Annotated in this window: 108 protein-coding genes (1 of these 108 cut by a window edge); 61 read left to right on the top strand and 47 right to left on the bottom strand. The window is 74.3% G+C overall.

Annotation, left to right across the window (positions count from 1 at the left end; translation table 11 throughout):
- Positions 1-92: 92 nt before the first annotated feature.
- The gene (locus VKK44_RS15350; RefSeq protein WP_343441765.1) at positions 93-1,241 is read right to left on the bottom strand and encodes a CaiB/BaiF CoA transferase family protein; all 1,149 of its coding nucleotides are present in this window, start codon (positions 1,239-1,241) and stop codon (positions 93-95) included.
- A gap of 253 nt (positions 1,242-1,494) precedes the next feature.
- Here VKK44_RS15350 and VKK44_RS15345 point away from each other — a divergent pair, with 253 nt between their 5' ends.
- From VKK44_RS15345 to VKK44_RS15330, 4 genes are all read left to right on the top strand, one after another.
- Positions 1,495-2,529: a TerC family protein gene (locus VKK44_RS15345; protein ID WP_343441764.1), complete on the top strand. Its 1,035-nt coding sequence runs from the start codon at positions 1,495-1,497 to the stop codon at positions 2,527-2,529.
- 68 nt (positions 2,530-2,597) lie between these two features.
- Positions 2,598-3,188, top strand: coding sequence for a sulfite oxidase-like oxidoreductase (locus tag VKK44_RS15340; protein WP_343441763.1), 591 nt, complete (start codon positions 2,598-2,600; stop codon positions 3,186-3,188).
- Between the two features lies 1 nt (position 3,189).
- Complete coding sequence (locus VKK44_RS15335; RefSeq protein ID WP_343441762.1) at positions 3,190-3,951, top strand: ferredoxin reductase; 762 nt, start codon at positions 3,190-3,192, stop codon at positions 3,949-3,951.
- A 17-nt stretch (positions 3,952-3,968) separates the two neighbouring features.
- Entirely contained in the window at positions 3,969-4,262 is a 294-nt protein-coding gene (locus VKK44_RS15330; protein WP_343441761.1) for a DUF6510 family protein, read from the top strand.
- Positions 4,263-4,280: 18 nt separating this feature from the next.
- Here the strand turns inward: VKK44_RS15330 and VKK44_RS15325 are convergent, their stop codons facing one another.
- Together VKK44_RS15325 and VKK44_RS15320 are read right to left on the bottom strand one after the other, a co-directional pair.
- Positions 4,281-5,975 (bottom strand): glycosyltransferase family 2 protein, encoded by a 1,695-nt coding sequence (locus VKK44_RS15325; protein WP_343441760.1) that lies wholly within the window; start codon positions 5,973-5,975, stop codon positions 4,281-4,283.
- Positions 5,976-6,143: 168 nt separating this feature from the next.
- A complete protein-coding gene (locus VKK44_RS15320; protein ID WP_343441759.1) occupies positions 6,144-6,788 on the bottom strand; it encodes a C39 family peptidase in 645 nt (214 codons plus the stop codon).
- A 519-nt stretch (positions 6,789-7,307) separates the two neighbouring features.
- On the opposite strand from VKK44_RS15320, the gene VKK44_RS15315 reads away from it, so the two are divergent.
- Positions 7,308-7,835 carry a GNAT family N-acetyltransferase gene (locus VKK44_RS15315; RefSeq protein WP_343441758.1) on the top strand — a complete coding sequence of 176 codons (528 nt, stop codon included), beginning with the start codon at positions 7,308-7,310 and terminating at the stop codon, positions 7,833-7,835.
- Between the two features lie 6 nt (positions 7,836-7,841).
- Here VKK44_RS15315 and VKK44_RS15310 read toward each other — a convergent pair whose 3' ends face one another.
- Positions 7,842-9,287: a M20/M25/M40 family metallo-hydrolase gene (locus VKK44_RS15310; protein ID WP_343441757.1), complete on the bottom strand. Its 1,446-nt coding sequence runs from the start codon at positions 9,285-9,287 to the stop codon at positions 7,842-7,844.
- Between the two features lie 100 nt (positions 9,288-9,387).
- On the opposite strand from VKK44_RS15310, the gene VKK44_RS15305 reads away from it, so the two are divergent.
- Positions 9,388-10,686 (top strand): NAD(P)/FAD-dependent oxidoreductase, encoded by a 1,299-nt coding sequence (locus VKK44_RS15305; RefSeq protein ID WP_343441756.1) that lies wholly within the window; start codon positions 9,388-9,390, stop codon positions 10,684-10,686.
- A gap of 9 nt (positions 10,687-10,695) precedes the next feature.
- Here VKK44_RS15305 and VKK44_RS15300 read toward each other — a convergent pair whose 3' ends face one another.
- The 3 genes from VKK44_RS15300 to VKK44_RS15290 all read right to left on the bottom strand — a co-directional run bounded on the left by VKK44_RS15300 (position 10,696) and on the right by VKK44_RS15290 (position 13,737).
- On the bottom strand, positions 10,696-11,820 hold the full coding sequence (locus tag VKK44_RS15300; protein ID WP_343441755.1) for an AI-2E family transporter: 1,125 nt from the start codon (positions 11,818-11,820) through the stop codon (positions 10,696-10,698).
- Positions 11,821-11,893: 73 nt separating this feature from the next.
- Positions 11,894-12,712, bottom strand: coding sequence for a spermidine synthase (locus tag VKK44_RS15295; protein WP_458351669.1), 819 nt, complete (start codon positions 12,710-12,712; stop codon positions 11,894-11,896).
- A gap of 53 nt (positions 12,713-12,765) precedes the next feature.
- Positions 12,766-13,737: a DUF2267 domain-containing protein gene (locus tag VKK44_RS15290; RefSeq protein WP_343441753.1), complete on the bottom strand. Its 972-nt coding sequence runs from the start codon at positions 13,735-13,737 to the stop codon at positions 12,766-12,768.
- 184 nt (positions 13,738-13,921) lie between these two features.
- Here VKK44_RS15290 and VKK44_RS15285 point away from each other — a divergent pair, with 184 nt between their 5' ends.
- Positions 13,922-14,236 carry a hypothetical protein gene (locus tag VKK44_RS15285; protein WP_343441752.1) on the top strand — a complete coding sequence of 105 codons (315 nt, stop codon included), beginning with the start codon at positions 13,922-13,924 and terminating at the stop codon, positions 14,234-14,236.
- Positions 14,237-14,311: 75 nt separating this feature from the next.
- Here VKK44_RS15285 and VKK44_RS15280 read toward each other — a convergent pair whose 3' ends face one another.
- Positions 14,312-14,659 (bottom strand): STAS domain-containing protein, encoded by a 348-nt coding sequence (locus VKK44_RS15280; protein WP_343441750.1) that lies wholly within the window; start codon positions 14,657-14,659, stop codon positions 14,312-14,314.
- Positions 14,660-14,702: 43 nt separating this feature from the next.
- On the bottom strand, positions 14,703-15,035 hold the full coding sequence (locus tag VKK44_RS15275; RefSeq protein ID WP_343441749.1) for an STAS domain-containing protein: 333 nt from the start codon (positions 15,033-15,035) through the stop codon (positions 14,703-14,705).
- Positions 15,036-15,293: 258 nt separating this feature from the next.
- Between VKK44_RS15275 and VKK44_RS15270 the strand changes: the two genes are divergently transcribed.
- The 5 genes from VKK44_RS15270 (at position 15,294) to VKK44_RS15250 (ending at position 19,624) form a co-directional block, all read left to right on the top strand.
- Positions 15,294-17,063, top strand: a complete 1,770-nt coding sequence (locus tag VKK44_RS15270; RefSeq protein ID WP_343441748.1) for a PP2C family protein-serine/threonine phosphatase — start codon at positions 15,294-15,296, stop codon at positions 17,061-17,063.
- On the top strand, positions 17,060-18,112 hold the full coding sequence (locus VKK44_RS15265; protein WP_343441747.1) for a cobalamin B12-binding domain-containing protein: 1,053 nt from the start codon (positions 17,060-17,062) through the stop codon (positions 18,110-18,112). The genes VKK44_RS15270 and VKK44_RS15265 overlap by 4 nt, the downstream gene beginning before the upstream one ends.
- Positions 18,113-18,188: 76 nt before the next feature.
- Positions 18,189-18,536: an STAS domain-containing protein gene (locus VKK44_RS15260; RefSeq protein ID WP_343441746.1), complete on the top strand. Its 348-nt coding sequence runs from the start codon at positions 18,189-18,191 to the stop codon at positions 18,534-18,536.
- A 70-nt stretch (positions 18,537-18,606) separates the two neighbouring features.
- Positions 18,607-19,053 (top strand): response regulator, encoded by a 447-nt coding sequence (locus VKK44_RS15255; protein ID WP_343441745.1) that lies wholly within the window; start codon positions 18,607-18,609, stop codon positions 19,051-19,053.
- A 121-nt stretch (positions 19,054-19,174) separates the two neighbouring features.
- Positions 19,175-19,624, top strand: coding sequence for an ATPase (locus VKK44_RS15250; RefSeq protein WP_343441744.1), 450 nt, complete (start codon positions 19,175-19,177; stop codon positions 19,622-19,624).
- Positions 19,625-19,640: 16 nt separating this feature from the next.
- On the opposite strand, the gene VKK44_RS15245 is transcribed toward VKK44_RS15250, so the two are convergent.
- A complete protein-coding gene (locus tag VKK44_RS15245; protein ID WP_343441743.1) occupies positions 19,641-20,477 on the bottom strand; it encodes a hypothetical protein in 837 nt (278 codons plus the stop codon).
- A gap of 353 nt (positions 20,478-20,830) precedes the next feature.
- Between VKK44_RS15245 and VKK44_RS15240 the strand changes: the two genes are divergently transcribed.
- On the top strand, positions 20,831-21,781 hold the full coding sequence (locus VKK44_RS15240) for an endonuclease/exonuclease/phosphatase family protein (protein WP_343441742.1): 951 nt from the start codon (positions 20,831-20,833) through the stop codon (positions 21,779-21,781).
- Positions 21,782-21,790: 9 nt separating this feature from the next.
- Here VKK44_RS15240 and VKK44_RS15235 read toward each other — a convergent pair whose 3' ends face one another.
- Positions 21,791-22,219 carry an OsmC family protein gene (locus VKK44_RS15235; protein WP_343441741.1) on the bottom strand — a complete coding sequence of 143 codons (429 nt, stop codon included), beginning with the start codon at positions 22,217-22,219 and terminating at the stop codon, positions 21,791-21,793.
- Positions 22,220-22,283: 64 nt separating this feature from the next.
- Entirely contained in the window at positions 22,284-23,231 is a 948-nt protein-coding gene (locus VKK44_RS15230; RefSeq protein WP_343441740.1) for a serine/threonine-protein kinase, read from the bottom strand.
- Between the two features lie 133 nt (positions 23,232-23,364).
- Between VKK44_RS15230 and VKK44_RS15225 the strand changes: the two genes are divergently transcribed.
- The gene (locus tag VKK44_RS15225; protein WP_343441739.1) at positions 23,365-23,589 is read left to right on the top strand and encodes a hypothetical protein; all 225 of its coding nucleotides are present in this window, start codon (positions 23,365-23,367) and stop codon (positions 23,587-23,589) included.
- Positions 23,590-23,632: 43 nt separating this feature from the next.
- On the opposite strand, the gene VKK44_RS15220 is transcribed toward VKK44_RS15225, so the two are convergent.
- Positions 23,633-24,445 (bottom strand): alpha/beta fold hydrolase, encoded by an 813-nt coding sequence (locus VKK44_RS15220; RefSeq protein ID WP_343441738.1) that lies wholly within the window; start codon positions 24,443-24,445, stop codon positions 23,633-23,635.
- Positions 24,446-24,685: 240 nt separating this feature from the next.
- On the opposite strand from VKK44_RS15220, the gene VKK44_RS15215 reads away from it, so the two are divergent.
- From VKK44_RS15215 to VKK44_RS15195, 5 genes are all read left to right on the top strand, one after another.
- Positions 24,686-25,426 (top strand): response regulator transcription factor, encoded by a 741-nt coding sequence (locus VKK44_RS15215; RefSeq protein ID WP_458351668.1) that lies wholly within the window; start codon positions 24,686-24,688, stop codon positions 25,424-25,426.
- Positions 25,404-26,897: a sensor histidine kinase gene (locus VKK44_RS15210; RefSeq protein WP_343441736.1), complete on the top strand. Its 1,494-nt coding sequence runs from the start codon at positions 25,404-25,406 to the stop codon at positions 26,895-26,897. The genes VKK44_RS15215 and VKK44_RS15210 overlap by 23 nt, the downstream gene beginning before the upstream one ends.
- A 45-nt stretch (positions 26,898-26,942) precedes the next feature.
- Positions 26,943-29,558 carry an ArnT family glycosyltransferase gene (locus VKK44_RS15205; protein WP_343441735.1) on the top strand — a complete coding sequence of 872 codons (2,616 nt, stop codon included), beginning with the start codon at positions 26,943-26,945 and terminating at the stop codon, positions 29,556-29,558.
- Between the two features lie 3 nt (positions 29,559-29,561).
- Positions 29,562-30,785: a glycosyltransferase gene (locus VKK44_RS15200; protein ID WP_458351538.1), complete on the top strand. Its 1,224-nt coding sequence runs from the start codon at positions 29,562-29,564 to the stop codon at positions 30,783-30,785.
- Between the two features lie 95 nt (positions 30,786-30,880).
- On the top strand, positions 30,881-31,618 hold the full coding sequence (locus tag VKK44_RS15195; RefSeq protein ID WP_343441734.1) for a helix-turn-helix transcriptional regulator: 738 nt from the start codon (positions 30,881-30,883) through the stop codon (positions 31,616-31,618).
- Between the two features lie 146 nt (positions 31,619-31,764).
- Here the strand turns inward: VKK44_RS15195 and VKK44_RS15190 are convergent, their stop codons facing one another.
- Entirely contained in the window at positions 31,765-32,163 is a 399-nt protein-coding gene (locus VKK44_RS15190; RefSeq protein WP_343441733.1) for a VOC family protein, read from the bottom strand.
- Positions 32,164-32,346: 183 nt separating this feature from the next.
- Here VKK44_RS15190 and VKK44_RS15185 point away from each other — a divergent pair, with 183 nt between their 5' ends.
- The 4 genes from VKK44_RS15185 (at position 32,347) to VKK44_RS15170 (ending at position 37,388) form a co-directional block, all read left to right on the top strand.
- A complete protein-coding gene (locus VKK44_RS15185; RefSeq protein WP_343441732.1) occupies positions 32,347-32,496 on the top strand; it encodes a hypothetical protein in 150 nt (49 codons plus the stop codon).
- Positions 32,497-32,500: 4 nt separating this feature from the next.
- Positions 32,501-33,916, top strand: coding sequence for a class I SAM-dependent methyltransferase (locus VKK44_RS15180; protein ID WP_343441731.1), 1,416 nt, complete (start codon positions 32,501-32,503; stop codon positions 33,914-33,916).
- Entirely contained in the window at positions 33,909-35,951 is a 2,043-nt protein-coding gene (locus VKK44_RS15175) for a sulfatase-like hydrolase/transferase (RefSeq protein ID WP_343441730.1), read from the top strand. The genes VKK44_RS15180 and VKK44_RS15175 overlap by 8 nt, the downstream gene beginning before the upstream one ends.
- 153 nt (positions 35,952-36,104) lie before the next feature.
- The gene (locus tag VKK44_RS15170) at positions 36,105-37,388 is read left to right on the top strand and encodes a citrate synthase (protein ID WP_343441729.1); all 1,284 of its coding nucleotides are present in this window, start codon (positions 36,105-36,107) and stop codon (positions 37,386-37,388) included.
- A 69-nt stretch (positions 37,389-37,457) separates the two neighbouring features.
- Here the strand turns inward: VKK44_RS15170 and VKK44_RS15165 are convergent, their stop codons facing one another.
- From VKK44_RS15165 to VKK44_RS15115, 11 genes are all read right to left on the bottom strand, one after another.
- Complete coding sequence (locus VKK44_RS15165) at positions 37,458-40,274, bottom strand: M14 family zinc carboxypeptidase (protein WP_343441728.1); 2,817 nt, start codon at positions 40,272-40,274, stop codon at positions 37,458-37,460.
- A gap of 93 nt (positions 40,275-40,367) precedes the next feature.
- Positions 40,368-40,883 carry a fasciclin domain-containing protein gene (locus VKK44_RS15160; protein WP_343441727.1) on the bottom strand — a complete coding sequence of 172 codons (516 nt, stop codon included), beginning with the start codon at positions 40,881-40,883 and terminating at the stop codon, positions 40,368-40,370.
- Between the two features lie 262 nt (positions 40,884-41,145).
- Positions 41,146-43,248 carry a M14 family metallopeptidase gene (locus tag VKK44_RS15155; protein WP_343441726.1) on the bottom strand — a complete coding sequence of 701 codons (2,103 nt, stop codon included), beginning with the start codon at positions 43,246-43,248 and terminating at the stop codon, positions 41,146-41,148.
- 109 nt (positions 43,249-43,357) lie between these two features.
- Entirely contained in the window at positions 43,358-44,014 is a 657-nt protein-coding gene (locus tag VKK44_RS15150; RefSeq protein WP_343441725.1) for a response regulator transcription factor, read from the bottom strand.
- 165 nt (positions 44,015-44,179) lie between these two features.
- Positions 44,180-44,866 carry a putative N-acetylmannosamine-6-phosphate 2-epimerase gene (locus VKK44_RS15145; protein ID WP_343441724.1) on the bottom strand — a complete coding sequence of 229 codons (687 nt, stop codon included), beginning with the start codon at positions 44,864-44,866 and terminating at the stop codon, positions 44,180-44,182.
- Positions 44,863-45,774, bottom strand: a complete 912-nt coding sequence (locus VKK44_RS15140; protein ID WP_343441723.1) for an ROK family protein — start codon at positions 45,772-45,774, stop codon at positions 44,863-44,865. The genes VKK44_RS15145 and VKK44_RS15140 overlap by 4 nt, the downstream gene beginning before the upstream one ends.
- Positions 45,771-46,613 (bottom strand): carbohydrate ABC transporter permease, encoded by an 843-nt coding sequence (locus VKK44_RS15135; protein WP_343441722.1) that lies wholly within the window; start codon positions 46,611-46,613, stop codon positions 45,771-45,773. The genes VKK44_RS15140 and VKK44_RS15135 overlap by 4 nt, the downstream gene beginning before the upstream one ends.
- Positions 46,603-47,556: a carbohydrate ABC transporter permease gene (locus VKK44_RS15130; RefSeq protein WP_343441721.1), complete on the bottom strand. Its 954-nt coding sequence runs from the start codon at positions 47,554-47,556 to the stop codon at positions 46,603-46,605. The genes VKK44_RS15135 and VKK44_RS15130 overlap by 11 nt, the downstream gene beginning before the upstream one ends.
- A 2-nt stretch (positions 47,557-47,558) precedes the next feature.
- A complete protein-coding gene (locus VKK44_RS15125; protein ID WP_343441720.1) occupies positions 47,559-48,842 on the bottom strand; it encodes an ABC transporter substrate-binding protein in 1,284 nt (427 codons plus the stop codon).
- Positions 48,843-48,867: 25 nt separating this feature from the next.
- Positions 48,868-50,463 (bottom strand): FAD-dependent oxidoreductase, encoded by a 1,596-nt coding sequence (locus VKK44_RS15120; protein WP_343447788.1) that lies wholly within the window; start codon positions 50,461-50,463, stop codon positions 48,868-48,870.
- 37 nt (positions 50,464-50,500) lie between these two features.
- Entirely contained in the window at positions 50,501-51,547 is a 1,047-nt protein-coding gene (locus tag VKK44_RS15115; protein ID WP_343441719.1) for a LacI family DNA-binding transcriptional regulator, read from the bottom strand.
- 388 nt (positions 51,548-51,935) lie between these two features.
- Here VKK44_RS15115 and VKK44_RS15110 point away from each other — a divergent pair, with 388 nt between their 5' ends.
- Positions 51,936-53,291: a hypothetical protein gene (locus tag VKK44_RS15110; protein ID WP_343441718.1), complete on the top strand. Its 1,356-nt coding sequence runs from the start codon at positions 51,936-51,938 to the stop codon at positions 53,289-53,291.
- Positions 53,292-53,345: 54 nt separating this feature from the next.
- Here VKK44_RS15110 and VKK44_RS15105 read toward each other — a convergent pair whose 3' ends face one another.
- A complete protein-coding gene (locus tag VKK44_RS15105; RefSeq protein WP_343441717.1) occupies positions 53,346-54,743 on the bottom strand; it encodes a glycosyltransferase family 4 protein in 1,398 nt (465 codons plus the stop codon).
- Between the two features lie 293 nt (positions 54,744-55,036).
- Here VKK44_RS15105 and glgX point away from each other — a divergent pair, with 293 nt between their 5' ends.
- The 6 genes from glgX (at position 55,037) to VKK44_RS15075 (ending at position 62,872) form a co-directional block, all read left to right on the top strand.
- The gene (gene glgX, locus VKK44_RS15100; protein ID WP_343447787.1) at positions 55,037-57,157 is read left to right on the top strand and encodes a glycogen debranching protein GlgX; all 2,121 of its coding nucleotides are present in this window, start codon (positions 55,037-55,039) and stop codon (positions 57,155-57,157) included.
- Positions 57,158-57,159: 2 nt separating this feature from the next.
- Positions 57,160-59,460, top strand: coding sequence for a malto-oligosyltrehalose synthase (gene treY, locus VKK44_RS15095; protein ID WP_343441716.1), 2,301 nt, complete (start codon positions 57,160-57,162; stop codon positions 59,458-59,460).
- The gene (treZ, locus tag VKK44_RS15090) at positions 59,457-61,190 is read left to right on the top strand and encodes a malto-oligosyltrehalose trehalohydrolase (protein ID WP_343441715.1); all 1,734 of its coding nucleotides are present in this window, start codon (positions 59,457-59,459) and stop codon (positions 61,188-61,190) included. The genes treY and treZ overlap by 4 nt, the downstream gene beginning before the upstream one ends.
- A 231-nt stretch (positions 61,191-61,421) precedes the next feature.
- Entirely contained in the window at positions 61,422-62,084 is a 663-nt protein-coding gene (locus VKK44_RS15085) for a hypothetical protein (RefSeq protein WP_343441714.1), read from the top strand.
- A gap of 4 nt (positions 62,085-62,088) precedes the next feature.
- Positions 62,089-62,238, top strand: a complete 150-nt coding sequence (locus VKK44_RS15080; RefSeq protein WP_343441713.1) for a hypothetical protein — start codon at positions 62,089-62,091, stop codon at positions 62,236-62,238.
- Between the two features lie 25 nt (positions 62,239-62,263).
- Positions 62,264-62,872, top strand: coding sequence for a DUF6518 family protein (locus VKK44_RS15075; protein WP_343441712.1), 609 nt, complete (start codon positions 62,264-62,266; stop codon positions 62,870-62,872).
- 60 nt (positions 62,873-62,932) lie between these two features.
- Here the strand turns inward: VKK44_RS15075 and VKK44_RS15070 are convergent, their stop codons facing one another.
- Positions 62,933-64,411: a glutamate--cysteine ligase gene (locus VKK44_RS15070; protein ID WP_343441711.1), complete on the bottom strand. Its 1,479-nt coding sequence runs from the start codon at positions 64,409-64,411 to the stop codon at positions 62,933-62,935.
- A 219-nt stretch (positions 64,412-64,630) separates the two neighbouring features.
- On the opposite strand from VKK44_RS15070, the gene VKK44_RS15065 reads away from it, so the two are divergent.
- Complete coding sequence (locus VKK44_RS15065; RefSeq protein WP_343441710.1) at positions 64,631-64,978, top strand: DUF3817 domain-containing protein; 348 nt, start codon at positions 64,631-64,633, stop codon at positions 64,976-64,978.
- 46 nt (positions 64,979-65,024) lie between these two features.
- On the opposite strand, the gene VKK44_RS15060 is transcribed toward VKK44_RS15065, so the two are convergent.
- On the bottom strand, positions 65,025-65,573 hold the full coding sequence (locus VKK44_RS15060) for a hypothetical protein (RefSeq protein WP_343441709.1): 549 nt from the start codon (positions 65,571-65,573) through the stop codon (positions 65,025-65,027).
- A 143-nt stretch (positions 65,574-65,716) separates the two neighbouring features.
- On the opposite strand from VKK44_RS15060, the gene VKK44_RS15055 reads away from it, so the two are divergent.
- Genes VKK44_RS15055 through VKK44_RS15045 form a run of 3 tightly spaced genes read left to right on the top strand, consistent with a single transcriptional unit; the run spans position 65,717 to position 69,685 of the window.
- On the top strand, positions 65,717-66,841 hold the full coding sequence (locus VKK44_RS15055) for a baeRF2 domain-containing protein (RefSeq protein ID WP_343441708.1): 1,125 nt from the start codon (positions 65,717-65,719) through the stop codon (positions 66,839-66,841).
- Positions 66,834-68,582: a thiamine pyrophosphate-binding protein gene (locus VKK44_RS15050; protein ID WP_343441707.1), complete on the top strand. Its 1,749-nt coding sequence runs from the start codon at positions 66,834-66,836 to the stop codon at positions 68,580-68,582. Before VKK44_RS15055 ends, VKK44_RS15050 begins: the two co-directional genes overlap by 8 nt.
- Positions 68,583-68,638: 56 nt before the next feature.
- Positions 68,639-69,685, top strand: a complete 1,047-nt coding sequence (locus VKK44_RS15045; protein WP_343441706.1) for an iron-containing redox enzyme family protein — start codon at positions 68,639-68,641, stop codon at positions 69,683-69,685.
- A gap of 92 nt (positions 69,686-69,777) precedes the next feature.
- On the opposite strand, the gene VKK44_RS15040 is transcribed toward VKK44_RS15045, so the two are convergent.
- Positions 69,778-69,987, bottom strand: coding sequence for a CDGSH iron-sulfur domain-containing protein (locus VKK44_RS15040; protein ID WP_343441705.1), 210 nt, complete (start codon positions 69,985-69,987; stop codon positions 69,778-69,780).
- A gap of 161 nt (positions 69,988-70,148) precedes the next feature.
- Here VKK44_RS15040 and VKK44_RS15035 point away from each other — a divergent pair, with 161 nt between their 5' ends.
- Positions 70,149-71,564 carry a hypothetical protein gene (locus tag VKK44_RS15035; protein WP_343441704.1) on the top strand — a complete coding sequence of 472 codons (1,416 nt, stop codon included), beginning with the start codon at positions 70,149-70,151 and terminating at the stop codon, positions 71,562-71,564.
- Positions 71,565-71,820: 256 nt separating this feature from the next.
- Positions 71,821-72,954, top strand: a complete 1,134-nt coding sequence (locus tag VKK44_RS15030) for a SigB/SigF/SigG family RNA polymerase sigma factor (protein WP_343441703.1) — start codon at positions 71,821-71,823, stop codon at positions 72,952-72,954.
- Positions 72,955-73,028: 74 nt separating this feature from the next.
- Here VKK44_RS15030 and ctaD read toward each other — a convergent pair whose 3' ends face one another.
- The 5 genes from ctaD to VKK44_RS15005 all read right to left on the bottom strand — a co-directional run bounded on the left by ctaD (position 73,029) and on the right by VKK44_RS15005 (position 78,856).
- A complete protein-coding gene (gene ctaD / locus VKK44_RS15025) occupies positions 73,029-75,032 on the bottom strand; it encodes an aa3-type cytochrome oxidase subunit I (RefSeq protein WP_343441701.1) in 2,004 nt (667 codons plus the stop codon).
- Between the two features lie 87 nt (positions 75,033-75,119).
- Positions 75,120-75,851, bottom strand: coding sequence for an ATP-binding protein (locus VKK44_RS15020; protein WP_343441700.1), 732 nt, complete (start codon positions 75,849-75,851; stop codon positions 75,120-75,122).
- Positions 75,852-75,994: 143 nt separating this feature from the next.
- A complete protein-coding gene (locus VKK44_RS15015; protein ID WP_343447786.1) occupies positions 75,995-76,447 on the bottom strand; it encodes a DUF4383 domain-containing protein in 453 nt (150 codons plus the stop codon).
- Between the two features lie 245 nt (positions 76,448-76,692).
- Positions 76,693-77,847 carry a glycosyltransferase gene (locus VKK44_RS15010; RefSeq protein WP_343441699.1) on the bottom strand — a complete coding sequence of 385 codons (1,155 nt, stop codon included), beginning with the start codon at positions 77,845-77,847 and terminating at the stop codon, positions 76,693-76,695.
- Positions 77,848-77,875: 28 nt separating this feature from the next.
- Entirely contained in the window at positions 77,876-78,856 is a 981-nt protein-coding gene (locus VKK44_RS15005) for a glucosyl-3-phosphoglycerate synthase (RefSeq protein WP_343447785.1), read from the bottom strand.
- 222 nt (positions 78,857-79,078) lie between these two features.
- Between VKK44_RS15005 and VKK44_RS15000 the strand changes: the two genes are divergently transcribed.
- The 7 genes from VKK44_RS15000 to VKK44_RS14970 all read left to right on the top strand — a co-directional run bounded on the left by VKK44_RS15000 (position 79,079) and on the right by VKK44_RS14970 (position 87,965).
- Complete coding sequence (locus VKK44_RS15000) at positions 79,079-80,092, top strand: Gfo/Idh/MocA family protein (RefSeq protein ID WP_343441698.1); 1,014 nt, start codon at positions 79,079-79,081, stop codon at positions 80,090-80,092.
- The gene (locus tag VKK44_RS14995; protein WP_343447611.1) at positions 80,085-81,173 is read left to right on the top strand and encodes a zinc-binding dehydrogenase; all 1,089 of its coding nucleotides are present in this window, start codon (positions 80,085-80,087) and stop codon (positions 81,171-81,173) included. The genes VKK44_RS15000 and VKK44_RS14995 overlap by 8 nt, the downstream gene beginning before the upstream one ends.
- Positions 81,174-81,222: 49 nt before the next feature.
- Positions 81,223-82,968 (top strand): ABC transporter ATP-binding protein, encoded by a 1,746-nt coding sequence (locus VKK44_RS14990; protein WP_343447610.1) that lies wholly within the window; start codon positions 81,223-81,225, stop codon positions 82,966-82,968.
- A gap of 109 nt (positions 82,969-83,077) precedes the next feature.
- Positions 83,078-85,372, top strand: coding sequence for an accessory Sec system translocase SecA2 (gene secA2, locus VKK44_RS14985; RefSeq protein WP_343447609.1), 2,295 nt, complete (start codon positions 83,078-83,080; stop codon positions 85,370-85,372).
- A gap of 182 nt (positions 85,373-85,554) precedes the next feature.
- Positions 85,555-86,295, top strand: a complete 741-nt coding sequence (locus tag VKK44_RS14980; protein ID WP_343447784.1) for a GAF and ANTAR domain-containing protein — start codon at positions 85,555-85,557, stop codon at positions 86,293-86,295.
- A gap of 76 nt (positions 86,296-86,371) precedes the next feature.
- On the top strand, positions 86,372-86,869 hold the full coding sequence (locus tag VKK44_RS14975; RefSeq protein WP_343447607.1) for a DUF2231 domain-containing protein: 498 nt from the start codon (positions 86,372-86,374) through the stop codon (positions 86,867-86,869).
- A 334-nt stretch (positions 86,870-87,203) separates the two neighbouring features.
- Complete coding sequence (locus VKK44_RS14970; protein ID WP_343447606.1) at positions 87,204-87,965, top strand: class I SAM-dependent methyltransferase; 762 nt, start codon at positions 87,204-87,206, stop codon at positions 87,963-87,965.
- Here the strand turns inward: VKK44_RS14970 and VKK44_RS14965 are convergent.
- Together VKK44_RS14965 and VKK44_RS14960 are read right to left on the bottom strand one after the other, a co-directional pair.
- Positions 87,943-88,917 carry a DUF3500 domain-containing protein gene (locus VKK44_RS14965; protein ID WP_343447605.1) on the bottom strand — a complete coding sequence of 325 codons (975 nt, stop codon included), beginning with the start codon at positions 88,915-88,917 and terminating at the stop codon, positions 87,943-87,945. The genes VKK44_RS14970 and VKK44_RS14965 overlap by 23 nt on opposite strands.
- A gap of 37 nt (positions 88,918-88,954) precedes the next feature.
- On the bottom strand, positions 88,955-89,347 hold the full coding sequence (locus VKK44_RS14960) for an ankyrin repeat domain-containing protein (RefSeq protein ID WP_343447604.1): 393 nt from the start codon (positions 89,345-89,347) through the stop codon (positions 88,955-88,957).
- Positions 89,348-89,528: 181 nt separating this feature from the next.
- Here VKK44_RS14960 and VKK44_RS14955 point away from each other — a divergent pair, with 181 nt between their 5' ends.
- The 10 genes from VKK44_RS14955 to VKK44_RS14910 all read left to right on the top strand — a co-directional run bounded on the left by VKK44_RS14955 (position 89,529) and on the right by VKK44_RS14910 (position 95,934).
- Positions 89,529-89,981, top strand: coding sequence for a cysteine dioxygenase (locus VKK44_RS14955; RefSeq protein WP_343447603.1), 453 nt, complete (start codon positions 89,529-89,531; stop codon positions 89,979-89,981).
- A gap of 50 nt (positions 89,982-90,031) precedes the next feature.
- A complete protein-coding gene (locus VKK44_RS14950; RefSeq protein ID WP_343447602.1) occupies positions 90,032-90,523 on the top strand; it encodes a rhodanese-like domain-containing protein in 492 nt (163 codons plus the stop codon).
- Between the two features lie 52 nt (positions 90,524-90,575).
- Positions 90,576-91,157 carry a winged helix-turn-helix domain-containing protein gene (locus VKK44_RS14945; protein ID WP_343447601.1) on the top strand — a complete coding sequence of 194 codons (582 nt, stop codon included), beginning with the start codon at positions 90,576-90,578 and terminating at the stop codon, positions 91,155-91,157.
- A 290-nt stretch (positions 91,158-91,447) separates the two neighbouring features.
- Positions 91,448-92,053 carry a winged helix-turn-helix domain-containing protein gene (locus VKK44_RS14940; protein WP_343447600.1) on the top strand — a complete coding sequence of 202 codons (606 nt, stop codon included), beginning with the start codon at positions 91,448-91,450 and terminating at the stop codon, positions 92,051-92,053.
- 96 nt (positions 92,054-92,149) lie between these two features.
- Positions 92,150-92,779: a nucleoside/nucleotide kinase family protein gene (locus tag VKK44_RS14935; RefSeq protein ID WP_343447599.1), complete on the top strand. Its 630-nt coding sequence runs from the start codon at positions 92,150-92,152 to the stop codon at positions 92,777-92,779.
- A 177-nt stretch (positions 92,780-92,956) separates the two neighbouring features.
- Positions 92,957-93,355 carry a TraR/DksA family transcriptional regulator gene (locus tag VKK44_RS14930; RefSeq protein ID WP_343447598.1) on the top strand — a complete coding sequence of 133 codons (399 nt, stop codon included), beginning with the start codon at positions 92,957-92,959 and terminating at the stop codon, positions 93,353-93,355.
- A gap of 166 nt (positions 93,356-93,521) precedes the next feature.
- Positions 93,522-93,707: a hypothetical protein gene (locus VKK44_RS14925; protein WP_343447596.1), complete on the top strand. Its 186-nt coding sequence runs from the start codon at positions 93,522-93,524 to the stop codon at positions 93,705-93,707.
- A gap of 5 nt (positions 93,708-93,712) precedes the next feature.
- Positions 93,713-94,141: a DUF2267 domain-containing protein gene (locus VKK44_RS14920; protein WP_343447595.1), complete on the top strand. Its 429-nt coding sequence runs from the start codon at positions 93,713-93,715 to the stop codon at positions 94,139-94,141.
- Between the two features lie 209 nt (positions 94,142-94,350).
- Positions 94,351-94,653, top strand: a complete 303-nt coding sequence (locus tag VKK44_RS14915) for a hypothetical protein (protein WP_343447594.1) — start codon at positions 94,351-94,353, stop codon at positions 94,651-94,653.
- Positions 94,654-94,662: 9 nt separating this feature from the next.
- A complete protein-coding gene (locus tag VKK44_RS14910; protein ID WP_343447783.1) occupies positions 94,663-95,934 on the top strand; it encodes a cupin domain-containing protein in 1,272 nt (423 codons plus the stop codon).
- 111 nt (positions 95,935-96,045) lie between these two features.
- Here the strand turns inward: VKK44_RS14910 and VKK44_RS14905 are convergent, their stop codons facing one another.
- The 5 genes from VKK44_RS14905 to VKK44_RS14885 all read right to left on the bottom strand — a co-directional run bounded on the left by VKK44_RS14905 (position 96,046) and on the right by VKK44_RS14885 (position 101,091).
- Positions 96,046-96,717: a hypothetical protein gene (locus VKK44_RS14905; protein WP_343447593.1), complete on the bottom strand. Its 672-nt coding sequence runs from the start codon at positions 96,715-96,717 to the stop codon at positions 96,046-96,048.
- Positions 96,714-99,386, bottom strand: coding sequence for an FtsK/SpoIIIE domain-containing protein (locus VKK44_RS14900; RefSeq protein ID WP_343447592.1), 2,673 nt, complete (start codon positions 99,384-99,386; stop codon positions 96,714-96,716). Before VKK44_RS14900 ends, VKK44_RS14905 begins: the two co-directional genes overlap by 4 nt.
- Positions 99,379-100,257 (bottom strand): hypothetical protein, encoded by an 879-nt coding sequence (locus VKK44_RS14895; protein WP_343447591.1) that lies wholly within the window; start codon positions 100,255-100,257, stop codon positions 99,379-99,381. Before VKK44_RS14895 ends, VKK44_RS14900 begins: the two co-directional genes overlap by 8 nt.
- Positions 100,258-100,267: 10 nt before the next feature.
- Positions 100,268-100,528, bottom strand: a complete 261-nt coding sequence (locus tag VKK44_RS14890) for a hypothetical protein (RefSeq protein WP_030504016.1) — start codon at positions 100,526-100,528, stop codon at positions 100,268-100,270.
- A gap of 185 nt (positions 100,529-100,713) precedes the next feature.
- Entirely contained in the window at positions 100,714-101,091 is a 378-nt protein-coding gene (locus tag VKK44_RS14885; protein ID WP_343447589.1) for a hypothetical protein, read from the bottom strand.
- Positions 101,092-101,203: 112 nt separating this feature from the next.
- On the opposite strand from VKK44_RS14885, the gene VKK44_RS14880 reads away from it, so the two are divergent.
- Genes VKK44_RS14880 through VKK44_RS14870 form a run of 3 tightly spaced genes read left to right on the top strand, consistent with a single transcriptional unit; the run spans position 101,204 to position 104,313 of the window.
- Positions 101,204-103,753 (top strand): ATP-dependent Clp protease ATP-binding subunit, encoded by a 2,550-nt coding sequence (locus tag VKK44_RS14880; RefSeq protein WP_343447588.1) that lies wholly within the window; start codon positions 101,204-101,206, stop codon positions 103,751-103,753.
- A gap of 36 nt (positions 103,754-103,789) precedes the next feature.
- Positions 103,790-103,963, top strand: a complete 174-nt coding sequence (locus VKK44_RS14875; protein ID WP_343447586.1) for a hypothetical protein — start codon at positions 103,790-103,792, stop codon at positions 103,961-103,963.
- A complete protein-coding gene (locus VKK44_RS14870) occupies positions 103,963-104,313 on the top strand; it encodes a DUF3140 domain-containing protein (RefSeq protein WP_343447584.1) in 351 nt (116 codons plus the stop codon). The genes VKK44_RS14875 and VKK44_RS14870 overlap by 1 nt, the downstream gene beginning before the upstream one ends.
- A gap of 52 nt (positions 104,314-104,365) precedes the next feature.
- On the opposite strand, the gene VKK44_RS14865 is transcribed toward VKK44_RS14870, so the two are convergent.
- The 3 genes from VKK44_RS14865 to VKK44_RS14855 are packed head-to-tail and all read right to left on the bottom strand — an operon-like array spanning position 104,366 to position 106,276.
- Positions 104,366-104,602, bottom strand: coding sequence for a hypothetical protein (locus VKK44_RS14865; protein ID WP_343447583.1), 237 nt, complete (start codon positions 104,600-104,602; stop codon positions 104,366-104,368).
- Positions 104,603-104,622: 20 nt separating this feature from the next.
- Positions 104,623-105,609 carry a LysR family transcriptional regulator gene (locus tag VKK44_RS14860; RefSeq protein WP_343447581.1) on the bottom strand — a complete coding sequence of 329 codons (987 nt, stop codon included), beginning with the start codon at positions 105,607-105,609 and terminating at the stop codon, positions 104,623-104,625.
- Positions 105,610-105,658: 49 nt separating this feature from the next.
- A complete protein-coding gene (locus tag VKK44_RS14855; RefSeq protein WP_343447580.1) occupies positions 105,659-106,276 on the bottom strand; it encodes a hemerythrin domain-containing protein in 618 nt (205 codons plus the stop codon).
- A gap of 131 nt (positions 106,277-106,407) precedes the next feature.
- Between VKK44_RS14855 and VKK44_RS14850 the strand changes: the two genes are divergently transcribed.
- Positions 106,408-107,727, top strand: a complete 1,320-nt coding sequence (locus tag VKK44_RS14850; RefSeq protein WP_343447579.1) for a M20/M25/M40 family metallo-hydrolase — start codon at positions 106,408-106,410, stop codon at positions 107,725-107,727.
- A gap of 61 nt (positions 107,728-107,788) precedes the next feature.
- Positions 107,789-108,442 (top strand): hypothetical protein, encoded by a 654-nt coding sequence (locus VKK44_RS14845; RefSeq protein WP_343447578.1) that lies wholly within the window; start codon positions 107,789-107,791, stop codon positions 108,440-108,442.
- A 54-nt stretch (positions 108,443-108,496) separates the two neighbouring features.
- Here the strand turns inward: VKK44_RS14845 and VKK44_RS14840 are convergent, their stop codons facing one another.
- Positions 108,497-108,688: a DUF5703 family protein gene (locus tag VKK44_RS14840; RefSeq protein WP_107155556.1), complete on the bottom strand. Its 192-nt coding sequence runs from the start codon at positions 108,686-108,688 to the stop codon at positions 108,497-108,499.
- 104 nt (positions 108,689-108,792) lie between these two features.
- Entirely contained in the window at positions 108,793-109,764 is a 972-nt protein-coding gene (locus tag VKK44_RS14835; protein WP_343447577.1) for an aldo/keto reductase, read from the bottom strand.
- 163 nt (positions 109,765-109,927) lie between these two features.
- Here VKK44_RS14835 and VKK44_RS14830 point away from each other — a divergent pair, with 163 nt between their 5' ends.
- Positions 109,928-110,980 carry an LLM class F420-dependent oxidoreductase gene (locus tag VKK44_RS14830; protein WP_343447576.1) on the top strand — a complete coding sequence of 351 codons (1,053 nt, stop codon included), beginning with the start codon at positions 109,928-109,930 and terminating at the stop codon, positions 110,978-110,980.
- Positions 110,977-111,813: an undecaprenyl-diphosphate phosphatase gene (locus VKK44_RS14825; RefSeq protein ID WP_107155559.1), complete on the top strand. Its 837-nt coding sequence runs from the start codon at positions 110,977-110,979 to the stop codon at positions 111,811-111,813. The genes VKK44_RS14830 and VKK44_RS14825 overlap by 4 nt, the downstream gene beginning before the upstream one ends.
- 58 nt (positions 111,814-111,871) lie before the next feature.
- On the opposite strand, the gene VKK44_RS14820 is transcribed toward VKK44_RS14825, so the two are convergent.
- The gene (locus VKK44_RS14820; protein ID WP_343447575.1) at positions 111,872-112,453 is read right to left on the bottom strand and encodes a hypothetical protein; all 582 of its coding nucleotides are present in this window, start codon (positions 112,451-112,453) and stop codon (positions 111,872-111,874) included.
- A 412-nt stretch (positions 112,454-112,865) separates the two neighbouring features.
- Between VKK44_RS14820 and VKK44_RS14815 the strand changes: the two genes are divergently transcribed.
- Positions 112,866-113,121: the beginning of a histidine phosphatase family protein gene (locus VKK44_RS14815; protein WP_343447574.1), read on the top strand. It continues 458 nt past the right edge of the window; 256 of the gene's 714 nt are visible here — the first part of the coding sequence; the start codon lies at positions 112,866-112,868; its stop codon lies off the right edge, out of view.

The raw sequence follows: 113,121 nt of genomic DNA, 5'->3' as shown, positions 1-113,121 counted from the left end.
AGGCGCCGACAGCGACACCCGTCACCCGCGCCGCGCGGAAACGGACAGTGACCGCAGCGGGGGCTACCGTCAGTGAGATCCGCGGTGCCCGCTCACCCGACCGCGCCGGCGGCGCGCAGCGCGGCGATCCGGGCGGCGTCCACACCGGCGTCGGCCAGCACCTCGTCGGTGTGCTCGCCGGGCCGCGGTGGCGGGCGGCGCACCGCGGTCGGCGTGGCCGAGAAGCGCGGCGCCGGGGCCGGCTGGACGACCCCGTCCGGCGCGACGAAGACGTCCCGGGCGGCCAGGTGCGGATGCCGGGGCGCCTCCGCCCAGTCGAGCACCGGCGCCACGCAGGCGTCCGTGCCGGCCAGCAGTTCCGCCCACTCGTCCCGGGACCGGGTCCGGAACAGCCGCGCCCAGGCCGCGCGCAACGCCGGCCAGTTCGCCGGGTCGTCCCGGTCCGGGGCGTCGTCGCCGTCCACCGGAAAGCCGGTGAGCCGGACCAGTTCGGCGTAGAACTGCGGCTCCAGCGCGCCCACCGCCACGTACCGCCCGTCGGCGCACTCGTACGTGTCGTAGAACGGCGCGCCGCCGTCGAGCAGGTTCACGCCCCGCGGGTCCTGCCAGAGGCCGAGGCCGCGCAGCGCGTGGATCTGGGTGGCCAGCACCGACACACCGTCCACGATGGCCGCGTCGACCACCTGGCCGGGTGCCCCGCCGCGCACCGCGTACACGGCCGCGACCACGCCCAGGGCCAGCATCATGCCGCCGCCGCCGAAGTCGCCGAGCAGGTTCATCGGGGGCACCGGACGCTCGCCGGCCCGGCCCACCCCGTGCAGCGCGCCGGTCAGCGCCAGGTAGTCGATGTCGTGGCCGGCGGTCCGGGCGAGCGGCCCGTCCTGCCCCCAGCCGGTCATCCGCCCGTACACCAGTCGCGGGTTGGCGGCGAGGCACTCCCGCGGGCCGAGGCCGAGCCGCTCGGCCACCCCCGGGCGGAATCCCTCGACCAGCGCGTCCGCGCCGGCCACGAGCGACAGCAGCAGCTCCCGGCCGTCCGGGTGTTTCAGGTCCAGCGCGATCGAGCGCCGGTTGCGGTTCAGCAGGTCGCCGGGGAACGCGCCGAACCCGCCGCCGCCCACCCGGTCCACCCGGACCACGTCCGCGCCCAGGTCGGCCAGCATCATGGCGGCGAACGGCCCCGGGCCGATGCCGGCCAGCTCGATCACCCGTACGCCGGTCAGCGGTCCGGAGTTGGTCACCCGCGTCACCCTAGGTGTCCGAACCTCACGACGCCACGGCCCGAAGGCCCCCACAGCGGTTGACCAGGGCAATCACCTGTGCCCCGACTTGGCGTCCGGCTCCGGTTGGCCTAGCCTTGGAGTCGCGAGGGGAGTACTTCCCACGAACCATTCCGGTCAGTACGGCGAGCCCCCGGGGCGAGCCTCGGGTGGTTGCCCACGAAACCGTGGGTGAAGGAGACCTCGAACATGACACGGTGTTCGAGGAGGCCCCATGACCGAAGTGTCCTACCTGTCCGCCGCCGAGCTGTCGTCGGTGGGCACGCCCACGCTGTGGGCGGTGACGATCGCCGGCGTGCTCGCGCTGCTGGTGCTGGACTTCCTGGTCACCCGCAAGCCGCACGAGGTCTCCATCCGGGAGGCGCTCGGCTGGTCGGCCTTCTACATCGCCCTGCCGCTGGCCTTCGGCGCCTGGATCTGGTCCCGCTACGGCAGCCAGCAGGGCGTCGAGTACCTCACCGGTTACCTGGTCGAGAAGTCGCTCTCGGTCGACAACCTGTTCGTGTTCATGCTGCTGCTGGCTGCGTTCGCGGTGCCCGCCGTGCTCGCCCAGCGGGTGCTGCTCTACGGCATCGCCGGCGCGCTGGTGCTGCGCGCGATCTTCATCGCGCTCGGCGCCGCCGCCCTCCAGACGCTCGACTTCGCCTTCCTGCTCTTCGCGCTCATCCTGATCGCCACCGCGGTCAAGCTGCTGCGCGACGCCCTCTCCGGGCACGAGCAGGAGGTCGACATCAACAAGATGCGGTCCGTGCGGCTGCTGCGCAAGGTCATGCCGGTGGTCGAGGAGTACCACGGCACCCGGATGACCATCCGGCAGCAGGGCCGGCGGGCGCTCACCCCGTTCGCGCTGGTCGTGGTCGCGGTGCTGGCCACCGACATCGTCTTCGCGGTCGACTCGGTGCCCGCCGTCTACGGCATCACCGAGGATCCGTACCTGGTGTTCGCCACCAACGCGTTCGCGCTGCTGGGCCTGCGGGCGCTCTACTTCGTGCTGCACGCGGCGCTCAGCCGGCTGGTGCACCTCAGCTACGGGCTCGCCGTCATCCTGGCGTTCATCGGGCTCAAGCTCGGCCTGCACTGGGCGCACGGCATCTGGAAGGGCGTACCGGAGATCCCGACGCTGGCCTCGCTCGGCGTGATCATCGGGGTTCTGGTGATCGTCACCATCACCAGCCTCCGCGCCACCCGCAGCAGCGGCGACGGCGACCGCACCGTCGTGCACGAGACGCAAGGCGGGGACCCCGCTTAGCGCCCGCCTTGCACCCGGAACCCGTTCCTCGGCGCTACCGGGGGTGATAGGACTGACGGGTGGGAATCGTGTCGCCGGGATTTCAGGGCCGGCCCCGTTCGTCCGCGCCGGACCTGCCACCGGGGCAGTACCTCACCGAGGACTTCCCGGTGCTCTCCGCCGGCCCGACGCCGCGCGTGGCGCTCGACACCTGGGAGTTCGTGCTGACCAGCGAGACCGGCGCGGAACACCGCTGGTCCTGGGACGAACTGATGCGACTGCCGCAGGACACGCCGACGGTGGACCTGCACTGCGTGACCCGCTGGTCCAAGCTCGGCACCACCTGGCAGGGCGTCTCGCTGGACACGCTGTTCGACGGCGTGGACACCGACGCGCGCTACGCGCTGGCCCACTCGTACGGCGGCTACACCACCAACCTGCCGCTCGACGACCTGCGCGGCGGGCGAGCCTGGGTGGTGCACACGTACGACGGCGGCCCCCTGCCGGCCGAGCACGGCGGCCCGGCCCGGCTGCTCGTGCCGCACCTCTACCTGTGGAAGTCCGCCAAATGGGTGCGCGGCATCCGGTTGCTCGTCGACGACCGACCCGGCTTCTGGGAGACAGCCGGCTACCACGACTACGGCGACCCGTGGCGCGAGCAGCGCTACCAGGGTGACTGAGATGACCGCGCCGACCGCCGGCGGCCGGGTGGTGGCGCCGCTGACCTGGCGGGTGGCCCGACTGGTCGAGCGGCGGGTCGAGACGGCGACCGCCCAGACGCTGGTGCTTGACGTGCCGGGTTGGCCGGGGCACCTACCCGGGCAGCACGTCGACCTGCGCCTGACCGCCGCCGACGGCTACCAGGCGGCCCGCTCGTACTCGCTCGCCGGCCCGGCGCAGGGCGAGCGGATCGAGGTGACCGTGCAGCGGGTGACCGACGGCGAGGTGTCGCCGTACCTGATCGACACGTACGCCGAGGGCGACCCGGTGGAGGTGCGCGGCCCGGTCGGCGGCTGGTTCGTCTGGCAGACCGACGGGACCGAGCCGGTGCTGCTGGTGGCCGGCGGTTCCGGGGTGGTGCCGTTGATGGCCATGATCCGGGCCCGCCGGGCGGCCGGCAGTCGGACGCCGTTCCGGCTCATCTACTCGGTGCGGACCGCCGACGACGTGATCTACGCCGACGAGCTGCGCCGCCGGGCCCGCGACGACCAGGGCCTGGACGTCGCGTACGTCTACACCCGCCGGGCGCCCGAGGGCTGGCGGGGCGAGCCGCACCGGATCGGGCTGGCCGACGTGAACAGTCACGGCTGGCCACCGGCGTTGGAGCCGCTCTGCTACGTCTGCGGTCCGACCGGATTCGTGGAGACCGCGGCCGACCTGCTGGTGGGGCTCGGCCATCCGACGCGGCGGGTGCGGACCGAACGGTTCGGTCCGACCGGCTGACGACCAGAGGAGGGCGCATGACCGAACCGTCGTACCTGGACGGCAACATGCTCGACGGACCGCTGCGCGAACTCCTCGCGGTCGACCTGAGCGCCACCACCGGGCGGTGCGACAACTGCGGCATGACCGGCCCGATGGCCGGCCTGCACGTCTACTCGCACGCCCCCGGCCTGGTCGGGCGGTGCCCGGCGTGCACCGGGGTGATGGTGCGCCTGGTCCGCGCGCCGGAGCGCGCCTGGCTGGACCTGCGTGGCACCACCTACCTCCAGGTGGCCATGCCGCCGGATCAGCGCCTCCACCCAGCCCCCTGACCGGGCGCGCGTCGGGCCTCAGGACGCGACGGTCAGGTGGTCCAGCTTCGCCGGCACGGGATCGGCGTGGTGGTTCGCGTGTTCGGGGGCGCTGTCCGCCGGGGCCACCCCGAGCCGGGGCGGCACGCCGGCCGGAGCCGGCCGCGTCGTCCCGGAGAAGCGACGGCGCAGCCGGCTGACCAGCTGCCCCACGGTCACCGGCACCACGGACAGGACGAGCTGCCCGGTACGCGGATCGACGGTCGCGGCCACCCCGTACAGCCGGGTGCCGTGCCGCAGCAGCCGCGGCCGGCCGGCGGCCAGCCGGGGCGCACGGACCGGCGCGCCGCCACGGCCGTGCCCGCCGTCCACGTCGGCGCGTACCGGATGGCGCTGACCGCTGGCCGCGCTGGCGGCGAGGAGCCGGTCGACCGGGAAGTCGGTGCGCACGGTCCGCCCGGTCGGATCGGTGGCGTCCAGGCGGGTGGTGCCGGCGACCGGACCGGCCACCAGCCGGACCGGCCCGGCCTCGGCGGCGAAGCGGGGGTACGGGCTGCGCGCGGTCACCGTCACGGTCCGCCCGTCGACCCAGCTCACCTCGACGGTGTCCAGTCGGGCCAGCCAGTCGGCGCGTACGTCGGTGACGTCGGTCCACGCGGCCGGGGCGCCCGGGTAGCCGGCGTGCCACCGCCCGGCCTCCACCACCGTGGCCGGTACGCCCCGTTCCGTGTCCTGCGCGATGACGGCCAGCAACTCGTCGACGCCGCCGGCGGTCACCGCGCCCAGGCGCAGCCGGGCCTCGATGTCGAGCCGGTTCCGGATGCCGTCGGTGAGATGACGGTCGACCAGCCGGCGGACCGTCGCGTGCACCCGTTCCTGCGCGGCCCGGTCCAGCCGGCGGAAGTCGTCGCCGACCAGGTTGGCCAGTTCCAGCCCGACGTGCCGGCTCAACACGGCGTCCCGGCGCGGACCGGCCGGGATCAGGTCAGCGACGAACGCGAACAGCCGCTGCACGCTGACCGTCCGCTGCTCGATCCGGCTGTGGTAGGTGATGTTGCGGGCGTCCAGCCGGCGTACCGCGTGGTAGTAGTCGTAGTCGGCGAGCACGGAGATCCGGCGGGCGTGGTGGCAGGCCGCCAGCGTGAACGGCTGGTCGCTGAGGACCGGCATGTCCTCGGGGAACCGCAACCCGAGCCGGTCGACGAGTTCGCGGCGGAACAGCTTGGTGTTCGCCAACGACCAGGGCAGCGCCGAGTCGTACAGGCTCACGTCGACCATGTTGCCGCCGGCGAACACGTCGGCGAAGACGTGCCGGCCGTTGACGCCGACGACCTTGCCGAGCACCACGTCGGAGCCGTACCGGTCGGCGGCGGCGACCAGCCGTTCCAGCGCCTCGGGACCGAGCCGGTCGTCCGAGCCGAGGAAGAAGACGTACCGGCCGGTGGCCAGCTCCAGACCCCGGTTGCAGGGCGCGGCCGGGCCGCCCGAGTTGGCCTGGTGGACCACCCGCAGCGTGCCGGGGTGCCGGGCGGCGAGCCGGTCCAGCAGGCGACCGCTGCCGTCGGTGGACCCGTCGTCCACCGCCACGATCTCCATCCGGTCGTGCCCGATGGTCTGCCGCAGCAGCGAGTCGAGGCAGGGCCGCAGGTAGCGGAGCGTGTTGTAGACCGGCACGACCACGCTCACGTCGGGGCGGATGGTCGGTGGGCGGTCCGTCGCCTCCTCGGCTGCCACAGCTGATCCTCCGTTGGTCGCCCGGCTTGTCCGACGCGACCGAGCGTGGTGGAGCGACCCGTCCGGGTGACGACACCGACGTGACGGCCAGATGACCGGCAGGCAGCCGTTGGATACGCCGAAAGGGCCCGACCCCGTTCGTGGGGTCGGGCCCTTGTCGGTGTTCGCTCAGCTGGTGCTGTAGCCGCGGGTGGCGATCCAGTCGGCGAGGTTGTCGACGGTGATCCGGTAGGAGGCGGTGTTCGGGTTGGCGCTGTCGGCGATGGTGACGGTGGTGCCGTTGTTCTGGTAGCCGACGACGCTGATGTAGTGGCCGCCTTCGAAGGAGTGGGTGCTGCCGTCGGTGTCGGTGGTGGTGCCGGCGATGTTGGCGACCACGGCGCGGCCGTCGTCGACGGTGCGGACGATGTCGGCGCGCAGCTTGTCGGTCTGCGTGTCGTTGGCCTTGGGGTCCTTGATCTCGACCGACCGGTAGGTCTTGCCGGTTTCCTTGTTCAGGACGGGGGTGATGTCGTTGATGCTGTTGGTGCCGTTCTCGGTGGTGCCCATCTCGCGGGCCATGGCGTGCACGTCGATGTTCTTGCCGAGCACGCTGATGGCGTTGCGGGCGGCGGCGGGGCCGCAGTAGTAGAAGTTGGGCTGGGCTTCGTAGCGCACGTCCAACTCACGTTCGCCGCTCGTGCGGTCGGCGACCACGGCGGTCTTCTCGGCGGGGGCGGCGTGCGCGGCGATCGCGGGGCCGGCGATCCCACCGGCGGTCGCGGCGATACCGGCAGCGGTCAGCACAGTGGTACGCAGCAGAGTGGTAGCCATGACAGTGCCTCCCAAAGGGGGGTGGGGGATGACGCGGCCGGGGGGCCGCGCAGGGGGAAAGTCTGAAGGGGTGGGCCCGGCGGCCGAGGGGTTGGCCTGCTCGGGGGCCCGGAGAGGGCCGGTGCGACCGGGGGCCACGCGGGGTGGCCGGGGTCGGCGGCTCAGGGGGTGTAACGACGGCCGGTGGCCGGTCATTCCGACCGGGCTGCCAGCGGCCCAGGGGCCGGGCTCCACGCGGTCTGCCAGGTATAACGCCCCGCCCCCGGCCCCGATTCCCCCGAGCCGGTGACCCCGACCACCGCATAGCCGACGAAACCGGGCACCCGCCCCGGGACGCCCCGCATCACGGCCCGGGCGGGTGGTGTGGGTTGCGCCGGGTTCGGCCCGATGATCAAGGAGTTCGGGTGGGGGTTGGGCTCTGCGGGCGACACGAACTCCTTGATCACCGGGGTACGGCGGGGTGGGGGGAGGGGAGGGGTGGAGGGGGCGTGGGGTGGGGGATGGCCGAGAGTGGTGCACGTGAGATACCTGCGCAGCGACGGCCGCGTCGCGATCCGACGTCCCCGGGCCGGCGACGAGGCGGAGTTCGTGGCCGCCGCCCGGCGCAGCCGGGACCTGCACCACCCGTGGGTGACCGCGCCGGACGACGCCGAGCGCTACGCGGCGTACCTGCGCCGGATCCGGCGGCAGGACACCTCCGGGTTCCTGTTCTGCGACCGGGCCAGCGGCGAGATCGCCGGGTACGCGAACATCGGCGGCATTGTGCTGGGCGCGCTACGGGGCGGCTACCTCGGTTACGCCGCGTTCCGCCCGTACGCGGGGACCGGTCACGCCTCGGCCGGCGTGCGACTGGTGATCGCGCACGCGTTCGGCGCGCTCGGGCTGCACCGGTTGGAGGCGAACATCCAGCCGGGCAACGAGCCGTCGAAGCGGCTGGCCCGCCGCCTCGGGTTCCGGCTGGAGGGATTCTCCCCGGACTACCTGTTCGTGGACGGCGCGTGGCGGGACCACGAGCGCTGGGCGATCACGGCCCCGTCGACACCCTGACCGGCCTCAGCTACCGGGCCTCGGGAACGCGACGGGGCTGCGGTGCCCGGCCCGGTCCACCGCGCGTACGCCGAAGAACACGTTGTCCTTGGACAGGTCGATGGTCACCTCGGTGACGTCGCCGACCGCCAGCACCTTCTGCCATTGGTCGGCGGTGGTCTCCCGCCACACCACCTCGTAGCCGGCCAGGTCCGGCTCGGTGCCGCGCTGCCAGCGCAGCGTGGTGTCGTTGGTCAGGTTCGTGGTGACCACGGTGGCGCCCTTCGGTGTGCCCGGGGCCTGGGCGAGCGACCAGAGCGCCGCGCCGTTCACCCGGGCCACCCGGGTGATGTAGTCGAAGTCGCAGAACTCGGGCAGGTCGCCGTACTGCACGCCGTCGACCACCCGGACGTCCTGGTGCTGGTGGGCGAAGTCCTCGGCGGGCTCGGTGAACCGGCCGGCCGGCCAGCCCTCGCGCAGGAACGAGATGTGGTCGCTGCCGCGCAGGTAGCGGTCCCGCCGGTAGATCACCCGCACGTCCATCCCGGTCGCGCCGTGGTCCGCCACGTCGGTGACGAACCGGGCGAGCTGCCGGGACGGGGAGTCGTTCTCGCCGCCGACGGACTGCCGCACGCTCGCCTCCGCCGGCGTCTCGGCGGTCGGCACGCCCTCGGCGAACAGTCGCACGGTACGCGGGTCGCGGGTGCCGTCGTCGGCGGTGCTGCTGCCGACGATGTCGTTGCTGAACATGCCCTGCACGTCCACGCCGGCCGCCTTCAACCGGCCGGCCAGGTACGCCGAGCCGTACAGGCCCTGCTCCTCGCCGGCGACGGCGGCGAGCACGATCGTCGCCTCGGTGCGGCGGGTGGCCAGCACCCGGGCCAGTTCCAGCACCACGGCCACGCCGGACGCGTCGTCGTCGGCGCCCGGGGCGTCGCTGACCGCGTCCATCACGTCGGTGGCGCGGGAGTCGTAGTGGCCGGTGATCACGTACACCCGCTCGGGCGTGACGCCGCCGCGCAGCGTGGCCACCACGTTGGTGATGGTGGTGGCGGTCGGGATCCGGGAGGCGGGCTCCTGCACGTACGACTGGAGTTCGACTGTCATCCGGCCGCCGGAGGCGGCGGCGTACCCGGCCAGTTGCGCGTGGATCCAGTCCCGGGCGGCGCCGATGCCGCGTACCGGATCGTCCTGGCTGGAGAGCGTGTGCCGGGTGCCGAACGCGGCCAGGCGACGGACGGTGGCCTCGATCCGGGCCCGGTCGATCTCGCGCAGCAGCGCGGTCAGCTCGCGGTCCGGCGGCTGCGGCCGGGCCGGTCGCCCCGGGCCGCGCGGCGTGTCGGCCGCCGCGGACGCCGGGCCCGCGGCGAGCGGCGTGGTGACGGCGGCGGCGGTGGCCGCGGCCGAGGCGGTGAGGAAGGTACGCCGGCTCGACCTCGTGGGTGGGCCCTCGGCGGACTCGTGGTTTCCCATCCCGGCATCCTCGCGCCGATCACGAGGAATGTCCATATCGGCCGGGGTGGATGGGTTGTCCTGACGTTTGTCGGAGGTCTGCCCGGGAACGGCAGCAGACATGACGAAACCACGTGTGGTGATCGTGGGGGCCGGGTTCGCCGGGTACCACGCGGCCAAGACGTTGCGCCGGCTGGCCCGCGACCGGGCCGAGATCGTCCTGTTGAACACGACCGACTACTTCCTCTACCTGCCGCTGCTGCCCGAGGTCGCGGCCGGCGTGGTCGAGCCGACCCGGATCTCGGTGCCGCTCGCCGGCACGCTCGACGGCGTCCGGGTGGTGGTCGGCGAGGCCGACCGGGTGGATCTCCAGAACCGCTGGGTCGGCTACCGCTCCGCCGAGGGCGAGCACGGCCAGCTCGCGTACGACCGGCTGGTCCTCTCCGTCGGCAGCGTCAACAAGCTGCTGCCCATCCCCGGGGTCACCGAGTACGCGCACGGCTTCCGCGGCCTGCCCGAGGCGCTCTACCTGCACGATCACGTGGTCCGGCAGGTCGAGCTGGCCGAGCTGACCGACGACCCGGCCGAGCAGCGGGCCCGCACCACGTTCGTGGTGGTCGGCGCCGGCTACACCGGCACCGAGGTCGCCGCGCACGGGCAGTTGTTCACCGACCGGCTGGTGGCCCAGCGTCCGCACCTGACCGTCCGGCCCCGCTGGATGCTGCTCGACGTCGCCCCGCGGGTGCTGCCCGAACTGGACCGGCGGATGTCCGTCACCGCCGACCGGGTGCTGCGTCGCCGCGGGGTGGACGTGCGGATGGGCACCTCGGTCGGCGAGGCCACCCCGGACGGCGTGATGCTCACCGACGGCGAGTACGTGCCCACGTGCAGCCTCATCTGGTGCGTCGGGGTACGCCCCGACCCGTTCGTGGCCGACCTGGGCCTGCGCACCGAGAAGGGCCGGTTGGTGGTCGACGGGTTCCTCAACGTTCCCGGGTACCCGGAGGTGTTCGCCTGCGGTGACGCGGCGGCCGTCCCCGACCCGACCCGCCCCGGCCAGGTGTGCGCGATGACCGCGCAGCACGCCCAGCGGCAGGGCAAGCTGGCCGCGCACAACATCGCCGCCTCGTACGGCCAGGGCACCCGCAAGTCCTACAAGCACCACGACCTGGGCTGGGTGGTGGACCTGGGCGGCAAGGACGCGGCGGCGAACCCGCTCAAGGTGCCGCTGTCCGGCCTGCCGGCCAAGGCGGTCACCCGCGGCTACCACCTGCTGGCCATGCCCGGCAACCGGCCCCGCGTCGCCGCGGACTGGGCGCTCGACGCGACCCTGCCCCGGCCGGCCGTGCAGCTCGGTCTCGTGCCGGCCAACGCGGTGCCGCTGGAGAGCGAGTCCCCGGAGCTGGTCCGCCGGCCCTGACACCCGGGGTCATCCGCCGGCCGGCGGCCGGTCCCGCGCCACGGGATCCGGGTCGCCGGCCGGACCGCCTCCCGGGCCCGGCCCCGGGTCCGCCGGAGCGGCCAGCACCAGCCGTCCGGCCGGAACGAACTCGCGCAGCAGCACCTGCACGACGCCGGCCGCCGGGATCGCCAGCAGCGCGCCGACCAGCCCGGCCAGCTCGGCCGCCAGCAGCACGCTGACCAGCACGGTCAACGGGTTGAGCCGGACCGCGCGAGCCATGATCACCGGTTGCAGCAGGTGGTTCTCCACCTGCTGGTAGACCACGAAGAAGACCAGCACCACGACGCCGGCCGTGGGGGAGCGCGCGAAGCCCGCGCCGGCCGCGACGATCGCGCCCATCGTGGCGCCGACCAGCGGGATCAGGTCGAACACGGCGACCACCAGCGCGATCACCGCGGCGAACGGCACCCCGAGCAGAAGCAGCACCACGAACGTCAGGCCGCCGCAGATCAGGCTGATCACCAGGTTTCCGCTCAGGTAGCCGGTGACGATCCGGGAGGAGTCGCGGCCGATGCGCCGCAACCGCTCCGCCGGGCCGTCCCCGACCAGCCGCAGCGTCGCCGCCACGATCCGGGGCGCCTCCAGCACCATCAGGTACGCCAGCACCACCACCGTGACCAGCGCTGCGGCGGCCTGCGCCGCGCCCCGGACCAGCCCGACCGTCGGCTCGCCGAGCCGGGAGCCGTACCGGCGCAACTGGCCGGGCTCGGCGTACCGGAGCAGGTGCAGGCGGTCCAGCAGCCGGCCGACCGGTCCCCGCCCGGCCTGGGCCTCGTGCACCAACTCCGGCACCCGGTCGGCGAGCCGGCCCAGCTCGTCCACCAACGGCAGGACGATCACCGTACCCAGCGCCGCGAGCAGCACGAACGTGGCCAGGAAGACCAGCAGGGTGGCCAGTGCCCGCCGCTGTACCCGACGCTCCAGCCGGTCGACGAGCGGCTTGAGCGCGACCGCGAGGAACGCCGCGACCAACCCCCAGACGAGCACCCGCCGGGTCGCCCAGACCAGCGCCAACCCGACCAGGGTGGCCAGCACCAGACCGATCACGATCAACGTCCGGCGGGCGGTGGACCGGTCGTCGGCGACGCTCATCCGGCGCGGCTACCCGCCCTGCCGGCGGAGAAACTCCACGCCGCGCGCCGGGAGGATCGCTACGCTCCCGGGCTCACCGCAGGTCGGCGTCGGTGACCGGCCAGGCGTCCGCGGCGAACGCGTCGAGTGCGGCGGCGTGCAGCACGGTCCCGGGCACCGGGTCACCGGCGACCCGCGCGGCGATCCGGCGGACCGGCAGCCGCCCCGGCCGGAGTGCGCCGGCGAGCACCACGTTGCCGTACCGCCGGCCGCGCAGCATCCTCCGGTCGGTGAGCAGGCAGACGTCGGCGAAGACGGCGCGCAGCGTGGCCACCTGCGCGCGGGTGTGCGCCAGCGGCGGCAGGTCGGTGAGGTTCACCAGGTAGACGCCGTCCGGGCGGAGCACCCGGGCCGCCTCGGCGGCGAACTCGACGGCCGACACGTGCGCGGGCATCCGGGCCGCCCGGTAGACGTCGCCCACCACCAGGTCGTATGCGGCGTCCGGCGCCCCGGCGACCGCGGCGCGGGCGTCGCCCAGCACCACCGTCACCTCCGGCGGCAGCGGCGGCAGCTTCCGGCGGACCAGCTCGACCACGCCGGGATCGCGTTCGACCACCCGCTGCGCCGAGCCGGGCCGGGTGGCGGCCAGCCAGCGGGGCAGCGTGAGCGCGCCGCCGCCCAGGTGCAGGGCGGTCAGCGGCTGTCCGGGCGGTGCGCTCAGGTCGACCACCGTGGCGATCCGTCGCACGTACTCGAAGTGCAGGTGACGGGCGTCGGCCACGTCCACGTAGGACTGCTCGACGCCGTCGGCGAGCAGCGTCCGCCCGGTGGGCCGGGCCGGGTCGACGACGATCTCCAGCACCTCGCGGTCGCGCTCCACGTCCGGAACGCTACCGGCGCGGATGCGGTGCAGGTCGGGGCCCCCGCCGGTACCGGCGGCGTCGAGCGGGGACCCCGCCTCGCAAGTCAGCCGGCGGCCATGCCGGCGCCGGCCGCGTCGACGGCGTCGTCGACGCGGTGCGCCAGGTCCACGTCCGCGGCGGTCACGCCGTCGACCTGCTGGGTCCGGACGGTGAGCACCGCGTTGTCCGGGTCCGGCCGGCCGATCTGCGGGCCGCGCCCGCCCTCGGCCCGGAGCCGGTCCAGCCGGTCCAGCACCCGGTCCAGGTTGCCGCCGGGCAGCTCGATGGTGCGCACCAGCGAGCGCCGGTCACTGGACCAGTACGGCAGCGTGGCGAGCGCCTCGCGCAGCTCCGCCTCGGTAAGCGGCGCGGTGGCGGAGCTGGCGCCCACCAAGCCGCCGCCGTACTCGGCCGGCCCGAGCAAATCCCGCAACCCGTCGGGTACGCGCAACGACCCGACCAGCTCGGCGTCGGCGTCGGCGAGCGCGGCCAGCGTCGCCTCCGCCTGGTAGCGGGCCTGTTCCGGGGTGAGCCGGCTGCGCCGTCCGACCTCGGCCAGGAAGCCCGGCAGGTCCTGCCGCCGTTCGATGCCGTCCACCGGGACCACGTCGTGCAGCTTCACCGGCACCGCTTCGAGCAGCCGTTCCCGCTCCGCGTCGTCGAGCGCCCAGGCCAGCGCCAGCACGGTGGCCTCCGCCGCGACCTTCGCCTCGGCGAAGTCGACGCCGGCGCGGCGGCTCACGTCGTCGACGAGGTCCCGGTAGCGGCGCCGGACGCCCCGGTCCGGCGGCGGATCCGGTAGCGGGCGGGGCCGCTCGGCCACCCCCACCGCCGGCGGCGTGGGCCCGCCCCGCGTGCTGTTGGGCTTGTGCCGGCCGGCCGGCGGCGGGCCGGACCGCTCGTGCTGGTCCAGCGAGGTGACCTGCTTGGACGCGCTCAGGCTGGCGCCGGTCTGGCTCGGTCGCCGCCCCTGTTCCCGGGCCTGGCGGGCCAGGGCCCGGCGGCGCTGGTTGTCGCCCTCCATCTGCTTGCGCATCGTCGCACCTCGTTCCGGGTCGGTTGCGCTTGCGCCGGTCGCCTTCCCGGTGCCACGGGGAAGCTAACGGCGCCCGGCGGGGCGTTCCGCTTCATTCGCTGCGGGTGAGGAGCGGTCACCCGGTGGGGCCGCACGATCGGGGTGGACCGGACAACTTCCGACGCACGCGGAAGGGCAGGTCGTCATGAAACGGATCGTGGAGATCGTCCCCGCTCGTCCCGGTTGGTACGCCCGCTGGCGCCTCGGCCCGGATGCCACCCGCTGCTACCCGGTGACGCTCTGGGCGCTGCTGGAGGGCGCCGACGGCGGTGGGCGGGAAGTGGTCGGCGTCGACTGCGTGGGGCAGTGGCCCGGCGCGGACGACGACGGGGCCGGAGACTTCGTCCGTTACCTGTTCCAGACGCCTGACGCCGGTGTGCCGGAGGACGCCGAACCGTCGGCGACGGGGGAGCCGCGGGACGGCGTCCCGCGCCGCATGGCCGTGGCGCCCACCGCCTGAGCCTTCCTCCAGGCCCCCGACCCCTGGTCCCAGGGTCGGGGGCCGCCCCCTGCCCGGGGACGGGACGCGGGTCGGTCAGCCCACCTCGCGGGCGTCGCCGGTCGCCGTGCGGGGCGGGGCGGTGAGCAGCTCGGCCAGGCCGGTGCGGTCCAGTAGCTGTCGGATCTGCGCGTTCAGGCCGAGCAGGTGGACCGCGCCGGTGCCGGCGCGGTGGATCAGCACCAGTGCGCTCAGCCCGGAGGAGTCGCAGAGCGTCACGTCGGTGAAGTCGAGCCACAGCTCCTGAAGACCGTCGCGGCGCAGCCCGGCGGCGGCCTCGACGAGTTCCGGCGCGGTGTCGAAGTCCAGCTCGCCGGCCAGCCGGAGCCGGGCGGAGCCGGCGTCGCGCCGGTCCACCTCGATGGTCAACAGCGGGGAGGGCACAGGTCCATGTTCCCAGTCGTCCGTGGCCCGGAAACCTCCGGGGTCAGGCGGACGCGGTGGAGTCGGCCGCGGACCGGTGGACAGGCGGGCGGTCCAGCAGACCGGTCACCCCGGTCAGGTCGAGGATGGTCGCCAGGAAGCGGGGGACCGCCCGGAGCTGGATCACGGTGCCGGCCTGCTGCCCCTCGCGCCAGGCGTGCACGATCACCGACAGGCCGGTGCTGTCCAGGAAGACCAGGTCGCCGAAATCCAGCACCAGCCGGGTGGGACGCGCGACGAGCAGGCGGTCGACCTCGGCGCGCAGCGGTGCCGCGGTGGCGTAGGCCAGGTCGCCGCCGACGCGGACGACCGGAACGCCCGGGTCGGAATGGTCCACGGAGATGCTCAGCGGCGTCGCTTCGGGCTTTCTCCGTCGAGGAACCACCATCACGCCCTTTCCGCAGGCTGCCGGTCTGGCAGGGACGTCCGGATCGTAACAACCCCGGGGCCGGGGCGCTCGGCGTGTGTTCGCGGCGCCGCGCCGCCGTCCGGTGGCGCTCCGGGCATACCCGCGTAGGGTGGGGTGACGAGATGTGACCACAGGCGCCACTTCCGGCGCTCCGCCGATGTCGACGAGGAGAGTGGGGCTCAGCTGGTGACTGCTGCCGACGTCAGGGGTTCCGACCCGGGCGACGGACGGATCTCCACGCCGAGTGCCGACCGGGCTCGGGTGTGGTCCGCCGGCGCTCCCACGGCGTCTGTCCTCCCACTGCTGGCCCCCGACCACGACGCCTCGATCGTCCCCGTCCCCGACTGGTCCGAGGTCGTGGAGCACTTCCGCGAGGGTCTCATCGTCTGCGACGCCGACGGCGTGGTGCGGCACGTGAGCCCGGTCGCGGAGCGGCTGGTCCCCGAGGTCGTGCCGGGCGAGGTGCTCGCCGCCACCGGCGTGGCGGCGCTGGGCGGCGACGGTCGGACCGAGTTCACCCACCACGGCCGGCGGTTGCGGCTGCGCCCGGTCGCACTCTCCCACGCCCGGCGCTGCTGGTACGTCGAGGACGTCACCGAGAGCGTCAGCCGGGCGGACGCGTTGCTCGCCGAGCGGGCCCGTTCGTTGTTCCTCGCCGTGGTCGGCGAGAAGCTCGGCAATCCGCTGCATCCCGACCGGGCCGCCGCCGCGGTGGCGCGGCTGGCGGTGCCCACGGTGGCCGACGTGGGGGTGCTGGTGCTGGCCCCGCGTTCCGGCCGGGCCCGCTGGTGGCGGGCGGTGCGCGCCGAGGACGACGCGCCCACCGTGGACGGCGGCGTGCTGCCCGCCAGCGCGCTGCCCGCGGCCATCGAGGCCGGCCTCGCCGGGACCGAACCGCACGCGCTGGACTGGCTCGTCGAGCAGGCCGCCGAGGCGGGCTGGCTGCCCGGCCTGGACGTGACCGGCGCCACCGCCCGGGTGGTGCCGCTGCCGGGCCGGGACGCCCCGGTCGGTGTGCTGCTGGTGGCCCGCCGGGCCGGTCGCTGGTACGACGAGGCCGACGTCGACCTGGTGCGCGCGTTCGCGGCCCGGGCCGGCGCGGCGCTGACCACCGCCATGCTCTACCGCGACCAGGCCGAGGTGGCCGACACGTTGCAGGCCAGCCTGGTGCCGGTCGAGCCGGCGGCGGCCTCGGGCGTGCAGTGGGGTACGGCGTACCGGCCGGCGCAGGCCGGTCTGCGCATCGGCGGCGACTTCTACGGCTCGCACCGGCTGGCCGACGGCGGCTCGGTCTTCTTCCTCGGCGACGTGTCGGGCAAGGGCGTGGAAGCGGCGGTCTTCACCGGCCAGCTCCGCCAGTGCCTGCACGCGTTGCACCGGGTGCAGCCGCAGCCGGCGCGGCTGCTGAAGCTGCTCAACGACGCGTTGCTGGAGACCACCCAGGCCCACGGGCAGGGCCGGTTCGCCACCATGGTGCTCGGGGTGGCCCGGCCGCACCGCGACGGCGGGCTGACCCTGACGATGGCCGGCGGCGGTCACCTGCCGCCGCTGGTGTTGCGCGCCTCCGGCGAGGTCGAGGTGGTGCCGTTGAGCGGCATGCTGATCGGCGTGGTGCCGGATCCGCGGATCGGCGAGGCCACCGTGCACCTGGCGCCGGGCGAGACGTGCCTGCTCTACAGCGACGGCGTGACCGAGGCGCGGGGCGGGTGGCGCGGCGACGAGCAGTTCGGCGCCGACCGGCTGCTCAACGCCGTGACCGGCTGTCACCGGATGCCCGCGCCGGCGCTGGCCGAGCGGGTCGAGCAGGTGACCTGCGACTGGCTCGCCCACGGTGACCACGACGACATCGCGGTGCTGGCGTTGCGGGCGACCGGTGCGGCCGGCCGCGCGACCCGTCACCTGCACGCGGTGCCGGGCCCGACGAGCGCCGAACCGACGAGGGAGCTGCCCGAGTGACCGCGACGACCACCGCAGCAAGCCCGGCGTACGCCTTCGCCCGCTATCTGGAGTGCCTGGCCGAGGCCGACGAGCAGGGCGCGGTGGCGGTCGCCCGGGGGCTGCTGGAGGCGGGCGCGCCGGCCGAGCGGGTCCTGCTCGACCTGGTCGCCCCGGCGCAGGCCGAGGTGGGCGAGCGGTGGGCACGCAACGAGTGGAGCGTGGCCCAGGAGCACGCCGCCACCCACATCAGCGAGCGGGTGGTGGCCGCGGTCGCCGCGTACGCCGATCCCCGGCCGACCCGCGGCCGGATCGTGATGGCCTGCATGGACGGTGAGTGGCACGCGCTGCCGGCCCGGCTGGTCGCCGAGGTGCTGCGGCTGCGCGGCTGGCAGGTGGTCTTTCTCGGTGCCAGCGTGCCGTCCGCGCACCTGGTGTCCTACCTGCACCGTTACGACGCCGACGCGGTGGCCCTGGCCTGCGCGCTGCCGATGCGGCTGCCGCACGCCCACCGGATGATCGAGGCGTGCCGCCGGTCCGACGTGCCGGTGGTGGTGGGTGGGCGTGGGTTCGGCGCGGACGGCCGCTGGGCGCGGGTGCTCGGTGTGGCGTGGGCGCCGGACGCGCCGGCCGCGGCCGACCTGGTCGCCGACGACCGGGCGCTGCGCGCGACGCCGCCCGCACGGCTGGACCACCTCGTCGACGACGAGTACGCCAGCCTGGTCAAGCGGCGGGGTGAGCTGATCGACAGCGCGCTGGCCGACCTGCGCGAGCGGGTGCCGACGGTGGTCGACTACACGCCGGCGCAGCTCGACTCGACAGTGGGCGACCTGGGCTACATCGTCGACTTTCTGGCCGCCGCGCTCTACGTCGACGACGGGACGCTGTTCGCCGAGTTCGTCGAGTGGTTGGTGGAGATTTTGGTCAGTCGCGGCGTGCCGGCGGGCGCGGTCGGCCTCACGCTCGACCACTATGGACAGCAGCTACGGGACTTCCCCCGCGCCTCCGGCTTCCTGGAGCGGGGGCGGGCCGTGGTGGGCGGCCGGGCGTCGGTGGCGGCGGGCCGCTGACCGGGGCCGGACGGGACTCCCCCTATACTTGCTGTACTGCAAGCGTCTGCCTGCGGTGGAAGTGAGAGGGGCCACGGTGACGTTCGCCGTCACGTCCGCCCAGCGGGACCAGGGCGTGACCTGCCTCCGGCTCGCCGGCGAACTGGACCTCAGCACGGCCGGGGAGCTGACCGCCGAGATCGACCGGCTGGTCGCCGAGGGCCGGCGCGAGCTGCTGCTCGACCTCACCGAGCTGACGTTCTGCGACTCGACAGGCATCGCCGCCTTCGTCCGCGGGGACAACCTCGTCGCCGCCGACGGTGGCTGGCTGCGGCTCACCGGGGCGGCCGGCCGGGTCGCCCGGGTGCTCCAGGTGACCGGGCTGGCCGAGGTGCTGCACGACGACCGCGACACGGTCGACCCGACGCCGTCGGCCAGCTCCTGATCGGATAGATTTCCCCGCCAACGGCCGGCCGCGCGGCCGGTGCCCTCCTCGACACGAAGCAGGTAGCCCCATGGGTCAGCCCAGTTCGAGCCCGGTCCGCATCCTGGTGGTGGACGACGATCCGGGTGACGTCCTGATGATCGAGGAGGCGCTCGAGGAGTCGGACGTCGAGAAGGTCATCGACGTGGTCGCCGACGGCGAGGAGGCGATGGAGTTCCTCCGTCGCGAGGGCCGGCACACCGGGGCGCAGCGACCGGACGTCATCCTGCTCGACCTCAACATGCCCCGGATGGACGGGCGGCAGGTGCTCGGCGAGGTCAAGCGGGACGAGAACCTCCGGAGCATCCCGATCGTGGTGCTCACCACCTCCAACGCCGACACGGACGTGGTGAGCAGCTACACGCTCCAGGCCAACGCGTACGTCACCAAGCCGATCGACCTGGACGACTTCAACGACGTGGTGCGCCGCATCGACGAGTTCTTCGGTCGGGTGGTCGTGCTCCCCAAGCACGCCTGACGACCCGCCCGTCCCGGTGTCCGGATGCTGAACATTTCCGGTGAACGGCCGCCGCCGGTCCCGCCCGCCCCGCAGGATCGTCAGGTGGGGGACGCGCGCCGGCTGCCTGGGGGGCGACAGCATGAGGTTCTCGGTGGTGGAGGCCGGTTACGACCGGCGTCAGGTGGATGCCTGCCTGGACGAGCTGGATCTCCGGCTGCGCCGGCTGGCGGCGCGTGCGGAGGGCGTCGCGGGGACGGGCCGGGAGTGGGACCAGATCCGGCTGGACGCCGGGCACCTCTGCGACTATCTCCGGCGCCGCGCGGCGCCGGCCGACGGGTCCGTCCCGGCCGGCCCGTCGGTCGTCGAGCGGGAGGCCGCCGAGCTGCTGGCCCGGGCCCGGGCTGAGCTGGACGCCGCCCGGGAGGAGGCCCGCCGGGTGCGGGAGGAGGCGTACGCGGAGGCGGTGCGGGCGCGCCGTGAGTTCGAGGCCGCGCTGCTGGCCCGCCGCCGCCACGAGGCCCGGGTCGACGAGATCCTCTCCGGCGCCCGCGTGTCCGCCGACACCCCCACCGCCGCCGCCGGGCGGTGAGGCGGCGTTCCGGGCCTCAGGACAGCGCCGCCACCACCGTGGTGGCCCGCTTCTCGTGTTTCGCGTACGCGTCGGGGAACGCGGAGATCTGGACCGCCTGGGCTGCGCCGGTGACGCTCATGTCCGCCCAGCCCGGGACGTCGACCAGCGCGGTGTAGAACGCCCGGGCCGCGTACGCCGGTCGCATGAGTTCGGTGACCGTGCCCCAGCCGCTGCTCGGGCGCTGCTGGAACAGCCCGACCGAGTCGTGGTCGGAGCCGCTGCCCTGGTGCGGCTGCGCGAACGACTCGGGCAGCACGTCGCTGGCCAGGTTGTGCAGGTCGCTCTCCTGCATGGCGGTGGCCACCGCCACCACCATCGCCCGGCGCGGCAGCCGCATGTCCCGGCCGACGTCGACGATCGCCTTCGCGTTGTCCATCTGCCGCTGGTCCAGGCCGGCGACGGGGCGCGGGTGCTTCGGGCGGACCACCTTCCTCGGTGGCTTCCTCTCCGCCGGCCTCGGGCTCGGGGTGGCGACCGGGGCGGGCGACGCCGGGGCGGCGGCGGGCGGCACCGCGCGGGTGAAGTCGCGGGAGGCGCGCTGCTCGACGGCGGCCCGGTCGGCGAGCGCCTCGCGTACCTCCAGGGGCGGCTGCCCGGCCTCGCCGACGCCGACCACGCCGATCAGGCCGAGGCAGCAGGTGACGCCGGTGGCCACCGCGATCCGGCCGGGGCGGGAGCGGGCCGCGCCGCGCCGGGGTGGCTCCGGGGAGCGGTGCCGCCCCACCCGGCGTTCGGCCGATGCCGGGTCGATCGTTCGGCCAACCGGACGGTTCGCGGGCGATGGCTGGTGGTCGGGGTGGTCGGGATGCACCCGCCGAGGCTAGAAAGCTTCGCGGCGCTTGCCATCGGGGTGGTTGGTGGCATGCGCCACAGTTTGCCGGAATCCGGTGCGGCATAACCGTCAGCCGCTCATCAAACGATCAAGCCTCTGTTCTCCGTAAAGTCGCTCATGACGGATTCGGGATGACGATCCGGGCATGAGTCCCGTTGCCGTGCCCGTCGTGACGACCTCCTCCGAACGGGGGAGGACCCACCGGTCACCCGGCCACGTGATCGACGCCGGCCCGCCGAGGCCAGCCGTCCCCGACCCGCCACCGTCCGGGGCCGGTGCGGCTACCCGAATGCGGCGCACCGGGTGTCCGGCCGCTCGATACGATGCGGACGGTGACGGAGCAGAGGGTCGACGAACGGGCCGCCGGTGAGCCCGCCGGTCGGCGGGGCCGCCGGGGCACGATCGTCATCTCCTGCGCCGTGCTGCTCACCGTGCTCCTGCTCGGGCACCGGGCGGTGCCCAACGTGCACGGGCTGGGCAGCCTGGTGGACAGCGCCACCCCGCTGCTCGGTCTCGGCGTACCTTTGCTCGGGCTCGCGGCGCTGCTGCGCCGCTCCCGCCGCGCGCTGCTCGCCGTGCTGGTGCCGGCGCTGGTCTGGGCCGGGCTCTTCGGTCGGGCCTGGCTGCCCCCGGCCGCCGGCGCCGACGGCACCTCGGTGCGGGTGGCCAGCCAGAACCTGCGATCCGGGAACCCCGACCCGGCCGCCACCGTCGGCGCGCTGGCCGATGACGCCCCGGACCTGATCGGGTTGCAGGAGGTCGACGACGGGGAGCGGATCGCGCCCGCCCTGGCCGGCCGCTACCCGCACCGGACGGCGGTCTCCACGGTGGCGCTGTGGAGCCGCTGGCCGATCCGCGAAACCCACGGCGTGGACACCGGGCTGGGCTGGGACCGCGCGCTGCGCGCCGTGGTGGCCGCCCCGCAGGGCGACCTGACCGTGTACGTCGTCCACCTCGGCTCCGCCCGCGCCGGGCACACCACCACCCGCGACGAGACGGTGGCGGCGCTGGCCCGCGCCGTCCGTGCCGACCCGGCCGACCGGCTGGTGGTGCTCGGCGACCTGAACACGGCCACCACCGACCGGGTCTTCGACCCGCTGACCCGACTGCTCGGCGACGCGCAGGCCGAGGCCGGGCAGGGCTTCGGCTTCACCTGGCCGGCGGAGGTGCCGGTGACCCGCCCGGACCACGTGCTCTACCGGGGGCTCACCCCGACCGCCGCGGGCGTGGTGCACACGCCGGACACCGACCACCGCGCGGTGACCGCCGGCTTCCGCTGGTGAGCCGGGCGTTCAGTGCCGGCCGTTCTCGGCCGGGGTGACCGTGAGCCGGTGGCGGCTCGGGTCACCGCTGGAGAACGGCCAGAGCCGGTCGGCGTACGCGACCAGCTCGGCCAACTGGTCCCGGGTGAGTCCGGCCGAGGAGATCTCGGCGTGCACGTCGGCCCGGTAGCGGCCGTCGTCGTCGCGGCCCAGCGTCGCCTCGGCGGTCACCTGCACGGTGTGCGCCTCGTCGGTGATCTCGCCGGCCGCCTCCACCGCGGCGTGGTGCAGGCAGGAGGCGAACGCGGCGGCCAACAACTGCTCCGGCGTCAGACCGGAACAGTGTGGCGCCAGCGGGGACGCCAGGGCGGAGGAGAAACCGCCGTCGTCGGTGCGTACGTGACCGCCCGCCGCGGTCGCCGTGGCCGTCTCGGCCAGCCAGGAACTCGGATCCGGCATCGCGTTCCTCCCGTCACTCACCGGCCCGCGTTCCCGGCCGCCGACGGGCGAAACCGCAGTACGCTCAGCGGATCCCCCCGCTCGTGGCGGCGTCCACGGCCATCGCCTCGGTCGCCTCGGCGGCGTCCCGTCCGGTCCACGGGGACGTCTCGCCGATCCGCTGCCGGGGCAGCACCACGGTCATCGGCACGTAGATGCGGGCGTCGACCGCCTCGGCCAGCAGCAGCGCGGCCATCGGGCTGGTCGGCCGCGCGGCGGGGTCGGAGTCGAGGCAACGCTCGCACAGCTCGACCACCTCGGCCGGCAGCCCGGGGACCTCCGGCAGCGGCCGGGGCGGCAGGCGGCGACGTGCGCCGAGCAGCTGGGTGGTGCTGACGGCGTCGTACGGCAGCCGGCCGGTCAGGCAGTAGTAGAGCAGCACGCCGAGCGCGTACATGTCGGCGGCCGGGGTGGCCGGTTGCCGGTCGAGCTGCTCCGGGGCGAGGTACGCCGGGGTGCCCACCACGATTCCCTCCGGGGTGTGGTCGAGCGCGCCGGCCGGCGTGGCGATGCCGAAGTCGAGCACCTTCACGCCGGACGGGGTGAGGATCACGTTTGCCGGCTTCACGTCCCGGTGCACGATGCCGTGCCCGTGCGCGGCGGCCAGCGCGGCGCACACCTCGGCGCAGACCCGCACCGCGATATGCCAGTCCAGCGGGCCGGCGCGCAGGTGCGCGGCGAGCGTCTCGCCCTCGGCCAGCTCCATCACGATGTAGGGCACCGGCCGTCCGTCCGGCAGCGTGGCGGTGCCGAAGTCGTGCACGCTGGCCACGTTCGGGTGCACCAGCCGCGCCGCCGAGCGGGCCTCGGCTTGGATCCGTTCCACCGAACCGGCGTCGCCGTCCAGCCCCGGCGAGATCAGCTTGATCGCGACGGTCCGGTCCAGCACGCGGTCGTGTGCGCGCCACACCTCCGACATGCCACCCACGGCCGCGCGCTGTTCGAGCTCGTACCGCCCGCCCAGCGTCCTCATCGACCACTCCCTGTCTCGTCCGGTCCCCCCGGACCCGCTACCCGGCCTCCGAGCTGTGCAAACCGCCCGGGGTGGGTCGGCCGTCGGGGTAGCTTCGCGAGCGGGGGTGTCGACGCCGGGACGGAGGGTGAGCGTGGCGCTGGTGCGCGTACGGTTCGTCGGTGGTCCGGCCGACGGCGTGGCCCGGGACCTGCCGGCGGAACCGGACGGCGCGCCGCCGCGCCGGTGGATCCTGCGCCACCCCGAGCAGCCGCCCGCCGACGTGGCGGACCATCTCTACGAGCGGGGCGACCGGGTCGGCCCGGACGGCTGGACGATGCGCTACGTGCGCACGGACCCGTTCGGCGCCACCGAGTAGGGGCGGACGTGGCGGCGCGTCGACCCGGCGCGGCGCGGACGGTTCAGGCCGGCTGGACACCGGTGGTGCCGAGGATGACCGAGGCGACCAGCTCCGGGTCGTCGTGCATCGGCACGTGCCCGCAGCCGGGCAGGTCCAGGTGCCGGGCGGTGGGCAGCCGGGCGCGGGCCAGCGCGGCCTGCCGGTGGGGCAGGATGCGGTCCCGGGTGCCCCAGGCCACCGTCACCGGGACGGTGGGCCGGCCGGCGAAGGCGTACCCCCGGCCGGCGCGGGCGACGGCGCGGAACGCGCGTGCCCGGCGCAGCGCGCGGGCGTCCGCGAGCGCCACGTCCGGCGTCAACCGGTCCGGCCGGGCCAGGATCATGCCCAGCGCCACGGCCCGCAGCGCCGGCGCGGCGAACAGGTGACGCAGCACCGGCTCGGGCAGCCGGGCCGCGTTGCGGTGCAGGGTGAGCACGGTGAGCGCCCAGCGCAGCTCGCGTGCGGTGCAGAAGCCGGCCGGCGACAGCGCGGTGGCCGAGGCGACCGCCCCGGCGGCGGCCAGCTCCAGCGCGATCGCGCCACCGAGGCTGTTGCCGGCCACGTGCGGGCGGTCCAGCCCGAGCGCGGCGAAAAGCTCGACCACGCCGGCCACCAGCCCGGGCATGTCGGCGGGCAGGCCGGCGGCGGGCACCGGGGACCGGCCGAAGCCGGGCAGGTCGACGGCGATCACGTCGTGCGTCCCGGCGAGCCGGTCCAGCACCGGCAGCCAGGCGCCGCCGTGGTGGCCGATGCCGTGCCGCAGCACCAGCGCCGGCCCGGCGCCGCGCCGCTCGAAGACCACCTGCCCGCCGGGGCGGGGATCCGGCGCGGTCACGGCCCGGCCGGCGACGTGCCGGGGCCGGTGCCCCGGGCCGCGCCGGTCACCGGCACCACCCGGCCGGTAAGCCGGCCGGTGGGACGGCCGTCGATGGACATGCCGGCAAGTTACCACCGGGTAGTCGGCCGGGGAAGGCCGGATCGGTCCGCCTGATCCCCACGCGCCGCCGGCACAGCTGGTACACAGGATCGGGACAGCACCGGTACAGCCGGCGCGCCCACGATGGGGAGCATGGTCATGAACGGGCAGGCCGCGCAGGGCCGGATCGAACTGCGTCGACCGGACGGCGAACCGGTGCGGGTGCTGGTGGTGGACGACGAGCCGACGCTCACCGACCTGCTGTCGATGGCCCTGCGCTACGAGGGCTGGCAGGTCGCCACCGCCGGCAACGGGATGGCGGCGATCAGCGCGGCCCGCCAGTTCCGGCCGGACGCCGTGGTGCTCGACGTGATGCTGCCCGACCTGGACGGCTTCCAGGTGCTGCGTCGCCTGCGCGAGCAGTCGCCCAGCGTGCCGGTGCTGTTCCTGACCGCCCGGGACGCGGTGGAGGAGCGCGTCGCCGGGCTCACCGTCGGCGGTGACGACTACGTCACCAAGCCGTTCAGCCTGGAGGAGGTGATCGCCCGGCTGCGCGCCCTGCTGCGCCGCTCCGGGTTCGCGGTCGCCGCCCGGGAGGAGGCGGTGCTGACCGTCGGCGACCTCAGCCTCGACGAGGACAGCCACGAGGTCCGCCGCGGTGACGCCCTGATCACGCTCACCGCCACCGAGTTCGAGCTGCTGCGCTACCTGATGCGCAACCCGCGCCGGGTGCTCAGCAAGGCGCAGATCCTCGACCGGGTCTGGAACTACGACTTCGGCGGCCAGGCCAACGTGGTCGAGCTGTACATCTCGTACCTGCGCAAGAAGATCGACGCGGGCCGCGCGCCCATGATCCATACGCTGCGCGGCGCGGGCTATGTCCTCAAGCCCGCGGAGTGACCGGGGCGGGCGGCTGCGCCGCCGGCTGGCCGGCTGGTCGCTGCGCCGCCGCCTGGTGCTCTCCGTGGTGGCGCTGCTGGCGCTGGTCAGCGTCGGCATCGGCGGCCTGACCACGGTCGCGCTGCGGCACTTCCTGATCACGCGGATCGACGACCAGCTCACCGGTGGCGAATCCCGCCGCCACGTGCGGCAGCCCTCTCCCTTCGAGCTGCCGCAGGACCGGCCGGACACCTTCCGCCCGGGGTTCCCACCCGGCTACCCGGCCGAGTCCGTGGCGGCGCGGGTCGTCGACGGGAAGGTCGCCCTGGCGTTCCGGCAGGCGGCCACGCAGCCGACCACGGTGCCGGCGGACGAGGTGGCGCCGCTGGCCCGGCTCCGTCCCGATGCCGCGCCGCGCACGGTCGCGCTCGCCGGACGCGGCGACTACCGGGCGGTGGCCCGGCAGATGCCCGACGGCGACGTCCTGGTCTTCGCCATCCCGCTGGCCGAGGTCGACGAGACGGTCATGTGGATGGTGGTGGCCCAGGCCGGGGTGATCGGTGCCGGGCTGGTCATCGCCGGCGGTCTCGGCGCGCTCATCGTCCGGGGCACGCTGCGGCCGTTGAACCGGGTCGCCGCCACCGCCGCCCGGGTCACCGAGCTGCCGCTGGACCGGGGCGAGGTGGCGCTGTCGGTCCGGGTGCCGGCCGCCGACACCGACCCGCGCACCGAGGTCGGGCAGGTCGGGGGCGCGCTCAACCGGATGCTCGGCCACGTCGCCGCCGCGCTCGCCGCCCGGCAGGCCAGCGAGACGCGGGTACGCCAGTTCGTCGCCGACGCCAGCCACGAGCTGCGGACGCCGCTGGCCGCCATCCGGGGGTACGCGGAAGTGGCCCGGCGCGGCCGGCAGGAGGTGCCACCGGACGTGGCGCACGCGTTGCGCCGGGTCGAGTCGGAGAGCACCCGGATGACCAGCCTCGTGGACGACCTGCTGCTGCTCGCCCGGTTGGACTCCGGCCGACCGCTGGCCGCCGACCCGGTCGACCTGACCGCCATGGCGGTGGACGCGGTCAGTGACGCGCACGTGGCCGGCCCGGAACACCGCTGGCAGCTCGACCTGCCGGACGAGCCGCTCACCGTCACCGGCGACGGCCACCGCCTGCACCAGGTGCTGACGAACCTGCTCGCCAACGCGCGCGTGCACACGCCGGCCGGCACCACCGTGACCACCCGACTGTCACCGGCCCCGGACGGCGTGGAACTCCGGGTCACCGACGACGGGCCGGGCATCCCGGCCGAGCTGCAACCGGAGGTGTTCGAACGGTTCGCCCGCGGCGACGGCTCGCGCTCCCGCGCGCACGGCAGCACCGGCCTGGGGCTGGCCATCGTCGCCGCCGTGGTGGAGGCCCACCACGGCCGGGTCGAGGTGACCAGCCGCCCCGGCCACACCGCGTTCCGCGTCTGGCTGCCGGGATCCACAGCGGACACATAGGTCGCTCACGGGGACGAGCCAGCGGCTCTGGCGAGGCTTGCCGGCATGGACAGAACCGAGAGCCTGCTGACCTCGCCGACGGCCGGCCCGCCCGGACGAGCCGCGTCCGCCGGCCCACCCGCGACCGGACCGGCCGCCGCGCCCGTACCCGAGCCGACCCCGACCCCGGCGGACCCGCCCGGCCGCGACCCGCGCTGGGCCCGCCCGGCCCTGCTCGGCCTGCTGGTGGCCACCGGGTTGCTCTACCTGTGGGGTCTGGGCGCCTCCGGCTGGGCGAACGCGTTCTACTCGGCGGCCGTGCAGGCCGGCTCGGAGAGCTGGACGGCGTTCCTCTACGGCTCCTCGGACGCGGCCAACTCGATCACCGTCGACAAGACGCCGGCCTCGCTCTGGCTGATGGCGCTCTCGGTGCGCGTCTTCGGGCTGAACGCCTGGTCGGTCCTGGTGCCGCAGGCGCTGCTCGGCGTCGCGTCGGTGGCCGTGCTGTACGCGACCGTGCGCCGCTGGTACGGCCCGGTGGCCGGTCTGCTCGCCGGCGCGGTCCTGGCGCTGACCCCGGTGGCCACGCTGATGTTCCGGTTCAACAACCCCGACGCGCTGCTGGTGTTCCTGCTGCTGGCCGCCGCGTACGCCACGGTCCGGGCGGTCGAGACCGCGGGCACCCGGTGGATCGCGCTGGCCGGCGCGCTGGTCGGCTTCGGCTTCCTCACCAAGATGCTCCAGGCGTTCCTGGTGATCCCGGTGTTCGCCGGTGTCTACCTGCTGGCGGCGCCGACCGGCCTGTGGCGGCGGATCCGTCAGCTCCTGCTGGCCGGGCTGGCCGTGGTGGTGTCCGCCGGCTGGTGGGTGGCGGTCGTGGAGTTGGTGCCGGCCAGCGCCCGTCCGTACGTCGGCGGCTCGCAGCACAACAGCATCCTGGAGCTGACCCTCGGCTACAACGGCCTGGGCCGGATCACCGGTGACGAGGTGGGCAGCGTCGGCGGGGGCGGTCGGCCGGGCGGCGGGGGCGGCGGCCCGTTCTCCGGCCAGGCAGGTCTGCTGCGGATGTTCGACACCGAGGTCGGCGGGCAGATCTCCTGGCTGCTGCCGGCCGCGCTGATCCTGCTGGTGGCCGGCCTGTGGCTGGCCGGGCGGTCGGCGCGGACCGACCGCCGCCGGGCCGGCCTGCTGCTCTGGGGCGGTTGGCTGCTGGTCACCGGGCTGATCTTCAGCTTCATGTCCGGCATCTTCCACGCCTACTACACGGTCGCCCTGGCCCCGGCCGTCGGCGCGCTAGTCGGCATCGGGGTCACCCAGCTCTGGCGGGCCCGGACCGTGCCCACCGCGTCCGCTGCCGCCTCCTCCCCGGCGACCATGCCTGCCCCGGCGACCGCCCCCGCCCCGGCGACTGCCCCTGCCCCGGCGACTGCCCCTGCCCCGGCGACCGCCCCGGCCCCGCCGGCCGGTCTGGTGTCGGCCGCGTCCGATCCCGTCGGGCCCGGCGTCGCGTCGGCCGGACCGGTCGGGGCCGAGCGCACCCCGGCGCGGAACGGCTGGCGCGCACACGCCGCCACGCTGGTCCTGGCCGGCACGCTGGCGGTCACCGCCTGGTGGTCCTGGCGCCTGCTCGGCCGCAGCCCCGACTGGCAGCCCTGGCTGCGTCCCACCGTCCTGACGGCCGGCCTGACCGCCGCCGTCCTCCTGGCCCTCCTCGACCTCCCGGTGATCAAGGGCTTTGTGTCGGCCGGGGCGCCACCCACCGACGCGAACTCCTTGGTCACCACGGGTCGGGCGGGTCGGGCGGGTCGGGCGGGTCGGTGGTGGACGCGCGGGGTGGTGACGGGGGTGGCGGCGCTGGGGGTGTCGGCGGGGCTGGCCGGGCCGGCGGCGTACGCGCTCCAGACCGCGGCGACCCCGCACACCGGCTCGATCCCGAGCGCCGGCCCCGACGTGATGGGTGGCTTCGGGCCGGGCGGCCGGGGCGGCTTCCCCGGCGGACGGATGCCGGGCGGGGAGTTCCGCGGCGGCGCGATGCCCGGCTTCCCGGGCGGCGGGAACGGTCCGTTCCCGGGTTTTCCAGGCGGTCAGAACGGCGCGTTCCCGGGGTTCCCGGGCGGCGGCCAGCCGCCCGGCGCTCCCGGCGGCCAGAACGGCGGCACCGGCCAGAACGGCGGCACCGGCCAGAACGGCGGCACCGGCCAGAACGGCGGCACCGGCCAGAACGGCGGCACCGGCCAGAACGGCGGCACCGGCCAGAACGGCGGTGTCGGTCAGGACGGCGGTGTCGGGCGTGGCCAACGCGGCGGCGGCATGGGCGGGCTGCTCGACGCGCGTGAGCCGAGCGCCGAGATGACGGCGCTGCTCAAGACCGACGCCGAGGACTACACCTGGGTCGCGGCCACGATCGGCTCGAACAACGCCTCCGGCTACCAACTCGCCACCGGCGAGCCGGTGATGCCGATCGGCGGCTTCAACGGCAGCGACCCGTCGCCGACGCTGGCGCAGTTCCAGCGGTACGTGGCCGACGGCCGGATCCACTGGTTCCTCGGCGGCGGCGGGTTCCGGGCCAACGGCGGCAGCAGCGCGTCGGCCGAGATCACCGCCTGGGTCGCCGAGAACTTCACCGCGACCACCGTCGACGGGGTGACCGTGTACGACCTGAGCAGCGGAAAGCAGGGCTGAGCGATGATCCTGATGCCGGAGCCCCGGGCCGCCGTGCAGGCCCGGCCCACCGCCGAGGGCGTGGTGCTGGACGTGGTGGTCCCGGTCTACAACGAGGAGGTCGACCTCGGCCCCTGTGTCCGGCGGCTGCACGCCTACCTGACCGCCCAGTTCCCGTACCCGTTCCGGATCACGGTGGCCGACAACGCCAGCTCCGACGGCACCCTGGCGTTGGCCGAGGCGCTCGCCGCCGAGCTGCCCGAGGTGGCGGTGCTGCACCTGGCGGAGAAGGGGCGCGGACGGGCGTTGCGGGCCGCCTGGTCGGCCTCGCCGGCACCGGTGCTCGCGTACCTGGACGTGGACCTCTCCACCGATCTGGCGGCGCTGCCGCCGCTGGTGGCGCCGCTGCTGTCCGGGCATTCCGACCTGGCCATCGGCACCCGGCTGGCGCGCACCAGCCGGGTGGTCCGGGGCGCCAGGCGGGAGGTGATCTCCCGGGGCTACAACCTGCTGCTGCGCGGCACGCTCGCGGTGCGCTTCTCCGACGCCCAGTGCGGGTTCAAGGCGATCCGCGCCGACGTGGCGGCCGAGCTGCTGCCGCTGGTCCAGGACACCGGCTGGTTCTTCGACACGGAGCTGCTGGTGCTGGCCCAGCGGGCCGGGCTGCGGATCCACGAGGTGCCGGTGGACTGGGTGGACGACCCGGACAGCCGGGTGGACGTGGTCGCCACCGCCCTGGCCGACCTGCGCGGCATCGGACGGCTGGGCCGCGCGCTGCTCACCGGCGCGTTGCCGTTGGCGCGACTGCGCGCCCAGCTCGGCCGGGGGCCGCTGCCGGCGCCGCCGGCGCAGGTGCCGGTCGGGCTGCCCGGCCAGCTCGTCCGCTTCGCCGCGGTGGGGGTGGCCAGCACGCTCGCGTACCTGGTGCTTTTCCTGGTGGCCCGCGGCCCGCTCGGCGCGCAACCGGCGAACCTGCTGGCGCTGCTGCTGACCGCGGTGGCGAACACGGCGGCCAACCGCCGGCTGACGTTCGGCGTCACCGGCCGCCGGCATGCCGGACGGCACCACCTCCAGGGGCTGCTCGCGTTCGCGCTGGGCCTGGCCCTGACCAGTGGCTCCCTGGCCGTCCTGCACGCCGTGACGGTCCCGCCGCGCGCGGTCGAGCTGGCCGTCCTGGTGGCGGCCAACCTGGTCGCCACCGCGCTGCGCTTCCTGCTGCTGCGTCTGGCCCTGCACCACCGCCCCTGATCCCCAGCCTCGTCGATCATGAAGTCGGCGGTCGCGACACGCCGCGAAGACCTGCCGCCAACTTCATGATCGACGGTGGGTGGCAGGGTGGACGGATGTACCGGGAACGGGCGGCGGTGGGCATCCGGTCGGCGGTGCGGTGGGCGAGCGTCTCGCCCGGCGCCGGGCCGGTGCGCGTGCTGCCGGACGGGTGTCTGGACCTGCTCTGGTCCAGTCGGGCCGGGCTGCTGGTGGCCGGGCCGGACCGGGTGGCGCAGGTGTCGTGGTCAGCGCCGGGGGAGAGGTGGATCGGGCTGCGCCTGCCGCCGGGCGTCGGCCCGGCCGTGTTCGGGGTGCCCGCCGAGGAACTACGGGACCGACGTGTCCCGCTCGCCGACCTGTGGGGCCGCGCCGCCGTGGACCTGGCCGAACGGGTCCGGGCGGCGACCGGTCCAACCGGGTCGCGGTGCGCGGCCCGCTGGTCGGACGCCGGCGCCACGGCCCTGGAGGAGGTGGCGCTCGACCGGCTGCGGGCCGCCGGTGGGCCCGACCCGCTCGGCGCGCACGTGGCCGCCCGGCTCGCCGCCGGGGCCACGGTCGCCGCGACCGCCGCCGAGGTCGGCCTCGGCGCGCGGGCCCTGCACCGGCGCAGCCGGGCCCTGTTCGGGTACGGCCCGAAGACGCTGGCCCGCATCCTGCGCATGCGTCGCGCGCTGGACCTGGCCCGTGGCGGCGTGCCGCTCGCCGAGGTCGCCGCGCGGTCCGGGTACGCCGACCAGGCCCACCTCACCCGCGACGTGCGGGAGCTGGCCGGCGTCCCACCGACCCGGCTGCTCGCCCCGCCCACCGACTGACCGGCGGACCGCCGCGCCGACCGGGCGACGGGCGGGAGCACGCCGCCGCCGGCCGGGTGGCTGCCCCGTCGGCCGGGTGACGGGCGGGAGCACGCCGCAATGCCGCCCTCCGGCTGACCGCCCCGGCCGGCGGCGAGGGCGTGCGGTCAGCCGGCCGGCAGCGGCGCGAACAGGTCCACGCCGTTGCCGTCCGGATCGTGCAGGACCGCGTACCGCTGGCCCCAGACGGCGTCCCACGGCGGCAGTTCCCCGTGGTGGCCGGCGGCGGTCAGCTCGGCGTACCAGCGGTCCACCTCGGCCGGGCCGGCGCAGCGGAAGGCCAGGCTCATCCGCGGGCTGCCGGCGGACGGCGTGAAACCGGGATGGAAGCCGCGGATGGTGTCGACGGTGTCCCAGGCCAGCCGGACCCCGTTGGGCAGGGTGACCTCCACGTGCGGTTCCGTCTCGGCGCCGGCCGGGATCGGCAGCCCCAGCCGGCGGTAGAAGTCGAGGGTGCGGGCCATGTCGGTGACGACGGTCCCGACGAGATCGAACTGCGGTGTCATGGCAGCCACGGTAGGTGGCCAGGGGCCGCTTCGTCTTGAACGGATCGGACGGGGAAAGGAGTGCCCGGTGTGGCCGCGCGTGTCCGGTCAGACGCGTACCGTAGGGGATAAGCCCGGCTTTGAGCAATAAACCTCACATACCGGGCTGGGCTCCGATGACCGGCGAGGGAAGGAAAAGCAGCCGTGACGCACCTGGCCTACCTGGACGCGGGATCCGGCAGTCTCATCGTGCAGGCGGTGGTCGGCGGGGTGGCCGGAGTGGCCGTGGCCGCCAAGCTCTACTGGCGGCGCCTGGTGACCCGGTTCCGTCGCCAGCCCACCGACCAGGGCTGACGGCATGACGGTTCCCGACACCGGCGTCCGCGTCGAACCAGGCTCCTTCCGCGACCCCGGCAACCGGGTCTTCCACCGGGCCGGGGAGGTGCTGCGCGGGCTCGACGAGCGGTCCGCGCGGGACTGGCGGGCGCTGGCCGCCACCGACCTCTTCCGTGACCTCACCGCCGCCGGCCACCTGGTCGGCACCGAGGAACTCGTCCCCACCCCGGTCGACGTGCCCTGGGCCGCGGTGCTGCGGCACGACCGCATCCCGTTCGTGTCCCACCCCTACGAGTGGTCGTACGCGATGCTGCGCGACGCGGCGCTGCTGCACCTGGACGTGCTGCGCGCCGCGCTGGACGCCGGCTTCACCACCAAGGACGGGTCGGCCTACAACGTGCAGTGGCGCGGCGCCCGGCCGGTCTTCATCGACGTCGGCTCGTTCGAGGCGCTGCGCGACGGTGAACCCTGGGCCGGCTACCGGCAGTTCTGCCAGACGCTGCTCTACCCGCTGCTGATCCAGGCCCACCTCGGGCTGGACTTCCAGCCGTTCCTGCGGGCCCGGATCGACGGCGTCGAGCCGGACCAGATGCGCCGCCTGTTCGCCGGCACCCGCCGCTGGCGCGCCGGCGTACCCACCCACGTGCACCTGCACGGCGCGATGCAGGCCCGCCACGCCGACGCCAGCAGCAGCGACGTCCGCGCCCAACTGCGTGCCGCCGGCTTCTCCCGCGACCTGGCCCTGGCCACCGTACGCGGACTCACCCGGCTGGTCCGCCGGCTCGACCACCGGCCCGGCGACAGCCACTGGTCGGACTACCAGCGCACCTGCGCCTACTCGGTGCCGGACCGGCAGGCCAAGGAAGCCTTCGTCGACCGGGCGGTGGCGGCCACCGCGCCGCACACCGCACTGGACGTGGGCGCCAACGACGGCCGGTACGCCCGCATCGCGGCCCGGCACGCCGCGTGCGTGGTCGCCGTCGAGCAGGACCCGGCCGTGGTCGACGCGCTCTACCGCGCGCTGCGCGACGAGGGGGAGGGGCGGATCCTGCCGCTGGTGATGGACCTGGCCGACCCGTCGCCCGGCGGCGGCTGGCGCGGCGTCGAGCGGGCCGCGTTCGTCGACCGGGCGCGCGCCGACCTGGTGCTCGCCCTGGCCGTGGTGCACCACCTGGCGATCGGCCGCAACGTGCCGCTGCCGGACGTGCTCGACCAGCTCGTCGCGCTCACCGGGACCGGCGGCAGCCTGGTGGTGGAGTTCGTCCACCCGGACGACCCGATGGCCCGGCGGCTGCTCGCCAACAAGCCGGACGGCCTCTTCCCCGACTACCGGCGGGACGCGTTCGAGGCGCTGCTGGCCCGGCGCGGCCGGGTGGTGGCGCGCGTCGAGCTGCCGTCCGGCACCCGCACGCTCTACCAGGTGGTGGTGGGTGGTTGAGGACACCCTCGCCCCACCACGGGCACGTCCGGCCGGCACCGACGCGCCCCGGCGGCGTGGCGCCTGGCGGGCCGAGGCGGCGCGACTGGCGGAGGTGACGGCGCTGGTCGGCCTCGTGGTCACCCAGCCGCTGCTGGACGTGCTCGGTCGCAGCCCCGACTTCTTCCTGTTCCACGGCGCCTCCCGGGCCGACGTGCTGCTCCTGGTCGCGCTGATCGCGCTGGTGCCCACGCTGCCGTTCGCGGCGCTCGGCGCACTGGCGCTGCTCGGCGGCCGGCCCACCCGGGCGGCGGTGCACACCGCGCTGGTCGGGTTGCTGCTCGCCGCGCTCGCGGTCCAGGTCGGCCGCCACCTGACGCCGCTGCGGGGCGTACCGCTGCTGCTGGTGGCCGGCGGGGCGGGGGCGCTCGCGGCGGTCGCCCACCGGCGGTGGCGGGCGCTGCGCCGGGTGCTGCGGGTGGCCGCGGCCGGCCCGGTGGTCTTCGTCGGGCTGTTCCTGTTCGCGTCGCCGGCCTCGGCGGTGGTGCTGCCCCGGGGCGACGGCGGCGCCGCCGGCACGGTCGGCGCGGGCAGCCACCCGCCGGTGGTCATGATCGTGCTGGACGAGCTGCCGCTGGTGTCGCTGCTCGGCCCGGACGGGCGGATCGACGCCGCCCGCTACCCGAACTTCGCCGCGCTGGCCGCCGGCTCGACCTGGTACCGCAACGCCACCGGCGTCAGCGGCTGGACGCCCTACGCGCTGCCGGCCATGCTCACCGGCCGCTACCCGGACCGGGCGGTGGCGCCGCACTACTCGCAGTACCCGGACAACCTGTTCACCGCGCTCGGCGGCCTCTACCGGATCAAGGCCGAGGAGAGCATCACCCGGCTCTGCCCGCCCAGCCGCTGCGAGCAGCCGACCAGCCCGCAGCAGGGCATCGGCGTGCTGACCCGGGAGAGCGGCAAGCTGCTGCGCCAGCTCACCGCGCCGGTGGACAGCCGGGTCGACCCGGAGGACTCGTACCGGGAACAGACCGCCGCCGAGGCCGGGCTGGACGCCGCCGAACCGGTGCCCGACGACCCGAAGTTCCGCTGGGACACGCTCGACGACAACCAGCCGGCCCGGTTCACCTCGTTCCTCGCCGGGCTGCGCCCCGCCGACCGCCCCACGCTGCACTTCCTGCACCTGCTGATGCCGCACTCACCGTGGGCCTACCTGCCGTCCGGGGCGCACTACGACGCGCCGGAGGACCTGCCCAACGACGGGGCCGGCTGGGTGGACCTGGCCCGCGCCCGGCACTTGGCCCAGCTCGGCTACACCGACCGGCTGATCGGCGAGACGCTGCGCACGCTGCGCGCCACCGGCCTCTACGACCAGGCCTTGGTGCTGGTCACCGCGGACCACGGGGTGAGCTTCCGCCGGGACTGGCAGGGCCGGGGGATCGACGCCATCACGCACGCCGCGAACGAGGTGGCCTGGGTGCCGATGTTCGTCAAGCAGCCCGGGCAGCGGGCCGGTCGGGTCGACGACCGCAACTGGGAGCACGTCGACCTGCTGCCCACCATCGCCGACGAGACCCACGTCCGGGTGCCCTGGCGGATGGACGGCGTCCCGGCGAGGGCCGCCCCGCGCGCGCGGGCCGACAAGCGCTTCTACGACCGGCCCGGCCAGCCGGTGACGATCACCGGCGGGGTCCCCGCCCCGCTGCCGTCGCCCGCCGTCGACCCGCTGGTCGGCACCCGGGTCGGGAACGCGCCCCCCGGCGGTACGGCCACGGTCGCGAACCGGGCCGCGTTCGACGCGGTCGACCCGGCGCGGGGGCTGCCGGCGCTGGTCTGGGGCACCGTGCCCGCCGACGTGCCGGACGGCACCCGGCTCGCGGTGGCGGTCAACGGCACGGTCGGCGCCGTGGTGCCGGTGGTGCCGTCGGACGCCGGCGGCCGGCGGTTCGCCGCGTTCCTCCCCGACGACCGGATCTTCGCCGCCGGCGCCAACCGTCTCGACCTCTACCGCCTCGACGCCGGTGGGACGCCGCGGCGGCTCACCCTGTCCTGACCGCGCCGGTAGCCGGTTTCCGCCCCGGCAAGTCGGGAATCAGGTGACGCATACCTCACCTGCCAAACCATGCCGAGCGTTGTCCCCCATACCGTGATTACGGTAGAAGCGAAGGCAATTCAACGAAGATCTTGCCGGCGAAGCGAGGAACAGATGACGGAAGTCAAGCTCGACCACCCCGGTGGGCAGCTGTCGATGCCGGTGCAGTCCGCGGTCGAGGGCCCCGCCGGGATCGGGGTGAGCAAGCTGCTCAAGGAAACCGGGATGACCACGTACGACCCCGGTTTCGTCAACACCGCGTCCTGCTCGTCCGCGATCACCTACATCGACGGTGACGCGGGCATCCTGCGGTACCGCGGCTACCCGATCGACCAGTTGGCCGAGAAGTCCTCCTTCCTGGAGGTCTCCTACCTGCTGATCTACGGCGAGCTGCCGTCCCAGACGGAGCTCACCGAGTTCAGCGAGCGGATCCGGCGGCACTCGCTGCTGCACGAGGAGATGCGCCGCTTCTTCGACGGTTTCCCCCGCGACGCGCACCCGATGGCGGTGCTCTCGTCGGCCGTCAGCGCCATCTCGACGTTCTACCAGGACAGCCTGGACCCGTTCGACTCCGAGCACGTCGAGATGTCCATGGTGCGGCTGATGGCGAAGGTCCCGACCATCGCCTCGTACGCCTACAAGAAGTCGATCGGCCAGCCGCTGCTGTACCCGGACAACTCGCTCGGCTACGTCGAGAACTTCCTGCGGATGACGTTCGGCGTGCCGGCCGAGCAGTACGAGGTCGACCCGGTGGTCGCCCGCGTGCTGGACATGCTGTTCGTCCTGCACGCCGACCACGAGCAGAACTGCTCCACGTCGACGGTGCGGCTGGTCGGCTCCAGCAACGCCAACCTGTTCGCCTCGGTGTCGGCCGGCGTGAACGCGCTGTTCGGCCCGCTGCACGGCGGCGCCAACCAGGCCGTGCTGGAGATGCTCCAGAAGATCCAGGCCGACGGCGGCGACGTCCGCACCTTCGTGCAGAAGGTGAAGGACAAGCAGGACGGCGTGAAGCTGATGGGCTTCGGCCACCGGGTCTACAAGAACTACGACCCGCGGGCCGCGATCGTGAAGAAGGCCGCCCAGGACGTGCTCGGCCGGATGGCCAAGCCGGACCCGCTGCTGGACCTCGCCATGCAGCTGGAGGAGATCGCGCTCGCCGACGACTTCTTCGTCTCCCGGCGGCTCTACCCGAACGTGGACTTCTACACCGGCCTGATCTACAAGGCCATGGGCTTCCCGACGAAGATGTTCACGGTGCTGTTCGCGCTGGGCCGGCTGCCCGGCTGGATCGCCCAGTGGCGCGAGATGATCAACGACCCGGAGACCAAGATCGGTCGCCCGCGGCAGATCTACACCGGCTACGCCGAGCGCGACTACGTCCCCGCCAAGGAGCGCTGAGCCCGGTCCTGACGGCGAAGGCCGCCGACCCCCTGCGGGTCGGCGGCCTTCGCGGTTCCGGCCGGGGCGTCAGCCCACCAGGGAACGGAGCGGGATCTGCGCGTCCCGGAGGGCGCCTACCAGGTCACGCAGGAACGGGTGTTCGTCGGCCTGGAGGCCGGCCGGGTTCGGGATCACCAGGTGGGCCGACCCTTCCGCCATGGAGACCCGGGCGGTGTCGGTGTACCGGGCGACGATCGCTTCGGCACGACCGCGGTCACCGGCCGCCACCTCGACGATGATCGGGCGCCACTCGCCGTCCAGGTCGTCCGCCACCGGCTGCGCTGCCGCAGCCGCCCGGGCGGGGTCGACACCGGTCGTACGCCGTGCGGCGCCGCGGTCCGCCGCCGCACCCGACGGATAGAGCAGGGCGTTGGCCACCAGGTGCAGCCCGTTCTCGTTGTACGCCCGGAAGAGCGGGTTGAACGCGAACAGCACGGCCCGGCCGGCGCCGGTGGGCTCGTCCACCAGTGCGACCGTGCCCTTCAACACGTCGCTGCGCACCGTGTAGCCGTTCGCCCAGAAGGTGTCGTCCGACGGGTAGCTGAGGACGTTGGTGCCGGTGCTGCTCGGGTTCAGGATCGAGTCGTTGTTGTTGAACTCGAAGTCCTCCGCCGGGCGGCCCAGCGCGACCGGGCTGCTGCCGTCGACGTCGACCCGCAGGTGCGAACCGATCATCCGGTAGTCCGCCGGCTTCGTCTTCTCGGTGGTGGAGGTGAGGCCGGCGGCCCGGGCCATCCGGGTGCCCTCGTTGCGCAGGCCGAGGTAGGTGTGGCCCTGGGCGATCCAGTTCCGCAGGTTGGCCTGCCCGGCGGCGGTGAGCCCGCCGGTCGAGCTGCTGCCGTCCGGCACGAGCAGCACGGTGCGTTCGGTGAACGCCGGGGTGTTGTCGTTGATGTCGGTACTGGTCACCGGCTTGAGGTCGAGTCTCCAGCGCTTGCCGAGCACGTACCGGGCCTCGCCGTGCGAGCCGGAGGTGGTGGAGATGCCGGTGCCCTGGAACAGCCCGACATCCGGCAGGTCCACCGGGCTCCCGCTGGCCGCCGCGCCGCTCGGGCGCAGGGTCACCCCGAGCGACCGGGCCAGCCGGTCGATCTCCTGGGTCAGGCTCTTCGCCGGGAAGCCCACCACGCTGGTGTCGAGGTCCCGGACGAGCGGCACGCCCTGGCCGAGCAGCCGGAAGGTGAGTTCGGCCGCCGCCGCCGAGTCCAGCGGGTACCCGTACGAACCCTTCGCCCCGGCCGCCGAGGCCTTGCCGCCGGTGATCTGCCGGACCAGTTGGGCGTGCGGCCGGACGTCGTCGCCGGTGTAGATGGTGTCCACGCCCATGAGCAGCGGGTTGCTCCAGGACGACACGTCGTAGAAGTAGGGGAACGGGACGTACGGGTCCTCGCCCATGATGGCCTGGATCCAGTGCTTCTGCGGCTGGTCCATCGGGATCCAGTACGCGCCCACCGGCACCGTGACGTCGGTCGCGGTGCGCCCGCCGAAGACCCGGGCGGTGGGCACCTTCGTCGGCTTGGTCACCTCGTAGACCTCGACGTCCATCCCGCGCAGCCGCTCGACCAGCCGGCGCACGTCGCCGAGCTGCCGGTCGGGGAGCAGGAAGTACGAGCGGATCCTGACGTCCGGCACCGGGAACTGGACGCTGTTGGTCGGCTGGACCACCTCGTTCGGCTCCAGCGTCCCGGCCCTGCCCTCGGCGAGCGCGTCCGTCCAGATCTCGAAGTAGCCGGTCAGCACCTCGTGCTTGTTCGCGGCGGCCCAGCCGAGGGTGGACCACTGGGTGTGGAACTGCTGCTGGACCCGGTCGGCCACCGCCGAGGCGCTGCCCTTCTCGAAGGTCATGCCGGCGGCGCCGAAGCCGGCGGACGGGACGGTGTCGCCGTAGCCCATGAAGAACAGGTCGTACGTCGAGTAGTTGAAGTAGCACTCGGTGGTGACGGCGCCGCCGCAGGCGCCGTTGAAGCCGAAGCCGGCCTTGTTGGCCTCGCCGATCCGGTTGATCCAGTCGACGTTCTCGCTGGAGATCTCGTGGTGGATCGGGTCGGCGTTGGGCGGGAAGAAGTACTGTCGCCCGCCCATCTCGTGCGCGTCGATGAAGACCTGCGGCGGGTACTGCCGCAGGAGTTCGATCTTGCCGTCGGTCTCCTGCTGGGTGCGGGCGAACCAGTCCCGGTTCATGTCGAAGCCGTACTCGTTCTGCCGGCGGTTGGCGTCGCGGCCGTCGGGGTTCTGGGTCGGCACGATGACCGTGACCAGGTTGTCGTTCCGCTCCGCGACCGCGCAGGACAGCCCGGACGCCAGCTCGTACAGGGTCTTGAGCGCGGCGTCGGTGCCGCTCTTCTCCCCGCCGTGCACGTTGGCGGTCACCCAGACGATGGCCGGGCGGTCGGCCGCGGTCTCGGCGGCCTTCTTCGCCTTGGTCCTGCGCGGGTCGCGCAGATCGCGGATGTCGTCGGCGATCTGTCGCAGCGCCCCCGGTCGGACGTGCCGCTCGTTGGAGACGATGGCGTACGGCAGCGGCTGGCCGAGCACGCTCGTCGCCATGACGCCGGTGACCACGCGGTCGGAGGCGGCGTCGACGGCCTTCAGGTAGCCACGGACCTCGTCGTTGGTGACGATCCGCTCCTGGCCGGTGCCGAGCGGGAAGCCCAGCGCGGACTCGGGGCTGGGCACGGTGGACAGCCGGGCGGCAGGGTCGTAGCTGCAGCCGGGGGGCGTGGGGGCGGCGCCGGCCGGCGCGCCTGCGAGCAACGGCGTCAGACCGACGAGCAGGAGCAGCGCGGCGACGCCGGCCGTTCTTCTCGTGCGGACCGTCCTGGGCGGACGCTTCGACAAGCGCATCGGGATGCCTCGTTTCACTCGGTGGGGGATCAAGCGAGCTGGATCGAAACGTAGTGACCTGCGGTTTCCCGGGTCAAGGCTCGGTGGGTGTGGTCAGTGGGCGCGGTGCCCGTCCTCGCCACCAGTGGTGGGCAGGCTGCCGAGCACGTGGTTGATGATGTGGATCCGGGCGTTGGCGACCTGGTAGTCGGCGCACACGGTGTCGGCCCGGTCGGCCAGGCGCGCGGTCCCTCCGCCCCCGGTGACGGTCAGCGTGGTGCCGGCGAGCGTGGTCACCGTACCGGCGGTCACCAGGTCGGACAGCGACAGCGACCCGGCGACGAGGTGTTCGCGGAGCAGGCCGCGGAGCTTGTCCCGGTCAGCCAGGAGCAGTTGGTCCAGGTTGTCCTCGGAGAACTTGGCCGCGAACGCGTCGTCGGTGGGGGCCAGGATGGTCACCCCCGAGCCGCCGTGCAGGTCCGCGGACATGCCGGACGCCCGCACCGCTGCCTCGAACGTGGTGAGGACGGGCAGCCACTGCAGAGCCGCCTCGGCCGGCTGACCGGCGAGCGCCGCCGGGTTGCCCGGCTCGCTGCCGGAGGGCAGCAGCTCGCACAGCGGGCCGCTCACGACGGCCGCCGCCTTCGGTGCGGCGCCGCCGGCCGTAGCCGGCGAAGCGGTGCCGGCGCCGGAACAGCCCGTGCCGGTGAGCACCAGGGACAGCGCGACCGCGGCGAGCGCGGCGGTCCGTCGCCGACGGGCCGGCCACCGGAGCCGGGGGAGAGATCGGGATCGCGGGGGGATGACGGGCCGTTCCACGGCGTTCTCCGGTCGGGTCGGGTCGTACCGGCAGGCCCGGGAGGGCGGACCTGCCGGTACGACGGTCAGCGGTTCAGAGGCTCGCGCACTGGCCGGTCTTCGGGCCTGTCGCCGAGTTGCCCAGCTCCAGGTCGACCGGGGCAGCGCTGTTGCCGTCGCAGCGCAGCGGGCCGGTGACCGTGTTGGCGGCCAGCAGCGGCGCGTCGCCCCGGTTGCCGGACACGTCCACCGGACCGTCGACCGTGGTGTCGACGACCACCACGGGCCCGCTGCCCTGCGCGATCCGGACCGGGCCGGTGACCTTGGTGTCGGTCAGGAACACGCCGGCGGCGCCGGAGGCGTCCACCGGGCCGGTGATCGACGAGCCGGTGGCGACCAGCGTGCCGCCGGCCCGCACCCGGACCGGGCCGGTCACCGTGGCGCCCCGCAGGCAGGTGAAGCCGGAGACCACCAGCGGACCGCTACGCGTGCCGGTCACCGTCGGGTACACCCGCTCGGCGTCGACCAGCTTCTCCACCGCCTGCCCGTCGAGCAGCAGCGGGATCAGCCCCCGCTCGGGCTGGGCCAGCGGCACCACGTACCCGTCGGCGACCTTGACCACCTTCCAGCCGTGCGCGGCGAGCCGCTGCGCCACGGTGGTCCGCTGTCCGGTCGGGCCGTCGGTGCGCTCGCCGTGGTACTGCTCCTCGGTGAGCCGGTAGGCGCACGGCGCCTCGGTGAGGATCTGGTCCTCGCGCGGGGCGTCCAGCGGCGGCGGGGCCTCGCCCGGGTGCGGGGCCGGGTACGCCGCGATGGGGCGGGAGCCGCGGAAGACGATCCGCCCGGTGTTCGACACCTGGAAGGTGATCGCGTCGGCCCGTGCGGAGGTGATCTCCTTGAGGTTCGCCCGGTGGTAGTCGAGGAACTGCTGGAACGTCCAGAGCGCCGAGTACGCTTTGCGCCGCCGGTTGTTCGCCGTGTTGCCCTCGTCCGGCCGGGTGGTGCCGCCGGCGCTGCGCAGCTCCAGCAGGGAGTTCACGACGTTCTTGAGCCCGAGCGTGTTGCGCAGGATGGTTTCCTCGCTCAGCCCCACGTTGCCGCCGCCGTTGCACCCGTATGGGCAGGGCCACCAGCCGTCCTTGGCGCCCTGGGTGTACATGTGGCCCTCGATCATGTGCTGCGACTCGTCGAAGATCGGCTGGGCCACGTTCTGGTGCCGCGGCGGCAGCATCGGCAGGTCGCCGGCGCTGGAGTTGCCGAACTCGTGCCCGTCGTAGCCGGCCACCGGGCGGTGGTCACGCAGCATCCGCATCAGCGCGAAGGTCTCGGGCTGGCGGATCAACGAGTAGTCCCGGTTGAGGTCCTGGCCGGTGGAGTTGCCCCGGGTGTTGGCCGCCCGGCCGTCCCCGTTGATGGTGGGCACGATCAGCACGGTGGTGTGCGACAGCAGGTCCAGCGTCCGCGGGTCGTCGCTGAAGGCCAGCTGGCGCGCCATGATCAGGCAGGCTTCCCGGTCACCGGGCTCGTTGCCGTGCACGTTGCAGTTGACCATCAGCGGCGACGTCGCGGCCACCGCCGCCGGGGTTGCCGGCGGCGTGGGGTAGCCGATGACGAACATGTTGATCGGGCGGCCCAGTGCGGTCCGGCCGATCTCGGTCACCCGGACCCGGTCGCTCAGCTCGTCGACCGCCGCGGTGTACGCGTACTCGTTGACGTCGCTGGTGTACTGGGCCGCGAGGGTGGTCTCCCACTGGGTCCGGAGGTTCTGGCCCGGCACGGCGGGGTCGCCCCAGGGAGCCCGGGTGGTGTCGGCCACCGGCGTCGAGTACGGCTCGGCGGTGGTGCCGACGCGGGCGCGGACCCGCCACTGGAACCGGGCGCCCGGGTTGAACCCGGCGTCGGCGAACGTGGGCGAGGAGTTGTTGATCTGGCGGCCCGGCCGCCAGACGCCGGTGATGACCGCCGGTCCGGCCGCCGTGTCGTCGGCGGCGACCGGGGTGCGCTCGATCTGGTAGTCGGTGGCGCCGTCGACCGGCGTCCAGGCGAGGGTGGCGTATCCGTCGCCCTGCACGACCGTCAGGCCCTGGACCTGGTTCGTTTCGATCGGGTCGGCCTGTGCGGGTACGGGTCCGGCGAATACCGCCAGACTGGCGGCGAGCAGGGCGGAGAGGATGGCCGTCGTCCGTCTGTCTCTCATGGGTGCGCTCCAGAACAGGTGGGATGACTCGGTCCGGACAGCCAACGCGAGTCGGCTCGTCCCTGGTCGGCGGTCAGCGATTTCTTGAGGTGGATCTGAGGATTCGCGCTCAGGCCGACCGGAGCCGGTAGCCCACCCCGCGCACGGTCTCCACGAGGCCGGCGTCGTCGAGCTTGCCCCGCAGGGCCGCGACGTGGACGTCGAGGGTGTGGCCGCCGCCCCAGGTGGTCTGCCAGACGTCCATCAGCAGCCGCTCTCGGGGCACCACCGTCCCGGACTGTCGGGCCAGCGCCATCAGCAGCGCGAACTCCTTGCGGGTCAGGACGACCTCCCGGCCGCCGAGCCAGACCCGCCGGGCATTGAGGTCCAGCCGCAGGTCGCCCACCTCCAGCGCGGTCTCGGCCCGGAGGGCGCGGGCGGTGCGGCGCATCACCGCCTCGATCCGGGCCTGTAGCTCCGCCATCGAGAACGGCTTCACCACGTAGTCGTCGGCGCCGGCCCGCAGCCCCGCCACCCGGTCCCGCTCGTCGCCGCGAGCGGTCACCGCGATGATCGCGATGTCCTCGTTGTGGCGGCGGATCTCCCGGCACAGTGCCAGCCCGTCCCGGTCGGGCAGGTTGAGGTCGAGCAGTATGAGATCCACCGGCCCGGCCTCGACCGCCTCCGACGCGGTCGTGGCCGTGATGACCGAGTTGCCCCGGCGGCGCAGCGCGGCGGCGAGCGCGGACGCGACTCGCAGGTCGTCCTCCACCAGAAGCACCAGCACCGTGTCTCCTTGAACCTATCGCGACAGGTTCACGCGAGTCTGTCCGATCCGCACCGGCCGCCACCAGCCCGAACGGAGGATCGCGACCGGACGATCATGCGGGTCGAGCCGTCGGGCCGATCCCGTGGCGCCTCAGCCGGCCCCGGGGGCCGCCGCGAGATGGTGTCAGCCGTGGCGGGCGACCGCCGTCACCAACCGGCGGGTGATCCACAGCGGTGAGGTGACGGCGTTACCCACCACCACGGCGTGGGCGCCCGCCGCGAACGCCCGGCTGATCTGCCCGGCGTCCCGGTAGCGGCCCTCGGCGAGGACCGGCACCGGCAGCAGCCCGACCAGCCGGGCGAGCAGGTCCAGGTCCGGCCCGTCGGGACGCCTACCGGGCGAGGTGTAGCCGGACAGCGTGGTGGCCACGGCGTCCGCGCCCGCGTCGACCGCGGCGAGCGCCTCCGCGACCGTGGACACGTCGGCGAGCACCAGGGCGTCGGAGTGCGCGCGCAGGGCGCGCACCGTGTCGGCGAAGGTCCGGCCGTCCGGGCGCGGACGGTCCGTGGCGTCGACGGCGACGACCTGGGCGCCCGCCGCCGCCACCTCGAGCGCGTGCGCGGCGGTCGGGGTGATGAAGACGTCGGCCGAGCCGGCCTTGTACAGGCCGATCACGGGCACGGGCACGGCCGCCCGGATCGCCGTGACGTCGGCCGGCCCGTTCGCCCGGATGCCCGCCGCGCCGCCGCGTACCGCCGCGGCCGCCACCCGGGCCTGCACGTACGGGTCGCGCATCGGGTCGTCCGGGTCGTCGGGCAGCGGCTGGCAGGAGACGATCAGCTCGCCGGCCAGGTCGTCGAGGGCAGTCACGGGTGCTCCGTCCAGGTCAGGGCGAGCCGGGCCGCGCCGACCGCCACGGCGTCGCCGCCCAACGCGGCCGGCAGCAGCGGCACGCCGGCCCAGGCGGCGGGAAGGTGGGCCGCGTACGCCTCGGCGGCGGCCGGTAGCAGCGCCTCGGCCGCCCCGCCGCCGACCAGCACCACCTCGGGGTCGAGCAGGCCGACCAGGCCGGCCAGGGCGGCGCCGAGCGCCGTGCCGGCCCGCCGTACCACCGTCCCGGCGGCCGGGTCGCCGGCGTGGGCCCGCCGGGCCACCTCCCGCCCGGTGACCGGGTCGCCGGTCGCCAGGGCGTACCCGGCGGCGAGCCCGGTGCCGGAGGCGATCGCCTCCAGGTGCCCGTACCGGCCGCAGCCGCAGCGCAGGGCCTCGGCGCCGGGCGCGGGCAGGTGCGCCACCTCGCCGGTGGCGCCCCGGGCGCCCCGCTCCACCCGGCCGTGCCGGACCACCGCCCCGCCGAGCCCGGTGCCGACGGTGACCAGCAGCAGGTGCCGCCGGCCCCGCCCGGCGCCCACCCAGCTCTCGCCGAGCGCCGCGGCGTCGACGTCGTTGGTCACCCGCACGGGCCGGGCCAGCCGGGCGGCCAGCTCGGCGGCGACCGGGGTGCCGGTCCAGCCGGGCAGGCTGCCGGTGGCGTACCGGATGGCGCCCGTGGCCGGGTCCACGGTGCCGGCGGTGCCGACGCCGACCGGCCCCGCGCCGAGGCCGTCGAGGAGCGGCGCGGCGAGCGCGGCGGCGGTGTCCAGCACCGCCGTGGGGCCGGCGGCGGCCGGGGTGGCGGCACACCGGCGGTCCCGCACCCGGCCGTCCGCGCCGACCAGCGCGGCGAGGATCTTCGTCCCGCCGATGTCGACGCCGACCCACGCGCCGGGGGCGGTCATCCCTTCAGGCCGGTGTGTGCGAGGCCCTCGACGAACTGCTTCTGGGCGACGACGAAGACCACCAGCACCGGCAGGGCGGTCATCGAGGCGGCGGCAAGCTGCACGTCCCACATCGGTCCGCCGTACGCGTCGACGAACTGGGTGAGCGCCTGCGGCAGGGTGAACTTCTCCGGGGAGGAGAGGAACACGATCGGCTCCAGGTAGAGGTTCCAGCTGTGCAGGAAGGTGAAGATGGCCACCGCGCCCAGGGCGGGCCGGGACAGCGGCAGGGCGATCTTCCAGAAGGTGGCGAACCGGCCGAGCCCGTCGACGCGGGCCGCCTCCTCCAGCTCGCCGGGGAGCGCGATGAAGAACTGCCGCATGATGAAGGTGGCCAGCACGCTCGGCGCGCCGAAGATCGGCACCAGGAGCAGCGGCCAGTGGGTGTCGATCAGGCCGAGCTTGAAGAACATCTGGAACAGCGGCACGATCGTCACCTCACTCGGGATGAGCAGGCCGGCGAGGACCACCAGGAACAGCACGTTCTGCCCACGGAACCGGATCCGGGCGAACGCGTACCCGGCCAGCGCGGAGACGGCGAGCGTGCCGACCGTGACCACCAGGGCGATGTAGAGGCTGTTCAGGTACTGCCGGCCGAACGGCTGCAGCTCGAACACCCGGTGGTACGCCTCCAGCCGCGGGTTGCTCGGCCAGAGCTGCGGCGGGAAGGCGAAGATGTCCGCCACCGGCCTCAGCGACGAGGTGACCATCCACCAGGTCGGGAAGACGAACGGGACGGCGAGCACCAGCAGCACCCCGTAGAGCACCAGCTTGGCCCGGGGCGACAGGTCACGACTCATGGAAGACCCACCTCCTGCGCATCTGCCACTGCAGCACGGTGAGCGCCAGCACGATCGCGAACAGCACGATCGACAGGGTGGCGCCGTAGCCGAAGTGATGGAACTGGAACGCCTGCTGGTAGAGGTAGTAGACGAGCACGGTGGTGGAGGTGCCGGGCCCGCCCTGGGTGAGCACCGCGATCTGCGCGAAGACCTGCAACGAGCCGACCACCGTGATGATCGAGGTGAGCAGGATCGTGGGGCTGATCAGCGGCACGGTGATCCGCCAGAACTGGCGCAGCCGGCCGGCCCCGTCGACCTCGGCGGCCTCGTACAGCTCGGCGGGCACGCCCTGGAGCGCGGCCAGGAACAGCACCATGTTGAGGCCGACGTTCTTGAACACCTGCACGACGATCACGGACACCATCGCGGTGCCCTCGCCGCGCAGCCAGTTCGGCCCGTCCACGCCGAGCGTGTCGAGCAGGCCGTTGATCCCGCCGTTGTCCTGGAGCAGGAAGCCCCAGACGATGGTCCAGGCCACCAGGGAGACCACCACGGGGGAGAAGAACAGGGTGCGGAACAGGATCGTCCCGCGCAGTTTCTGGTTGAGAAGCACGGCGAGCAGCAACGCCAGCGCGAGGTTGCCCACCACCAGCCCGACCGAGAAGACCCCGGTGCTCCGCAGCACCGGCCCCAGGTTGGGATCGTCGGCGAGCGCGGTGTAGTTGTCCGCGCCGACGTAGTCAAACGTGCCGGCGAGCACGTTCCACTCGTGCAGGCTGTACCAGACCACCAGGATCAGCGGCAGGATCACGAAGACCGCGCTGCCGAGCAGTTGCGGGGCGACGAAGAGGTATCCGGTGAGCTGGTCGCGACGCCGGGTGGTCCACCAGGGGCGTCGGGTCCGGCCCGGGGCGGGGCGGGTCTGCGCGACCCGTCCCGCCCGGGTGTCCGTCCGGGACACGGTCACTTCGCCAGCAGCGGCTGGATCTTGGCGCAGACGCCGTCGAGCACGGCCTTGACGTCCGCGTTCGGCTGCCACAGCGGGTCCAGGCCGGCGCGGACCTGCTGGCTCAGCTCGGCCTGCCCGGCGTGGTTGGGCTTGACCACACCGTTGGTGATGCCGTCGATGACGACCTTCTGCAGTTGCTCCGGCTTGAGCTTCGGGTTCGTCTTGGCGAGCGTCTCGGCGGTCAGCTGCGCCTGTCGGGGCGGCGGGAAGAACTGGGCGAGCTTCGCCGAGTTCGTGGGGTTGGTGAGGAAGGCCAGGAAGTCGGCGGCCTGCTTGGCGTGCGGGCTATTCTTCAGCACGCCGAGGCCGGCCTGGCCGACCACCGCGTAGTCGCCCTTCGGTCCGGCCGGCAGCGGCACCAGGTCCCACCCGAAGCCGCCCTCCTTGAGCAGCGAGGCGCGGGAGATCTGGGTGATGGTCATGGCCGCGTCACCGGCAAAGAAGTCGGCCGTGGTGCCCGGGCCGGGCAGCGCCTTGCCGGTGAAGATCGCCTTGTGGAGGGTGGTCATGGCGTCGACCATCTCCGGTGAGCCGAACCCGCAGGACTTCCCGTCCTCGGACCACGCCTGGGCGCCCCAGCCGGTCCAGAAGGTGGACAGGTTGTCCCAACCCTTGTAGTCGAAGTCCCGGATGACCAGCCCGGCCTTGCCGGACTTCCCGGCTGTCGCGGCGGCGGTGGCCAGGGCGTTGTCCCAGGTCCACTGGCCGGCCGCGATCAGCTCGGCCGGGGTCTTCTGCCCGGCCTTCTTGACCAGGTCGGTGTTGACGAACACCCCGAACGGCGAGGTCGAGAAGGGGTACGCGTAGAGCTTGCCGCCGTCCTGCCAGAGCCTGAGCGTGGCGGGGGAGAGGTCGTCGTACTGGTAGCCCTCGGCCTTCTTGAGCGTCTCGTCCACCGGCAGCAGCGCCCCGGAGGCCACGAAGTCGGGTGCCGAGTTCTCGAAGATCCACGCCAGGTCGGGGGCGTTGCCGCCGGCGATCTGGGTGGTCAGCGTCGTGGTGTAGGTGTCGAACGGCAGCGGGTCGAACTTGATCTCCGCCACGTCCGGGTGGTTCTTGCGGTACTCGTCGGCGATCTCGTTGAACAGCTTGAGGTGGGCCTCGTTGGCCGACCAGACGGTCATCCGCAGCTTTGCCGGACCACTGTCGGCAGCCTCGCCACCGCCGCCGCAGGCGGTCAGGGCGAGCGCGCCGGCCAGCGCAACGGCGACGCCGCGCAGGGCCTTTCCTGCTCTCACAATCTTCTCCTCATCGGGGGTGTGTTCAGTAGCCCGCGATCCGGGGCCAGCGCTGTTCCACGCCGGCCGCGGTGAGGCGGTCCTGGAAGTCGGCCAGCAGACGGGGGGTGTTGCGGACCGCGCGCGGGGACTCGCCCCGCGCCAGACAGAAGTCGGCGAGCAGGCCGGCGACCTCGCCGACGTTCCACTCGACCGGGTGCAGCCGGTAGCTGCCGTTGGTGACGTGGGTGGTGCCGATGTTCTTGCCGGCCGGCAGCAGGTTCTCCATCCGCTGCGGGATCAGCGCGCCGAGCGGGATCTCGAACGGGCAGGAGCCGACGTCGATGTAGTTGTCGCCGCCGGTCGACGGGTGCAGGTCGATCCGGTACATGCCCACGCCCACCGCGTCCGGGTAGCTGACGGCGCCGTGGTCGCCCCGGACGGACAGGGACAGGTCCTGCTCGACGACGGTGTACTCGGCCCGGATCCGGCGGGACTCGCGGATGTACGGAGCCTGGGCCAGGCCGTCGGCGCTGCCGGTCACGTCGCCGCGCAGCCGCAGCCCGGGGAAGCCGGTGCCGCCGTCCGGCCGGGGCGCCTCGGTCTGCAGCCAGTACAGCACCGAGTACGACAGCTCCCGCGCCTTGTCCAGGTGCCAGGAGGCGTTCGGCACGTCGATGACCGGTGCCTCGAAGTAGTCGATCATCGGCCAGTTGACCAGCGTGATGTCGCTGCCGTACGCGCCGTCGACGAAGTTGCGCCGGGCGGCGATGCGCCGGAACGTCCAGAGGTTGCCGTCACCGGGGTTGACCCGCTGGTCGGCGTTGACGGCCAGCGGGTCGTCGTCCGGGTTCGGGGTGAAGCTGCGCTCGACGATCTCCAGCGTCCGCGGGTGCGGCGAGCGCCAGGACAGCATCCGGTCGCCCCAGAAGTCGGGCTTGTAGTCGCGCCAGAAGTCGTACCCGGCCGGGCGGTCGATGGTGTGGTCGCCGTCGACGTGGTCGATGGCGAAGCAGACGGAGACGGCCTGCATGTTCATCGGCTGGGCCTCGGCGGGCGCGCTCGGCTCGCCGGTCTCCTCCCGCGACTCGAACCCGGTCACGTACTCGGTGCCGGACAGCGGCAGCAGCTCACCGGTCTCGGTGGCGTCCAGCGTGTACGGCGCGGTGATCTCGATCCGCTGGTCGCGGTCGCGGTGCGCCACGGTGACTCCGACGACCCGGTCGCCGTCGGTCGCCACCGCCACCGGCCGGTACGGCTGGAGCACGGTCAGCAAACCGGCACCCCGGTACGGCGCCAACATCTCCTCGATCACCGCGACGGCCACCCGCGGCTCGTGGCAGAGTCGGCTGACCCAGCCGGCGCCCGGGTTGAGGTCCGTCCAGCGGCGGGAGCGCTCGGTCAGCGGGTAGTGCCGGCGGTAGTAGTCGCGAATCCCGGTGCGCAGCGCCCGGTAGCTGGCGGTGGCGCCGAACTGCTCGATCCACGAGTGCTCGTCCGGCGGTACCGCCTGGCTGGTGAGCTGCCCGCCCAGCCAGTCGAACTCCTCGGTCAGGACGACGGACCGGCCCTCGCGGAGGGCGGCGAGTGCCGCCGCGACGCCGCCGAGCCCGCCGCCCACGACGAGGACGTCCGCACGCATCTGTGCCACTTGCTTCCTTCCAGTTGGCGGTCGCCGCTCAGCGGCGCTCGACCGCCGGATCGGGGATGCCGAGGGTCTCGCCCTCGACGGGTTCGCAGGGGAGAAGTCGCTGCGGCAGGCCGGTGGCGCTGCCGTCGATGACGCCGGCCAGCACCTCGACCGCCTGCCGGCCCATCTCCTCGCGGGGGATGTGGAAGCCGCTGAAGGTGATCTCGGTGGGCACCGGCGTGGTGGGGTCGCCGAGGGTGAGCACCGACAGGTCGCCGGGCACGCTCAGCCCGCGTCGCCGGGCGGCCAGGTCCAGCGCGACCGCGGTGGCGTAGTCCTCGACGAAGACAGCGGTGGCCCGGTCGTCGAGCAGTCCGTCGAGGATCCCCTCGACCTCGCGTCCGGCCGCGGTGATCTGCCGGGCGCTCTCCGCGTCCGCCCCGCGTTGGACGAAGCCCCGGCGGCGGTCCTCGGAGGACTCCGCGGTCGAGCCCATCGCCAGGTAGGCCAGCCGGCGGTGGCCGTGGGCGAGGGCCCGCTCGACCGCCTCCCCGACGGCGCTGGCGTAGTCGGCACCGACGTAGGGGACCGGGCCGCCCGCGTCGTCGCGACGCCCGACCGCCACGTACGGGTAGCCGTCGCGGTTGAGTCGGTGCAGTTCCGCGGCGTCGATCTCGCGACCGAGCAGGATGCAGCCGTCCGCCAGCCGGAGCCGGTTGTCCTGGTGGAAGATCCGCCGCCGGCCGTCGACCACCGGCGCGCTGGTGAACAGCAGCAGGTCACAGCCGGCACGTTCGGCGTACTCCTCGATGCCGACCAGGAACGGGTGGAAGAAGTCGCGGCTGCCGCTCGGAAAGGCCGGTTCGTAGGTGAAGACGCCGATGATCCGGTTGAACCGGGCGGCCAGGCGGCGGGCCACCGGGTCGGCGGCGTAGCCGGTCTCCGCGATCACCCGCAGCACCCGGTCGCGGGTCTCGGGCGCGATGCGCACGTCCGCGTCGGCCCGCTTGTTGAGCACCAGGGAGACGGTCGCCTGGCTGACACCGGCCAGCCGCGCGATGTCACGCTGTGTGAGGCGCTTGGGGGTCGAGGTCACGGAGGCCTTCCCGGTCGGGCTAATGCGTATTAACGAACGGCGTCGGGAGGAAGCCTCGCGGTCGGGAAGCGTGGTGTCAAGACCTTGGCCGGAACATTTCCGGGGGATGAACTCCCTGAACTAATGCGGATTAGCGATGGACAGCGGGAACTCGGCAAGGCCGCCGTGCGTGGCGACCGGATGCGCGGAGGAGGGGCTTGACAGCTGCCCCCCGGGGCGGCAGCATCCGGAAGGAATAGACACTAATACGTATTAGCAGGGGTTGGTCGGCGCCCCCGCGTCAACGATCCCCGCGCCGCTCGTCCGCCGACCGTCACCGTGCGTGCCTACGGTCGGCGTCGCGCCACCGTGGACACCCCCACCGCCGTTCAAGGACAGGAAGGCCGACATGCCGACTGCACCCGGTTCGTCCCGCCGCCGCGCCGCCGTGGCCGCGGCCGGCGCGGGCCTGCTCGTCGCCGCGCTCGGCGGCGCCGCACCCGCCGCCGCCGAGCCGACGTTCGAGTTCCCGCACTTCAGCTACGCCGGTACGGCGTTCGACAAGAGCGCCCTCGCCTACAACCCGACGAACGAGTTCATCTTCCCCAGCGTGATCCGGGCCGCCGACTACTTCGCGCACCCGCTCGGCACGTACTACCTCTACTACGCCCCGCACGAGCGGCCTGGCGGTATCGCCCTGGCGTACGCCGACTCGATCGACGGCCCGTGGACCGAGTACCGGGCCAACCCGCTGGTCAGCAACAACTGGCCGCCGTACTACTCCGCGGTCAGCCACATCTCGTCGCCGCACGCGATCTGGGTCGAGGGGGAGCGGAAGCTCTTCCTCTACTTCCACGGCGAGAACTCGATCACCCGGTACGCCACCTCCACCGACGGCATCCACTTCGACTACGGCGGCACGGCGATCAGCCGGGACGCCACCACCGGCGGCGAGACCTCGTACGCCCGGGTGTTCGAGCAGTCGGTGCCCCGCCTGGGCAGCCGGTACCTGATGCTGTTCATGGACAACCCCACGGCCGCGGCGCCCGGCCCGACCGGCCCGGTCTCCCGGCGGATCCGCTGGGCGGTCTCGCCGGACGCGCGCACCTGGACCGTCCAGCCCGACCCGATCGTCACCCCGCAGGGCATCGAGGGCCCGAACGCCTCCGGACCGTTCTTCCTCCGCTGGCAGGGACGCAACCTGGTGATCTTCCACGCCGCCGACGGCAACATGCACGCCGTGGACGTCGGCGAGGGCTTCGACCGGGAGGTGCACCTCGGGACCGTGCACGACTCGCTCGACGCGGCGCCGGACCTGGGCCGCTCGGCCGCCCCGACCTTCTACTTCGACGGGCGGACCGCGCACATGTACTACGAGGCCGGGGGCCGGCTGACCGCGACGATCGGGCACGCCGTGGCCACCCTGCCCGAGCCGGTGCCCACCCGCGCCCTGGACTGCGCGGTGGACCGGCCGGTGCTGTGGCCGCCCGACCACCGGATGGTGGACGTCGCCGTGTCGGTGGACCTGCCCGACGGGGTGCTCGGGCCGTACGCCCTGACCCTGGCCGAGGTGACCGGCGGCGGCGCCGACATCGAGGGCTTCGTCGCCGGCACGCCGGGCACCACCGGCCGGCTCCGCGCGGAACGACCCGGCGGCGGCGGGGACCGGGTCTACACCCTGCGGTACGCGGGCCACGACGAGATCGGCCGGCCGGTCGGCTGCACGGTGACCGTCACCGTGCCGCACGACCAGCGAGCGGGCTGACCGTGACGACGGCCGCCGCCCCCACGCGGGGTCGGCGGCCGTCGTGGTCCGGACTCAGCGCAGGCCGGCGGTCGCGAGCAGGTTGCCTTCGGGCAGGACGGGCCGGGACCGGCCGAGGGCCATCCGCTGCTCGGCCCGATTCGCGGTGAACGCGGCGTCCTGGGCGATGGCGGCGGCGTACCCGGCGGCGGTGCGGGACGCGATGGCCGACCAGCCGTACCGCTCGTGCACCATGGCGCGGGCGCGTCGGGCCAGCGCACGGGCCCGGTCGGTGTCGGAGAGCAGCGCGTGCACCGCCTCGGCCAGCCCGTCCGGGTCCTGCGGGGCGAACGTCATCCCGGTGACGCCCGGCTCGACGATCTCGGCCAACCCGCCGGTACGCGACACCGCCAGCGGCGCGCCCGCGGCGGCGCCCTCCAGCGCGACCATGCCGAACGGCTCGTAGATGCTGGGCACCGCGAAGCAGTCCGAGGCGGCCATCACGGCGGGCAGGTCGGTGCCGCCGAGGAACCCGGGCATGCTGACCGTGCCGCCCAACCCGAGCCGCTGCACCTCGGACTCCAGCTCCGCCTTGTACGGCCCGTCGCCGATGATCACCGCGCGCAGCCCGGGGTGCCGGTCCCGCAGCCGGGGCAGCCCGGCCAGCAGGTGCTGCACGCCCTTCTCGTAGACGAGCCGACCGGCGAACGTGACAAGCGGCCCGTCGGCGGCGAAGCGGGCCCGGGCTGCGGCGACCGCCGAGGCGGGCACCCGCCAGCGGTGCGGCTCGACGCCGTTGGGGACCACGTCGACCCGGGACCGGTCCACGCCGAACAACGCGCCGACCTCGTCGCGCATGTAGCCGGAGCAGACGATCACCCGGCCGGACTCGCTGGCCAGCCACTGCTCGACGCCGTGGATGGTGCGGTTCATCTCCTCGGGCAGCCAGCCCTGGTGCCGGCCCGCCTCGGTGGCGTGGATGGTGGTCACCAGCGGCACGTCCAGGTGCTCGCGCAGCGTCATGGCGGTGTGCGCGACGAGCCAGTCGTGGGCGTGGATCACGTCGTACGTGCCGGACTCGGCGGCGCGCAGGGCGGCCCGGGTGAGCGTGTGGTTGAACGCCATGGTCCAGGCCAGCAGCGACCCGGTGGCGAGCGGGAACGTGACCGGGTCCTCGGCGGCGCGGACGACGCGTACGCCGTCGGCGTACTCCTCCAGCGGCGCGCCCTCGGCGTGCCGGGTGACCACGGTGACCTCGTGCCCGGCGGCGGCCAGGGCGACGGAGAGCGCGTGCACGTGGCGGCCGAGGCCACCGACGAGCACCGGCGGGTACTCCCACGACAGCATCAGGATGCGCCGCTTCCGGGGCGCGACGCCGGGCTGCGGCGGCGCGGTCGGTCGGGAGGTGAGGGTGGGCCGGTGGAGCCGGTCCGTCGCGGTGGCGGTCTGCGCGCCGACCCGCAGAGTGGTCACGTGTCGATCTCCGTCCGTGCAGGGTGGGACACGCCGGCATCGGTGGCGGCGGTGGGCGGGTGGTGGGGAGTGGCCGAGCGGCCGGGTGGACACGCGCGGGCACGCGTCCGCGGTCAAGGAAAGTGCATCCGGCGCGACGCCGCATCTCGAAACGGTCGATCGTGACGGACGACACCCGAACCTTTCGGTTACCGTCCGAACGGGTGGATTGGCGGCGGGGACGGCGGGGCATCAACGGCGTGCGCGCCGGCCGCCCGTCCGGCGCGCTGACGATCATGGGCCGAAGGAGCGACATGCAGGTCTGGCCGGGCGACAGCTACCCCCTCGGCGCCACCTACGACGGGATGGGCACCAACTTCGCGATCTTCTCCGAGGTGGCGGAGCGGGTCGAACTCTGTCTGTTCGACGAGTGGGACATCGGCACCGAGCGCCGGGTCGAGCTGCGCGAGGTCGACGCGTACGTCTGGCACGCCTACATCCCCGGCGTGGAGCCCGGCCAGCGGTACGGCTTCCGGGTGCACGGCCGGTGGGACCCGGCCAACGGGGTGCGGTGCAATCCGCACAAGCTGCTGCTCGACCCGTACGCGAAGGCGGTCGACGGCGAGGTCTCCTGGGACCCGGCGGTCTACGACTACGAGGTGGGCGGCGACCCGGACCGGATGAACACCGCCGACTCGGCGCCGCACATGCCGAAGTCGGTGGTGGTGAACCCGTACTTCGACTGGGGCAACGACAAGCCGCCGCGCACGCCGTACCACCACTCGGTGATCTACGAGGCGCACGTGCGCGGGCTGACCATGCGGCACCCCGACATCCCGGAGGAGCTGCGCGGCACGTACGCGGCGATCGCCTCGCCGGTGATGATCGAGCACTTCCAGCGGCTCGGGGTGACCGCGGTCGAGCTGATGCCGGTGCACGAGTTCGTGCACGACCACCGCCTGTCCGACCTGGGGCTGCGCAACTACTGGGGTTACAACACCATCGGCTTCTTCGCCCCGCACCACGGCTACTCGGCGCTGGGCCGGCTCGGCCAGCAGGTGCAGGAGTTCCGCGGCATGGTCAAGGCGCTGCACGCCGCCGGCATCGAGGTCATCCTCGACGTGGTCTACAACCACACCGCCGAGGGCAACCACCTCGGGCCGTCGCTGAGCTTCAAGGGCATCGACACGCCGAGCTACTACCGGCTGTCGGAGGAGGACCGGCGCTACTTCGTCGACTACACCGGCACCGGCAACAGCCTGAACGTGCGCAGCCCGCACTCGCTGCAACTGATCATGGATTCGCTGCGCTACTGGGTCACCGAGATGCACGTCGACGGCTTCCGGTTCGACCTGGCCGCCACGCTGGCCCGCGAGTTCTACGAGGTGGACCGCCTCTCCACGTTCTTCGAGGTGGTGCAGCAGGACCCGGTGGTCGGCCGGGTCAAGCTGATCGCCGAGCCGTGGGACATCGGCCCCGGCGGCTACCAGGTGGGCAACTTCCCGCCGCAGTGGACCGAGTGGAACGGAAAGTACCGCGACACGGTCCGCGACTTCTGGCGCGGCGAACCGGCCACGCTCGCCGAGTTCGCGTCCCGCATCTCCGGCTCCGCCGACCTCTACCAGGACGACGGCCGCCGCCCGTTCCACAGCATCAACTTCGTCACCTGCCACGACGGGTTCACGCTCACCGACCTGGTGTCGTACAACGACAAGCACAACGAGGCCAACGGTGAGGAGAACCGGGACGGGGAGAGCCACAACCGCTCCTGGAACTGCGGCGTCGAGGGCGACACCGACGACCCGGGCGTACGCGCGCTGCGGGACCGGCAGCGGCGCAACTTCCTGGCCACGCTGATCCTGTCCCAGGGCGTGCCGATGCTCGGCCACGGCGACGAGCTGGGCCGCACCCAGCACGGCAACAACAACGCCTACTGCCAGGACAGCGAGCTGGCCTGGGTGGACTGGGAGCGGGCCGACGACGAGCTGCTCGCGTTCGTGCGGCGGCTCACCGAGTTCCGCAACCAGCACCAGGTGTTCCGCCGCCGGCGGTTCTTCACCGGGCTGCCGGTCGGCGGCCGGGCGGCCGGCTCCGGCCTGCCGGACCTGGCCTGGTACACCCCGGACGGCCGGGAGATGACCGGCGAGGACTGGGGCAACGACTTCGGCCGCTCGGTGGCCCTGTTCGTCAACGGCGACGGCATCCCGGAGCGCGGCCAGTACGGCCAGCGCCACCGGGACAGCTCCTTCCTGCTGCTGTTCAACGCGCACGACGCGGCGTTGGACTTCACGCTGCCCGGGGAGGAGTTCGGGCCCCGGTGGGAGCTGGTGATCAGCACCGCGGAACCGGATCCGGAGAAGACGACAGTGGTCGAGGCGGGCGGCACGGTCTGCGTGCCGGACCGCTCGCTGCTGGTCCTGGAGAGGACGCCCTGACCATGCCCGACACCCCCCGTTCGACCTACCGGGTGCAGGTGCGCCCCGGCTTCGACCTGGACGCCACCGCCGAGCTGACCGACTACCTGACCGCGCTCGGCGTCACCCACCTCTACACCGCGCCACTGCTCACCGCCACCCCCGGCTCGCAGCACGGCTACGACGTGGTCGACCACCGCGCGGTCAACCCGGAACTGGGCGGCGAGGCGGCCCGGCAGCGCCTGGTCCGGGCGCTGCGCGCGGCCGGGCTCGGCCTGGTCGTGGACATCGTCCCCAACCACGCCGGGGTCGCCCGACCGGCGGCCAACCCGGCCTGGTGGGACGTGCTGCGGGCCGGGCGCGACTCGGCGTACGCGGACTGGTTCGACATCGACTGGGACCGCGGCCGACTGCTGCTGCCGGTGCTCGCCGACGCCCCCGACGCGCTCGACGACCTCAAGCTGGTCGACGGGGAGCTGCGCTACCACGAGCACCGCTTCCCGATCGCGGACGGCACCGGCGACGGCACACCCCGGGAGGTGCACGACCGGCAGCACTACGAGCTGGTGGACTGGCGGCGCGGCGACGCCGAGCTGACGTACCGCCGGTTCTTCGCCATCGCCGACCTGGCCGGCCTGCGGGTGGAGGACCCGGCGGTCTTCGACGCCACCCACGCGGAGATCCTGCGCTGGTCCGACGCCGGGGACGTCGACGGCATCCGGGTGGACCACCCGGACGGGCTGCGCGACCCGGCCGGCTACCTGGCCCGGTTGCGCGCCGCCGCGCCGGAGCGCTGGCTGGTGGTGGAGAAGATCCTGGAGTACGGCGAGGACCTGCCGGACTGGCCGGTCGACGGCACCACCGGCTACGACGCGCTGGCCGCCGTGTCCGGTCTCTTCGTCGACCCGGACGCCGAACCGGACTTCACCGCGCTCGACGGGCGGCTCACCGGCCGGCACACCTCCTGGGAGGACCTCACCCACGGCACCAAGCGGGAGGCCGCCACCCGGCTGCTCGCCGCCGAGCTGACCCGCCTCGCCGCGCTCGTGCCCGAGCTGCCCGCCGAGCAGACCCGGGACGCGCTGGCCGAGCTGGCCGCCTGCTTCCCGGTCTACCGCGGCTACCCGCCGGAGGGGGCCCGGCACCTGGCCGCCGCCCGCAGCGAGGCCGGCCGCCGCCGGCCCGACCTGACCGCCGTGCTGGACCAGGTCACCGCCCGGCTCCGGGACCCCGGTCACGAGCTGGCCGCCCGGTTCCCGCAGTTGACCGGCGCGGTGATGGCCAAGGGCGTGGAGGACACCGCCTACTACCGGTGGAGCCGGTTCGTCGCGCTCAACGAGGTGGGCGGCAGCCCGGCCCACTTCGGCGTGCCGCCGGCCGAGCTGCACCGGTTCGCCACCGCCCGCCAGGTGCGCTGGCCGGCGAGCATGACCGCGCTTTCCACCCACGACACCAAGCGCGGCGAGGACGTCCGGGCCCGGCTCGCGGTGCTGAGCGAACTGCCCGGCCGGTGGGCGGAGCGGGTCACCGACTGGATGTCCCGGGCGCCGCTGGCCGACCCGGCGCTGGCCCACCTGCTCTGGCAGACCGCCGTCGGGGCCTGGCCGATCGAGCGGGACCGGCTGCACGGGTACGCCGAGAAGGCCGCCCGGGAGGCCTCGGTCAGCACGAGCTGGGCCGACCCGGACCCGACCTTCGAGCACGAGATGCACGCCCTGGTCGACCGGATGTACGACGACCCGGAGCTGCATGCCCAGCTCACCGCGTTCGTCGACGAGATCACGCCGGCCGGCTGGTCGAACGCGCTCGGGCAGAAGCTGGTGCAGCTCGCCATGCCCGGCGTTCCGGACACCTACCAGGGCACCGAGCTGTGGGAGAACTCCCTGGTCGACCCGGACAACCGCCGCCCGGTCGACTTCGCCGTACGCCGGGAGCTGCTGGCCCGGCTCGACGCGGGCTGGCAGCCGGCGGTGGCCGCGGACGGCGCGGCCAAGCTGCTCGTGGTCTCCCGCACGCTGCGGCTGCGCCGCGACCGCCCGGAGCTGTTCACCGGCTACCGGCCGGTGCCGGCGCGTGGCCCGGCCGCCGCGCACGCGGTGGCGTTCGACCGGGGCGGCGCGATCGCGGTGGCCACCCGGCTGCCGGTGCGGCTGGCCCGCGACGGCGGCTGGCGGGGCACGACGTTGTCACTTCCCGTTCATCGGGTGACCGACGTGTTCACCGGCCGGGTCTACAGTGGGGGGGAGCTGCTCCTGGATGATCTGCTGAGCACCTGTCCCGTCGCCCTCCTCGCACCCACCGACCCAGTGGAGGCCGCCGCATGACCGAGTTCACGGTGTGGGCGCCCGAGGCTGCCCGGGTGCGGTTGCGCCTGCCCGGCGTGGCCGACCATGACATGCGTCCCGCGCGGGACGGCTGGTGGCGGGTCGAGGCGCCGGACGCCGGGCCGGGCACCGACTACGCGTTTCTGCTCGACGACGACGAGCAGGCGCTGCCGGACCCCCGGTCGGCCTGGCAGCCGGCCGGCGTGCACGGCCCCAGCCGGGTGTACGACCACGCGGCGTTCGCCTGGACCGACATCGCGTGGACCGGCCGGCAGTTGCCCGGCAGCGTGCTGTACGAGCTGCACATCGGCACGTTCACCCCGGAGGGCACGTTCGACGGCGCGATCGCCAAGCTCGACCACCTGGTGGAGCTCGGCGTCGACCTGGTCGAGCTGCTGCCGGTCAACGCGTTCAACGGCGAGCACAACTGGGGCTACGACGGCGTCTGCTGGTACGCGCCGCACGAGCCCTACGGCGGGCCGGACGGGCTGAAACGCTTCGTGGACGCCGCCCACGCCCGAGGGCTGGGGGTGATCCTCGACGTCGTCTACAACCATTTCGGGCCCTCCGGGGCCTACGCGCCGCGCTTCGCGCCGTACCTCACCGAGCAGAGCAACACCTGGGGTCGCACGGTAAACCTCGACGGCGCGCACTCCGACGGCGTCCGCCGCTACATCGTCGACAGCGTGCGCATGTGGCTGCGCGACTACCACGTCGACGGGCTGCGGCTGGACGCCGTGCACGCGATGCCCGACGGCCGCGCCATCCACTGGCTGGCGGAGGTGGCCACCGAGGTCGAGTCGCTGTCGACCGCGCTGGGCCGGCCGCTGTCGCTGATCGCGGAGTCCGACCTGAACGACCCGACGCTGATCACGCCGCGCGAGGCCGGCGGGTACGGCCTGCACGCCCAGTGGAACGACGACGCCCACCACGCGCTGCACACGCTGCTCACCGGCGAGCGGCAGGGCTACTACGGCGACTTCGGCTCGCTGGAATGCCTCACCGACGTGTTGACGGGCGCGTTCTTCCACGCCGGCACCTGGTCGAGCTTCCGCAACCGCAGCCACGGCCGCGCGGTCGACCGGCAGCGCACGCCCGGCCACCGGTTCGTCGCCTACCTCCAGAACCACGACCAGATCGGCAACCGGGCCACCGGCGACCGGATCTCCGCCACGCTCTCGACCGGGATGCTGCGGGTCGGCGCCACGCTGCTGATGACCGCGCCGTTCACCCCGATGCTGTTCATGGGGGAGGAGTGGGCCGCGACCACGCCGTGGCAGTTCTTCACCAGCCACCCGGAGCCGGAGCTGGCGGTCGCGGTCGCCACCGGCCGCCGGCGCGAGTTCGCCGGCCACGGATGGGCCACCGACGACGTGCCCGACCCGCAGGACCCGCAGACGTTCCTGCGGTCCCGGCTGGACTGGGCCGAGCTGGACAAGCCCGACCACCGCGAGATGTACGAGTTCCACCGGCGGCTGATCGCGCTGCGCAAGTCGTGCCCCGACCTGTCCGACCCGCGGCTGCACCGGGTCGAGGTGCGCCACGGCGACCAGTTCCTGGTGGTGCAGCGCGGCGACACGCTGGTGGTGGCCAACCTGGCGGAGCGACCGCAGCGGGTGAACCTGCCCGGGGCGGTACGCCGGGTGCTGCTGGCCACATCCGAGGGCGCCACGGTGATGCGCGGCGGCATCGAGCTGCCGGCGGAGAGCGCGGCGATCGTCTCGCTCTGAGCTGCCCGGCCAGGGGCCCGGGACTTCCGGCGCCGGATCTGGGCGTGGTGCGTGTTCTGGCCCAGGTGCGCCTTGGCCTGGGCCGGGGCATGCGGTCGAGGCGCCTGCCAACTTGACGGCGCAAACGACTCACTGCTGTCCGCGACGTGAGGGCATCGGACGGCGTCCCGCGTAGGGCTGCACCGGGCCGCGCCGGAGCTGCTCGGGCAGGCGCACCGGATCGCCTCGTCGGTGCTGGTCAAGCTGGGGGAGGCGGATCTGGGCTGGCTGGCCGCCGACCGCGCGGTGGCCGGGGTGGCTGACGACCCGGCGCTGTCGGTCCGGGCCGTCGCTTGCGTGGGGGAGGCGCTCCGGGCATTGGGCCGCAACCAGCTGGCCCTAACCGTGACGGTTGCTGCCGAACCGGTGAGCGACTCGCACGGACCGTTACTGATCCAGGCCGCCCTCGCCGCCGCCGGCTGTGGCGAGGTCGGCCGCTCGGACGAGTTGCTGGACCGGGCCGCTGAGCTGGCCGGGCGACGTCCATCCGGGGACGAACCGCAGGGGTGCGGGTTCGGGCCGGTCGCCGTCGAGTTGGCCCGCGTGGTGGCGGCGGTGGAGTCGGGTGACGCCGGGGAAGCGGTGTGCCGGCACGAGCGGGTGCTCCGGCGGGAGGCGTGGCGACGTCTGCCAACCGAGTTCCGGGCTGCCTACCTGGTGGACGCAGCGCGGGCGTACCTCCGGGTGGGCGATCTTCGCGGAGCCGGCCGGGCGCTGGTGGAGGCGGACGGTATCGCGCCGGCCGAGGTTCGGCTGCGGCCGGTGGCGCGTACCGTCGTCGCGGAGATCGCCCGTGCCCACCCGGCGCCACCCGACGTGGCCCGCCTGGCGACCCTGGTCGGCCTGACCCGGTGAACGGGTGCCACCCGGGGGGCGGAGCGGCGGACCTGATCCGGGCCGGCGTTCCGGCCGGCTGGCGGTGCTCACCACCCGGGCCGACCGGGACGCGACCCCGGACGACGCGCTGGTGGCCGGTGCCGCGGCGGCGACCCTGGCGGCGATGCGCTGACAGCATACTGAGTATGCTCGTCGCCATGCCGCCCACCCGTCGCGCACTGACGCTCGTCGCCCCCGTCGCCGGTTTCCTGCTCGGGTTCCTCGACTTCGTCTGGATCTCGTTGGTGCCCTACCCGTTCGCCGAACTCGGCAACTCCACCGCCACCTGGGCGGTCGCCGCGTTCGCGCTGGGCTGGTGGGCCCGGGCGGGCGCGCTGCGGGCCGCCGTGGCCGCCACCGTCCTGCTGGTCGTCGCCGTACCCAGCTACTACCTGGCGGCGGCGCTGCTCCAAGGCGACGACCTCGCCGTGATCGCCGCGCCTGCCGCGCTGCTGTGGATGGCGTTCGGCGTGCTCGCCGGCGTGGTGTTCGGCGTCGCCGGCACCTGGGCCCACCTCGTCGGCTGGCGGCGGGTCGTCGGCACCGCGCTGCCGGCGGCGGTGTTCGTCGAGGAGGCGCTGCGTTTCGTCGGCAAGGCCCGCTCCGGCTACCCGGGCGCGTGGTGGAACGTGATCATCGACCTCGCGCTCGCCGCGCTCGTGGTCCTGCTCGTCGCCCGCGCCGCCCGGGCGCGACTGCTCACCGCCGCCGTGGCGCTGCCGTTGGCCGTCGTCGGCGCGCTCACGTTCACCGCGGTCGCCGGCTGACCGGTCGGGTAACCGGCGACGGCATGCCGCACCCTGGCGGCCGGGCGCGACCCCGGCCGGTCAGGGGATAGGCCACTCGTGCACGGGGCGGTTGCTGTGCATCAGGTCGACGTAGTGGCGGACCACCTCGCGCAGCGCGGCCGGCCGGTCCAGGTGGTCGGCGGACTCCAGCCGGTGCAGCGTCTCCACCTGCCAGGTGGCCCCGTTGCGGCCGGTCAGGCAGCGCTGCTCGACGATGCCGAGCAGCCGGTCCCGCTCGGCCGGGTCCAGGCCCCACCGGTCGAGCCCCTGGTGGGCCATCGGCAGCAGCCGGCGCAGCACCAGCTCGGTCACCGGCAGGTAGCCCAGGCCGGGCCAGAACACCTGGGCGTCGATGCCGTGCCGGGCGCAGGTGTTGAAGTTCTCCTCGGCGGCGCTGAACGACATCTGCGACCAGAGCGGCCGGTCCGACTCGGCCAGCGCCCGCACCAGCCCGAAGTAGAACGCGCCGTTGGCCACCGTGTCCAGCACAGTCGGGCCGGCCGGCAGCACCCGGTTCTCCACCCGCAGGTGCGGGCGACCGCGCAGCACGTCGTAGACCGGCCGGTTCCAGCGGTAGATGGTGCCGTTGTGCAGGCGCAACTCGGCGAGCTTCGGCACACCGCCGCTGGCCAGCGTCGTCGCCGGGTCCTCCGGGTCGCACACCGGCAGCAGCGCCGGGAAGTAGCGGACGTTCTCCTCGAACAGGTCGAACACCGAGGTGATCCAGCGCTCCCCGAACCACACCCGCGGGCGTACCCCCTGGGCCTTTATCTCTTCCGCCCGGGTGTCGGTGGCCTGCTGGAACAGCGGGATGCGGGTCTCCCGCCACAGTTCCCGGCCGAAGAACAGCGGCGAGTTCGCGCCGAGCGCCACCTGGATGCCGGCGATGGCCTGGGCCGCGTTCCAGTAGTCGGCGAACTGCGCCGGGCTCACCTGGAGGTGGAACTGGGTGCTGGTGCAGGCCGCCTCCGGGGTGATGGTGTCGGCGGTGGTGGCCAGCCGCTCCACCCCGCTGATCGCGATCGGCAGGTCCTCTCCGCGCGCGGCGAAGATCTGCTCGTTGAGCAGCGCGTACCGGGGGTTGGCGGAGAGCGAGTCGGCGGTCAGGTGCTCCGGGCGCAGCGTCGGCAGGACACCGATCATCACCATGTGCGCGCCGACCGTCCGGGCCTTCTCCTCGGCGGCGTTGAGGCTGGCCCGCACGTGCTCCTCGAACTGGGCGGTGCCGGTGCCGGCGAGCCGGCGCGGCGCCACGTTGATCTCCACGTTGAACTGGCCCAGCTCGGTCTGGAACGCCTCGTCGGCGATCGCCGCCAGCACGTCGGCGTTGCGCATCGCCGGGTCGAACCGCTCGTCGACCAGGTTCAGCTCGATCTCCAGGCCGGTCATCGGCCGCTCCACGTCGAAGCGGGACTCGCGCAGCATCTCCGCGAAGACGTCCAGGCAGCGCCGGACCTTCTCCCGGTAGCGGGCCCGATCCTCCCGGCTGAAGGTGCGTGCGCCGACGTCCTCGCCCATGGTCACCGCCTTGTCACCGTTGGTCTTCCCAACCTCGCACGGAGTGACGGGTCAGGAAAAGGTCTAAGGAACCCTTTCTGTACCCCGAACCGGCCCTGGTGACCCCCGTTGTGAGGAGCGGGCCCCGCCTGACTCCTTCTGCACCGGCGGGGCCCCTTCTAACGCCTGGTCACCGCCGGGCCGGCTACCATTGCCGCCGGTTGAACGAAGGAGTGGTTGATGCGCGACGGGTGGATCCGGGCGTTCGTGTGGGCGGCGATCGCCGAGGCGTGCTCCTGGGCGGCGCTGCTGGCCGGCATGGCGGTCAAGTACGGGCCGCCGCGCAACGAACTCGGCGTGCAGGTGTTCGGCCCCGTGCACGGCGCGCTCTTCGTCGCGTACGGGCTGCTGGTCCTCGTGGTGGCCCGGCGGTGCCGCTGGTCGTTGGTGCAGACCGGGCTGGCGTTGGCCAGCGCCGTGCCGCCGTTCGCCACCGTGGTCTTCGAGCGCTGGGCCCGCCGCCGCGGCCTGCTCGCCGCTCCCGTCACCGCCCCCACCGGGCGCACGGTCACGCGCGTCGGCGGTTGACAGGGGCCCCTGCGCTGCCGAATGCGTGAAGAGCAGGCCCCGCCTTTCAGGTCAGCGCGGAGCAGGCGGCCACGCCGAGCACCAGGACGACGCCGAGCGTCGCCTGGAGCAGCAGCGCCGGGCCCAGGTGCGACCAGAGCGTCGCGGTACGCGGGGTGAGCAGCTGCCCGGTGGTCAGGTTGACGATCCGCTCGATCCGGGGCGGCAGGTCCGGGTCACGTTGCGGACGCAGCGTGAGCTGCACGTGATCGCCGGGGTGCAGCGCGCTCTGCGGCAGGTGGCCGTGCAGCTCGACCTCGACCAGCCGGTCGGCGGCGTCTCGCACCCGCACCGGGGTGACCAGGAACTCGGGCCCCTTCTTCAGGTCCTTGAAGCTGCGTTTGGCGCCGCCGCCGCCGCTGCTGAGCAACGCGCGGACCACCCGCAGCAGCAGCCCCACCACACCCGCCGCGGTCAACACCGTGACCAGCACCGGCTGGCCCACGCGCACCTCGCGGGCGTACCCCTCCATGAGCCGGACCAGCCGCCCGGTGACGATGCGTTCCGTCGGTCGGACGACGCGCCGGGTGTGTAGCTCCGTGTCCATGTTCACCACCGAGAGTTCCGTTCCGTGCACAGATGGTATCGGTCCTTCAGGTTGAACGACGTGAATGAACGAACGGTCACGCCCGACCGACCGGAAGGTGACATCGGCCGGGGCGCGGGTATGCGTGCGGCCGAGCTGGAAAGGGGTCGAGCATGCAGCTGTCCTTCCTGCGCCCGCTCTACGACCGTCCCGGGCCCTGGTGTTCGGTGTACCTGGACGCCTCCCGGGACACCCACGACTCGCGCCCGCAGGTCGACCTGCGCTGGCGGGCCCTGAAAGGGGACCTGCTGGCCCAGGGCGCCGATCAGGTCACCGTCGAGGCGGTGGAGGAGGTGGTGCGCCGGCACGATCCGATGCCCGGTGACTACGGCATCGCGGTCTTCGCCAGCCGGGGCCGGGTGGTGCTCACCGAGTACCTCTCCGCGCCACCGTTGCACGACCTGGCCACCTGGGCCGCGCTGCCGCACACCATGCCGCTGGTCGCCCAGCGCGGCGAGCAGGTGGCCTGGGTGCGGGTGCTGGCCGACCGCACCGGCGCGGACGCGACGGCGGTCAGCGCCGGCGGGGTGCCCCGGCGGGCCCGGGTGAAGGGCCGGCAGAGCCGGCAACTGCGCCGGGTGCAGCCGGGCGGCTGGTCGCAGTCCCGCTACCAGCGGGCCGCCATGGAGGCGTGGCACCACAACGCCGGCGACGCCGCCGCGGCCACCGCCGAGCTGGCCGACCGCGTCGGCGCCGACGTGGTCGTGGTGGCCGGCGACATCCGGGCCACCGGCATGATCGCCGCCCAGCTCCCCGAACGCTGGCAGGACGTGCTGGTCCGCACCGACGCCGGCTCCCGGGCCGGCGGCGCGGAGGACACGCTGATGGACGACCTCACGGTGCAGACCATCGCCGAGGTGGCCGACCGACGGATCGCCGCCGCGCTGGACCGGTTCGGCGTGCAGGAGGACGTCGGCGCCGGGCTCGACGCGGTGGTCGCCGCGCTGCAACGCAACCAGGTCGACACCATGCTGATCGTCGACGACGCGTCCGCCGACGGCGAGCTGTGGGTCGGCCCCGAGCCGACCGAGATCGCCACCGACCCGGCGCAGTTGGCGGACATGTCGGTGGCCGACCCGCAGAAGGTACGCGCCGACGCCGCGCTGCTGCGCGCGCTGATCGGCACCGACGCGGAGCTGACCGTGCTCGCGCCGGAGGAGGCACCGGAACTGACCGACGGGGTCGGCGCGGTGCTGCGCTACGTCGACGCCGGCACCCCGGGGCGGGGCGATGGCTGACCGTACCGTCGCCGACCTGGTGGTCGAGCGCCTGCGGGCCTGGCGGGTGCCGCGCGCCTTCGGCTATCCCGGCGCGGCGCTCGCCCCGCTGGTGGCCGCGCTCGACGCCGCCGGCGGCGACCCGGCGTTCGTGCCGGCCCGGCACGAGGAGACCGCCGCCTACATGGCCACCGGCCACGCCAAGTTCACCGGCGGGATCGGGGTGTGCCTGGCCACCCAGGGGCCCAGCGCGGTGCACCTGCTCAACGGCCTCTACGACGCCAAACTGGACAGCAAGCCGGTGGTGGCGATCATCGGCGAGGACGTCAGCGGACCGCTCGGCGGGGCGCACGAGGAGATCGGACTGAGCCGGCTCTTCGGCGACGTGTGCAACCAGTTCGTCCGCTACGGCCGCAGCCCCGACCAGGTGCCGGCGCTGCTGGACCAGGCGTTCCGGACCGCGGCGGCGACCCGTAGCCCGACCTGCGTGGTGCTGCCCCGGGCGTTGCAGGTGACGCCCGTGCCCGACCGGCTGCCACCGACCGCCGGCGTCATCACCGCGACGCCCGGCGAGCCGCTGGCCCGGGTGCTGCCGCACGACGCCGACCTGGACGCCGCCGCCTCCCTGCTCAGCGGCGGGCAGCGGGTGGCCGTGCTGGTCGGCCAGGGGGCGCACGGCGCGGCCGGCGAGGTCGTCGCGCTCGCCGACCGGCTCGGCGCGGGCGTGGCCACGTCACTGCTCGGCAAGCCGGTGCTGGACGAGCGGCTGCCGTTTCACACCGGCGTGCTCGGCGAGGTCGGCACCACCGCCGCCGCCCAGCTCATGGGCGGCTGCGACACGCTGCTGCTGGTCGGCACGAACGATCCGTGGACCGACTGGTTCCCGCTGCCCGGCCAGGTGCGCACCATCCAGATCGACATCGACGGCCGGCGGATCGGCACCCGCTACCCGGTCGACGTGCCGCTGGTCGGCGACGCCGCCGAGACGCTGCGGGCGCTGCTGGCCCGGGTGCCGGAACGACCCCACGCGCAGTGGCGTGGCGTGGTGGAGCGCGCGGTGGACCGCTGGCGGACGCTCGCCGCCGACCGTGCCGCCGCCCCGGCCGAGCCACTCAACCCGCAACTCGTGCTCCGCGAGCTGTCCGCCCGGCTGCCGCGGCGTGCCGCGATCGCCGTCGACGTCGGCTCGGTCATCTACTGGTACGCGCGCCAGGTGGAGTTGCCGCCCGGGGTGCAGGCCCGGCTCTGCGGCACGCTCGGCTCGATGGGCTGCGCGTTGCCGTACGCGGTGGCCGCCAAGCTGGCCTGTCCGGACCAGCCGGTGCTGGCGCTGCTCGGCGACGGCGCGATGCAGCTCAACGGCCTCGCCGAGCTGATCACCGTGGCGCACCACTGGACGCGGTGGGCCGATCCCCGGCTGGTGGTGCTGGTGCTCAACAACCGCGACCAGTCGGGCGTCGGTGGCGGGCGTACGCCGGGCGACCGGCGACCCGACGTGCCGTACGCCGGATGGGCCCGGCTGCTGGGGCTGCACGGTGTCCGGGTGGACCGGCCGGACCTGATCGGACCGGCCTGGGACGAGGTGCTCGCCGCGGACCGGCCGAGCGTGCTGGAGGCGGTGGTGGACCCGGCCGTCCCGCTGGACGTGCCCGAGCCGGCGCTGGCCGACCTGCGCGGCCTGATGACGGACGGCGACGCGGCCCGGCGGGTGCGCGACCGGGTGATCCAGACCGAGGCCATCGCCGCCGAGGACCTCGTTTAGCCGGACCCGGTTGGGGCACTGCGACCAGGCATTCGCCGGTTCCCGGGAGGTCCCGCTTGTCCACCACCACCGATCGTCGCCACGGTCCCGCCCCGCTGCCGACGGCACGTGGGCCGGTCTCGGCCGCGCTGCTCACCGCGCTGCGCGGATCGCCCGGCGCGCTGCCGGCCGGGCTGGGCGAACGGTTCGACGAGGTGGCGGCGCCGCTGACCGACGAGGATCTCCAGCTCACGCTCTTTCTCTGCTACGAACTGCACTACCGCGGCTGGTGGGGCGTGACCGACGAGTGGGAGTGGGAGCCGTCCCTGCTGGCGCTGCGGGCCCGGGCCGAGCGCCCGTTCGACGCGGCGCTGCGGGAGCTGGCCGGACCGCTGCCGGCGGTGCTGCCGGCCGCCCTGCCGGCGACGCTTGTCGACGTGGTGGCCGCGGACGACGGCCCCGCGCTCGCCGCCACCCTGCAACGCCGGGCCGACCTGGGCCAGTTCCGCGAGTTCGTCACGCACCGCTCGATCTACCACCTCCGCGAGGCCGACCCGCACAGCTGGGCGTTGCCCCGCCTCGGCGGTCCGGCGAAGGCGGCGCTTGTCGAGATCCAGATGGACGAGTACGGCAACGGCCGGCTGGACCGGATGCACGCGGAGCTGTTCCGCACCACCATGGACCGGCTCGGCCTGGACACCGGCTACGCCGCCCACCTGGACCGGGTGCCGGCGGTGACGCTGGCGCTCAACAACCTGATGTCGATGTTCGGGCTGCACCGGAGGCTGCGCGGGGCGTTACTCGGCCATCTGGCCGCGTACGAGATGACCTCGTCGCTGCCGAACCGTCGGTACGGCAACGGGTTGCGCCGGTTGGGCTTCGACGAGGTCGCCACCCGCTTCTACGACGAGCACGTCGAAGCGGACGCGGTGCACGAGCAGATCGCGGCGTACGACCTGTGCGGCGGGCTGGTCCGCGCGGAGCCGGCGCTCGCCGGGGACGTGCTGTTCGGGGCCGCCGCCGCGCTGGCGCTGGACCGTCTCTTCGCCACCCACCTGCTGTCCGCGTGGGCCGCCGGCCGCTCGTCCCTGCGCCCGCCCACCCGCGCCCTGGCCGCTGCCTGACCCCTCCCGGCCCCTCCCGGGGCCGCCCCCGAGGCCCGTCCGACTTGTCGCCGCCAACGTCATGATCAGCAAGCGGGGCGGGGCCGGGGTGGTCAGGGGGCGCGGAAGGCGGCGACCTTGTGGGTGCCGTCGCAGAACGGCTTGATCGCGCTCTTGCCGCAGCGGCACAGCGCCACCGTGCCCCGGCGCGTCTCGATCGGCTCGCCCTCCGGCGTGACCAGCGCGAAGTCGCCACGCACCAGCAGCGGTCCGTCCCGGTACGGGGTGATGGTCGCCGCCGGGGCGCTCTGGTCGTCGGGCATGTGCGGTGCAGTGCCCGTCCCCCCGCGGCCCAAACCCGCACCCGGCGTGCCGTTGCGCCGGTGGCGGCGGGGGAGCGGCGCGACGGCACCCGACCGGGGGTTGGTCCGGCGCGTGGGGAGATGCCCCGTTTAGACCCCAGAGGGACGGGAAGCCGGGCCGCGTGGTGAGCGAACGAGTCGAGCGGGGACGGACGGCCGGGACGGCGCTGCCCGGTGACCGGGTGGTCGCGGCGGGCAGCGCGGCCCGGATCCTGGTCGCCGCCACCGCCCGGGCGCTGCGCGGCGACGACTGCGGCGACCTCGGCCACCCCGGCCCGCTGTCCCGGCTGGGCGGGGCGCCGGAGCCGGTACGCCGCGTCGCCGCCGGCCGCGCCGCCGCCCGGGCCGCGCTCACCGCCGCCCAGGTCGCCCGCGTCGACGCCGAACGGGTGGCCGGCTGGTTCGTCGACCAGTACCCGGACCGCCGCTGGCCGGGCGCGGTGCTCGGCTCGCCGCACGGAGCGGTGGCCCACCTCGCGGTGGCGCTCGGCGTGCCCTGGCTGCCCGCCGGGTTCGAACTCGCCGGGCAGTGGGGCCGGGGCGCCGTGGACCGTCCGGACGCCGCGCTCGACCACGGCGCCGCGCTGGCCGGCCGGCTGCTCGCCGGCAACCCCCGGCTGCACGTACGGCAGGTGCACTGCCCGGCCAGCCGGGGCGTGGCGGCCGGCGTCACCGTGACGCTCGCGGCCCGCTGGCGCACGCTGCCCGAGGCGTACGCGCGGTTCCTGGCCGACCGGCTCGAACCGGCCGCGCCGGTGCTGCTGCTGCACGACGCGCGCACCTGGCCGGCGCGGGACGACGGCGGCGGGCACAGCTTCCAGGCCGGCTGCCCGGCCAGCGGCCTCGACCCGGTCGACTTCCACCCGGATGCCCCGGCGCTGCGGCACGTGCTGCGCGCGGCCGGCGGTGACGAGACGCGCTGGCACGCCCCGGAGGTCACGGTGTCGGCGGCGTTCGGCGAACACGGCGTGGAGTCCGGTTTCGAGCACGGCGCCCGGGAGTGGGGCGACACGCACGGCCACCCGCTGCACCGGGTCGTCGTGCCGCAGCCGGACGCGTTGAGCGCGGCCACCGCGGACCTGTACCGACGCTGGTTGCGCCGGGCCGGCAAGACCGGGGACCGGCTGGTGGTGGAGTGCGGCCGGCTGCTGGACCCGGGGCAGGTGCTGCGCGCCGGTCTGGTGCCCTACTGGTGCGAGAACGCCACCCGCCGTCGCGTGCAGGGGGCCGAGTGGTGGCTCGCCGGCAGCGAGCCGTTCAGCTCGGTGGACGTGCTGCCGGAACCGCCCGGACTGCGTTCGCCGGCGTTCGCCGGCCTGTCCCAGTGGTTGGCGGTGGCCGGCTTCGGGCGCCGGCGACGGGCCCTGGACCGGGGCGCGGCCCGCGGCTACCCGGTCACCTCGGTACCGACCCGACGTGCCACGGAGGTGTTGCGCAACCAGCCCTGCGACCTGCCCGCGCCGCCGCCGCTGCGGATGGCGGAGGCCCTCGCCGCGCTCCGGGACGCCGGCGCGCACCAGGGCCTGCTGGTCTGCTGACCGGCGGGCCCCAACACCGGCGGGCCCGGTCGGCGGGCCAACCTGCCGAAACATCCTCGCGATCCGACGGTCCGTGATTGAGTACCTACGGAGCGGGAAGACCGTTCGCCGCGAGCCGGCCCACGACGCCGCGCGGCGGGCAGCCACCGCTTCCGACGTATCCGTCACGTAACCAACTTCCTCACCCGGAGCGTGGCCTGACCACGCGCGCAACCGGTTCCGGCCGGGCGGGGGATCTTCGGCGAGGGAGGCGCGGATGTTCGGACAGACCACCACACCCACCCCACCGACCACCGACCGGGGTCTGGAGGACCTCGACGCGGCGGCGCTCGCGTACGCGGCCCGGATCGAGGGGCTGCCACCCGAGCGGCGGCAGGAGGCGCGGGACGACCTGGTCCGCTTCGCGTTGCCGTTCGCCGGCCGGCTGGCCCGCCGGTACCGGGGTCGCGGGGAGCCGTTGGAGGACCTGGAACAGGTCGCCCGCCTCGGCCTGGTCAACGCCGTCGACCGGTACGACCCGGAGCGCGGCTCGTTCACCGCGTACGCGGCGATCACCATCGTCGGCGAGATCAAACGGCACTTCCGTGACCGCACCTGGGGCGTGCACGTGCCGCGCCGGCTGCGCGACCTGATCCTCGAGGTGGGGCAGGCGACCGCGACACTGACCAGCGAGCTGTCCCGGGCCCCGTCGGTCGCCGAGCTGGCCGAACGGCTGGAGACGCCGGAGGAGGAGATCCTCGCCGCGCTGGAGTCGGCCGCCGGCTACAGCCCGGCCTCGCTCAACGCGCCGGTGGGCGGCGAGAGCTCGGCCGAGTTCGGTGACCTGGTGGGCGAGTCCGACAACGCGTTGGAGTCGGTCGACGACCGGGTCACGGTCAGCGGCCTGCTGCACCGGCTGCCCTGGCGGGAGCGGCGGATCCTGGCCATGCGCTTCTACGGCAACCAGACCCAGGCGGAGATCGCGGCCCGGTTCGGCATCTCCCAGATGCACGTGTCCCGGCTGCTGTCCCGGGCGCTGACCTGGCTGCGCCAGGCGATGCTCGCCGACGCGCCGCCGCCCTGGCAGAACGGCGCCGCCGAGGCGGAGCCGGCCAGGTCCCGGATCTCGGTGCGGCAGAACGGCGACCGGGTGGTCGTCGAGGTCGGCGGGGAGGTCGACCGGGCCGGCGCGGACCAGTTGCGCCGGGCGGTGCTGGAGGCGGTCACCGGGCAACCCCGCGAGGTGGTGGTCGACCTGGTGGGCGCGGGCGGCTTCGACGCCGGCGGGATCGCCGCGCTGATGGCCGGTCGGGACGCCGCCGCCCGGACCGGGGTGCCGCTGCGGCTGACCCGGGTGCAGCCCGCGGTACGCCGCTCGCTCACCGCCGCCGGCCTGCCCGCCGCCGACTGAGCAACGCCGGCGCCGTGCGCGGACGTCACGCGGGGCCCCGCCTCTACCGGATGCGTGAGGCGGGGCCCCTCCTTTCAGTTCTCCGGGGTGTCGCCGTGTCCGCGTGGGTGCCGCCACCTGTCGTCGGGCTGGTCCTCGCGCTGGGCGCCGAGGATCGTCTCCTCCGGCTCGTCGGTCTCCTCGAAGCTGGGCCGGCGCACGTCCTCGGGCTCCGGCACCTCCACCGGCCGGGCGCCGGACTGCGGCGCGGGGTGGTACTCGACGGCCTCGCGGGCGCCGTGCGCGCCCTCGGCGGCCGGCGACTCCTTCGGGTACCGCACGTGGTGGAACTCCTCGCCGAGGCTCTGCGGCGGCCGGGTGGTGCGCTGCGGCAGGTCGCGGCCGAGGTCGGCGACGAGCGGGCCGTACTTGGCGTCGAACGCCGGCCGCTCGGAGCGGATCCGCGGCATCCGGTCGAAGTTGCGCAGCGGCGGTGGGCAGGTGGTGGCCCACTCCAGCGAGTTGCCGAACCCCCAGGGGTCGTCCACGGTGACCATGGCGCCGTACCGCCAGGACTTCCAGACGTTGTAGATGAAGAACAGCGTGGACGCGCCGAGCACGAACGACCCGATGGTGGAGATCTCGTTGAGCCCGGTGAAGCCGTCGCTGGGCAGGTAGTCGGCGTACCGGCGGGGCATGCCCTCGGCGCCGAGCCAGTGCTGCACCAGGAACGTGGCGTGGAAGCCGACGAACATGGTCCAGAAGTGCATCTTGCCCAGCCGCTCGTCGAGCAGCCGGCCGGTCATCTTCGGGAACCAGAAGTAGATGCCGCCGAACGCGGCGAACACGATGGTGCCGAACAGCACGTAGTGGAAGTGCGCCACCACGAAGTACGAGTCGGTGACGTGGAAGTCGACCGGCGGGCTGGCCAGCAGCACGCCGGTCAGGCCGCCGAGCAGGAACGTGACCAGGAAGCCGATGGCGAACAGCATCGGCGTCTCGAACGTGAGCTGCCCCTTCCACATGGTGCCGATCCAGTTGAAGAACTTCACCCCGGTCGGCACCGCGATCAGGTAGCTCAGGATGCTGAAGAACGGCAGCAGCACCTGGCCGGTGGCGAACATGTGGTGCGCCCAGACCGCCATCGACAGCACCGTGATGGCGAGCGTGGCGAGCACCAGCCCGGTGTAGCCGAAGATCGGCTTCCGGGCGAAGACCGGGATGATCTCGGTGATGATGCCGAAGAACGGCAGCGCGACGATGTAGACCTCGGGGTGCCCGAAGAACCAGAACAGGTGCTGCCACAGCATCGGCCCGCCGGTGGTCGGGTCGTAGACGTGCGAGTGCAGGATGCGGTCCGAGGCGAGCGCGAACAGCGCGGCGGCCAGCAGCGGGAACACGAAGATCACCAGGACGCTGGTGAGCAGCAGGTTCCAGGTGAAGATCGGCATCCGGAACATGGTCATGCCGGGCGCGCGCAGCGTCAGGATCGTGGTGATCATGTTGACCGCGCCGAGGATGGTGCCCAGACCGGAGACGGCCAGCCCGACCACCCACATGTTCGCGCCCACCCCGGGCGTGTGCTGCGACGTGCTCAGCGGCGTGTACGCGGTCCAGCCGAAGTCCGCCGAGCCCTGCGGCGTGAGGAACCCGCCCACCGTGATGGCCGCGCCGAAGAAGTAGAGCCAGTACGCGAACGCGTTGAGCCGGGGGAAGGCCACGTCCGGCGCGCCGATCTGCAACGGCACCAGGTAGTTGCCGAACCCGAACACCATCGGCGTCGCGAACAGCAGCAGCATGATCGTGCCGTGCATGGTGAACATCTGGTTGTACTGCTCGGGGGAGAGCAGCTGCATCCCCGGCCGGGCCAGCTCCGCCCGGATCAGCATCGCCATGAAGCCGCCGATGAGGAAGTACGCGAACGACGTGGCCAGGTAGAGCAGGCCGATCAGCTTGGCGTCGGTGGTGCGCAGCAACCGCCACAGCGAGTTGCCCTTCACCGCCTCCCGGACCGGGCCGGGATACCCGCCGAACCGGGCCGGTGCGAGGATCGCCGGCCCCCGGTCGTGTGCCGGATCCGTGACTACTCGCTTGGGCATGGCATCTCACCCCAGGTGACGACAGACAGGACGGACGCGCGTACCCGTCCCCTCTACCATGTAACCAGGCGAGAGCGGAGAATTCGGTCAGTTCGCCGGGAGCATGGCCCAGACGACCTTGCCGGCGCCGACCGGCGTGCTGCCCCAGCGCTGGGTCAGCTCCCGCACCAGCATCAGCCCCCGGCCGCCCTCCGCGCGGGGATCACGGCCGGTCAGGGCGTACGCCTCCGCCGGGCTGCCGTCCATCACCGCCACCCGCAGGTACGGCCGGCGCAGCGTCAGCGTGACATGCATCGGCGTGCCGGCGTGCCGGACCACGTTGCCGACCAGCTCGCTGAGCACCAGCGAGGCCGGACCGGCCAGCTCCGGCACGTTCCACCGGCCGCACGCCTCGGTGACCAGCTCCCGGGCCCGCCGGCAGGCCCCGGCGACCGGCTCCAACCGGGCCCGCAGCCGTGGGGACGCCGCGGTGCCGGCCAGCGCCGCCGCCTCCGCGCAGTCCCGGCGCACCGGCACCACCCGGCAGGCGGTGGTCTCGTTCAGCCAGGCGGCGGTCTCCCGTGGCGGGGCGGAGAGCACCATCGGCACCGCCGGCCAGTCGGCCGCCCGCCGGGCCGCCGCCGCGAACACGGACAGCGCCAGCGGGTCGGTGACGTCGATCTCCTCCAGGTCGACCACGAGCGCGTCCGGTTGCGCGGCCAGGCACCGGTCCAGCACCTCGTGCACCGCACGCATCGTGCCCAGGTCGAGCGCGCCGGCCAACCGTACGACGGTGACCGGTGACTCGTCGCGGACCTCGCACCTGATCCGGGTCGACATCGGGCCCTCGTTTCCAACTCGTCGGGAGGCTATCGACGTACCCGCCCCCCGGACCACCGAAACCGGCCATCCGACGCGTCCCGGCGCAGGTCAGGGTGGCGGCGCCACACGGCCCGTGCCTCGGGCCGGGACGGGCGCGGGGGTCAGCGGCGGCGGTCGCGGCGGCCGGCGAGCAGCCCCGGCGCCAGCATGGCGACCCCCAGCAGCAGGTGCAGCCAGGTGTCGGCGCGGTTCACCGCCAGGACGTTCGCCTCGGTACGCCGGTCGACGGCCAGGCCGTAGAGCCAGAGCACCAGGTAGACCGCGCCGCCGCCGAGCAGGAACGCGCGGGCGCCGGCGACGGTGCGGGCCAGCAGCAGACCGGCGACGCCGAGCGCCAGGTGGACGACGTTGTGCAGCACCGAGACCTGGAACAGGCCGAACAGCCGGGCGCCGGACGCCGGTCCGGCGAACCGCAGGTCGGCGAAGGAACTGGTGATCCCGGGCACGAAGCCCAGCACACCGAGCAGCAGCAGGAGCACCGCGAAACCCGAGGCGGCCCGGCGCACCGGCGCCCGGCCGTCGGCCGGGTTGCGCCGCGCCCGGGAGTGCGCCATCGAGTTCGTCACGCCGGCCTCCTCGCCACCGCGGGAGCCGACGGTTTCCCCGGCCCACCCGGCGGCAAACGCCGGCCCGGCCGCGACGCACGCCGGCCCGGCCGCGACGCACGCCGGCCCGGCCGCGACGCACGCCGGCCCGGCCGCGACGCACGCCGGCCCGGCCGCGACGCACGCCGGCCCGGCCGCGACGCACGCCGGCCCGGCCGCCGAACCGGCGGCCGGGCCGGCGATGATGCCCTCGATCAGGCGGGCTGCAACGACCGCGTGGCGCCCTGGCGGACCCGGTCGTAGAGCTCGACGTAACGCTCGGCCATCCGGGCCGGGGTGAACCGGTCGGCCGCCTCGCGCCGGCACTCGTCGGCGTCCAGCCGGCCGGCGGCGAGCACCAGGTCGCCCAGCTCCTCCTCGTCGGTGGTGAGCAGGCCGGTACGGCCGGGCGCGATCAGCTCCGGCAGGCAGCCCCGGGCGGTGGCCACCACCGGCGTGCCCAGCGACAGCGACTCGACCACCGCCGTGCCGCCCGGCTCCTCCCAGCGCAGCGGGAACAACGACGCGCGCGCCGAGGCGACCAGGTCGTCGCGCTCCTGCCCGGCCACCGTGCCGACCCAGCGCACCAGGTCGCCGTCGACGTACGGGGCGACGTGGTCGTGGAAGAACCGCACGTCCGGGTTCTGCCGCGCCTCGTCGCCGGCCGCGGCCAGGTCCGCCGGCCGGTGGTACGGCCCGACCGGGCCGGCCAGCACCAGCGGGAAGCCGACCTCCCGGGCCAGCCGGGCACCCAGGTCCTGCCCCTTGCCCGGGTTGATCCGGCCGAGGATCACCACGTGGTCGCCCTTCGGGGCCGCCGGACGGCGGTCCGCGTCGACCGCCAGCGGGGTGGACAGGTGCACGTGGCCGACCGAGTGCTCCCGCAGCGCGCGGGGAGCGCGGGCGAGCTGCGAGGCGGACACCCCGTTGACCCGCACCCGGTCACCGCCGTCGAGGTTGCCGTACAGCTCCGGATGCTTGGCCAGGTCCCAGTGCAGCGTGTGCAGCACCGGCGGCGCGTCCGGGCCCATCGCGGCCAGGGTGGCCAGCCCGACCGCCTCCACATGGTCGTGCACCAGGTCGATGTCGTCGCGGGAGTGCAGCGCCCGCACCACGTGCGCCAGGTGCGCCTGGGACACGCCGCAGACCTGGTTGTACGGCCGCTGCAACGCGGGGAACTGCCCGTCCGGGAAGACCGCGATCCGCTCGTCGACCGGCAGCGTGCTGCTCTCCACCGAGGCGAGCACCACCCGTACGCCGAGCCGGCGCAGCTCCGGCACCAGCGTGGCCACCACGTTCTCGATCCCGCCGTACCCGGGCGGCGGCACGGACAGCCACGGGCCGGCGTTCATCAGCACGGTGAGCGTCATGCGCTGCCTCTTCTCTCGGATGTGAGGGTCATGCGGCGACCCGGCGGCGCGGGACGCGGTGGCGCAACTCGGCCAGCGGTGGGCGTTCCTCGACCGAGACGTCGTTGACGACGATCTCCCGGTCCAGGTTGGGCAGCGTCTCGGAGCCGCCCCGACGGAACTGGGTGAGCATCGGGGTCGGCATCGTCCCGGGCGCCGCCCAGCCGCGCCGCTGGAGCCGGGACCAGGCGGTCAGCATGATCTGCGCCGACATCCGGCCCAGCGCGGCGGTGTCCTGGTGTCGGTGCTTGCGCTGGCCGAGGTCGACCTGGGCCAGCGCGTCCAGCCCGACCAGCTCCAGCAGGTCGATGAGCATCGCCGTCTCGACGCCGTACCCGGTGACGAACGGCACCCGCTCCAGCACCGTGCGGCGGCCCGCGTACTCGCCGGCCAACGGCTGCACGAAGCCGGCCAGCTCGGGCCAGAACAGGTTGAGCAGCGGTCGGGCCATCAGCTCCGTCACCCGGCCGCCGCCGTCGGGCTCCACGCCCGTCGCACCGACCAGCGGCCGGTGGTAGAAGCCCTTGACGAACTCCACGCTCGGGTCGATGAGCAGCGGCCCGAGCAGCCCGGTGACGAAGTGCGGCCGGAACTCGCGCAGGTCGGCGTCGACGAACGCGACCACGTCCCCCTCGGCCGCGGCCAGCCCGGCCCACAGCGCGTCGCCCTTGCCGGTGAGCCGCGGCAGCCCACGCGTCATCGCGTCCTGCCCCACCACCTCGGCGCCGGCCGCGCGGGCCACCTGGGCGGTCCGGTCGGTGGACCGGGAGTCCACCACGATCAGCTCGTCGACGAGCGGCACCCGGTCCATCAGGTGCTCGCGGATGGTCGACACGATCGCGCCGACCGTCGCCTCCTCGTTGCGCGCCGGCAGCACCACGCTGACCCGGTTGCCACCCTTGGCCCGCACCAGCCGGTGCGCCGGCCAGTCGTCGGCCGTACTGGTTCGGTACGTGGCCCACGCCTCCACCACCGGTGAGACGGTCGAATCTGATTCCCGCACGGGCACCCCCCATTAGTGGCGGAATCGCGGACTCTGGTTTTCCCAGAACGGCGCCCGCGCTAACCGCATCCTGCCGAAGCACCTGATCACCGGGATGAACGTCACGTTGCGCCCGCGGTCGCGTTTGCCGGCGTACCGGCCGGGGGAGTGCTGTCCGCAGGCTTTCAGTCACGTCGAGAGGGCGGCAGGATGCGGGTGGGACTGGTCGGGGCCGGTGGGGTGGCGCAACGCCACGCCCGGGTGCTCACGGGCTTCGAGGGCGTGGAACTACTCGGCGTGACCGACGTCGCGGCGGAGGCGGCGGAGGCGCTCGCCGGCACGTACGGCGGTCGGGTCTTCCGGGACGTGGACGAGCTGCTCGCCGCCGGCCCGGACGCGGTGTACGTCTGCGTGCCGCCGTTCGCGCACGGCCCGGCCGAGGAGGCGGTGATCGCCGCCGGCGTGCCGATGTTCGTGGAGAAGCCGGTCGCGGTCGACCTGGAGACGGCCGAGCGGGTCGCCGCGCTGGTGGAGCAGCGTGGGCTGCGCACCGGCGTCGGCCACCACTGGCGGTACCTGGGCGTGGTCGAGGAGGCCCGGCGGCTGCTCGCCGACCGTCCGGTGCGGATGGTCAACGGGGCCTGGCTGGACAAGGTGCCGCCGGTGGCGTGGTGGGCGCGGCGGGACCGGTCCGGCGGCCCGGTGGTGGAGCAGGCCGCGCACGTGCTCGACCTGATCCGGGTGCTGGTCGGCGAGGTCACCGAGGTGACCGCGTACGGCGACGGCACCCCGCCGCCGGTCGACGGCGCCGACATCGACTCGGTGACCGCGGCCACGCTGCGGTTCGACTCCGGTGCGGTCGGCACGCTCGCCGCAGCCTGCGTGCTCACCTGGAAGCACCGGGCCGGCCTGGAGATCCTGGCCGACGGGCTGGCCCTGTCGCTGGCCGAGGACGGCCTGACGATCTCCGACGCCGACGGCGAGCGGCACCTGCCCGCCGACCCGGACGACGCGCGGATCGCCGTCGACCGGGCGTTCGTCGACGCGGTCCGCGGCGTCGGCGACGACGTGCGCGTCCCGTACGCCGAGGCGCTGCGCACCCAACGGCTGGCGCTCGCGCTGGCCGAGTCGGCGCGGACCGGCCGGCCGGTGGCGCTGCCGACCGGCCCGGCGGCCCGGACCACCGCCGTGGTGGCCGACGCGGGGGTGACAGTCGATGCGTGACCGGGTGGTGGTGGTCAACGGTCCGGGCCGGGTCGAGCTGATCGAGCAGGACGCGCCCGAGCTGCGCGAGGGCACGTTCCGGGTGGAGACGCTCTACAGCGGCGTCTCCGCCGGCACCGAGCTGAGCTACGTCAAGGGCACCAACCCGTACCTGCACGTCACCTGGAACGCCGGTCTCGGGCTGTTCCAGCCGGGGGAGGCGAGCACCCCGTACCCGGTGACCCGGCTCGGTTACATGCAGGTCGGCCGCGTGGTGGAGAGCCGCACCCCGGCGGTCGCGGTGGGCACGGTCGGCGCGATGACGTACGGGCACCGCAGCGGCTGGGTGGCCGACCCGGTCGCCGAGCGGTTCGTGCCGCTGCCCGACGACCTCGATCCGCTGCTCGGCGTCTACGTGGCGCACATGGGGCCGATCTGCGCCAACGGGCTGCTGCACGCCGCCGCGGACCTCTGCGGCACCGACGTCCGGACGCTGGGCGACGGGGTCCGTGGCCGCCGGGTGGCGGTGGTCGGCAGCGGCGTGGTCGCGCTGCTCACCGCGCTGTTCGCCCGCCGTCACGGCGCCGCCTCGGTGGTCGTGGTGGACCCCACCCCGGCCCGCCGGCAGGTGGCCGAGGCGCTCGGCCTGGAGACGCTCGACCCGGAGGCGGACGACCCGGGCACGGTGCTCAAGACCCGGTGGAACCACGCCGCCGGGGACCGGGGCGCGGACGTGGTCTTCCAGTGCCGTGGCCAGGACTGGGCGTTGCAGCTCGCGCTGCGGCTGCTGCGGCCCCAGGGCACGGTGATCGACCTGGCGTTCTACCAGGGCGGCGCGGACGCGGTCCGGCTCGGCGAGGAGTTCCACCACAACGGGCTGTCGCTGCGCTGCGCGCAGATCGGCCGGGTGCCGCGCGGGCTGGCCCCGACCTGGGACCGGGAGCGGCTCTCCGCGGAGACGATCGAGCTGCTGCGCCAGTACGGCGACCAGATCCGCAAGCACCTCGTCTCCGCCGTGGTGCCGCTGGACGAGGCGCCGGCCCTGCTCACCGACCTGGCCGAGCGTCGCCGCTCGGAGTTGCAGGTGGTGCTGACCGGCTGACCGGGCCCGCCGGCCCGGACGGCGTGCCGGACCCGACTACCGTTCGGTCATGACCGCCGACGCCGGCCCGACGCCGGGACTCGCCGCTCTGCTGCCCTACCTGCGCGCCCACCGCGGCACCCTCGTCGCGGTGGGCGCGCTGTCGCTCACCGGGGCCGCCGCCGCGCTCGCCCAACCGCTGCTCACCCGCACCGTGCTGGACCGGATCACCGCCGGCCGCCCGGCCACCACGCTGGTGGTGGCGCTGGTCGCCCTGGTGGTGGCCGGCGCGCTGCTCGGCGGGCTCCGCGACTACCTGCTGCAACGCACCGCCGAAGGGCTTGTGCTGGGCGTCCGGCGGCGGCTCGCCGGGCACCTGCTGCGGCTGCCGATCGTCGAGTACGACCGGCGCCGCACCGGCGACCTGCTGTCCCGGGTGGGCGCCGACACCACGTTGCTGCGCGCGGTGGTCACGTCCGGCCTCTTCGAGACCGTCACCGGGGCGGTGATGGTGGTCGGCGCCGGCACCGCCATGCTGCTGCTGGACCCGCTGCTGTTCGGGGTGACGCTGGCGTCGGTCGCGGTCGGCGTGGGCTTCGCCGTCACGGTCGCCCGCCGGGTGCGCGGGCTGGCCCGCCGCGCCCAGGAACGCGTCGGGGAGATGACCTCGGCCGTCGAGCGGGCCATCTCCGCGGCCCGGACCATCCGGGCCAGCCGCGCCGAGGAGCGGGAGACCGGCACCGTGGTGACGAGCGCGACCGCGGCGTACGACGCCGGGCTGCGGGTGGCCCGCGCCCAGGCGGTGGTGGGGCCGGCCGGCACGGTCACCGTGCAGGGCGCGTTCCTGCTGGTGCTGGCCGTGGGCGGGGCGCGGGTGGCGGCCGGGGCGATCGGCGTGGGCGACCTGGTCGCGTTCGTGATGTTCCTGTTCTTCCTGGTGCTGCCGCTGGGCCAGGCGGTGCACGCGTACACCCAGTTGCAGAGCGGCCTGGGCGCGCTGGCCCGGATCGAGGAGATCCTCACCGTGCCGGACGAGGGCGCCGGTGACCGCCCCGGCCCGGTGGCCGCACCGGCCGCCGACGCCCCGGCCCGGGTGGAGTTCGAGCGGGTCGGCTTCGGTTATCCCGGCGGCCCGGCGGTGCTGCACGAGGTGAGCTTCACGGTGCCGGCCGGCACCCGCACCGCCCTGGTGGGTCCGTCCGGCGCCGGCAAGTCCACCCTGCTGGCGCTCGTCGAGCGTTTCTACGAGGTGGGCGAGGGCGCGGTACGCCTGGACGGCGTGGACGTGCGGGAGCTGCCCCGGGACGCGCTGCGCGCCCGGCTCGGCTACGTCGAGCAGGAGGCGCCGGTGCTCGCCGGCACGCTGCGGGACAACCTGCTGATCACCGCGCCGGAGGCCCCCGACGACCGGCTGCGCGCGGTGCTCGACGAGGTCAACCTGGGACACCTGGCCGACCGGACCGCCGACGGGCTGGACGTGCAGGTGGGGGAGGGCGGCGTGCTGCTCTCCGGCGGGGAGCGGCAGCGGCTGGCCATCGCCCGGGCGTTGCTGGCCGGGCCGCCGGTGCTGCTGCTCGACGAGCCGACCAGCAACCTCGACGCCCGCAACGAGGCGGCGCTGCGCCGGGCGATCGACGCGGTGTCGGTGCGCCGCACCCTGCTGATCGTGGCGCACCGGCTCTCCACCGTGGTGGACGCCGACCAGATCGTGGTGCTCGACGGCGGCCGGGTGGTGGGGGTCGGCACCCACGACGAGCTGACCACCACCAGCCCGCTCTACCGGGAGCTGGCCGCCCACCAACTGCTCGTGGCCTGATCCGCCCGGAGGCGTCGGAACCGGCCGGGCGGGCGAATTCCGGACACGACCCGGCCCCGGTGGCGGGCGGGGGTCACAATCGGCTGCGGTTCGCGTACCGTTGCCGCTCATGGGTGTGTCGCAACGGTTCAAGACCAGGTTCCGCCGGTTCCTCCAGCGCCCGGGGACGACGGTCGACCTGGCCCCGCTGGAGAAGCTGCTGCCGGCGATCGAGTCGCGCGAGGCCGAGCTGGAGAAGCTCACCGACGCCGAGCTGACCGAGGCCGCCGGCCGGGCCGAGAAGTACGAGGAGATCTGCGCGATCGGGCGCGAGGCGGCCCGCCGCGGGCTCGACCAGCGTCCCTACGACGTGCAGCTGCTCGGCGCCATGGCGCTGCTCTCCGGCAAGGTCGCGGAGATGGCCACCGGTGAGGGCAAGACGCTCACCGCGACCGTCGCCGCGTACGGGCACGTCCGGCTCGGCAACGGCCCGGTGCACGTGCTCACCGTCAACGACTACCTGGCCCGCCGCGACGCCGAGTGGATGCAGCCGGTCTACACGCTGCTCGGGCTCACCGTCGGGTGGGTCAACGAGGCGTCCACCCCGGAGGAGCGCCGCGCCGCGTACCGCTGCGACGTCACCTACGTGTCGGTCAGCGAGGCCGGCTTCGACTACCTGCGCGACCAGCTCGCCACCGACGTGGCCGACCGGGTGCAGCCGCCGCTGAAGACCGCCATCGTGGACGAGGCCGACTCGATCCTCATCGACGAGGCGCGGGTGCCGATGGTGCTCGCCGGCGCGGTCCCGGGCGAGCAGGACCCGGTGCACGCCGCCGCCGCGCTGGTACGCGGCCTGCGCAAGGGCAAGCACTACACGGTCGCCGAGGACGGTCGCAGCGTCGCCTTCACCTCGGTCGGCCTGGCCACGGTCGAGGCGAAGCTCGGCGGCATCGACCTGTACGACGCCGAGCACGTCGGGCAGCTCTCCGCGGTGAACGTGGCGCTGCACGCGCACGCGCTGCTGCACCGCGACGTCGACTACATCGTGCGGGACGACTCGGTCGAGCTGATCGACGAGATGCGCGGCCGGGTCGCGCAGCGCCGCCGCTGGCCGGACGGGCTCCAGGCCGCGGTCGAGGCGAAGGAGGGGCTGGACGCCAGCGCCGAGGGCGAGGTGCTGGGCACGGTCACCGTGCAGGCGTACATCGCGCTCTACCCGACCGTCTGCGGGATGACCGCGACCGCGGTGCTCGTCGGTGACCAGCTCCGCGAGTTCTTCGGCCTCGAGGTGGCGGTGATCCCGCCGAACACCCCGTGCGTCCGGGAGGACGAGCCGGACCGGATCTACGCCACCCGCGCCGAGAAGGAGGAGGCGCTGGTCGACGAGATCACGCGCTGCCACCAGGCGGGGCGTCCGGTGCTGGTCGGCACGCTCGACGTGAAGGAGTCCGAGGGGCTGGCCGCCGCGCTGCACGCCGCCGGCGTGTCGTGCGTGGTGCTCAACGCCAAGAACGACGACGAGGAGGCCGGCATCATCGCCGAGGCCGGCGCGCACGGCGCGGTGACGGTCTCCACGCAGATGGCCGGCCGGGGCGTCGACATCCGGCTCGGTGGCAGCGACCAGTCCGACCGGGAGCGGGTGGCCGAGCTGGGCGGCCTCTACGTGATCGGCAGCGGCCGGCACGACAGCCGCCGGGTCGACGACCAGCTGCGCGGCCGGGCCGGCCGGCAGGGCGACCCGGGCGGGTCGGTCTTCTTCGTCAGCCTGGAGGACGACCTGGTCGTCCGGCACGCCGGCGACACCGTGCCGGCGTCGCCCCGGATGAACGCCGACGGTCTGGTCACCGACCCGCAGGTGGACTACGCGGTCGAGCACGCCCAGCGGGTCGCCGAGGGCGTCAACCACGAGATCCACCGCAACACCTGGCGCTACAGCCACGTGATCGAGCAGCAGCGCAAGGCGCTCGCCGAGCGGCGGGAGCGGCTGCTGACCACCGACATCGCCGCGCTGATGCTGCTGGAGCGGGTGCCGGAGAAGGCCGGCGAGATGGACGAGGACCTGCTCGCCGACGTCTCCCGCTCGATCGCGCTCTACCACCTGGACCGGCTCTGGGCCGAGCACCTGGCCGAGCTGTCCGAGGTGCGTGAGGGTGTGCACCTGCGGGCGCTGGGCCGGCTCGACCCGCTCGACGAGTTCCACCGCAGCGCGGTGCCGGCGTTCAACGCGTTGATGCCGGAGATCGAGACGCGCACCATCGCCACCTTCGAGGAGACCGAGTTCGACGAGGGGTGGGAGCCGGACGCGTCGAAGCTGGTGCGGCCGAGCGCCACCTGGACGTACCTCGTGCACGACAACCCGTTCGGCTCGGAGCTGGACCGGCTGATCGCCTCGGTGGGCCGGCGGCTCATCTCCGGGTCCCGCTGACCCGGATCGCAGGGCCCCTCCGGTCGGTACGGCCGGAAGGGGCCCTTTGCGCGGTTTCGATGCCGGCCGGCGAGGGTAGTAGGCCGAGGCTCGGCCAGAGGGAGGACGGACATGGAACAGGCAACGGCGCCGGACGGGGACACCGCGTGGACCGACGCGGAGGCGGTGGGGGCCGTGGCGCGGTGAACCTCGACACCCGTCTACCCATGACCGACAACCTGGGTGTGCTGGAGACCGCCGCGCTGCTGCGTGAGCTGACCGCCGGCCTGATCGGCGTCGCGGTGTTCGACGAGGCGCTGGACCGCCTGGTCCGGATCGCCCGGGACACGGTGCCCGGCGTGGACTGCTGCGGCTTCACCGCGCTGCGTGCCGGCGAGCCCGCCGGCGTGGCCGCCTCCGACCCGGAGCGAGCCGAGTTGGACGACCTGCGGCACGGCCCGGACACGCCGGCCCTGACCGCGATCCGCCGCCGCGAGATGATCATCGCGGGCGGGCTGGCGGAGGAGTCTCCCTGGCCGACCTGGAGCACGCGCGCCCGCGCGCTCGGCGTGCACGGCGTGATCTCCGCGCCGGTCGACGTGGACGAGCAGGTCATCGGCGCGATCAACCTGTACGCGTCGTCGCCCGGCGCGCTCACGCCGAGTCACCAGCTCACCGCGATGCTGCTGGCCGAGCACGCCGGTCTGTTGCTCGCCGCGGTCCGTGACCGGGAGCGGGCGACCGCCCGGGCCGGCCAGCTCGACGGCGCGTTGCTGGCCGAGGGCGTGGTCGGGCAGGCCGTCGGCGTGATCATGACGCAGCGGGGCTGCCCCGCGGCGGAGGCGCTCGACGTGCTCCGCAGCGCCGCGTCCTCGTTGGACATCCCGCTGCGCGAGGTGGCCGAGCGGCTGGTGCTCACCGTCTCCCGGCCTCGGGACAACTGAACGACAGTCGTTTCGCCCCGGCGGGGGTCGGGTAGCACCCTGGACTGGTGAGCCGCGCCGACGTGGGGAGGACGCGATGGAGAGCCGACTTCGGGTGCAGGGGCACCCCATCCAACCGATGCTGGTGACGTTCCCGTTCGGGCTCTTCGTCAGCGCCGCCGTGTTCGACCTGGCCGACGTCGTCGGCGGTCCGGCGTTCCTGGGCGAGGTGGGCTACTGGACGGCGGTCGCCGCGCTGGTCGCCGCCGGGCTCGCCACGGTCGCCGGGCTGGTCGACCTGTGGGACGTGCGGATCGGCCGCGCCAACCGCACCGCCATCACGTTCAACCTGGTCAACGCCGTGATGGCGGCGATGTTCCTGCTCACCTGCCTGATCCGGGCGCACGCGCCGCAGCGCGGCGCGACCGGCGGCCAGCTCGCCACCGAGCTGGTGGCGCTGGCGGTGGGCGCGGTCGGTGTGGGCCTGGGCGCGCGGCTGATGCAGCAGTCCGACCGGCACCGCACGGCCGAGCCGACCGGGCTGGAGACGATCCCCGGCGCCACCGTCGAGATCGCCCGTCCGCGCCCCTTCTGATCACCGCCGGCAGCCTGTCCGTCGCGTCCCAGTGGGGGCGCCGGGCGTGTCGCGGCGGGCAGACAGGTGAGCGCGGTATGCCTCCTGGTCATGAACATGACCAGGAGGCATACCGCTGTTGCGTGGACTGCCTTCCCCGGCCGTCACGTCGCGTGAGCACGTTGACCGCGGGTCCGGCGTGCTCACGCCCGGGGCGCGTCCGCTCTGCCGCGCGGAGATCGGGGGCCGGCATCGGAAGCTGGCCGGCGGGGCGCGGACCGGGAAGGGCTGCCGGCCCGGCCGGGCACGGAAATCGCGTTGCCGGCCGTCGTCGATCGGCGGCAGGCTCGGGCCCATGGTCACCGAGCGTGGGTTTGACGAACTGGTCGCCGAGGCCGAGGCGGCGCCGGTCGAGGGGTGGGGCTTCTCCTGGCTGGCCGGGCGGGCCACCGAGGAGCGCCCGCCGTGGGGCTACGCGCGACTCCTCGGGGCCCGGCTGACGGCCGTCGACGCCGCCCTGGACATCGACACCGGCGGCGGCGAGGTGCTGGCCGAGGCGGCGTCCGCGCCGCCACCGCTGCTGGTCGCCACCGAGGCCTGGCCGCCGAACGTGCCGGTGGCCCGGCGCAACCTGCGCCGGGTCGGGGGTCACGTCGTCCGGGTCGGTGACCGGCCGCCGCTGCCGTTCCGCGACGCCGCGTTCGACCTGGTGGTCAGCCGGCATCCGGTGGACACCCGGTGGGACGAGGTGGCCCGGGTGCTGCGCCCCGGCGGCAGCTTCCTCTCCCAGCAGATCGGCCCCGGCACGGTCCGGGAACTCAGCGAGGCGATCCTCGGGCCGCTGCCGCCACCGGAGCACCGCCACCCGGAGCACGCGGTCGCCGCCGCCGAGGCCGCCGGACTGACCGTGGTGGACCTGCAGACCGCCACCCTGCGTACCGTCTTCCACGACATCGGCGCGGTGGTCTGGTTCCTGCGCAAGGTGGTGTGGACCGTGCCCGGGTTCACTGTCGACCGCTACCGCGCCGAGCTGCGCCGGCTCGACGAGCGGATCCGGGCCGAGGGGCCGTTCGTGGCCCACGCCCGGCGGTTCCTCATCGAGACGCGTCGCCGGTGACGGGGCGGTGCGCGGCGGCGTGGTGCGCGGCCAGCACGTCGGTGCCGAAGTCACCAGCCGGGCGGCGCAGCACGGTGTGCGCGTGGTTGCCGTCGTCGGTGGTGTTGTCGTACTCGATCAGCAGGTCCTCGCCCTGCACCCGGTAGTAGTGCCGCCGGCCCGGCTCCGCCGGCCCGGCCCAGGCGAAGTGCAGCTCGCCGCCGTCGAGGCGGGACGCCTCCCGGGCGGCCAGGTCGGCCGGGAGCCGGTCGAGGTAGAGCGCGACCAGGCGGTCGAGCAACGCGCGGCCGGTCGGCCCGAGCCGGCCCCGGGGTACGCCGAGCGGGTCGAGCCGGCCGGGCGCGGTGGCCCGGGTGGCGCTGATGATGTCGGCCGGGGCTTCCTCGGCGATCACCGCGGCGGCCCGCCCGCCGGGGCCGAGCGCGTCCAGCAGCTCGCGGGCCAGGTCCTCCTCCGGGCCCAACGGCCGGGAGACGGGGCGGCCGGCGTGCCGCACGGTGGCCGGGTTCGCGCCGAGGAAGATCGGGGCGGGGGAGACCCGGTCGTCGACGACGGTCATGCTCACCGACAAGTGGTGCCCCTCGAACCGCCACGCCCAGCGGTCGTCGTGGGCCGGGTCGCCGAAGACCGCCACCCAGTAGTCGCCGCTGTGCCGGTCGCGTTGCCAGCCCTCCGCCCGGTCCAGCACCTCTTCGAGCGCCATCACGGCCATGGCCTGCGCGTACGCGGCCGGGCTGAGCGCGGTGGCGAGCAGCCGGTGGGCGGCCTTGCGGGCGGTGACGTCGAGGTCGGCGACCGGGACGCCGGGTCGGGGTCGGGGCCGGTACTCCAGCCACCGGCGGGCCGGCTCGTCGTCGAACGCGTGCCGGGCGCGTCGTCGGGCCGGCTCGTCCAGCGCCGCCAGCAGCGCGGTGGCCGCGGTGCGCATCTGCTCGGGTACGGGATCCTCCACCGCACCTGTATACGCCTCGCGCGGCGGGCCCGGGTGCTCAGTCGCGCCCGAGCAGCGTCAGCATCTCGGGCAGCGTGAAGAACCGGGCGGTCTCCACCGCCGAGGGGGCGCCGTGGTCCGGGTCGGCGCCGGCGTCGAGCAGCGCCCGGACCGCCGCCACGTTCTGCCGGAACACGGCCGCGGCCAGCGCGGTCTGCCCCCGGTCGTTGACCCGGTCCGGGTCGGCGCCGCGGGCGAGCAGCGCGGCCACCGTCTCCGGGCGGGCGTGGTAGGCGGCCAGGATCAGCAGTGTGTCGCCCTTGGCGTTGGTCAGGTCGACCGGCAGTCCCGCGTCCACGTTGGCCGCCAGCTCCACCGTCTCGCCGGCGCGGGCCAGGTCGAACATCCGGTGGGCGAAGGCGATGGTCTCGGCGTCCAGTTCGTCGGGCACCCGCCCAGGTTAGGGCGTCGCGGCCGGCCCCGCCTGGCAGCTTGCGCAGCCGGCACGGGAGGCGAGATGAACGATCGGGTGAACCGCGTCCCGCCATGTGGTATTACCTACTAAACCTATAGGGTTTGCCGTCTAAAGTGTGGGGGCACGCTCCGCTCCGCACCGTGAGGACGACCCGCCGATGACCAGCTCCGACCCCGCCGACCTGCTCACCGTCGCCGCCCGGTGGGCCGACCCGACCGGCTGGCCGGTGCCGCTGCGCTTCGACCGGTCCGAACGGTGGTACGCGCGCCTGCACGCCGACGCCGCGCACGAGGTGTGGGCGCTGAGCTGGCTGCCCGGGCAGGGCACCGACCTGCACGACCACGGTGGTTCGTCCGGCGCCTTCCTGGTCGTCGCCGGTCTGCTCGTCGAGGAGACGGTCAGTGGCGGCCGGTTGCGTCCGCACCGGCTCGCCGCCGGCGCCGGCCGGCGCTTCGGTGCCCGGCACGTGCACCGGGTCACCAACCGCGCCACCGAGCCGGCGGTCAGCGTGCACGTCTACCGGCCGGCGCTGCGCCGGATGACCCGCTACCACCTCGACGCCGGTCGGCTCCGGGTCGCCGAGGTGGCCGAGGCCGGCGTCGCCTGGTGAGCCGCCCGGCGACCCCGCCCCCGATTCCCGCCGAACGGAAGGACGCCACCATGGCGCAGACCCCCGCCCCTGCCGAGAGCTGTCCGGTCCCCCCGTCCGGCTCGCGGGGCATCGACGAGATCCTCGCCGCCGCCCGTGCCCGGCTGCGCCGCCTCGACCCCGAGCAGGCGCACCTCGCCTACCGGGGCGGCGCGCTGCTGGTCGACATCCGCCCGGCCGGCCAGCGGGCCGCGCACGGCACCGTGCCCGGCGCGCTCACCGTCGAGCGCAACGTCCTGGAGTGGCGCCTCGACCCGCGGTGCGCGGCCCGCCTGCCGCAGGCGGTCGGCTACGACGTGCCGGTCGTCGTCCTCTGCCAGGAGGGCTACACCTCGTCGCTGGCCGCCGCCGCCCTCCAGGACCTCGGCCTGCACCGCGCCACCGACGTGGCCGGTGGCTTCGCGGCCTGGCGCATCGCCGGCCTGCCCACCCTCGGCCCCACCCCGCCGCCCCGACCCTCGTCCACCGCGCCCCCGGTCACCGCCGGCCGGGCGCTCCGCTGACCGCCCCGCCGCACCCGGCGGGGCGGGGCGACCGCCCCCACAGGAGGCTCCCATGTCCGTCGTCGCCCTCAACACCCGTCCGGCCCGCCCCGGCCGCCCCGACCGGGCGCCGGCGCCCCGGCCGCGTACCGCACCGACCCTGACCATCACGCTCGACCTGAGTGCCGGCCCGCTCACGCCCGGTCTGGCCCGGCTGGCGGACCTGCTGGACGAGTTGGCCGCCTCCGGCGAGGGGTTGGTCCGGCCGGAGGAGCACCGGGCCGCCCGGGCCGTGCTCGACCTGCGCCGCGTCCCCGCGCCACCGGCCGAGCCGACGCCGGCCGCCGGGCCGGGCGGGGTGCGCATGCTCACCGGCACCCGACGGGTCCGGCTCGGCGGCCTCGAAATCGGGCTGACCCGGATCGAGTACGACCTGCTGCTCTTTCTCGCCGAGCATCCGCGCCGGGTCTTCACCCGGCTGCAACTGCTCAGCAACGTCTGGGGCTACGAGCACGCGGTGGCCCGCACCGTGGACGTCCACGTCCGGCGCCTGCGGGCCAAGTTCGGCCCGGACACGCCGCTGGTGACCACCGTCTACGGCGTCGGGTACCGGCTCGCCGACGACGCCCTGATCGAGGTGGACCGCGACGCCTGAGCCGGCCCCGGTCGACCCGCGGCGCACCCGGATGCCGGGTGCGCCGCGTCCACGTCGGCGCAGCACCCGCCACTGTGAACCGGCCGGGGACCCCCCGTACCGGCGCGTGTCGTCGCTCTGCTGTAATCAACGGACCTCGTACGCAGAGCGAGCATTCGGCTCCGATGTGTTCGCCAATTGTCACATTCATGCAACGCAGTGGCCCCTTGACCCTCGCACAAGCGCCGGGAAGCATCGATGAAGCGGCGTCCCGGGCCGTGGGGAGATACCCGGACCAGCCAAGGAGGACCATGTCGGTCAGCCCCGCCTCGTCGCGCGCCGGATGGCATACGTCCCAACCCGCGGTCCCCGGCCGTCCGCCCGGCGGCCAGCGTCGCCCCGCCAACACGACCACCCCGGTGCTCACCGTCACCCTGAACATCCCGCTGTCCTGCGAGGAGTCGCTCACCCCGGCCGCCCGCCGGCTCCTCGACGCGGCGCGCGAACTGCTCGAACGCGGCGACGCGGTGGTCAGCACCGGCACCGCCGGGCCGGACCGCCGGCCCGACGTGCCGGCCGGCCGCACCCCGCCACGCCCGCTGGCCCCGACCATCCCGATGCTGCACATCCTGGCGTCCTCCCGGTCGGTGCTGCGCGACGGCGAGCCGCTGCCGCTGACCCGCCTGGAGTTCGACCTGCTGCTGCACCTGGTCGCCCACCCGCGCCGGGTGTTCACCCGGCTGCAACTGCTCAACGCGGTCTGGGGCTACGAGCACGCCGGCGTCCGCACCGTCGACGTGCACGTCCGCCGGCTGCGCGGCAAGGTCGGGGTGGACGTCCCGCTGGTCACCACCGTCTACGGCGTCGGCTACCGGCTCGCCGACGACGCCCGGGTGACCATCGACCGCACCGGCTGACGCGTCGCGCCCACCACCCGCCCGCCGGACGGAGCCCCGACCGCCCGGACGCGAACCGGTGGTGAGCCCACGCCGCCGGCCGGGCAGGATGGACTGATGCGCGTCCGCCCGATCAGCCCCGACCGGCTCGTCGCCGAGCTGACCGGCCGCCTCACCGGCACCGAGGCGTCCGGCCGGTTGCGGGTGGCCGTCGACGGGCCGCCCGCCGCCGAACCGGACGCCCTCGCCGCCGCGCTCGTCGACCCGCTGCGCGCCGCCGGCCGGCCGGCCCTGCACGTCCGCGCCGCCGACTTCCTCCGCCCCGCCTCGGTGCGCCTGGAACAGGGCCGCACGAACCCGGACGCGTACTACGAGGGCTGGCTCGACGAGCCCGGGTTGCGCCGCGAGGTGCTCGACCCGGCCGGCCCGGCCGGCACCGGCCGTGTGCTGCCGTCGCTCTGGGACGCCGACGCGGACCGGGCCAGCCGGGCCGCGTACCAGGATCTGCCGGCCGGCGGCGTGGTCCTGGTCAGTGGCGCGTTGCTGCTCGGCGGCACGCTGGCGTTCGACGTCGCCGTGCACCTGGTGCTCTCCCCGGCGGCGTTGGCCCGGCGCACCGACCCGGCGTGGCGCTGGACGCTGCCCGCGTTCGCCCGCTACGCCGACGAGGTCGACCCGGCCTCCTTCGCCGACGTGGTGGTGCGTGCCGACGACCCGCGCCACCCGGCGCTTGTGGAACGGCCCTGACCAGGCGGTACGGACGTACGGGAAAGTGCCAGGAAGTCTCCGGTTTGGCCTGCCGTGGGCAGGGGTAATCGCCCGGCTCACAGAGCACGGGCGATCTCGTCCGTGCGTTCATCTTCGCCCCGGGCCCGCCGGCGTCGCCGGAGGACCGGGTCGAGGCCGCAGGAAAGGCAGGCAGCGATGCTCGTCCACGACACGACAGCCACGGGCCGCTCGCAGGCGGAGGTCGACCAGATCCGGCAGTCCCTGCGGTCCCGGTACGACGAGCTGACCGCGGAGTACGACCAGGCCGTGCTGCAGAGTCAGGTGCTGCGGCTGGTCGAGGTCGGCGACACCGCCGGCGACGACCAGGCCGACAGCGGCACCAAGACCGCCGAGCGGGACACCGCCCAGTCCCTGCTGCGCACCATCCTGGACCGGCGGGCGCAGTTCGAGCGCGCGCTGGCCCGACTCGACGAGGGCACGTACGGCTTCTGCGAGGGCTGCGCCGCGCCGATCCCGGTGGAGCGGCTGGAGATCTTCCCGTCCGCGACCTCCTGCGTGGCCTGCAAGCAGACCCGCGAGCGCCGGGCCGCCTGAGTCCCGTTCCGGTAGCCGGTCGGTCCCGTGGGTGGTGGACGCCACGGCCCGCGGGAGCGCTGAGCGCCTCACCCGGTCCGGGTGAGGCCGGCTCACCCGGCCGCCGGGCAGCATGGACGGTGCGCGCGGACGCACCGGCCCGCGCGCCGCGACGAGGAGGTGGGTCATGACCGTACGGGTGGTGACGGATCGACGCCGCGGTGGCGTGCTGCACGTGGTCGGCGACGCCGACGTGCCGCGGGAGCGGGGCGGGCGGCCCGGCCGGTTCAGCCCGACGCGGCTGTGGCGGGGGCCCAGCGGGCCGCCGCGACGCGCCGACGACCGACGCTGGGAGACCGACACCCGGGGGTGAGCCGGATGGCTGAGCATCTGATGTCCGCGTTCGAGTCCTCGCTGGACAAGACGAACGTGATCCTGAAGGAGATCGAGTCGGCGTACGGCTGGCCGCCGGATCGCCGCAACCAGTCGTACGCGGCGCTGCGCACCGTGCTGCACCTGCTGCGCGACCGGTTGCCGGTGCCGGAGAGCGCCGAGTTCGCCCAGCAGTTGCCGGTGTTGCTGCGCGGCATCTACTTCGACGGCTGGCAGCCGGAGAACGTGCCGATCAAGCTCAACCGCGACGACTTCCTCTACGAGGTCCGCCAGGGCTTCCCGTACGACGTGGCGGGCGGTCCGCAGCGGGTGGTGCAGGTGGTGCTGGACACGCTGCGCCGGCATGTCACCCAGGGCGAGTGGCAGGACGTGAAGTCGTCCATGCCGCAGGGCCTGGATCAGCTCATTCCCTGAGCCGGCCCCATCCCGGTCCGTCCCGCCCCCTCGGCGGGGCGGGCCGTCGGGCGTCCGGGGGACCCGCGGTCCGGCCGCCTTTGGGCGCGAACCGTGCGTGCGCCCGGGTCCGGGCGTCTACGGTGTGGTTAGAGACGATCGGGCGTGGGGTACCACCCGCTGCACACGGCCCCCGGGAACACGCGGGGCGGCACACCGAGGGAGCACCCATGGCACTGAACGACGACGACATCCGGACCAGCGGCGGCAGCGGCCAGGAGGGCCCGGCCGACGGCGGTGCCACCGCGGGTCAGCACGACGGTGGCGCTGATGGTGGCGCGGAGGGTCCGGCCGATGGTGGCGCGACCCCGGGTCAGCACGACGGTGGCGCTGATGGTGGCGCGGAGGGTCCGGCCGATGGTGGCGCGACCCCGGGTCAGCACGACGGTGGCGCCGACGGCAGCGCGGAGGGTCCGGCCGATGGTGGCGCGACCCCGGGTCAGCACGACGGTGGCGCCGACGGCAGCGCCTGACCGATGAGCCTGACGCACGTCGACCCGCCGGGTGGCCACGGCCACCCGGCGGGTCCGTCCTCCGCCGCCGCGGCGTTGGCCCGGTGCGTGGCGGTCGAGCCGGCCAAGTTCGCCGCCGACCACTGGGGGCGCAGCCCGCTGCTGTCCCGGGCCGCCGAACTGCCCAACCCGGACGGCTTCACCGACCTGCTCAGCCCCACCGACGCCGACGAGCTGCTCAGCCGGCGCGGCCTGCGTACCCCGTTCCTGCGGGTGGCCAAGGACGGCCAGCTCGTGCCGGCGGCGCGGTACACCGGCGGCGGTGGCGCCGGCGCCGAGATCGGCGACCAGGTGCTGGACGAGAAGGTGCTGGCGCTCTACGCCGACGGCGCCACGCTGGTGCTCCAGGGCCTGCACCGCACCTGGCCGGCGATCGTCGACCTGGCCCGCGACCTGGGCGCCGCGTTGGCCCAGCCCTTGCAGGTCAACGCCTACCTGACGCCGGCCGGTAGCCAGGGCTTCGCCACCCACTACGACACCCACGACGTGTTCGTGCTCCAGGTCGACGGACGCAAGCACTGGCGCATCCATCCGCCGGTGCTCGCCGACCCGCTGGAGCGCCAGCCGTGGGGCGGCCGGGCCGACGAGGTCGCCGCCACCGCCGACGGCCGGCCCGCGCTGGACGTGGTGCTCGAACCGGGTGACGCGCTCTACCTGCCGCGTGGCTGGCTGCACAGCGCCCAGGCGCAGGAGTCCAGCTCGCTGCACCTGACCGTGGGCATCCGGGCGCTGACCCGGTACGCCATGGTGGAGGAGCTGCTGGGCCTGGCCGCCGAGGACGCCCGGCTGCGCGCCGGCCTGCCGTTCGGCCTCGACCTGGCCGACCCGGACGCGATCGAGCCGGAGCTCACCGAGACCGTCGAGGCGCTGCGCGACTGGCTGCTGCGGGCCGACCCGGCGGCGGTGGCCGCGCGGCTGCGGTCCCGGGTGTGGCCGGCCGCCCGGCCGGCCCCGATCCGCCCGCTGGCCCAGGCCGACGCGCTGGCCCGGCTCGGCCCCGACAGCCGGGTCGCGACGCGTGGCGGCCTGCGCTGGCAGCTCGCGTCCACCGGGGACGGCAGTGTCGCGCTGCGCCTGACCGACCGCACGCTCACGCTGCCCGGCACCTGCGAGCCGGCGCTGCGCGCGCTGCTCACCGGCGAGGCCACCCGCGTCGGCGACCTGCCCGGCCTGGACGACGACGCCGACCGCCTGGTCCTCACCCGCCGTCTGCTCAGGGAGGCCGTCCTGGTCCCCGCCTGACCGGCTCACCGCGCGGGCCTCGCCTCGTCTCGCCTCGATGATCATGGGGTTGGCGGACCCGCGACGGCGTGTCGCGTCGCCAACCTGATGATCACCGCGCCGGGGGCGGAGTCAGCGGGTGTAGGTGACCGTCAGCAGGAGCAGCGTGGTGGCCAGGCCGCTGGCGGCCACCAGGATCATCGGGCGGGGGGTCAGCACCGCGTGCCGGCGGTCGGCCAGCAGCCGGGCCGGCGCCAGCCCGACCAGCGGGCCGAGCAACGTCACCACCAGCGCCAGCACCGGCAGGCCGACCGCCAGGTCACCGCCCGAGCCGGCGCCCAGCGCCCGCGCCCCGATCCCCAGCAGGTACGCCACCAGCGCGCCGCCCACCCCGCAGGCGATCAGCAGCGGGTTCACCGAGCCGGGCAGCTCACCGGGCGTTCCGGTGCGCTCCAGCAGCTCCCGTACGCCCCGCAGCAGCGGCACCGGGTCACCGGCGGCACCGCGTACCGGCCCGGGCGGGTCGCCCAGGCGCCGGGTGCCGCCGCCGAGCCGGGCGCGTAGCTGCGCCCACAGGTGGGTCACCTCGCCGTCCACCCGGTCCACCATGCGCTGGGCCTCGGCCAGCTCCGCCTCGGCGAGCCGGACCTGCTCGTCCGCCTCGGCCACCGCCCGGTCGGCGGCGGCGACCTGTTGGGCGTACCAGGTGTGCGCCTCGGCCCGCTGGGCGGCCACCCGGGCGGTCAACTCGGCGAGTCGGCGGATCTGGGCGCGGTACGTCTCACTGGAGACCGGTTCGTTCATCGGGAGGGACCATAAGGGATGATCACCTGTCCGGTGCGGTGCACCGCGCGGTCGAAGTAGAGACCGCGCCACGGCCGGGGATACCAGTCCGGGCCGCCGCTGCCCGGGTAGAGCGACGAGCCCAGCTCACCGCCCTGCACGTCGAGCGCCACCCAGGCGCCGATCTGGTCCGTCCGCGCGCCGGCGCCGCCCAGGTCGGCCCGCATCCGGGCCACGCCCCGCCACCAGGCCAGCACGTGGGTCCGCCGCTCCGGCCCGTCGTGCAGGACCCGGCGCAGCTGCTCCAGCCCGGTGCGGGTGCCGGCCTTGCCGGCCAGCGCGCCGGCCGCCGCGTCCACCGCGTACAGCAGCAGGAAGTGCGGGGTACGCGGGGTGCCCGGCGCGCTCAGCCCGTCACCCACCTCGGCCATCAGCTCGGACACCGTCTCCTCGTCGTACCAGGAGGCGTCGCCGGCCAGGTCCTCGTAGAGCGCGCGGGCGGCCGGGTCGGCGTCCGGGTCGAGACAGGCGATGGAGAACCGGGCGGTGCCGGGCGGGTACTGCCGGGCCAACGAGCGGGCGGCGGCGTCGAGCACCGCGCACGCCTCGTCCACCCGGGTGCCCAGCACGGCCAGGTTGCGTCCCGGGGCCCGGGGCAGCCGCAGCACCGCCGAACGGGACTGCACGTCGATGATCTCGCCGAGCAGCGCCACCGGGTTACGCGGCACGCCCTGCCCGGGGGCGTTCAGGGCACGGAAGTCCGGCGCCTCGGCCAGCCGGGGGATCGCGTCGCCGTCGAAGAGCCGGGCCGGCGCGGCGTCCTGCGGGCGCATCCGCCACAGCCGGTGTTGCAGCTCGCTCCAGGTCTCCCAGTCGCTGGCCGACGGGATGCGGGCCACCTCGTTGCCCTCGGTCAGGCCGGACTCGGCGTTGACCACGGCGTGGTGGCGGGGCAGCGACTGCGCGGCGTCGTTGCGTTCGGCCAGGATGCGCAGCGCCTTCGGCAGCGCGATGCGCAGCGTGAACTGGGCGACCAGCGCGGGCCGGCCCCAGAGCGCCTCGATGCCGCGTACGTCCTGGGAGGCGAGCACCAGGTGGATGCCCTGGGAGCGGCCCCGCCGCGCCAGGTCCTCCAGCAGGTCGGCGGCCTCCCGGGCGACCACGTCCCGACCGGCGAGCAGCGCCTGGAACTCGTCGACCACCGCGACGATCCGCGGCCAGTGCCCGGTGGGGTCCACCGCCCGCAGCTCGGCCAGCTTGGTGACCTCGTGCTTCTTCGCCGCGTCGGCCCGCCGGCGCAGCTCCTCGGCGAGGAACCGCAGCAGCGCCAGGCCGAACTCCCGGTCGGTGTTGACGTTGATCCCGACCAGCCGCATGTGCGGCAGCCAGCTCGGGTCGCGCCGGCCCTGGGCGAACCGGGCGAAGGACACTCCCTCCTTGAAGTCGAGCAGATAGAACTCCAGCTCGGCGGGGGAGTAGCGGGCGGCGAGCGCGCCGATCCAGGCGAAGATCAGGTTCGTCTTGCCGGTGCCGGACGGGCCGCCGATCAACGCGTGCGGCGGGTAGTCGCCGAGCGTCAGCAGCACCGGCCGCCCGTGCGGGCCCTCGCCGATCGGCGCGGTCAGCCCGTGCGCCGAGTCCTCCCGCCAGTAGTCGTCGGGCGGGGGCAGCAGATCGGTGAAGGGCGTCGGCGGCGGTCCCGCGGCGACCCGGGAGGCGACCGCCCGGCAGGTCTCGGTGACCAGGGTGGGCGGTGGTGGGGCGTCGAGCACCACCGGCAGGCCGGCGATGCGGGCGTCGTCCGGGTCCACCACGATCCGGGTGACGGTCGGGTCGTCGGGCAGGTCGATGCCGCGGACCACCAGGTGCACCCCGCACGCGGCCCCGGTGCGGACCACCCGGTCGAGCTGGCCGCGCTCGTGCCGGGACAGCTCGTCGCCGCCGAGCAGCACCGCCACCCGCCACGGCTCCGGTCGCCGGCCGGTCGCGGCGGCCAGCTCGCGCAGGGACGCGTACTCGCCGGCCAGCACCGTGGCGTTGATCCGGCGGATCTGCTCGACCAGGTCGTCCAGCAGCCGGCCCAGCCCGCCCGGGCCGACGAACGTGAGCAGGCCGGCGGTGCCCAGTGGCGCGAACCCGGCCAGGCCGCCGCCCAGGTGTTCCGGGTCGTAGCCGTGCAGCCGGACCGCGCCCGGGTCGGCCCGGCCGACGGAGCGTAGCAGCAACGCGGGCACCACCGCGGCGAGGCCGTCCCGGTCGCCGCCGGCCAGGTGCGCGTGCCCGGCGTCGAGCAGCGGGACCAGCGCCGGCACCGGTTCGGCGCCGGCGATGCGGACCGTGCCGATGCGGACCGCGCCCGGCGGCTCGGCCCGCCCGGCGGGGGTGGCCGTCCACCGGTCCCACGGCGCGGACGCCGCACCCGGCGCTTCCCGCTGGGCCGCGGCGGCGGCCCGGCGCGCCAGCTCGGCCAGGCGGGCGGCGTGCCGGGTGTCGATCTCGGCGAGTCGCCGGTCGCGGGCCGCGCCGACCCGGCCGGGCACCGCCGCGGCGGCACGCCGGGTGCGCGCCAGCCGCTCCCGGCCGGCGGCCAGCTCCGCGTCGGCGGCGGCGAGCCGGTTCCGGGTGGCGCCCAGGGCCTCGGAGAGCATCCCCCGGACCCGCGTCACCAGTTGGGCGCGGACGTCAGCCACGCGACGGCTCCCGTTCCTCGGTGTCCTTCGGCAGGTCCCGGCCGAGCCGGTCGAGCAGCACACCGGTGAGCACCCCGGCGGTGACCGCCGGGTCGGCGGCGTGCGGCTGCTCCTGCCCGTCGTCGCGGCGCGGCGGGGGCATCCGGCAGATCCGGGTGAGTAGCGTGTCCAGCACCGGCGGCGGCAACCCGGGCAGCAGGTCGCGGACCCGCCCGTCCAGCTCGCGGCGCAGCCGGGTCAGGTCGTCGGCGCGGGGCGGGTGGCCGAGCAGCTCCCCGGCGAGGTCGCGCAGCATCGGCGGGGCGATCGCGGCCAGTCCCAGCCCGACGTCGGCGTGGGCCCGGCGCAGCTCGGCGTGCAGCCGGTCCCGGTCGCCGGAGCGGATGCCGACCACCACCCGGCGCAGCAGCTCTTGGGCGTTCTCGACCCGCTCGTCCGGCTCGTCCGGCGCGCCCTCCCGTCCGCCGGTCAGCTCCGCCACGCGGACCGCCCACCAGCGGCGTACCGCGGGCTGCTCGCCCGGCTCGGGCGCCGCGCCGGGCGCGGGCGGCGCCTCGCCGCGTGGCGCGTCGTGCCGTGGTCGCCGCTCGCCCGACGTCGCGGGCGGCGCGCCGTCGGCGGCCAGCCCGATCGCGGCCAGGTACGCGCTGAGCTGCTCCTGCGCCACGCGCAGCGCGTAGCCGGCGGTTTCGGCGTGTTCGGTGGCGGCGGTCAGCTCCGGCACGCCCATCGGGTCGGCCGACTCCTGCCGCACCCAGCGCAGCCGTTCCTGCGCCTGGCCGAGCTTCTCCAGCGCGGCGGCGAGCTGCGCCAGCGGCAGCTCCTCGGCGGCGGCGCGGACCTGCGCGCCGATGTCCTCGACGATGGACACGGCCGCCCCTTCAGAGCGTCGCGACGTAGAGCTGTGCCTGCTCCACCGCCACCAGCGTCGCGGCGAGGCACTCCTCCAGCTCCTGGCTGGCCTGGGTCAGCGAGGCCTGGGCCGCCTCGACGGTCTCGTGGCCGCTGCCCTCCAACGCGCCGGCCAGGGTCTGCTGCGCCTCGGCCAGCTTCTCGCCGGCCGCCTGCACCGCTGTCTGGCCGTCACCGATCTGCTGGAGAGCGACATCGATGGCGGCCTTCAGCTCGGCGACGCTCGCCACGGGGACCTCCTGGGGGCAAGGGAGATCTCCATTACAACCCATCCCATCCAGTGGACGAACATCCACCCTCGCGCCGTTCCTGCCCGCGTGTCCGATTACGGCCCTGACGTGCGGGAAGGGCGGTCACGGGTGGAGTCGGCGGTCCCACCGACGGTCCGCCCGGTCCCGTTGACGGGACTCGGGCGTCAGCGGCCCAGCCAGCGCGGGCCGCGTACCTCCGCGCCGAGCGCGCTGACCCGGGCCCGCAGCTCCCGGTCCGCGGTCACCACCACCCGCCGACGCTCCGGCGCGGCGGCGACCAGCTCCACCACCGTGTCGTCGCCGGACCCGGGCGCGGACACCACGTCGACCCCGGGCGCCGGCGCCACGTGCCGCGCCGCGCCCTCCACCACCAGCACCACCTGCACCGGCGGCGGCAGCTCCGGCGGCACGCCGGCGCCGGCCAGCGGGGTCAGCGCGTCGCGCAGCCGCACCGCCGCGCCGGCCCGGTCGCGCCACCAGCCGTCCGGCCGGGAGCCCACCACGTTCGCGCCGTCCACCACCAGCAGCGGTCTGCTCTCCATGCGCCCAGCCTGCCATCCGCCCGCGTTTGTCGCGCACACCGCCGGGTAGCCACCGCCGACCGTGCCGCGCGTGCCGCGTCCCGGTCGTGCCGACCGACTGCGGAGGACGAACATGATGGGACCCGGCGACTTCGGCAACGACCCCTGGGACGAGTTCCTGGCCCGGTACTTCGGCCGGGGCGAGGGCGGTCGACGGCCGGCCCACCGGGTGGACATCACCCGCCTGATGACCGCCGACGCCCGGGAGATGCTGGCCGACGCGGCCCGGCGGGCCGCCCAGAAGCACAGCAACGACCTGGACACCGACCACCTGCTCTGGGCCGCGTTGCAGCGCGAGCCGCTGCGGGACCTGGTCCGTCGCGCCGGGGCCGACCCGGACGCGCTGGTCAACGCGCTGGGCGGGCGCGCCGAGAGTGGCGCGCCCGGCGGCGAGGTGCCGCCGAACCTGTCGCTCACGCCCGCCGCGAAACGGGCGCTGCTCGACGCCCACCAGCTCTCCCGCGCCATGGGCGCCAACTACATCGGCCCCGAGCACATCCTGATGGCGCTACCGCTCAACCCCGAGTCGCCGGCCGGCCGGATGCTGGCCGCCGGCCGGATCCAGCCGGAGTCGTTGCAGGCGGCCAGCGCCGAGCGCGGCACCGGCGGCCCACGTCCGGACCGGGGCACCCCCACCCTCGACCAGTACGGGCAGGACCTCACCGAGCTGGCCCGGCTGGACCAGATCGACCCGGTGATCGGCCGGGCCGACGAGATCGAGCAGGCGGTGGAGATCCTGTCCCGGCGTACCAAGAACAACCCGGTGCTGATCGGTGAGGCCGGCGTCGGGAAGACCGCCATCGTGGAGGGGCTGGCGGAGCGGATCTGCGACGGCGACGTGCCGCAGACGCTGATCGGCAAGCGGGTCATCCAGCTCGACCTCTCCGGCCTGGTCGCCGGCACCCGCTACCGGGGCGACTTCGAGGAACGCCTGAAGAAGGTGATCGACGAGATCCGGGCCCACCGCGACGAGCTGATCATCTTCCTGGACGAGATCCACACCCTGGTCGGGGCCGGCGGCGCCGGCAGCGAGGGCGGGATGGACGCGTCCAACATGCTCAAGCCGGCGCTCGCCCGCGGCGAGCTGCGGGTGATCGGCGCGACCACGCTGGACGAGTACCGGCGCAGCATCGAGAAGGACGCCGCCCTGGCCCGCCGGTTCCAGCCGGTGCTGGTGCCCGAGCCGAGCGTCGAGGACACCGTCGCCATCCTGCGTGGCCTGCGCGACCGCTACGAGGCGCACCACCAGGTCCGGTTCACCGACGAGGCGCTGGTCGCCGCCACCGAACTCGCCGACCGCTACGTCACCGACCGGTTCCTGCCGGACAAGGCGATCGACCTGATCGACCAGGCCGGCGCCCGGGTACGGCTGCGCACCCGGACCCCCGCCTCGGACGTGCGCGACCTGGAGCAGCAGCTCGACGAGGTACGCCGGGACAAGGAACAGGCGGTCTCCGACGAGCAGTACGAACGTGCCTCCTCGCTGCGCGACAGGCTGGCCGAGCTGGAGGACCAGATCGGCCGCGCCCGCGGCGACGAGGGGCCCAACCACGTGCCGGAGGTCGGGCCGAAGGAGATCGCCGAGGTGGTGTCCCGCGCCACCGGCATCCCGGTCACCCAGCTCACCGAGGAGGAACGCGACCGGCTGCTGCGCCTGGAGGGGCACCTGCACCAGAAGGTGATCGGGCAGGACGACGCGGTCGGCGCGGTCGCCGAGGCGGTCCGGCGCTCGCGTACCGGCCTGGCCGACCCGAACCGGCCGATGGGCAGCTTCCTGTTCCTCGGCCCCACCGGCGTCGGCAAGACCGAGCTGGCCCGCGCGCTCGCCGAGGCGCTGTTCGGCGAGGCGGACCGGATGGTCCGGGTGGACATGAGCGAGTTCCAGGAGCGGCACACCGTCAGCCGGCTGGTCGGCGCCCCGCCCGGCTACGTCGGTTACGAGGAGGCCGGCCAGCTCACCGAGGCGGTCCGCCGTCGCCCGTACGCGGTGGTGCTGCTGGACGAGATCGAGAAGGCTCACCCCGATGTGTTCAACATCCTGCTCCAGGTGCTCGACGACGGCCGGCTCACCGACAGCCAGGGACGGACCGTGAACTTCAAGAACACCGTCCTGATCATGACCAGCAACCTCGGTTCGGAGCTGATCACCGGCACCCAGCGCACGGTCGGGTTCGCCACCGGCGAGCCGGGCGAGCAGGAGTCCACCGAGCTGCGGGAACGGCTGATGCGGCGGTTGCAGGAGAACTTCCGCCCGGAGTTCCTCAACCGGATCGACGAGGTGATCATCTTCCAGCGGCTGGAGGCCGAGCAGCTCCGGGAGATCACCGGCCTGCTGCTGGAGGAGACCCGCCGCCGGCTGCACGCCCAGGACATCCAGGTCGAGATCAGCACCGCCGGCGTCGACTGGCTCGCCGAGCACGGCTACCAGCCGGAGTTCGGGGCCCGCCCGCTGCGCCGGGTGATCCAGCGCGAACTCGACAACCGGCTGTCCCGGATGCTGCTGGAAAACGAGATCTCGCCGGGGCAGAAGGTCACCGTCGACGCCCGCGACGACCAGCTCGTCCTCGACGTGTCCGCCGGTGAGCGCGGCTACTCGGCCGCCACCACCTCCCATCCCCGATGAGGGGACGGCCCGTCGCGCAAGGATCGGAGGGCGGACATGACCGAGCCCGAGGAGACCGGGGAGGACGCCGCGGCCGGTGAACCGATCGAGGCGCCGCCGACGGCGAACCCGTCCCGGGTCCGGGTGCCACCGGAGGGACTGACCCCGCAGACACCGAGCAGCGAGGGCGAGCCGGAACCGTCCGGGCCGCCGCCGGGAGAGGAGGCGTGATGGTACGCGAGGCGCGACTGGACCCCGAGGTCGAGATCATCTGGGACGACTTCCACGCCGAGGTGAACGTTCCTTCCGAGCAGCTACGGCAGTGGCTGCTGACCCGGGGGTCGGGGGAGGAGGCGTTCGGCCCGGACCCCGACCTGGACCTGCCCGAACCCGGCCGGCAGATCCTCGCCGTGCTGCGCAAGCGCAAGGTGGACCTGACCCCGGAGGACATCGAGGTGATGCGCGAGGCGATCACCCGCATCCGGGAACTCGCCGCCGACCGGCCGCACCGGGGCGCCGCCGACGACGAGTGGCGGCACGCGCTGCTCGACCTCGGTCACGACGTGCTGGTGGAACGCTGATCCGACGCCGGACGCCCGGGCGGGCACCCCGCCCGGGCCGACCGGGCACGGCCTACTCGGACTCCATGCTGGGCAGTCGCAGGCCGGCGGCGTCGGCTGCGGCCTGCCGGTCCGCCCGCGCCCGCTCCTCGCGGCTGAGCAGGGTGGCGTACTCGGTGACGTCCGCCGGGTCCGGCACCTCGGGCAGCCGGCGCAGGAACGCCTCGGTGTCAGCGGCGGCGGCGGCGTGCGCGGCGGCTGCCTGGCGCAGTAGTTCCCGCTGGTCGGCGGCCGGATACAGATCAGTCATGCCGCCGGTGATACCCGCGTTCAGGCGGTTCGCACCCCACCGGTGCCGTTGGGCTGCACGCCGAAGTCCGGATGCGCCAGCAACCAGGCCAGATAGTCCGGATGATTGGCCAACGCGTCGGTGTAGGCCGCCACCGCCTTCTCCAGCACCGGCTCGGCCACCGCCGCGGCCGGCGCCTCCGGGTGCCAGCCGAACAGCAGCCGCCAGCGCAGCGGCGCGCCGGCCAGCCGGCGGGTGACCAGCCCCGCCACCGGACGGAAGGTGGCCTGGCACAGCGCCACCGCGGTGCCCGCGTCCACCAGGTCCAGCGCGGCCCGCACGTCCGCCTCGTACACCTTGCGCGGGGTGAAGCCGGCGCGCGCGCAGGCGGCGGCGAAGCAGTCGCCGAAGCAGCCGTCGCCCGGCGCGGCCACCCACTGCTCACGTCGCAGGTCGAGCAGGTCTATCTCGTCGCGGCCGGCCAGCGGATGGGTCTGCGGCAGCAGCACGAAGACCGGGTCGACGGCCACCTCCCGCCAGCTCAACCCGAACACCGGCGACGGCGTGGCGTCCCCGCACACGCCGGTCAGGGCGAAGTCGAGCCGACCGCCGGACACCAACTGGGCCAGCTCGTCCACCGACCACGACGCGTACGTGGAGATCTGCGCGTCGGACCGCTCGGCGGCGAGCCGGTGCACCAGCCGGCCCAGGATCGGGCTGTTCACCCCGCCGAACCGGTAGCGGCGCAGCGGGTCGCCCGCGCCGGCCAGCCGGGCGGCCTCGTCCTGGAGGCCCTTCATCGCCGGCAGCAGCACCCGGGCCCGGTCCAGCACCAGCTCACCCAGCGCGGTGGGCCGGGCGCCCCGGCGGTCCCGTTCGAACAGCGGCCCGCCGAGGACCCGCTCGATCCGCTGGAGCTGGGCGGTCAGCGCCGGCTGGGCCAACCCGAGCAGGGACGCCGCCTTGGTGACGCTCCCCGTCTCGGCGATCGCGCAGACCACCCGCAGGTGTCGCAGCTCCAGATTCATACGGTGACGGTAGGACCACGAACGGGTGTCCGGGAAGGGGTGGATCGGCTCAGGCCTCCCGGCGGTGCTCCAGGTCGGCCAGGCGGGTCCGCCGCCCGGTGACCGCGTCGCGCACCTTGTCCAGCACCCCCACCGCCGGCTCGACGATCTTGTTCCAGGGCGGGGTGGCCGGGGTGCCCGGGTGCGGCCGGGTGGGCGCCGCCTCCTCCGCGATCTCCCACCGGTTGCCCAGCCGGATCAACTCGGCGTCGCTGGCCACCTCGCGCAGCGGCGTGACCAGCGCGGCCACCCGGCTGACGTGCCGGCGCACCCGCTCCGCCACGTCCGCGAGCGCCGCGTCGTCCGGGCCGGACAGCCCCTTCAACGCGGTCAGCAGCGCGGCGTCCGCCTCGATCTCCCGGGTGACCAGCTCGGCGCTCTCCGGCACCGCCGCCCGGGCGGCCGGGAACAGGTACTGCTCCTCGGCGGAGAGGTGCCGCGACACCGCGGCGGTCAGCACGTCCAGCACCTGACGGCGGTCGGCCGGGTCCAGCCCGGCGTCGGTCACCCGGTCGGCCAGCTCCAGCAGGGCGCGGTGCTCGGCGTCCACGAGGTCGGCCAGGCTCCGCCCACCCGGCCGGTACCGGTCGTCGGCGGCGGGCGGAAGCGGCGGCAGGGGGACGGTCATGGTGCCCTCCTCGTGGTGGCCGGAATCGTGGTGGCCGGAATTGATGTTCGGCGTTACCCTCCCGCGCGTCCCGCGAAACCGGTCCGCACCGCGCCGGCCGTCACGACCGACCCGGCTGGTATAAGGAAGCGATGACGACCTCCGCCTCACCCGAGCCCACCGACGAGGTCGTGGACCTCTGCCGCGACCTGCTGCGCATCGACACCACCAACACCGGGGACAACGACACCAGCGCGGGGGAGCGGCGCGCGGCGGAGTACGTCGCGGAGAAGCTCGCCGAGGTCGGCGTGCACGCCGAGATCCACGAGTCGGCGCCCGGCCGGGCCAACCTGGTCGCCCGCATCCCCGGCACCGAACCCGACCGGGACGCGCTGCTGGTGCACGGCCACCTCGACGTGGTGCCCGCCGACCCCGACGAGTGGTCGGTGCACCCCTTCTCCGGCGAGATCCGCGACGGCTACCTGTGGGGCCGGGGCGCGATCGACATGAAGGACTTCGACGCCATGGTGCTGGCCGTGGTGCGCGACTGGCAGCGCGCCGGCGTCCGGCCCCGCCGCGACATCGTGCTCGCATTCACCGCCGACGAGGAGGCCGGCAGCGACTACGGCGCACACTTCCTGGCCCAGCGCCACCGGGGCCTGTTCGACGGCTGCACCGAGGCGATCGGCGAGGTGGGCGGCTTCTCCTACTCGGTCGACGACACCCGCCGCCTCTACCTGATCGAGACCGCCGAGAAGGGCATCGACTGGCTGCGCCTGCACGCCCGGGGGCGGCCCGGCCACGGCTCGATGATGCACGACGACAACGCGGTGACCGCGCTCGCCGAGGCGGTCGCCCGGATCGGCCGGCACCGGTTCCCGGTGGTGATGACCGACACCGTACGGGCGTTCCTGGCCGAGGTCTCCGACGTGCTCGGCATCGAGATCGACCCGGACGACCCGGAGACCGCGATCGCCAAGCTCGGCCCGATCGCGAACATCATCGGCGCGACGATCCGCAACACCGCCAACCCGACCCGGCTGGCCGCCGGCTACAAGGACAACGTCATCCCCGGTCGGGCCACCGCCACCATCGACTGCCGCAGCCTGCCCGGGCAGAGCGAGGAGCTGGAACGGCAGTTGCGCGAGCTGGTCGGGCCGGACATCGCGATCGAGTACGTGCAGCGCCAGCCGGCCCTGGAAACCACGTTCGACGGGGACCTGGTGGCGCAGATGTCCGCCGCGCTGCGCGCCGAGGACCCGGGTGCGCACCCGGTGCCGTACATGCTCTCCGGCGGCACCGACGCCAAGGCGTTCTCCCAGCTCGGCATCCGCTGCTTCGGGTTCGCGCCGCTGCGGCTGCCGGCCGACCTCAATTTCTCCGGCCTGTTCCACGGCATCGACGAGCGGGTTCCGCTGGACGGACTACAGTTCGGCGTGCGGGTTCTCGACCGCTTCCTCCGCAACTGCTGACCGCGCCCGCCGCGGCGCCGTCGGCGCGGAACCTGCCCCCATCGCGAAGGGACTGCCTCACATGACCGACCAGCACGCTGAGCTGGACGCCGCCCTCGAGCGGGTGATCGACGCGGCCCGCGCCCACCTGGCCGCCGTCCGGGCCGCCCAGGGCCGGATCGACGACGACGCCGTCTGGCAGGCGTACGTCGCGTTGAACAACGCCTCGTTCGCCTACGACGAGCAGCTGCTCGACGCGTTCGGCGAGGTGACGCCCTGGGACGTCGAGTCGATCGACCCGGACGAGGCCGACGAGCGCTTCGGCGCGGTCGAGGGCGGCGAGCCCACCGACCCGCACCCCCGGGTGATCTCGGTGCGGCAGCGCCGCGACTACCGGGTGCCCAGCGTCGCCGCGCTGCTCCGGGTCGCCGAGGCGGCCCGCCGGGAGGGCACCCCGGAGGAGGACGAGCCGGCGCCGGTCGAGGGCGTCGGCGAGGCGGTGCTGGAGCTGCTGCAGAGCGGCGACGGCTCGCTGTCCGCCCTCGACGTGCCCGAGCTGGAGCCGCTCGACGGCGTGGTCATGGTCAGCGAGGTCGGCACCCCGGTCGACCTGGAGTCGTTCGACGACGACGACCCGGTCGGCCCGTTCCAGCCGGCCGTCGACGACCGGCTGGTCGGCCGGCTCGACGAGCACCCGTTCCTGGAACTGGACGAGGAGCACGACCACGCCCACTAGGCCGTGTTCGCCCCGGGGCCGCACCGCACGGCGCGGCCCCGGGTCGGCCCCGTCTCAGTACGACAGGCCGGGCTGCGGCTTGTTCACGACCCGGCGTCGCAGCATCACCTGCCGCGTGCCGTCCCGGTAGAGCCGCACCCGGGCCAACTCCCAACCGGAGAACTCCGCCTGGATCGCCAGTTGCGCCGCGGCGGTCAACCGATCGACATTCGAAGGCAACCGCAGCGGCGCGTACTCGTAGTCCATGGTTTCCATGCTGCCCAGCCCGGCGGCCCTCCGCCACCCCCTGACGGTGACCCGGATCGCCCCGTGGGCGGCGTGGCCCGCTCGGCGCCGCCGGCGGCGGCCGGTCAGCCGTCCCGCTCCGGATACCCGATCGGCACCGCGGAGACGTCGTCCAACGCCGTGACGATCTCGTCCGGCAGCGTCATCCGCTCCACCTGGAGCGCGCCGAGCAGTTGCCCGACCGTGCGGGCGCCGAGGATCGGCGCGGTCACGCCCGGCCGGTCCCGGACCCAGGCCAGCGCCACCTCCAGCGGCGACACGCCGAGCCCGCCGGCGGCGATCGCCACCGCCTCCACGATGCTGGAGCAGCGGGGCTCCAGGTACCTGCCGACGAACCGGTCGAAGTGCGGCGACACCGCCCGCGAGTCCGCCGGGCGGCCGTTGCGGTACTTGCCGGTGAGCACCCCCCGGCCCAGCGGCGACCAGGGCAGCACGCCCAGCCCCATCTCGGCGCAGGCCGGCAGCACCTCGCGCTCGATGCCGCGCTCCAGTAGTGAGTACTCCACCTGGGCGGCGACCACCGGGGCACGCCCCGGCCAGGCGGCCTGCCAGGCGGCGGCCCGGGCGGTCTGCCAGCCGGAGAAGTTCGACACGCCGACGTACCGGGCCCGGCCGCTGGACACGGCGTGGTCCAGCGCGGCGAGCGTCTCCTCCAGCGGGGTGTCCGGGTCGTACCCGTGCGCCTGCCACAGGTCCACGTGGTCGGTGCCGAGCCGGCGCAGCGACGCGTCCAGCGTGCGCAGCAGGTGCCCGCGCGAGCCGTCCCGGCGTCGGCCGCTGCCCGGCCGCAGCCCCGCCTTGGTGGCGATGAGCAGCTCGTCGCGGTCCACCAGGCTGCCCAGCAGGGAGCCGATCACCGACTCGGCGTCGCCGTCGGCGAACACGTCGGCGGTGTCGACGAGGTTGCCGCCCGCGTCGAGGTAGCTCTTCAGCTGGGCGGCCGCGTCGTCCGCGTCGGTGTCCCGTCCCCAGGTCATGGTGCCGAGCGCGAGCCGCGAAACCGCCAGCCCGCTTCGGCCGAGCGGTCGCTGTTGCATGCGTGAACCTTATTTCGAAGCCGGCGTCACGGATATCCTCGCCGCAGTCAACTTCCCGCGCGACCGCAGCGCGGTGTGACGTGTTCGGGGCGAGCCGGTCGTCGGTGGCGTCACCCGCATTGCGTAACCTGGTGCGACCTGTGGTGCGGACGGTGGGAGGATCATGCGACTCGGGCTCAGCCTCGGATACCAGACGGCGTGGAGCACGCCCGCCGACCACCTGGCGCTCGCCCAGGAGGCGGACCGGCTCGGCTACTCGGTGGTGTGGGCCGCGGAGGCCTACGGTTCCGACTCGCCGAGCATGCTGGCGTGGATGGCCGGGCAGACGGAGCGGATCGACCTCGGCTCCGCGGTCATGCAGATCCCCGCCCGCACCCCGGCGATGACCGCGATGACCGCCACCACCATCGACGCGCTCTCCGGCGGCCGGTTCCGGCTCGGCCTGGGCGTCTCCGGACCGCAGGTCTCCGAGGGCTGGCACGGCGTGCGGTTCGCCAAGCCGTTGGCCCGCACCCGGGAGTACGTCGACATCGTCAAGCTCGCGGTGGCCCGCAAGGAGGTCGCCTACGACGGCGAGCACTACACGCTGCCGCTGCCGGACGGCCCGGGCAAGGCGCTGCGGCTGGGCTTCCATCCGCCGCGGGCGCACATCCCGATCTACCTGGCCGCGGTCGGCCCGAAGAACCTGGAGCTGGCCGGCGAGATCGCCGACGGCTGGCTGGCCGTCTTCTATGCCCCGGAGTTCGCCGAGGAGCAGCTCGCCCCGGTCCGCGCCGGGCGGGCCACCGCCGGCAAGGAGCTGGCCGGCTTCGACGTCGTCCCGTCCGTGCCGGTGGTGGTCGGCGACGACGTCGCCACCTGCGCCGAGCTGGTCCGCTGGTACGCCGCGCTCTACGTGGGCGGAATGGGCAGCCGGAAGCAGAACTTCTACAACCAGCTCGCCACCCGGATGGGCTACGGCGACGCGGCCCGCGAGGTGCAGGATCTCTACCTGGCCAAGCGGCAGCGGGACGCCGCCGCCGCGGTGCCGCTGGAGTTCATCGACCGGACCTCGCTGCTCGGCCCGAAGGAGCGCATCGCCGAGCGGATGCGGGAGTACGCCGCCGCGGGCGTGACCACCCTGTCGGTGACGCTGTTCGTGGCCGACCGGGACAGCGGCGTGCAGACGCTGCGCACCGTCGCCGAGGCCCTCGACCTGTCCGGGGTCGGCGAGTGACCTGGATCGAGGCCATCGTCCTGGGCGTCGTCCAGGGGCTGACGGAGTTCCTGCCGGTGTCGTCGTCCGGCCACCTGCGGATCACGTCGGCCATCTTCTTCGGTCGCGACGCGGGCGCGTCGTTCACCGCGGTGACCCAGCTCGGCACCGAGGCCGCCGTGCTGATCTACTTCTTCAAGGACATCTGGCGGATCGTCCGGACCTGGTGCCTCGGCCTGGTCGACCGTTCGGTGCGCTCCAGCCTCGACTACCGGATGGGCTGGTACGTCATCGTCGGCACGATCCCGATCGGGATCCTCGGGCTGCTCTTCAAGGACCAGATCCGCACCGCCGGCCGCAACCTGTACCTGATCTCCTTCACGTTGATCTTCTTCGCCCTGGTGCTCGCGTTCGCCGAGTACTGGGGGCGGCAGACCCGCACGTTGGAGAACTTCCGGATGCGTGACGGCGTGGCGATGGGGCTGGGGCAGGCCATGGCGCTCATCCCGGGTGTCTCCCGGTCGGGTGGCACGCTGACCGTCGGGCTGTTCCTCAACCTCACCCGGGAGACCGCGGCCCGCTACTCGTTCCTGCTGGCCATTCCCGCGGTGGTGATCTCCGGCGTGTTCAGCCTGCCGGACGTCTTCGAGCCGTCCGCGCCGGGCACCGCCGCGCCGAGCGTGGCCCAGATGGTGGTGGCCACCCTTATCGCGTTCGCCATCGGGTACGCGGCCATCGCCTGGCTGCTGCGCTACGTCGCGCACCACACGCTCTACCTGTTCGTGATCTACCGGGTGGCGCTCGGCACGCTGGTGCTCTGCCTGCTGCTCACCGGCACGATCAGCGCCACCTGACGTCGCCGCGGTACGCCGAAGGCCGGCACCCCGGATCGGGGTGCCGGCCTTCGTGGTGTCAGCCGTTCCAGTGCTGGGCGACGAGGTCGGCGGCCTGCTGCTCCCACTGGGCGTAGTGGTCGGGGTAGGCGCTGACCTGGACGGTCTGGGCGGCCCGGGTCAGCGGCATGTCCTGCCAGCCGTCGACCTGCTTGAGGCCCTTGAGGAACGCCAGGGTGGCGTACTCGGGGTCGGTGATCTGCTCGACCGTGCCCCAACCGCTGGACGGGCGCTGCTGGAACAGGCCCTGCGAGTCGTGGTCGTTGCGGTCGCCGAGGTGGCCGAGGTTCTCCAGCTTCGACTCCTGGAGGGCGGTGGCGATGGAGACGACCGCGGCGCGCTCGTCCATGCCGGCCTTCTTGGTCGCGGCGATGATCGCCTTGACGTTGGCGGTCTGCTCGTCGTCGAGGTCGATGCGGGACTGGGCGCCCTGCACGCCGTGCGGCACGAGCGCGGCGGGGTCGAGCTTCGTCTGCACGGCCACGGCGCTCTCGCGCGGGCCGGGGGTGGCGTCCTGGTGGTTCAGCGGACCGGCGGCCAGGCCACCGGCGACGGTCAGACCGGCGATACCGAGGATGCTCTTGCGCAGCATGGTGTTCATGGGGGCTCCGTTCGGGGGTCGACGCACCCGGGGCGGGGCGCGTGGCACCGTCAGGCGCTCGTCTCGGGGGATCCGGCCGGGCCACGGGGCGGGGGCCTCGTCGTGGCTGCCGAACCAGGTGCAACGACCGGCGACCCGCCGTCATTCCCGGGGGTGCCCGGGGCGTGGTGGCTGCTCGGCCGTACACCCGGTTACAACGCCGCCCACCCACCGCCGATTCCGCCCGGCGGGTGTCACCCACCACCCTCGAACCGGACACCCACCCCAAACGGCCCGTCCGCCCCGGTGATCATGGAGTCGGTGGCGTGCGGTGTCCGTTTCGTCACCGTCAACCTCATGGTCACCGTGGCCGCGACGTCGGGTGGGGGGTGCGCGGTGGCGGGTCCGGTGTCGGGCGGGGGCACGGCCTAGGGTGGTCAGCGTGGCGACCCTTCTGCTCTTGCGACACGGCCGGACGACCGCGAACGCCGACGGCGGCCTGGCCGGCCGGCAGCCGGTCGAGCTGGACGACACCGGCCGGGCCCAGGCAGCGGCGGTCGGTGGGCGCCTCGCCGGGGTGCCGCTCGCGGCGGTGGTGAGCAGCCCGCTGATCCGTTGCCGGCAGACCCTCGACCTGGCGCTGCCCGGCGTCGAGCCGGTGGTCGAGGACGGGCTGATCGAGTGCGGCT

Source organism: Micromonospora sp. DSM 45708 (genome assembly GCF_039566955.1).
GTDB lineage: Bacteria > Actinomycetota > Actinomycetes > Mycobacteriales > Micromonosporaceae > Micromonospora.
Note: the sequence above shows the minus strand (reverse complement) of the source record. Positions and strands in the feature narration are given on the sequence as shown.

Coding starts and splice junctions, on each gene's coding strand:
- VKK44_RS15345 (WP_343441764.1), top strand. CDS start 1,495: ATGACCGAAGTGTCCTACCTGTCCGCCGCCGAGCTGTCGTCGGTGGGC.
- VKK44_RS15335 (WP_343441762.1), top strand. CDS start 3,190: ATGACCGCGCCGACCGCCGGCGGCCGGGTGGTGGCGCCGCTGACCTGG.
- VKK44_RS15330 (WP_343441761.1), top strand. CDS start 3,969: ATGACCGAACCGTCGTACCTGGACGGCAACATGCTCGACGGACCGCTG.
- VKK44_RS15320 (WP_343441759.1), bottom strand. CDS start 6,788: ATGGCTACCACTCTGCTGCGTACCACTGTGCTGACCGCTGCCGGTATC.
- VKK44_RS15310 (WP_343441757.1), bottom strand. CDS start 9,287: ATGGGAAACCACGAGTCCGCCGAGGGCCCACCCACGAGGTCGAGCCGG.
- VKK44_RS15305 (WP_343441756.1), top strand. CDS start 9,388: ATGACGAAACCACGTGTGGTGATCGTGGGGGCCGGGTTCGCCGGGTAC.
- VKK44_RS15300 (WP_343441755.1), bottom strand. CDS start 11,820: ATGAGCGTCGCCGACGACCGGTCCACCGCCCGCCGGACGTTGATCGTG.
- VKK44_RS15290 (WP_343441753.1), bottom strand. CDS start 13,737: ATGCGCAAGCAGATGGAGGGCGACAACCAGCGCCGCCGGGCCCTGGCC.
- VKK44_RS15285 (WP_343441752.1), top strand. CDS start 13,922: ATGAAACGGATCGTGGAGATCGTCCCCGCTCGTCCCGGTTGGTACGCC.
- VKK44_RS15255 (WP_343441745.1), top strand. CDS start 18,607: ATGGGTCAGCCCAGTTCGAGCCCGGTCCGCATCCTGGTGGTGGACGAC.
- VKK44_RS15250 (WP_343441744.1), top strand. CDS start 19,175: ATGAGGTTCTCGGTGGTGGAGGCCGGTTACGACCGGCGTCAGGTGGAT.
- VKK44_RS15235 (WP_343441741.1), bottom strand. CDS start 22,219: ATGCCGGATCCGAGTTCCTGGCTGGCCGAGACGGCCACGGCGACCGCG.
- VKK44_RS15230 (WP_343441740.1), bottom strand. CDS start 23,231: ATGAGGACGCTGGGCGGGCGGTACGAGCTCGAACAGCGCGCGGCCGTG.
- VKK44_RS15215 (WP_458351668.1), top strand. CDS start 24,686: ATGAACGGGCAGGCCGCGCAGGGCCGGATCGAACTGCGTCGACCGGAC.
- VKK44_RS15210 (WP_343441736.1), top strand. CDS start 25,404: ATGTCCTCAAGCCCGCGGAGTGACCGGGGCGGGCGGCTGCGCCGCCGG.
- VKK44_RS15205 (WP_343441735.1), top strand. CDS start 26,943: ATGGACAGAACCGAGAGCCTGCTGACCTCGCCGACGGCCGGCCCGCCC.
- VKK44_RS15200 (WP_458351538.1), top strand. CDS start 29,562: ATGATCCTGATGCCGGAGCCCCGGGCCGCCGTGCAGGCCCGGCCCACC.
- VKK44_RS15195 (WP_343441734.1), top strand. CDS start 30,881: ATGTACCGGGAACGGGCGGCGGTGGGCATCCGGTCGGCGGTGCGGTGG.
- VKK44_RS15190 (WP_343441733.1), bottom strand. CDS start 32,163: ATGACACCGCAGTTCGATCTCGTCGGGACCGTCGTCACCGACATGGCC.
- VKK44_RS15180 (WP_343441731.1), top strand. CDS start 32,501: ATGACGGTTCCCGACACCGGCGTCCGCGTCGAACCAGGCTCCTTCCGC.
- VKK44_RS15170 (WP_343441729.1), top strand. CDS start 36,105: ATGACGGAAGTCAAGCTCGACCACCCCGGTGGGCAGCTGTCGATGCCG.
- VKK44_RS15165 (WP_343441728.1), bottom strand. CDS start 40,274: ATGCGCTTGTCGAAGCGTCCGCCCAGGACGGTCCGCACGAGAAGAACG.
- VKK44_RS15155 (WP_343441726.1), bottom strand. CDS start 43,248: ATGAGAGACAGACGGACGACGGCCATCCTCTCCGCCCTGCTCGCCGCC.
- VKK44_RS15140 (WP_343441723.1), bottom strand. CDS start 45,774: ATGACCGCCCCCGGCGCGTGGGTCGGCGTCGACATCGGCGGGACGAAG.
- VKK44_RS15135 (WP_343441722.1), bottom strand. CDS start 46,613: ATGAGTCGTGACCTGTCGCCCCGGGCCAAGCTGGTGCTCTACGGGGTG.
- VKK44_RS15120 (WP_343447788.1), bottom strand. CDS start 50,463: ATGCGTGCGGACGTCCTCGTCGTGGGCGGCGGGCTCGGCGGCGTCGCG.
- VKK44_RS15110 (WP_343441718.1), top strand. CDS start 51,936: ATGCCGACTGCACCCGGTTCGTCCCGCCGCCGCGCCGCCGTGGCCGCG.
- glgX (WP_343447787.1), top strand. CDS start 55,037: ATGCAGGTCTGGCCGGGCGACAGCTACCCCCTCGGCGCCACCTACGAC.
- treY (WP_343441716.1), top strand. CDS start 57,160: ATGCCCGACACCCCCCGTTCGACCTACCGGGTGCAGGTGCGCCCCGGC.
- treZ (WP_343441715.1), top strand. CDS start 59,457: ATGACCGAGTTCACGGTGTGGGCGCCCGAGGCTGCCCGGGTGCGGTTG.
- VKK44_RS15075 (WP_343441712.1), top strand. CDS start 62,264: ATGCCGCCCACCCGTCGCGCACTGACGCTCGTCGCCCCCGTCGCCGGT.
- VKK44_RS15070 (WP_343441711.1), bottom strand. CDS start 64,411: ATGGGCGAGGACGTCGGCGCACGCACCTTCAGCCGGGAGGATCGGGCC.
- VKK44_RS15065 (WP_343441710.1), top strand. CDS start 64,631: ATGCGCGACGGGTGGATCCGGGCGTTCGTGTGGGCGGCGATCGCCGAG.
- VKK44_RS15055 (WP_343441708.1), top strand. CDS start 65,717: ATGCAGCTGTCCTTCCTGCGCCCGCTCTACGACCGTCCCGGGCCCTGG.
- VKK44_RS15050 (WP_343441707.1), top strand. CDS start 66,834: ATGGCTGACCGTACCGTCGCCGACCTGGTGGTCGAGCGCCTGCGGGCC.
- VKK44_RS15040 (WP_343441705.1), bottom strand. CDS start 69,987: ATGCCCGACGACCAGAGCGCCCCGGCGGCGACCATCACCCCGTACCGG.
- VKK44_RS15030 (WP_343441703.1), top strand. CDS start 71,821: ATGTTCGGACAGACCACCACACCCACCCCACCGACCACCGACCGGGGT.
- ctaD (WP_343441701.1), bottom strand. CDS start 75,032: ATGCCCAAGCGAGTAGTCACGGATCCGGCACACGACCGGGGGCCGGCG.
- VKK44_RS15020 (WP_343441700.1), bottom strand. CDS start 75,851: ATGTCGACCCGGATCAGGTGCGAGGTCCGCGACGAGTCACCGGTCACC.
- VKK44_RS15015 (WP_343447786.1), bottom strand. CDS start 76,447: ATGGCGCACTCCCGGGCGCGGCGCAACCCGGCCGACGGCCGGGCGCCG.
- VKK44_RS15010 (WP_343441699.1), bottom strand. CDS start 77,847: ATGACGCTCACCGTGCTGATGAACGCCGGCCCGTGGCTGTCCGTGCCG.
- VKK44_RS15000 (WP_343441698.1), top strand. CDS start 79,079: ATGCGGGTGGGACTGGTCGGGGCCGGTGGGGTGGCGCAACGCCACGCC.
- VKK44_RS14995 (WP_343447611.1), top strand. CDS start 80,085: ATGCGTGACCGGGTGGTGGTGGTCAACGGTCCGGGCCGGGTCGAGCTG.
- VKK44_RS14990 (WP_343447610.1), top strand. CDS start 81,223: ATGACCGCCGACGCCGGCCCGACGCCGGGACTCGCCGCTCTGCTGCCC.
- secA2 (WP_343447609.1), top strand. CDS start 83,078: ATGGGTGTGTCGCAACGGTTCAAGACCAGGTTCCGCCGGTTCCTCCAG.
- VKK44_RS14975 (WP_343447607.1), top strand. CDS start 86,372: ATGGAGAGCCGACTTCGGGTGCAGGGGCACCCCATCCAACCGATGCTG.
- VKK44_RS14970 (WP_343447606.1), top strand. CDS start 87,204: ATGGTCACCGAGCGTGGGTTTGACGAACTGGTCGCCGAGGCCGAGGCG.
- VKK44_RS14955 (WP_343447603.1), top strand. CDS start 89,529: ATGACCAGCTCCGACCCCGCCGACCTGCTCACCGTCGCCGCCCGGTGG.
- VKK44_RS14950 (WP_343447602.1), top strand. CDS start 90,032: ATGGCGCAGACCCCCGCCCCTGCCGAGAGCTGTCCGGTCCCCCCGTCC.
- VKK44_RS14945 (WP_343447601.1), top strand. CDS start 90,576: ATGTCCGTCGTCGCCCTCAACACCCGTCCGGCCCGCCCCGGCCGCCCC.
- VKK44_RS14940 (WP_343447600.1), top strand. CDS start 91,448: ATGTCGGTCAGCCCCGCCTCGTCGCGCGCCGGATGGCATACGTCCCAA.
- VKK44_RS14935 (WP_343447599.1), top strand. CDS start 92,150: ATGCGCGTCCGCCCGATCAGCCCCGACCGGCTCGTCGCCGAGCTGACC.
- VKK44_RS14930 (WP_343447598.1), top strand. CDS start 92,957: ATGCTCGTCCACGACACGACAGCCACGGGCCGCTCGCAGGCGGAGGTC.
- VKK44_RS14925 (WP_343447596.1), top strand. CDS start 93,522: ATGACCGTACGGGTGGTGACGGATCGACGCCGCGGTGGCGTGCTGCAC.
- VKK44_RS14920 (WP_343447595.1), top strand. CDS start 93,713: ATGGCTGAGCATCTGATGTCCGCGTTCGAGTCCTCGCTGGACAAGACG.
- VKK44_RS14915 (WP_343447594.1), top strand. CDS start 94,351: ATGGCACTGAACGACGACGACATCCGGACCAGCGGCGGCAGCGGCCAG.
- VKK44_RS14905 (WP_343447593.1), bottom strand. CDS start 96,717: ATGAACGAACCGGTCTCCAGTGAGACGTACCGCGCCCAGATCCGCCGA.
- VKK44_RS14885 (WP_343447589.1), bottom strand. CDS start 101,091: ATGGAGAGCAGACCGCTGCTGGTGGTGGACGGCGCGAACGTGGTGGGC.
- VKK44_RS14880 (WP_343447588.1), top strand. CDS start 101,204: ATGATGGGACCCGGCGACTTCGGCAACGACCCCTGGGACGAGTTCCTG.
- VKK44_RS14875 (WP_343447586.1), top strand. CDS start 103,790: ATGACCGAGCCCGAGGAGACCGGGGAGGACGCCGCGGCCGGTGAACCG.
- VKK44_RS14870 (WP_343447584.1), top strand. CDS start 103,963: ATGGTACGCGAGGCGCGACTGGACCCCGAGGTCGAGATCATCTGGGAC.
- VKK44_RS14865 (WP_343447583.1), bottom strand. CDS start 104,602: ATGACTGATCTGTATCCGGCCGCCGACCAGCGGGAACTACTGCGCCAG.
- VKK44_RS14860 (WP_343447581.1), bottom strand. CDS start 105,609: ATGAATCTGGAGCTGCGACACCTGCGGGTGGTCTGCGCGATCGCCGAG.
- VKK44_RS14855 (WP_343447580.1), bottom strand. CDS start 106,276: ATGACCGTCCCCCTGCCGCCGCTTCCGCCCGCCGCCGACGACCGGTAC.
- VKK44_RS14850 (WP_343447579.1), top strand. CDS start 106,408: ATGACGACCTCCGCCTCACCCGAGCCCACCGACGAGGTCGTGGACCTC.
- VKK44_RS14845 (WP_343447578.1), top strand. CDS start 107,789: ATGACCGACCAGCACGCTGAGCTGGACGCCGCCCTCGAGCGGGTGATC.
- VKK44_RS14840 (WP_107155556.1), bottom strand. CDS start 108,688: ATGGACTACGAGTACGCGCCGCTGCGGTTGCCTTCGAATGTCGATCGG.
- VKK44_RS14835 (WP_343447577.1), bottom strand. CDS start 109,764: ATGCAACAGCGACCGCTCGGCCGAAGCGGGCTGGCGGTTTCGCGGCTC.
- VKK44_RS14830 (WP_343447576.1), top strand. CDS start 109,928: ATGCGACTCGGGCTCAGCCTCGGATACCAGACGGCGTGGAGCACGCCC.
- VKK44_RS14820 (WP_343447575.1), bottom strand. CDS start 112,453: ATGAACACCATGCTGCGCAAGAGCATCCTCGGTATCGCCGGTCTGACC.